Genomic DNA, 103,953 nt, shown 5'->3' on the forward strand with positions numbered 1-103,953 from the left:
CCGAGATCCGGATCGACAACCAGGCCGGCGGCGTGACCGTCGTCGGCGACGGCGGGGCCTCGCTGGAGCGGGAGGTCACCTACCGGGGCTCGGCGCCGACCGGCCCGAGCCACCGCGTCGAGGGCGGCGTGCTCGTGCTCGGCGGCTGCGGCGACCACTGCGCGGTCACGTACACCGTGCACGTCCCGGCCGGGCTGCCGGTCACCGGACGGACCGAGGCCGGCGGCATCACCTTGACGCAGGTGGGCCGGGTCGACGTCGCGACCGGCGCCGGCGGGATCACGCTCGACACCGTGACCGGGACGGCCCGGGCGCGCACCCAGGCCGGCACGATCATCGGCCGGACCCTGCGCGACGCCGACGTGCTGGCGCAGACCGCGAACGGCGACGTCGAGCTCACCCTCGCCACCCCCGGTTCGGCCCGGGTGGAGACCCAGCGCGGGGACATCACCGTGCGCGTGCCGCAGGCGACGTACCGGGTGACCGTGCACACCGACCTCGGCGAGACGTCGGTGCGGGTCCCGAGCGAGCCGGGCGCCGACCACGCGCTGGACCTGCGGACCGAGGTGGGCGACGTCGTCGTCGCCCCCTTCTGACCGCTACCGCGGCCCGCGGGCGTGCAGGTCCGCGGCGCGGGTCGCGATCTGGTGCAGGGTGCACGGCCAGACGACGCCCGAGCCCGCGTTGCGGCAGGCGGAGCAGCGACCCAGTCGGTCCGGTACGTGCTCGGCGAGCAACCGGCCGAAGACGTCGGGCATGCCCGCCAGCACGCCCGCCATCGGTCCGCTCCCGGGCGTGTACCCGTCGCCTGCGGCCATCTGCACCCTCCACGTCCCGGTCGTGCGCCGCCGCCGGTGGGGGCGACGACCCGCCGGTGGTGACCCGCCGGCGCACGCGCCGTGCCCCGCGGCACGGCCCGCCCGAATCAGTACCCGACGGCCGGGCGGGGGGCCCCCCCCCCCACCCGTACTAGAGGGTGAACTCGCCCGACGGCGTGGCCGACGGGTCGGCGTGCAGTTCGCCCTCGCGGCCCCGCAGCTCGACGCGCCGGATCTTGCCGGAGATCGTCTTGGGCAGCTCGTGGAACTCCAGCCGCCGGATCCGCTTGTACGGCGCGAGGTTGTCCCGCGCGAACTGCAGGATGTCCTTCGCGGTCTCCTCGGTCGGCTCGTAGCCCGCGGCCAGCACCACGTACGCCTTCGGCACGGCCAGCCGCACCGGGTCCGGCGAGGGCACGATCGCCGCCTCCGCCACCGCCGGGTGCTCGATCAGCACGCTCTCCAGCTCGAACGGGCTGATCCGGTAGTCCGAGGCCTTGAAGACGTCGTCGGCGCGGCCCACGTAGGTGATGTAGCCGTCCGCGTCGCGGGAGCCGACGTCGCCGGTGTGGTAGTACCCGCCGGCCATCGCCTCGGCGTTGCGCTCCGGGTCGTCCTTGTAGCCCACCATGAGCCCGGTCGGCCGCTGCGCGAGGTCGATGCAGATCTCGCCCTCGTCGGCCTTCTCCCCCGTCGCGGGGTCGATCAGCGCGATCGGGAAGCCGGGCATCGGCCGGCCCATCGAGCCGGGTTTGATCGGCGAGCCGGGCGGGTTCGCGATCTGGACGCTGGACTCGGTCTGCCCGAACCCGTCGCGGATCTTGAGCCCCCAGGCCTTCTCGACCTGCTCGATCACCTCGGGGTTGAGCGGCTCGCCGGCGCCGACGACCTTGGTCGGGGGCGTCCGGAGCCCGGACAGGTCGGCCTGGATCAGCATGCGCCACACCGTGGGCGGGGCGCAGAAGCTGGTCACGCCGTACTTGTCCAGCACACCCAGCAAGTTGTTCGCGTCGAACTTGGTGTAGTTCATGACGAGCACGGTCGCCTCGGCGATCCACGGCGCGAAGACGTTCGACCACGCGTGCTTGGCCCAGCCGGGCGAGGAGATGTTGAGGTGGACGTCGCCGGGCTCGAGCCCGATCCAGTACATCGTCGACAGGTGGCCGACCGGGTAGCTCTGGTGCGTGTGCTCGACGAGCTTCGGCTTGGCCGTGGTGCCCGAGGTGAAGTAGAGCAACAGGGTGTCGGTGGCCTGGGTCGGTCCGTCGGGCTGGAAGACGGCGGACCTGTCGTAGGCGTCGGTGTAGTCCTCCCACCCCTTCGGCGCGCCGCGGACGGAGATCCGGGTGTAGTCGCCCGGCACGTCGTCGAACTTCGCCGCGTCGTCCTTGCCGACGATCACGTGCCTGGCGTTGCCCCGGTCGACCCGGTCGCGGAGGTCCTCGGCGGTCAGCAGCGTGGTCGCGGGGATGACGACGGCGCCCAGCTTCATCGCCGCCAGCAGCGTCTCCCACAGCTCCAGCTGGTTGGCCAGCATGAGGATGATGCGGTCGCCGCGGGCGACCCCCCGCTCGCGCAGCCAGTTCGCCACCCGGTTGGACCGCTCGGAGAGCTCGGCGAAGGTCCACGAGGCGTCGCTCCCGTCGGCCTCGATGATCCACAGCGCCTTACGGGCGCCGCGCTCCGGGTCGGCGGCGGCGGCGTCGAAGTGGTCGAGCGCCCAGTTGAACTCGGTGAGCTCGGGCCAGCGGAAGTCGCGCACGGCGGTGTCGTAGTCCGTGCGGTGCGCGAGGAGGAAGTCCCGCGCCGCGTAGAAGGCCGTGCTGCTGTCGGACATTGCACCTCACAGGATTCGGCGGCTCTGCTCTGCCGGAACCCTATTCGAGATCGGCCGTCGCGCCACGTCCGGTCGGGCAGGTGGGCGCGGGTGCGCCGACCCTCGAACGTGGCGGTGCGTCGGTGCCGCAGGGCCGCCCACCGGGGCTAGCGTGCCGGATGTGGACGGGGCGACGACGCGCGGTGCCGGTGGACTGCTGACGGCGGCGGCACTGGCGGCGCTGCTCGCCGGGTGCGGCGGCACGTCACCCCCCGCCCCGCAGGCGGCGGGATCCTCCGCCGCACTGTCCGCCGCGCCGTCGGCCGCCCCGTCGGTCACGCCGCAGACGACCGCACCCCAGGCCGCGCCGAACGGGACCACGCTGCTGTGGCCGGTCACCGACCTGGCCGCGGCCCAGGAGCTGCAGACCCGGGTCGACGGCGGCGCCCAGCCGTGGACCCTCGACCCCGAGGAGGTCGCCGTCAGCTACGCGACCACCACCTACGGCTGGACGAACCCGGAGCCGACGTCCACCGGCCCGGGCTCGGTCGACCTCACCGACCCGTCGGGCGGCACCGCGCACGTCACGCTCGTCCAGCCGGTCCGGGCGGGCTCGACGGGCATCTGGGTCGTGTCGGCCGCCACCCGCGGCTGACCGCCCCCGTTCCCGACACCGCCGGACGTCGCGGTTACGGTCACCAGAAAGGGTGAAAGGGCCGCGAACCTGCTGCGTTCCGACGAGCGCCGCCGATTCCCACCATGAGAGCCGTCCACACCGCCGGACGGCCAGCGCCAGGGAGCCACGCCATGACGACCAGCGACTCGGTCCAGCAGGACATGTTCACCGTGCTGCACGGGCAGCCCGCGCCCGTCGTCACGCGGTGGACCTACACCGCGACCGACCCGTTCGCGGTCACCCTCGCCGTCCGGACCAGGCAGGACCGGTGGGTCGAGTGGCTCGTCGCCCGCGACCTGGTGGTCGAGGCGCTGTCCGGGCCGGCCGGCTACGGCGACATCCGGATGAGCCCGCAGCTCGTCCAGGGCTACGACATCGTCGAGATCGAGATCCGCTCCAGCGACGGTCGCGCCGTGCTCGAGGTCGACCGGGACCTGCTGCGGCACTTCGTCGAGTCGTCGGCGGAGCTGGTTCCGCTCGGTGAGGAGTCGGCGGTCCTGGACCTCGACCGGGTGATCGAGCAGATCACCCAGAGCTGCGAGGGCTGACGCCGGCGTCGCGCGCGCCGTCGACCCCGGGCACGCCGCCCGTGTCCGGGTTCGCGTCGATCCGCGCCGCGGCGCTCGGCCGCTCCTGCGGCTCGGTCTCCTCCGCGAAGTCGCGGACCGCGTCCTCCTCCGCCTCGCCCGGCCGCTGGTCCTCGGCCAGCGACCGCGCGACCTCGGGATCCTCGATCGGCGACTCGTCCAGCACCGGTTCGACACCCTCGTCCAGCTCGTGCACCGCGGCCTCCTCGGCCGACGCCGCCGCCCCGTCGACGCCGACGTCCTCGGCCGCCGTCGCGGGGTCCTGGTCGACGGCCTCGCCGTCCGCACCCGGGTCCCGCGGGGCCAGCCGCCCGGTGCGGGTGGTGTCGCGGACCTCCTCCTCGTCGGGCTCCTCGCGCTCCAGGCGCTCGTCGAGCGTCTCGCCCTCGCGCTGCCCCGCCGGGGTCACCGTGGGGTCGTCGACCCCGTAGGGCCGGTCGGCCGGCACGTAGCCGGCGTCGAGCGGGTCCGCGCCCGACGGGCCCGTCAGCGTCTCCTCGTTGCCGAGCTGGAGGGCCTCCACCAGGTCCGGCGACGTGTCGATGCCCCGCTCGTCGCTCTCGCGCTGCGCCATGATCCTCCGCTCTCTCGTTCGCGGGCGTCGATGACACCCTCGACCCCGCCTACCCCGGACGCCGCCTCCGCACACGCGGCGTGGTCCGATAGGGCATGACCAGCGACAGCGGCACTCCTTGCGACGCGGACCGGCCCCGGCCCGCTCGCCCGCGGGACTCCGCGGCGACCCGGCGGGCCCTGTTGGCCGCGGGTCGGGAGCTGTTCGCGAGCGCGGGCTACGAGGGCACGACGGTCCGTGCGGTCGCCGAGCGCGCGGGAGTCAACCAGGCCCTGCTGTTCCGGCACTTCGGGTCCAAGGAGGGTCTCTTCGCCGAGGCCGTCACCGGGCAGGCCCTCGACCTGCTGCACGACGGCCCCGCCGAGCAGGTCCTCCCCCGCACGCTGGCCGCGATCCTGGCCACGGACGACGGCTCGGCCGACGACGTCGCCCTCTTCCTCGCCGCCCTCCGCTCGGCGGGCAACACCGACGCCGCCGCCACGGTCCGGGAGGAGCTGCGGGTCGCCTACGGCGGCACACTGGCGCGGCTCGTCGCCACGGACGACCCCGCCGACGCGGACCTCCGCGCCGAGCTCGCCCTCGCCTGGCTGCTGGGGATCGCATTGCTGCGCAAGGTGATCCGCAGCGAAGCGGTCGCAGGCGCCGACCCCGGGACGGTGGTCGGACACGTCACACGAGCGGTGGAGGCGCTCTTCTCCCCCACCGAGGCGGGCTGACGCGCTGGTGCACCTGGCCGGGCGGTGGCACAGCCGGCGGGGCACCCGGCACACCCGGCGGGGCGCCGCACATCTGCTCGCGCCCCGCGGCACACCCGACGCGAGCGCCGCACACCTCGTCGACGGGTTGTGAGGCGCTGAAGCGGATGTGCGACGGCCGCGGGCGCAGGGATGGAGCCGTGTTGTGCGAGCCGCAGCAGCGGTTGTGCCAGCCGCTGGGAGGTCGCGCGAACCAGCGGGGCCGGCGCTCGGCCGGGCGCTACGGTTGTGTCAGCCGCCCGGACAGCTGTGCGGATGCCGCCCGCCAGGCCTTTCGCGAGACCGGAGCGCGCCCGGAGCCGCGCCGAAGACCGTCCGTCCCGCCCCGGCCGGATTAGCGCGAGTGGCGCGGCGCGTCCTCGATTGCGGCGGCGTCGTCGAACTCGGCCTCACCCGTGCCGCCCGTCTCCGCGTCGGCGGGGCGGTTGAAGCGATGGCGCAGGAGGACCCGGCTGCCGCGGCCGTCGAAGTGGACGAGCACGGTCTCGACCATGTGCTGCATGAGGAGCATGCCGCGGCCGCCCCGGGCGTCGCCCGTGATCGTGCCGCCCTCGCCCTGCGCGGGCCGCCAGCTGCCGTGGTCGGTGATCTCGATGCAGAGCGCCTCGCCCTCGGTCCAGAGGGTGAGCTCGACGTCGCCGGGCCGGTCCTCCGGGTAGGCGTGCCGGACGGCGTTGGCGACGGCCTCGTCGACCGCGAGCACGACGTCGTCCTTCTGCTCGGTGCTCAGCCCCAGAGGCGCGAGCCAGCCGAGGAGCTCGCGCCGGATGACGGAGAGCTGGGCCGGGTTGGCGGGCCAGCTGCGGTGGACGTACTCGACGGAGTCGGCCAGGCCGGTGAGGTCGGCCTCGGCGCGCTCGACGTCGCCGGTCACCTCGGCGAGCACCGCGACCGGGTCGACGCCGGCGGGCTCCGTGAACTCGATGGCCTCGGTGGCCTCGGTGGCCTCGCCGGGTGCGTCCGGGGGCCGGATCTGGTGCGGGATCTGTGCCGGGCAGGTCATGGGAAGGCCTCTCGGTGCGGGGAGCGTGCGGCCGGACACCCCTGGGATGGCCCCGCGCGACCGTCCGGGAAACACCGCTGGTCGAGCCCCCGACACCGCTCGTCGCGCGCACCCGACCGGGACCACGGCCGGACGGACCGCAGCCACGCGTCCGGATGGACGACGCCCGCCGCTGACCGGCATCAGACCGAGAGGGCCGACACACGGGACCGTGATCCCCGCCCCCAGGAAGCCGACACGCGGGACCGCGACCGTCGCCGACCGACCTTCGCAGAGCGTCGACGCACCAACCGCGACCGGTGCCGGCCGGTCTCAGGCCTCCGGCGAGGGCCGGCGCACCGGGCCGGGGCCGCCGTCGTCGGCCGGGATCCGCGCGGTCTCGTCGGCCGGGGCGCCGAGGGATCTATCGCGCTCCGGCGGGTCCCCGTCCGGCCCCTCGGGCTCGTCGCTCGGTGGCGCCGCCCGAGCCCCGGCCCGCCGGTCGATCTCCTCCCCGATGTACCGCAGCACCTCGGCCGCGACCGCGGCGACCGGCACGGCCAGGAACGCCCCGGCGATGCCCCAGATCGCGCCGCCCGCGGTGACCGCCAGCAGCACCACGGCGCCGTGCAGGTTGAGGCTGCGGCTCTGCAGGATCGGCTGCAGGACGTTCCCCTCGAGCTGCTGCACCGCGATGATGATCGCGAGCACGATCAGGGCGGTCGTGAAGCCCTTCGTCACCAGCGCGACCAGCACCGACAGCGCGCCCGCGACGAGCGCGCCGACGATCGGCACGAAACCGCCGAAGAAGGTCAGCACGGCGAGCGGCAGCGCCAGCGGGACGCCGAGGATCACCAGGCCGAGGCCGATGAAGAAGGCGTCGACGAACGCCACCAGGGCCTGCGTGCGGATGAACCCGCCGAGGGTCCGCCACGCGCGCTCCAGCACGCCGGCGACGTGCCGGCCCGCCCGGGCCCCGGTCACGCGGGTGACCCAGGGCAGGAAGCGCGGGCCGTCCTTGACGAAGAAGAAGGCCAGCACCACGGCGAGCACGATGTTGAGCAGACCGTTCGCGAACGCCGACACACCGGTCAGCACGCTCCCGGCGATCGTCGACGCGCTGGCCTGCAGCTGGCGGGTGATCGAGTCGAGCACCCCGCCGATCTGGCCCTCACCGAGGTTGAACGGCGGCCCGGACACCCACTGCTGGATCTGTCCCAACCCGCCCGTGACGCCGGCGGCGATCTCGTCCGACTGCCCCGCCACCTGCGGCGCGATCAGCATGATGATCCCGCCGAGCACCAGCAGCGCCCCGACGAGCACCACCAGCGCGGCCAGGGCGGGCGGGACCCGGCGCTCGACCAGCCAGCGCACCGGCGGCCGCAGCACGGTCGCGAGGATGACGCCGAGCAGCACCGGCAGCACGATCGGCCACAGCGCGCCGACCACGAGGCCGAACAGGATGGCGCCGAACGCGATCAGCAGGATCCGCCAGCTCCAGGTCGCCAGCCAGGTCAGTCCGCCACCGATCACCGCGCCGCGGTCGGGCGCCGGGGTCACCGAGGCCCCCGCCGACGCCGTCACCGGAGCCGCGGGAGGCGCGAGTGGCGACCCGTCCACGGCACCGTCCACCGCGCCGTCGGGCGCCCCGTTCACCACCCCGTCGACGGGTCCGCCGGCGCTGCGGCCGGCGGTCCGGCCGGCGGTTCCGTTGCGGACGGCGTCGGGGTCACCCCCGACGGCCGCCCCGCCGAGCCCGGTCCCGTCGGCCGGGATCGAGCGCCCCTCCTCGTCCGGACGTCCGCGCGCCCCGCGCGCCGACGTGCCTCGCTCGGTCACACCGCCACCCCCGTCCCGCTGCCGCGGCGGCCCGCTCAGCGGTCCCCGGGATGCCGCCGCAGCAGGTACGTGTCCATGATCCAGCCCTTGCGCTCCCGTGCCTCCGCCCGGAGCCTCACGATCTCGTCACGGACCTCGAGGACCGGGCCGGACACCAGGAGCTCGTCCGGGCTGCCCACGTATGCCCCCCAGTACACCTCCACGTCGGCGACCTCGTCGTCGGGCAGCTGCGCGAAGGCGGTGCCGCCGTCGAGCATCACGACGACGTCGTCGACGTCGGCGGGCAGCCCCGCCGCGATCCGTCGGCCGGTGGTGATCAGCACGGGGCGCCCGACCCGGTTGAGGATCAGCCGGTGGGCGGCGGCGAGCGCCTGCACGCTGGAGATGCCGGGGTAGGAGACGACCTCGATCCCCTCGACGCCCTCGAGCAGCCGCAGGGTGCCGTCGTAGAGGGAGGGGTCGCCCCATACGAGGAAGGCGCCGGTCTCGCCGTCGGCCAGCTCCGCGAGCATCGACGCATAGAGCGACCCGCGGCGGTCCTGCCAGTCGACGACGGCGGCCGTGTACCGCTCCGACCGCCCGGGCTCCCCCGCGCCGGCCCTGCGGTCCCGCTCGGGGTCCGCGGCCTCGACGACCCGGTAGCTGCCGGGCTCGAGGTGCCGGTCGAGGATCCCGGTCCGCAGCGCGGTGAGGTCCTCCTTCACCTCGCCCTTGTCGATGACGAAGACGACGTCGACGCGCTTCAGCGCGGCCACCGCCTGCAATGTGAGGTGGTCGGGGTCCCCCGAGCCGATCCCGATCACGTACACCGTGCGCACGTCGACACCCTATGCGGGCGAGGGTCGGGGCCGAGCCGCCCGGGCGGAGCGGGTTCGCCGGGTCGCGCAGCGTCACCGGCCCGGTAGGGTCGCGGGCCCGACCGGGTGAACTCGAGCGAGCGGAGGACCGGGACGTGAGGGTGGCGCACCTCGTCGACACGTTGCACCCCGACGGGGGTGAGTACGGCCTCGAGGCCCTCGCCCGCGCCGCGCGGGCGGCGGGACTGGAGCTCGTGGTCGTCGGCATCTCCGGCAGCGGCGACGGCGCGCGGGCGGCCGCGCTCCGCCGGTCCGGTGCCGTGGTCGTCGAGCACGGGCTCGCACCGTGGGACCCGCGGGCGGTGCCCCGGGTGGTCGAGACGCTGCGTGAGCACCGGGTCCGGCTCGTGCACACGCACGCCCCGAACGCCGACGTCGCCGGCAGCGCGGCCGCCACCCGGCTGCGGATCCCGGTGGTCTCCACGCTGCACCGCATCGAGGAGGAGCCCGCGGACTGGCTCGACCGGGTGCGGCGCACCGCCCGCACGCTCGCGCGCAAGCGGTTCGTCACCCGGACCATCGCGATCTCCCGGCTGCAGCGGGACTGGTACCTGCGGGTCGCCGGCTCGGAGAAGGGCCTGGTCGTGCTGCCCGACGGCGTCACCGACCCGGGCCCGCCCGATCCCGCGGTGCGGGCGCGCGTGCGGCGCGGCCTGGGCGTGGGCGACGACGGGCTGCTGGCGGTGTCGGCCGCGCCGATGCGCCGCGGCAAGGGCCAGGACCTGCTGCTCGACGCCCTCGCCGAGCTCCCCGAGGACCTCCCGCTCACCGTCGTGCTCACCGGCGACGGGCCGCTGCGGCCCTGGCTGGAGGCGCGGGTGGGGCGCGAGGAGGAGCTGGAGGGCCGGGTCGTGTTCCGGCACCACGGCGACCCGGGCGAGCTGCTGCAGGCCGCGGACCTGCAGCTGCACACCACGCGCACCGACACCATGCCCAGCGTCGTGGTCCGCGGGATGGCCGCCGGGGTGCCGGCGATCGTGAGCCGGGTCGGCGGGCTGCCCGAGATCGTGACGCGGGACGTCGGGCGGCAGGTCCCGCTGGCGGCCGCCGCCATCGCCGACGCGATCGTGGAGCTCGGCGGCGACGACGCCCTCCGCGCCCGGCTCGGCCGCGCCGCCCGGGCCCGCTTCCTCGAGCGCTTCGAGGCCGACGGCTGGGCGGCCCGCCTCCGCGAGGTCTACGAGGCCGCCCTCACCCGACCCGTGAGCGCCTAGTGACCCTAGAGGGGCGTTCGCCACTCACGACCCCCGGTGAGCTGCGGCGTTGTCGCTCCTCGACGGAGCGGCGTGGCGCCGCGCGCCGTTACACGATCACCCCTGTGATCCCGCCCGGCGCCGCCGGTCGTGCGGTCCGCGGGAGCGGCGTCCCGTTCGGCGGTCGACGCCGGGTCGTGACCTGCGTCCGGATCGCCACGAGCGGCTTCGACGGCGGGAAACGACGGCTCGTCCCTCGGGGCCGTCCGCTCGGCGCGCCGGGGCCCGTTCGACCCGCACGGCGATCACGGGACGGTTACGGTCGGTTCTGCCGGTGGGAACGACGTCCACCGGCACGCCCGGTCGGCCCGTCCCGCCTGCCCGCCGACATTCCCCCGGGCGCCCAACCCCCGGCACGGGGCAGGCGCGGCGCGGTTGCTCCCCGGCTTCCCGCATGCCCGTGGACGGCGAGGAACGACGCATGTCCGACACGTGTGTGGCACCGCGCCCGGTGCTCGTGCCGAGCTCCCGGCACAGTGCAGAGGACGGTCAGGGTCAGTCCGCCGCGGACCTGATCGCCCGGCTCACCGGCTCGTCCGCTCCCCCGCCCTCGGGCGGCCGCCGTGCCCGGCGCGCCGCCGAGGCCGACGAGGCGGACAGGGACCCGGTCTCCCCCCTCGGCGTCCCCGCCGCGGACGGGCGGCCGGCCGCGCCGGACGAGGCGCCGACCGCGGTCACCCCGCCGGCCGCCCCGGCCGTCCGGGAGGAGCGCCCCGAGCCGCCCGCCGGCCTCACCGGCTCCTTCTTCACCTCGGGCCTCGGCGCCGGGCGTGGCCCGGGCGGCGACGGCATCTCGCTGACCGGCGTCTTCCCCGCGCTGTCGGCCGCGATCCGTTCGCCGAAGGCCGTCGCGGCCGCGGCGACCGTCACCGTCCTGGGCGCCAGCGCGGTCCTCACCGGCCTGCCCACCCCGGGCGGCGAGCTGGCCCAGGCCACCGGCGTCGACTCCCCGACCGTCCGCCTGGCCGCGGCCGACGCGACGCTCGACGGCGGCACGGACGACGGGGACGGCGACACCCGGGGCGACGACCGGCCGACCCAGGTCCTGCAGGCCGTCCAGGACGGTCCCGGCGCCGTCGGCGGCTCGATGCAGTCCGCCTTCGGCACCGCCATGGGCGCGCTGCCGCAGGTGTTCGACAAGGCCGACGCCGCCCGGATCGCCGCGGTCCAGAAGGCCGAGGCCGCCAAGGCCGCCGAGGCCGCCGAGGAGCAGCGCAGTGCGCTGCGCCGGGCCGCCCAGTCGGCCGGGGGCGCGATCGACGACGCGGTCGACGACGTCGTCGGGCAGGCCACCGGGGCCGGGGCGAAGGCCCTCGCCGCGGCCCGCACCAAGCTCGGCACCCCCTACCAGTGGGGCGCCAGCGGCCCGAACGCGTTCGACTGCTCCGGCCTGACGTCGTGGGCCTTCAAGCAGGCCGGGATCAGCATCCCGCGCACCTCCGCGGCCCAGTCGACCTTCGGCACCGCGGTCAGCAAGGACCAGCTGCAGCCCGGCGACCTCGTGTTCTTCTACTCGCCGGTGAGCCACGTGGGCATCTACATGGGCGGCGGCAAGATCCTGCACGCCAGCACCAGCGGCGAGCCGGTGAAGGTCTCCGACATGTCGGCGATGCCGTTCCACAACGCCCGCCGGATCTGAGCACCGACCCCGGGGGCGCCTGTGCGACCGCGCCCCCGGGGATCGGCAGACCAGCGTCGATGCTCGCTCCGCGAGCTCCGCTCGGCGTCGATGCTCGCTCCGCGAGCTCCGCTCGGCGTCGATGCGAGCTCCGCTCAGCCGAGCAGCGGCTTCACCTTCGTGCCGAAGTCGTGCACGCCCTGCTCGAAGTCGTCGAAGGTGAACATCATCCCCTTGACCCCGGGCATGGTCGCGACCTGGTCGATCTGCCGCGCGATCGTCTCGTAGCTGCCCACCAGGGTCGCCATGTTGAAGTTCACGGCCCCCTCCGGCAGGTTGATCATCTTCGCGGTGCCGCCGGTGTCCGTGCCCGTGTCCTTGCCGCCCTCGTCCGCCATGTAGCCGAGCGCCCCGGCGTCCGCCCCGGCCTGGTAGGAGTCCCACTTGGCGCGGGCCTCCTCGTCCGTGTCGGCCATGATCGCCATGAACAGCGGCAGTGACCCGACGTCCCGGCCGGTCTGCTCGGCCGCCTTCGCGAGCCGCTGGGTGGACTCCCGGTAGACCTCCGGGTCGTTCACGCCGGGGCTGAGGATGAAGTTGTAGTCGCCCTGCTCGGCGACCATCCGCATGCCGCGGTCGGACTGCCCCGCGCAGACGATGTCGATGTGCCCGCTCGGCTTCGGCGACAGCACGCAGTCCTCCATCTGGAAGTACTGCCCCTTGAAGTCGCTGCGCCCCTTCTCCCACAGCTCCTTCATGACCTGGACGTACTCGGTCGAGTAGTCGTAGCGGTAGTTGTAGTAGTCGTCGCCCGGCCACAGACCCATCTGCGAGTACTCGCCGCTGGCCCAGCCGGACACGATGTTGATGCCGAAGCGTCCCGGCGCGATCGAGTCGATCGTCGTCGCCATGCGGGCCACCATCGCCGGCGGCAGCGTGAGGACCGCCGTGGAGGCGTAGAGCTTGATCCGCTCGGTGACGGCGGCCAGGCCCGCCATCAGCGTGAACGACTCCAGCGCGTGGTCCCAGAACTCGACCTTGCCGCCGAAGCCGCGCAGCTTGATCATCGACAGGGCGAACGCGAAGTCCTGCGCCTCGGCCTCCTGCACGATGCGCTTGTTCAGGTCGAACGTCGGCATGTACTGGGGCGAGTTCTCGGAGATCAGCCAGCCGTTGTTGGCGATGGGGATGAAGACGCCGAAGTCCATCGCGGACTCCCTTCGGGGCTCGGGGGACGGGAACCGGCCGGGGAGGACCGGAGCACGGGGGCCACCTCGCGCGCGAGCAGCTCGACGGAGGCCAGGGCGTCGCCGACGGGCATACCCGCCCAGTCGGTGCGCAGTACGAAGTGGTCGACCCCCAGCTCCCGCCACGGCAGCAGCGCCGCGAGGCAGTCCTCCGGAGAGCCCACCACGAACCGGTCCTCGGCGAGGTCCGCGTAATCGGTTCGGAACGACTCCTTCTCGGGCATGACACGGTCCTGCCCCCAGTCGGCGTAGACCGCGTACTTCCCGGCCAGGTGCGGCCGGGCCAGCTCGACCGCCCGCTCCCGCGTCGGGGCGCAGTAGATCTCCCGCATCAGCGGCAGCTCCCGCACGGGCTCCCGGCCCGCGGCGGCGCGCTCGGCGTGGAAGAGGTCGAGCTGACGACGGATGGTCGACGTCGTGGCGTGCGGGTTGATCATCCAGGTGTCGGCGAGCCGGGCCGCCCGCTTCACCGCGGCGTCGGAGTTCGCGGCCATCCAGACGGGCGGCCGACCCGCGGGCAGTGTCGTGGAGCGCACGCCGTCGAGCCGGCACCACTCGTTGTCCGCGTACACCGGCTCGCCGGACCACATCGCCTCGACGATCCGCAGGTTCTCCTCGAACCGCCGCACCTTCTGCCGCGGCGGGATCCCGAAGGCCGCGTACTCGACCTCCCGGTAGCCCAGCCCGACGCCGAAGATCGACCGGCCGCCGCACACGGCGTCGAGGCTCGCGAAGTTCTCCGCGGTGTCGACGGGGTTGTGCAGCGCGAGCAGGTGGATCCCGGTGCCGATCCGCATGTCGCCGGCCTCGGCGGCGAGCCGGGCGAGCCACGGCAGCGGCTGGATGTGCGAGAACGACTCCGGGAGGTGGTGCTGTCCGGCGAAGACCGAGTCCAGCCCGCCGTCGCGGGCCGCGCGCACGAGCGAGAGCTGCTCCTGCAGCGCCACCACCGGGTCCCGCCCGGCCGGCTGCTGGTGGGTCAGGAAGACGCCGACACTACCCACGACACGCCTCGGCGAAGTCGGCGGCGGCGGTGCCGTCGCCGAGGGACAGCACGGCGTTGAGCACCCGGTCGGCGGTGGCGGCGGGGGCGACCCGGCCGATCGTCTCCCGGAACTTGGCCACGACCTCCGCGTTGGTGAGCGGGCGCTCGTCGTGCCCGCGGTTGACCTGCTCGCGGTGCCGCAGCACCCGCCCGTCGGCCAGCTCGATCTCGACGGCGCCGGAGTACGCGGCCGGGAAGGCGCTGTCCGGGTCCTCGGAGACCCGCACCTTCTGCGCGAGGTCGAGGATCGCGGCGTCGCCGAGGGCGTCGTCCTCCAGCTCGGCGAGGGTGAACCGACCGCGGGTGAGCGCCGCGGAGACCACGAACGGCAGGCTGAACTTGGCGTCGTACTCGTCGCGCGGGACCCATTTCGCCTCGGCCGGCTCGCAGACGACCTTGCCCGGCACCGAGTGGATCGCGCAGCGGATCTCGGTGATCCCGGTCGCGCCGATCTCCGGGCGCAGCGTGAGGACGGCGTCGGCGAAGGCGTGGATGAAGTGGCAGATCGGGTACGGCTTGACGGCCGTGCGCACCAGCTCCCAGGTCTCCCCCAGCCGGTCGCCGACGGCCTCGGGGTGGGTCTCGCGCCCGGCGAGATGGGTGTTGTAGAGCCCGAACCGGCCCTCGTACACCGCGGGCGGGCCGCTCCAGCCGGCCTTGGCGAAGCTCGCCGCGGTCAGCCCGGACATCGCCGCCCAGCCCGGGTGCAGACGCTTGGTCCAGGCGCCGTCGGCGAGGAACTCCAGCAGCCCCGCACTCATCGATCCGACGACGCCCTGGGCCGAAGCCAGGCCGTGGGCGTCGAGCCCGGCGATCTTGCCGGCCGCCACGGAGGCACCGAACGCGCCGGCCACGGCGGTCGGGTGGAAGCCGACGTCGTGGAAACCGCCCGCGCCGCCGATGCCGACCCGCGCCGACACCTCGACGCCGAGGATGTAGGCCAGCAGCAGGTCCTCGGTGGTCGCGCCCCGGCTCACGGCCGCCGAGATCGCCGCGGGCAGCGCGGCAGCGGAGACGTGCGTGACGGCCGGGATGTGGGTGTCGTCGAAGTCCATGCCGTGGATCAGCACGCCGTTCAGGACGGCGGCGTCGCGCGGCGAGAGCCGGTCCGGCATCCCGAGCACCGGATGGGTGCCACCGCCGAAGGCGGACAACGCCTCCAGGGCCACCTTCGGGAACCCGTACGCCGTCGACGCGAAGGCCAGGCCGACGGCGTCGAGGATCAGGTGGCGGGCGCGCTCCGCCACCTCCGCGGGCACGTCGGACAGCTCGGCACGGGCGGCGAAGTCGCCGACCTGACCGGCGAGGGCGGTGCGGGCTGGGCTGAGGGTCATCGGTGAGCCTCCTGGTCGAGGGCGGACGATACGTCAGACGTATGTGCGCTGGGAAGGGGTCAGGCCGAGATCGGGGCCGTGCGGGTGTGGTGGTCGGTGCGGTCCTGGAACAGCTGGGCCGCCCGCAGCGCGGTCGCCTCCCCGTGCGGCGGGGCGATGAGCAGGGCCGAGACCGGGCAGCCGTCGGGTGCGAACCCGGTGGGCAGGGCGAGTCCCGGGGCCCCGGTGAGGTTGCCGAGCATCGTCGCGCGGGACTGCGCGGCGTAGAGCGGGTACCGCTCGCCGTCGACGGTCACGGTGCCGTCGGGCAGCCGCGGCGCGGTCGCCGGCGTGGTCGGGACGACGACGAGGTCGGCGCCCGCGAACACGCGCGCGAGCTCGTCCTGCAGCTCCGCCCGGAACTGCAGCGCGCGGAGATAGTCGCTCGCCGGCGTGGCGATCCCCTGGCTGATCCGCTTGACCGTCACCGGGTCGTACTCGCCCCACCGCGCGGCGTCGATCCGGTGCAGGGCCGCGGCCTCGGTGAACACGATCTCGTAGCCGATCGGCAGGGCCCGTTCGGCGCTCGGGATCTCGCCGGGGACGATCTCGGCCCCGGCGTCGACGAGGACCTCGGCGAGGTGGGCCACGCCGGCCCGGACGGCGCCGTCGCACAGCTCGGTGAGGTACCCGCCGGGCAGGGCGATGCGCAGGCCGCGCAGGTCGGTGGGCGGGCGCAGCGGGACGTCCGGCATCCGCGGGTCGACGCCGTCGGGCCCGCGGAGCAGGGCGAACAGCAGCGCGACGGTGCGGGCGTCGCGGGCCAGCGGGCCCACGGTCTCGGTGGTCCAGGACAGCGGGACCACCCCGGTGCGCGGGATCGCGCCCGCGGTCGGCTTGAGCCCGGTGAGGCCGCACCAGGCGGCCGGCAACCGGACCGAGCCGCCGACGTCCGTGCCCAGCCCGAAGGGGACGGCGCCGGCCGCCACCGCCGCGGCCGTGCCGGTCGAGGAGCCGCCGGCCCAGCGTTCGCGGTCCCACGGGTTGCGGCAGGGTCCGGTCAGCGGTGGGTGCGGGCCGCCGACGGCGAACTCCGTGGTGGCGTCCTTCGAGATCGGGATCGCCCCGTGCGCCTCCAGCCGCGCGACGACGGTCGCCGAGGCCGCGGCCGGGGCCGCATCGGCCCGGGTGCGGGACGCCGCCGTGGTCGGGACGCCCTCGACGTCGATCACGTCCTTGACCGCGAACGGCACGCCCTCGAGCAGCCGCGGCACCGCGCGACCGTCCGCCGCGGCTGCCTGCTCCGCGGCGCGCTCGTGCAGGAAGCGGATGGTGCAGTTCAGCTCGGCGTGCACCCGTTCCAGCCCGGCCAGAGCGGCCGCAACCCGCTCGGTGGCGGGCCCGGCGCCCCGCACTCGCGCCGCGGTCTCCCGCAGGCCCTCCGCACCGTCGAGGTCGAGCACCCCGAGCCCGTCGAGCCCGTTCTCGCTGGTCACCGGGGGTCGTGAGTGCGAAGTGCCGCTAGAGGGGCAGTCGGCACTCACGGGGCCCCGCAGCCAGGTCTCGCCGCGGAACGGGTCGGCGGTCTCCGGGCGCACCGGCAGGTCGCGGAGGGCGGCGGCCGCGGGTTCGGCGGCGGCCACCGCCTCGGCCATGTCCTTCACCTGGGCCGGGTCGAGGGCGTAGCCGAGCCGGACCGCCAGGGCGCCGAGCTCCTCCGGCGAGCTCATGCGGGGCCTTCCGCGACGCGAGGGTCCGTCACCGGATGGTCGCCTTCCCCGCGAGGAGGGCCTTGGCGACGACGCCGCGCAGCACGTCGTTCGTCCCCTCGCCGATCGACATCAGCGGGGCGTCCCGGTACAGCCGCTCGACCTCGAACTCGGTGGAGTAGCCGTAGCCGCCGTGGATGCGCATGGCGTCGGTGGCGCAGGCCAGCGCCTGCTCGGAGGCGAAGATCTTCGCCATCCCGGACTCGGTGTCCATCCGCACGCCGTCGTCCATCCGCGAGGCGGCCCAGTAGGTCATCAGCCGCGCCGCCTGCAGCCGCACCGCGATCTCCGCGAGCCGCATCTGCACGGCCTGGAACTCGCCGATGGCCTGCCCGAACGCGGTCCGCTCGCGGGCGTAGTTGAGCGCCTCGTCGTAGGCGCGCTGCGCGATGCCGACGCTGCGGGCCGCGATGTTGATCCGGCCCGTCTCCAGCGAGGACAGCGCCTGCTGCATGCCGCGGCCCTCGATCCCGCCGAGCAGCTGCGACGCCGGCACCCGGACGTCCGTCAGCACGACCTCGCAGGACTCGGTGCCCTTGTAGCCGAGCTTGCCGATGTCCTGCGTGACCTCGAAGCCAGGCGTGCCGGCCTCGACCAGCAGGATGCTCATCCCCTTGTGCGCCGGGCTGGCGGTCGGGTCGGTCTTCACCAGCACCGGCAGCGGGTCCGCGTACCGGGCGTTGGTGATCCACATCTTGGTCCCGTTGATCACGTACTCGGCGTCGTCCCCGGAGCCCTCCTTACGGGCGACGGTCCGGATCCCCTGCAGGTCGGTCCCCGCGCCGGGCTCGGTGAGCGCGATCCCGGTGCGGCGCTTGCCGGTCGCCAGGTCCGGGAGGTACTTCGTCTTCTGCTCCTCGGTGCCGTGCCGCGCGAGCATGAAGCACGAGACGGAGTGGCTGCCGAGGATGCCGGCGATGCCCATCCAGCCGCGGGAGATCTCCTCGAACGTCAGCGCGAACGACACCGTGTCGGCCGCGAGCCCGCCGTACTCCTCGGGGACGGCGAGGCCGAACAGTCCGAGCTGCTTCATCCCCTCGACGATCTCCGTCGGGTAGCGCCCGGACTGCTCCCAGTCCCGCGCGACCGGCACGATCTCCTTGTCGACGAAGTCCCGCAACGTGTCCCGGAACAGGCGCTGCTCGTCGTTCAGCTGGAAGTCCATCTCAGCCCTCCCCGAAGGCCCCGGACGCGCGCAGGGCGGCGATCCGGTCGTCGTCGTAACCCAGGTCCTTGAGGACGCGTTCGGTGTCCGCCCCCATCGCCGGCGCCGGACGTGTCGGCGCCCGGTCCGCCCCCGGCGGCCCGACCCGCACGGCGCTGCGCAGGCTCCGCACCTGCCCGAGCGCCTCGCTCTCCGTCTCGGCGATCAGGTTGCGCTCCAGCGTGTGCGGGTCCACCAGCGCGTCGGCCACGTCGTTGATCGGCGCGCACGGGATCGACGCCGCGTACATGGGCGCGAGCCAGTCGGCGACCGTGCGCGTCCGGAAGATCTCCTCCAGCAGCGGGATGATCACCTCCCGGTTCCGGTTGCGGTCGGCGAAGGTGGCGAATCGCGGGTCCTCGGCCAGCTCCGGGCGGCCCATCACCACGGTCAGCCGCTGCCAGAACTTCTCCTTGGCGCAGCCGACGACCAGCCAGCCGTCGGCCGCCTCGAAGGCCTGGAACGGGATCAGCGACGGGTGCGCGGAGTGGTGCGTGCGGGCCGGCTCGTAGCCGGCCGTCATGTGCCAGGTGCCCGGGTAGGTCAGCAGGCTGACGGCGGTGTCGTACAGCGACAGGTCGCAGTCCGTGCCGACGCCGTCCCGCCGGGCCGCGTGGATCGCCGCCAGCAGCGAGATCGCGGCGACGTACCCGCCGCAGTAGTCCACGAGCGAGAGCCCGGTCTTCTGCGGCGCCCCGCCCGGCTCGCCGGTCAGCGACATCCACCCGCCGAGGGCCTGCAGCACGTAGTCGTACCCGGGCTCCTTCGACCGCGGGCCCGTCATGCCGAAGCCCGTCAGCGAGCAGCAGACGATCCGCGGGTTGACCTCCTTGAGGTCCTCGTAGCGGATCCGGAGCTTCTCCGGGACGTCGCCGCGCAGGTTGGAGTACACCGCGTCGGCGCTGCGGACCAGGTCCTCGAACACCGCGCGGCCCTCGGGCGTGCGGATGTCGAGGGTGATCGAAGACTTGTCCCGGTTGAAGGACTGGAAGAAGAGGGAGTCGCCCGCCTCCGCGTACGGCGGCACGGAGCGCCCGACGTCCCCGCCCACCGACGGGTCCTCCACCTTGATGATCTCCGCGCCCAGCTCCGCGAGGTGCATGGAACCGAACGGGCCCGCCCCGTACTGCTCGAGCGAGACGATCCGGACGTCCTCCAGCGGCCTCACGCGTCCTCCAGCCGCAGCGGCGTCGCGGCCTGCGGGAACAGCGACTTCGCGCCGTCCGTGTCCCGCTTGTGCACGTAGAAGGTGCGCTTGAACGACAGCACCTCGACGGCGTCCTGGTTCAGCGTCCGGGTCTTGATCGTGACGATTCCGGCGTGCGGCCTGCTGCCCGACTCCCGCTTGTCGAGCACGATCGACTCCGACCAGATGGTGTCGCCGGCGAAGACCGGGGCGGTGAGCTTCAGCTCGTCGAGCCCGAGGTTCGCGAAGGCGTTCTGCGTGGTGTCGGTGACGGACTGGCCCATCGCGATCGAGATCGTCAGCGGCGAGGCGACGAGCATCCGGCCGAACTCCGACGACTGCCCGACCTGCGCGTTGAAGTGCGCCTGGTTGGTGTTCATCGTCAGGAGCGTGAACCAGGTGTTGTCGGTCTCGGTGATCGTGCGCCCCAGCGGGTGCTGGTAGACGTCCCCGATCTCGAAGTCCTCGTAGAACCGTCCCTGCCAGCCCGGCTTCACGGTCACGTGGGGTTCCTCCTTCAGCTGCGCTCGATGTCCTCGAGCCGGCGGTTGGTCGTGCGCTCGCCGAACAGGGCCATGACCAGGCCCATCAGGAGCGCGGCGAGCGCCAGGTAGGTGAACACGCCGGCCAGGCCGGTCCCGGTGTACAGCGCGGCGACCAGGAAGCCCCCGAGTACCCCGGCGAGCCGGCCGGAACCGTTGGCGATGCCGGAGCCGAGCCCGCGCAGGTGCAGCGGGAAGACCTCGGCGATGTAGGTGTACAGCGTGGCGACGCCGGTCTGCATCAGCATGGCCGCGCCGAAGCCGCAGACGATGATCGCGGCGGGGTGGTCGATCAGGCCGAAGAGCAGCAGGAACACGGCGACGGCGAGCTCGAGCACGAGGATTACCGTCTTCCGCTCGAACCGGTCGATGACCGGCATTGCGAGCAGGGCACCCGGCACGGCGGCGATGGCGAGGATCGACGAGTACGTGAGGCTCTCGGCCGTCGAGTAGCCGCGCTCGACCAGCAGCGTCGGCACCCAGGAGCTGAAGCCGTAGAACGACAGGATCAGGAAGACGCAGGCCGCCGCGGCGACCACGGTCTTGCGCAGCGTGGCGCCGCGCAGGAGCTCGGTCAGCTTCCCGGGCACGACCGGCCGGTCGGCGACGGGCGCCGGCAGCGGCTGCCCGGTCTTCTCCTCGGCCTGCGCCTCCAGCCGCGCGACGAGCTCCTCCTGCCGCGGGTCGCCGGTGCGGCCGTGCGCGGCGCACCAGCGGATCGACTCGGGCAGGGTGCGCAGCGCGACCACGCCCCCGACCGCGCCGAGCGCGCCGACGACGAAGATCCACCGCCAGGCGTCGGGCCCCATCGGCACGACGAGCCGGGCCACCCACGCCGCGATCGGCACGCCGGCGAGCCCGATGGCCAGCAGCAGCGCCTGGTAGCGGCCGCGCAGCGCCCGCGGGAACATCTCGCTCACCCAGACCAGCAGCACGCCGGTCATGGCCTGCAGTCCGAAGCCGGTGAGGATGCGCAGCACGCCGAGCATCAGCGGGCCGGTCGACAGCGCGCTGAGCAGCGAGAACAGCGAGTAGAAGAAGACGGCGCCGATCAGGACCGGGCGGCGGCCGATGCGGTCGGAGAGCCGGCCGCCGGCGATCGCGCCGAAGAACATCCCGACGAAGCCCGCCGAGGTGATCGCGCCCACACCGCCGATCGACAGCCCCCACTCGGTGCGCAGGGCGGGCGCGGCGTAGGCGAAGGAGTTGAGGTCGACCAGGTCGAACACGAACAGGAAGCCGAGCAGCCCCACCCAGCGGCGGTGGGCCGGCGTGACGACCGGGATGCGGTCGAGCCGGGCGGCGAGGTCGGCGGTCGGTGCACCGGTGGCCGGTGGGCCTGCGGACGTGCCGGAGTCGGTGGGTCGAGACGGTCCGGGTGTCATCGCGTGGCTCCCCTCGCGCGCTGCGGTGCGCGCTCGTCCCACCCCGCGCCGCGACGCACGGGGGCGGCCGGCGGGCCCCGACCACTTGTCGCACGCTAATCATCAGACGTTTCGACGACAAGGGGTCGGCGCCAACCTCACCCGTCCTCGGGCGTGAGTCGGGCGTGGGTCGGCGTGGGTCAGCCGGACTCGCCGGCGCGCAGCAGCAGGGCCCGCGCCCGCTCCACCACCGGCTTGTCGATCATCTTCCCGTCGACGACGGCGACCCCGCCCGCCGCCGACGCGCCGACCACCGCGCGGGCCCACTCGACCTGCTCGGGAGTCGGCGAGAACGCGATCGCGACCGGCCCCACCTGCGCGGGATGGATGCACATCTTGGCGGTGAAGCCCAGCGACAGGCCGTGCGCGCAGTCCTCGAGGAGGAGCTGCTCGTCCCGCACCGCCGTCGTCACGCCGTCGATCGGGGCGCCCGCGCCGGCGACCCGGCTGCCCAGCACCAGCGCCGAGCGCGCGAACCGCAGGGCCTCCCGGTCGACCGGGTCGACACCCAGCTCGCCGGCGAGGTCGACGCTGCCGAACCCGGCCCGCACCACGCCCTCGACCCCGCACACGTCGACGGCCCGGTGCACCCCGAGGGCGGTCTCGACCAGTGGCACGACCTGCGCCGCCGGGCCGAGCGCGGCGACCAGCGCGGCCACCTCGGCGGGGTCCTGCGCCTTGGGCAGCATGACCGGCACGGAGGTCGCCGCGATGGCCGCGACGGCTGCGACGTCGTCCTCGTACCACTCCGTCCCGGGCGGGTTGATCCGCACCATCCCGCGGTGCCCGGCGGCGAGCCACTTCCGCACGGCCTCGCGGGCGTCCGGCTTGGCCGCCGGCGCGACGGCGTCCTCGAGGTCCAGCACGACCAGGTCGGCGCCGGACGCGGCGGCCTTGGCGAAGCGCTCCGGGCGGTCGCCCGGCACGAAGAGGAGGGTCCGCGCGCCGAGCAGGTCGGCGGCGGCGGTCGGGAGCACGGGGTCGGTCACGGTGTCGGACGTTTCCACGCCGGATCGCCCCGGTCCACCCCGGGCCGTGGGTAGGCTGCGGGGACGCGGCGGCCGCGCACCGGCCGGTGCGCATCCGCCGACGTCCCACGCCGGGGCGCGAGAATCCCGGAGCGTGATCACATGGCCCCGACCCCGGAGCGCCGCGACGCCGCGGCTCCCCCGGCCGACGGGGCGGCGTCCGGCCGGGTGCCGTCCGGCCCCGCGGTCCGGGTCGGTGCGCCGATCGCCCACCTGCGCGTCCAGCGCGTGCGGCCGGCCTACCGGCAGGTGGCGGACGAACTGCGCTCCCAGATCATGCAGGGCATGCTCGAACCCGGCGCCCGGCTCCCCGCGGAGGCCGAGCTGACCAGGATGTTCGGCGTCAGCCGCTCCACCGTGCGGGAGGCGCTGCGGTCACTGGCGAGCCAGCACCTCATCGAGACCCGGCGCGGGGTGCAGGGCGGGTCGTTCGTCAGCGCGCCGGACCCCACGAAGCTGGTCGAGGACGTCGGCAGCGCGCTCGGCGTCCTCGTCGCGACTCCACAGCTCCGGATCGGCGACCTGCTCGAGGCCCGCCTGCTGCTGGAGCCCGCGGCTGCCCGGCTCGCCGCCCAGCGCGCCGACGAGGAGACGGTCGAGGCCCTGCGCGCCGCGGCCACGGCGCCGCGGGACCCCCGCGACCCGAGCGGCTTCGTCCCGCACCTCGACTTCCACACCACGATCCTGATGGCCACCGGGAACCTGATGTTCACGATGATGGGCCAGCCGGTCGGCGACGTGCTGCGGACCAAGCTCGACCGCGCCGCCGTCGCTCGCGAGCAGTGGGACGAGGTCGACGCCTGCCACGCCACGATCGCCGAGCACATCGCCCGGGGCGAGGCGGAGCAGGCGGAGGAGGCGATGCGCACTCACCTCCTCGACCTGCGCGAGCTGTACGAACACCCCGGCACCTGGCGCGGTCGCCCCCGCGCCTGACCGGTCCAACCGAAGTGCCCAGCGGCCATGATCACCGGCCGGGACCGACTTCGGCCGCGTACAGCCGCCGACGGTCCCACACGGCGATCACGGGCAGAGGCGCTCCCTCACGCCGGCGACCTGCAGGCCTCGTCCGTCGACATGGTCACCATGTGGGACACCTCAGCGCCACACACGGCCGGCGATGGTCGTGGACAACGATCACCGACCACGGCATTCCCCGCACGCCCGGCCGGCAGCAGACCCGCCGGCCTGCATGATCGCCATCTGCGACACGTCGGCGCCGTATACGGCTGCCGGCGGTCCCGAACGGCGATCATGGAGACGCCGCGCCGGAACGCCACCGCGACCCGGTGATCACCGGCTGCGACCATTCCCCGCCAGGATCGACGGCTTCGACGGACACACCCGACGATCACTCCCTCGCGAACGCTCAGCCGCGGGCGGGCGCGAGGACCAGCTGGTCCACCTCGCCCTCGAGCACCGCGCGGGCGTCGTCGTCGAGGCCGTCGTCCGTGACGAGGACGTCGGCCTCGGAGAGCTCGGCGATCGTGGAGATGCCGGCGGTCCCCCACTTCGTGCTGTCGGCGACCACCACGAGCCGCTGACCGGCCTCGACCAGCGCCCGGTCGGTCTCGGACTCCATCAGGTTCGGGGTGGTGAAGCCGCTGGCCGCGCTCATCCCGTGCACGCCGAGGAACACGACGTCGAGGTTCAGCGAGCGCAGCGCCGCCACGGCGACCGGCCCGACCAGCGCTTCCGAAGGCGTGCGGATCCCGCCGGTCAGCACGACGGTGCGGTCGGGGCGGCGGGCGGCGTGCAGGACCTCGGCCACCGCCATCGAGTTGGTGACGACGGTGAGGTCGGCGACGTCGGTGATCCGGCGGGCCAGCGCCCACGTCGTGGTCCCCGCGGACAGCCCGATCGCCGTGCCGGGCTCGACGAACCGGGCGGCGGCCTCGGCGATGGCCTCCTTCTCCTCCTGCTGCCGGCCGGACTTCACCGCGAACCCGGGCTCGTCCGTGCTGGCCGCGACGGGACCCACCGCCGTCGCGCCGCCGTGCACCTTGTCGACGAGCCGCCGCCGGGCGAGGACGTCGAGGTCCCGGCGGACGGTCATGTCCGACACCCCGAACCGCTCGGCGAGATCGGACACGCGGACGGCGCCCCGCTCACGCACCTGTTCGAGGATGAGCTCCTGGCGTTGACGCGCGAGGAGGCTCACGACCGCACACCCTCGTCCCGCACCACATCGCACACAATGCAACGCCACCACACGGGCGTCAACGGGCCGATCGGACAGATGCGTGCAGGATCCGCGCAGATCCACCGGCCTCCCCGGATCAAGGTTCGGTCTCGTTCGCACATACTCGACCGATTCAGCCTGTCGGATAATGTTCAGTTTCGCGCGGGAAGGGGTACCTTGCGTCCCGACACGTACCGCACCGGGACCGGCGAGGGAGCCGCTATGACGCGAACCGGACGGGGCCGCACGGCGGCCCGGCTGCGAGGCGGACTCGCATGACGACAATCCTTGCGCAGGCGCAGACGGACCTCCGGCTCGACGCCACCGTCCTCGACTACCTGCTCGTCGCCTTCTACTTCCTGCTGGTGCTCGGCATCGGGTACGCGGCCCGCCGATCCGTGTCGTCGAGCCTCGACTTCCTGCTGTCTGGGCGCTCGATGCCCGCGTGGGTCACCGGGCTCGCCTTCATCTCGGCCAACCTGGGCGCGCTCGAGCTGATCGGCATGGTCGCCAACGGTGCCCAGTACGGCATCCCGACCGTGCACTACTACTGGATCGGCGCGATCCCGGCGATGGTGTTCCTCGCGCTGGTGATGATGCCGTTCTACTACGGCAGCAAGGCGCGCAGCGTCCCCGAGTTCCTCTACAAGCGTTTCAACCGGACCACCCAGCGCGTCCAGGCCGTGATCTTCGCGCTGTCGTCCGTGCTGATCGCGGGCGTGAACCTCTTCTCGCTCGGCCTGCTGCTGGAGGCCCTGCTCGGCTGGTCGCTGGCGGTGGCGATCCCGGTCGCCGCAGTAATCGTGCTCGCCTACATCACCCTCGGCGGGCTCTCGGCGGCCATCTACTCCGAGGTCCTGCAGTTCTTCGTGATCCTCGCGCTGCTGATCCCGATGACCATCGCCGGGCTCAACCGGGTCGGCGGCTGGGACGGACTGACGCAGGCCGTCGCCGGCGGGCCGGGTGGGCCCGAGGAGCTGTCCTCCTGGCCGGGCACCACGCTCACCGAGATCGAGAACCCGGTGTGGTCGGTGATCGGCATCGTGTTCGGCCTGGGCTTCGTGCTCTCCTTCGGCTACTGGACCACGAACTTCGCCGAGGTCCAGCGCGCGCTGTCCGCCAAGAGCATGTCCGCGGCCAAGCGCACGCCGCTGATCGGCGCCTACCCGAAGGCGTTGATCCCGCTCGTCATCATCATCCCCGGCATGATCGCCGCGGTCCTCGTCCCACAGCTGCAGACGTTGAAGGCCGGTGGCCAGACGGACGTCACCTACAACAACGCGCTGTCGCTGCTGATGAAGGAGGTCCTGCCGAACGGCATCCTCGGCGTCGCGATCGCGGGCCTGCTCGCCGCGTTCATGGCCGGCATGGCGGCGAACATCAGCTCGTTCAACACGGTGTTCACCTACGACATCTGGCAGGACTGGGTGAAGCCGGGCAAGCCGGACCGGTACTACCTGCAGGTCGGCCGGTGGATCACCGTGATCGGCTGCGTACTGGCCATCGCCACGGCGTTCATCGCGTCCGGCTCCGGCAACATCATGGACTACCTGCAGTCGCTGTTCAGCTTCTTCAACGCGCCGCTGTTCGCGATCTTCATCCTCGGCCTGTTCTGGCGGCGGATGACCGGCACGTCGGCGTGGATCGGACTGCTCGCGGGTACCGCGGCCGCGGTGATCGTCAACATCCTCACCACCACCGGCGTCCTGAGCCTCTCCAGCCAGGCGGGCAGCTTCGTCGGCGCGAGCGCCGCGTTCATCGTGGGCGTGCTCGTCGCGATGGGCGTGTCCTTGGTGAGCACCCCGAAGCCGGCCTCCGAGCTGACCGGGCTCGTGTGGAGCCTGACCACCAAGGAGGAGCGGGTGCACTCCGCAGAGGGCGACGACGCGGGCTGGTACCGCAGTCCTCCGGTTCTCGCGGTGGGCGTGCTCGTCCTGACCGCCATCCTGTACATCATCTTCTGGTAAGGGGCGGATCATGGCGGAACCGAACGGAACCAGGGCCGGGCAGGACGCTCCCGTCTCCATGACCGCGGCGCGGCTGTTCGACCTGCGGACCGTGCTCGCACTGCTCTACGGCGTCTACGGGATCGTGCTGCTCATCGTGGGCCTGGTGTCCACCGACCAGGCCGACATCGACAAGGCGGGCGGCTGGAACATCAACCTGTGGAGCGGCCTCGTGATGATCGTGGTCGCGGCGCTGTTCGCCCTGTGGGTACGGCTGCGTCCGTTGAAGCACGCCGCGGTCGAGGGGACGGCCGGCGACACTGCCGGTCCCCCCGGGCACTAGAGCCGGACCGTGCCCGGTCGGCTCCGCGGGGGCGTCAGCTGCGGGAGCCGACCGGGTACTGCGGGTTGAACGCGTGGAGCGTCCAGTCGTCGAAACGGCGGACCGAGCTGCGGACCGTGGTCCAGAACGTGGTCATCTCTTCCTTCCCATCGGGATTCTTCTTCGTCGTGAGGGCCTGTCGCCGGTCCCTCGCCCGGTGTGACGAGCCGATCTTCTGAATCGTTACCGAACCCCGCCGGAACGCGAGCGGCGTCACAGCGCGTACCCGAAAACGGGGATGACGGCGGAGCGGGCGCCCCGCCCGGTAGCGTCGCCGGAATGCCGGACCCGCTGCTCGTGATCGCCCGGGACGGCGAGCACGAGATCGAGATCCAGCGCTCCCGCTTCCTGTGCCGCCTGGTCCGGGTGCCCGACACCGAGGCCGCCGCCGCGGTGATCGCCGACGTCCGCCGCGAGCACTGGTCGGCCACCCACAACTGCACGGCCTTCCGCGTCGGCCGCGCCGGCGAGGTCCAGCGCTCCTCGGACGACGGCGAGCCCGCCGGCACCGCGGGCGTCCCGATGCTCGAGGTGCTGCTGCGGCGCGAGCTCACGGACGTCGTCGCCGTGGTCACCCGCTACTTCGGCGGCGTCAAGCTCGGCGCCGGCGGGCTCGTGCGCGCCTACGGCCGGGCCGTGTCGGAGACGGTCGACGTCGTCGGGGTGCTCCGCCGCGTCCGGCACACCCGCTTCCTGCTCGCCGTGCCGCACGCCGACGCCGGCCGGCTGGAGAACGCCCTGCGCGCGGCCGGGTACCCGGTCGCCGACGTCGCCTACGGGCGGGACGTCGAGATCACCGCCACCGCCGCCGAGCCGGAGGGGTTCCACGCCTGGCTGGCCGCGCAGACCGGCGGGAGCGTCGAGGCGGTCGAGGTGGGCGAGGTCGACGTGGAGGTCTAGGGCCGCGCCCCGGCGATGACCTTCAGGTCGGCGACGAAGGCGGCCAGCAGTTCCTGCCGCTCCTTCGGGTCCGACCGCAGGATCGACGACGGGTGCACCGTCGGCACGACCGTGCGCCCGTCCTGCTCCAGCAGCTCGCCGCGGTGGTCGGTGATCCGGAAGTCCTGGCCCAGCAGCGACTTGGCCGCGACCGCGCCCAGCACCCCGACGACGGGCGGCCCGACCAGCCGCAGCTCGGCGTCGAGCCACGGGCGGCAGGCCCGGACCTGGCGCACGGTCGGCTGCTTGTGGATGCGGCGCTTGCCGCGCTCCTCGAACCGGAAGTGCTTGACCGCGTTGGTCACGAACACCTCGTCGCGGGCGATGCCGGCCTCGTCGAGGGCCTGGTCGAGGACGCGCCCCGCCGGGCCGACGAAGGGCTTGCCGGCCTTGTCCTCCTGGTCGCCGGGCTGCTCGCCGACGAGCATGAGCCATGCACTCCGCGGGCCCTCACCTCCGACCGTCGGCCCGGCCGCCTTGTAGAGCTCGCACCCCGTGCAGTCGGCTTCGACCTCGCGCAACCGGTCGAGGTCGGTCACGGACGGGGCGTCGGCGGCGGGCTCGGTCATGCGGGAGCAGTGCCCGGCCCGGGACCTGGCGAAACTCCCGACTCGCGGTGCCGGAACTCCCGACTCGCGGTGCCGGAACTCCCGACTCGCGGTGCCGGAACTCGCGACTCGCGGTGCCGGAACTCCCGACTCGCGGTGCCGGAACCCCGACGCGCGGAGGGCCACGGCGACTCGCGGGTCAGGCCGGGGCGGTACCGGCGGCCGTGCGCCAGGAGGTGGAGTCGTCGACCCCGATCGTGCGCGCCCACACCGTGGTGAGCGACTCGAGCACGTCCTCCTCCTCGAACGGTTTGCCGAGGGAGAGCCAGACGTAGCAGGTGTGGTCGGCCATCGCCCCCAGCACCTGCACCGTCATGAACGGGTCGAGCGTCGGGTCGGCGATCCCGTCGGCCTGCTGCCGCTTGAGCACCCGCTCGAGCTGCGCCAGCCAGGCCTCCCGGACGTGCAGCCGCGTCTCGCGCATCTCCGGGGTGAACGTGCCGACCTGCTCCATCAGCGCGATCATCCGGGCGTTCTCCCGGTAGACCTCGATGTAGCCGCGCAGACCGGCCCGGATCCGCTCCCGCATCGACGCCTCGCGCGGGACCACGGTGGCGGCCGCCACGTCCGCCATCATCCGCTCGACGACGATCTCGCAGACCTCGCGGAAGATCGTGTCCTTCGAGTCGAAGTAGCTGTAGAACGTGCCCTGCGCCACCCGGGCCTCGGCCACGATGTCGGCCACCCGGGCGTCGACGAACCCCTTGCGCTCGAAGACCGTGTGGGCGGCCTCGAGCAGCTGGTCACGGCGCTGCTGCCCCTTGTCGGTCTGCGGGCCGCTCTCCCGCCGCTGCTGCTGCGGGTCGCTGGCGCCGGTCACCCGCCTGCCGCGGGTACTGCCGCCGCGCGATGCCATCGTCCGTCCCTTCGGAGCCGTCCGGCCCCCCGTCATCGCGGCCCCCGAGGCGGGATCCGGCCGCGCGTCCCACCGTCCGGACGGACGAGTCTAGCGGCCGTGACCTGCGCGGTCGCCGCGCGGGCAGTCACGACCCGGTCCGTCTGAGCTCGCGCTTGAGGATCTTGCCGCTGGCGTTCATCGGCAGCTCCTCGCGGACGACGACCTCCGCGGGCACCTTGTACCGGGCGAGCCTGCCCCGGCACAGCTCGACGAGCTCGGCGGCCAGCTCCTCGTCCGTCCCGGTCCACGAGGGCGCGGTGACGAAGGCGCGCACGGTCTCGCCCCAGTGCTCGTCCGGCACCCCGACCACGGCGCACTGCACCACCGCCGGGTGCTCGGCCAGCACCGTCTCGATCTCGACGGGGTAGATGTTCTCGCCACCCCGGATGATCATGTCCTTCTTGCGGCCGTGCAGGTAGAGGTAGCCGTCCTTGTCCCGGTAGGCCATGTCGCCCGCCCGGAACCAGCCGCCGGCGAAGGCCCGCTCGGTCTCCTCCGGCATGTCGAGGTAGCCGTCCATGACCATGTCGCTGCGGGTGGCGATCTCGCCGACCTCGCCGACGGGCACGTCGTTGAGGTCCTCGTCGACCAGCCGCAGCGCGATGCCGTACCCGGGGCGCCCGATCGAGCCGAGCAGCTCGGTACGCCCGGCGAGGGCGAGCCGATGCTCCTCCGGGGTGAGGAAGGCCTGCAGGCCCGCCTCGGTGCCCGCGCCGAAGAGCTGCAGGAAGTCGCAGTCGAAGACGTCCATCGCGCGGCGCAGCAGGGTGGGCGACATCGGCGCGGCACCGTAGTAGATGAGCCGCAGCCGGTCGTAGGTGTGGTCGGCCACCCCGGGCTGCTGCAGCAGCGTGCTGATCATGGTGGGGACGAGGAACGCCCCGGTGATCCGGTCCTCCGCCATGAACCCGAGGACGGTCTTCGGGTCGAACTGCGGCAGCAGCAGCGAGGTGAACCCCGTGGCCACGCCGCCCAGCAGACCGGCGATGCCGGTGACGTGGAAAGCGGGGGCGGCGACGTAGCGGATGTCGTCCGGGCGCGGCTGGTTGGTGATCATCCCGTGCTCGACGATCGCCTTCATCATCCCCTGGGATTGCAGCACACCCTTCGGCGTGCCGGTCGTCCCGGAGGTGAAGGCCAGGCCCAGCAGGTCCCGGTCCTGGCAGACGACCGGCGGCTCGACGTCCTGCCCGGTCTCCACGAACCCGTCGAACGCGGTCTCCATCTCGACCACGAGCCGCAGCGACGGGTGCTGGTCGGCGATGCCGGCCAGCAGGTCGGCGTACCGGGCGTCGTGGAACAGCGCGACGGCCTGCCCGCGCTCGAGGAAGACGTCCACCTCGGGCCGCATGAGCCGGTAGTTCAGCGGCATGTAGACCGCGCCGAGCTTGAGGCAGGCCAGCACGATCTCGACGTACCGGTGCGAGTCGAGCGCCAGCACCGCCAGCCGGTCGCCCCGCCCGATCCCCTGCGCCTGCAGCGCCGAGACCAGCTTGTTGACCCGGGAGTTGGTGAGGGCGAACGAGTGCTCCGTCCCGTCGGGGAACAGGAACGCCGCCTTGTCGGGGTGGCGCGCCGCGGACAGCGGGAGCGCCTCGCCCAGGGAGAACGCGAGCGGGGCCGTCATGGGATCTCCTCGTCGAGAACCGATGGGGAACGAGCTGCTACTTGCCGCGCCAGACGGGCGCGCGCTTCTCCGCGAAGGCGAGCGCGCCCTCGCGGGCGTCCTCCGAGGAGGAGATGGGATCGGCGACCTCGCGCTGGCGGGCCCACTTCTCCTCGGCGGGCCAGCCGAGCGACTCGGCGACGATCTTCTTGCTGATGCGGACGGCCAGCGGACCGTTCGCGGTGATCTCGCCGGCCAGCGCGAGGGCCGCGTCGAGCGCCCCGCCGGTCGGCACCAGGCGGTTGACCAGGCCGAGCTCGGCCATGCGGGTGGCGGTCATGTGGTTCCCGGTCAGCGCCAGCTCCATCGCCACGTGGTACGGGATGCGCTCGGGCAGCCGGAGCAGCCCGCCGCCCGCCGCGACCAGGCCGCGCTTGGCCTCCGGGATGCCGAACGAGGCCCCCTCCCCCGCGACGACCAGGTCGCAGGCCAGCACGATCTCGCAGCCGCCGGCCAGGGCGTAACCCTCGACGGCCGCGATCAGCGGCTTCTCCGGCCCGCGCTCGGTGACCCCGGCGAACCCGCGGTCCCCGACGTAGGGCCGCTCGCCGCGGACGAACGCCTTGAGGTCCATCCCGGAGCAGAACGTGCCGTTCGCGCCGGTCAGGATGCCGACGCGCAGGTCGGGATCGGAGTCGAGGCGGTCCATCGCCTCGGCGACCAGCTCGGCCAGCCGGGAGTTGACGGCGTTGCGGGCCTCGGGGCGATCGAGGGTGACCAGCAGCACACCCTCGACCGGCGTCGTGACGTGGACGGGCTCGGTGGTCACCCGCGGCCCCTCTCGTTGAAGGGCAGGTGCCGCTCGGGATCCGGGTCCTTCGGCAGTCCCAGCACCCGCTCGGCGATGATGTTGCGCTGGATCTCCGAGGTCCCGCCCGCGATCGAGTAGGTCTTCATCGCGAGGAACCGGTCCGCCGCCTCGCTCCCCTCCGCGGGGTCCCAGGCCACGGCACCGTCCGCCTCGAGATCGGTGCCGAGCACCCCGAGCTTCTCCGCGAGCACCGAGTGCGCGAGCTTGCGGATCGAGCCCTCGGCGGTCGGCGCGGCGTCCCCGGAGGCGACGAAGCTGCGCACCGTCGTCATCTGGAGGACCTTCTCCTCCACGTAGGCCTCGAGCAGCCGGTCCCGCAGCACCGGGTCCTCCCAGGACCCGTTCCCGACGGCGCGGGCGACCAACTCGTCCGCCTCCCCCGGCCCGACGGCGGGGCGCCCGGACAGCCCGTTGCGCTCCTGCATCAGGGTGGTGATCGCGACCGACCAGCCCTGGTTGACCGGGCCGATCCGCGCGGAGTCCGGGACCACGACGTCGGTCAGGAAGGTCTCGTTGAACTCGGCGTTGCCGGTCATCTGCTTCAGCGGCCGCGGCTCCACGCCGGGCGTGCGCATGTCCAGCAGGAAGTAGGTGATGCCGCGGTGCTTCGGCGCGCTCGGGTCGGTGCGGGCCATGAGCAGCCCGAAGTCCGCGAGGTGGGCGTAGGAGTTCCAGACCTTCTGGCCGTTGACCAGCCAGGTCCCGTCCGCCTGCTGGACCGCCCGCGTGGACAGCCCGGCCAGGTCCGAGCCCGCGCCCGGCTCGCTGAACAGCTGGCACCAGAACTCGCGGCCGCGGCGCAGCGCGGGCAGCCGCTCGGCCTTCTGCTCCGGGCTGCCCCATTCCAGGATCGTGTGCCCGGCCAGGACGAGCCCGACGAAGTCCCGGTTGTGCCGCTCGGCCCGGTACCGCGCCAGCGTCTCGGTGACGACGGCGCCGCGATCGGCGGGCAGCCCCAGGCCGCCGTGCTCGACGGGCCAGGTCGGGGTGGCCAGCCCGGAGTCGCCGAGCAGGTCGAACCAGGCGGGCCCGCGCTCGGGGTCCTCGCGGATCGCCTCGACGGCGGCCAGGTCGCCGCGCGCGACGGCGGCCTGCCAGTCCTCGGGCAGGTGGGCCCGCAGCCACGCCTCGACGGCGGCGATGATCTCCGCGTCCGAGGCGCCGGCGGCGAGCGTGACCCGCTCGGTGACGGGTTCCGTGCCGGGTTCTGTCACGGTCATGCGGGGATCCCCTCGGTGGTCGAGCGCGCCGGCACGGTGGGCACGAGCGCGGGAACGAGCTCGGCCCTGGCCAGCTGCGGGGAGCCGAGCAGCGCCCGGTCGGCGCGGGCCCGGCGGAGGTAGAGGTGGGCGTCGTGCTCCCAGGTGAAGCCGATGCCGCCGTGCAGCTGGATCGCATCGAGCCCGGTCTGCAGGAAGGCGTCGCCGCAGTAGGAGCGGGCGATCGCCGCGGCCTGCGCGAACTCCGGCGTGCCGGGCTCCTGCCAGGCGGCCCAGTAGGCCGCGGAGTGCGCCATCTCCTGCCGGACGGCCATGTCCGCCAACCGGTGCTTGACGCCCTGGAAGGAGCCGATGAGCCGGCCGAACTGCCGGCGGGTGCGGGCGTACTCGGCGGTGAGGTCGGTCGCCGCGGTCATCCCACCGACCTGCTCGGCCGACACCAGCACGGACGACACCGCCCGGGCCCGGGCGAGGACCACGGCCCCGCGGCCCGGGTCGCCGAGGGCACGTGCGGGCGTCCCGTCGAGGGTGATCCGGGCGGCGCGGCGGGTGAGGTCGAGGGTCTCCAGCGGGGTTCGGGTGAGCCCCGCGGCACCGGTCTCGACCAGGTAGGGAGCCGGTCCGTCGGGCCCCCGGGCGGCGACGACGAGCAGGTCGGCGTCGCCGCCGTCAAGGACGACCGGCGCGGTGCCGGTCAGCCGCCCGGCGGCGTCGGCCGTGGCCGTGACGACGGGCTCGCCGGCCGGGCCCCAGGCCTCCACGGCGAGGGCGGCGGTCAGGGAGCCGTCGGCGATCCGGGGCAGGTACTCGGCGGCCGGACCGCCGTCCGGGCCGTCCTCCCCGCCGTCGGCGGCGAGCAGGACGGGGGCGGCGAGCCCGACGGTCGGCAGGAACGGGCCGCCGTACAGCACCCGCCCCATCTCCTCGACGACGATCGCGAGGTCGAGCAGGGTGCCGCCGAAACCCCCGTACCGCTCGGGGAGGGCGAGCCCCTGCAACCCGACCTGCTCGGCGAGCTCGGACCACAGCGCGGGGTCGTGCCGCTCCCCCGCCTCGGCCAGCTCGCGGGCCCGCGCCACGGGCGCCCGGTCGGCGAGCACACGCCGCACGGTCTCGCGCAGCCCACGGTGCTCGTCGGTCCACCCGAACTCGGGTTCACGCTGCTCTGCGTACACGGCCGACAGCGTGCAGCGGATGTGACGTCGGTGTCAATCTCACTTTTTCGTACCGCCTGCGAGCTGCCCGATCGTTCGCAAACTGGTGGTTGACATGACCGGAGTCACGGTCGATATTGCCACATGACGACGACGTCACAATCACTCGCCGGACCCTCCTGGGCCGGCCGCCGGCGTCGTCCATCCGCCGACGATCTGGAGCGCCAACGCATGCTGACCGGCCAGGAGTACAAGGAGTCCCTCAAGGACGGCCGGAAGGTCTACTTCCAGGGCAGGCTCATCGAGGACATGGACGCCGAGCCCGGCCTGTCCGTCCCGCTCAACGCCGTCGCGGACGGCTACGACAAGTACTACTCGTCCGCCCCCGACGCGGTGAACCCCGTGGTCAGCGCGCCGCGCAGCGTGCAGGAGCTGCGAGACCGGATCCCCGAGCTCATGGAGCTCGACCTGGTCCTCAACGTGACCTACCAGTCCCTGATGACCGTCCTGGTCGCGGCGGGCCGGCTCGAGGGCGCCGCCCCGCAGTACATCCCGCGCATCGAGGCCTACGTGGAGAAGGCCCGCCGGGAGGACATCCGGATCACCGAGTGCATCACCGACGCCAAGGGCAACCGCAGCCTGCACCCGGGCAAGCAGGAGGACCCCGACGCCTACGTGCGGGTCGTCTCCCGCAGCGACGACGGCGTGGTCATCCGGGGCGCCAAGCTGCACATCAGCGGCGCGGCGCTGGGCCACGACCTGATGGTCATGCCGACCAAGACGATGCGCCCCGGCGAGGAGGACTACGCGATCGCCTGCGCGGTCCCGGTCAACTCGCCCGGCGTGCACATCACCAACACCACCTACCACCCGCTGCACGGCGACCCGCGGGACTACCCGGTGTCGTCGCACGAGTCCATGCCGGACTCGATGTGCATCTTCGACGACGTGTTCGTCCCCAACGAGCGGGTCTTCCTCGACGGCGAGACCGAGCACGCCGCGGTGTTCGCGCACTCCCTGGGCCTGTGGGAGCGCCTCGGCGGGATCTCGTTCATGGTGCAGCAGGCGGACGAGCTCGTCGGGCTCGCGCACCTGATCGCCGAGGCCAACGGCACGGCGAAGGTCTCCCACGTCCGGGAGAAGATCGACGAGATGATGATCCACGCGACGCTGCTGCGGGCCGGGCTCGAGGCCGCGATCGCGAACGCGCACAGCACGCCCGAGGGCTACTACTACCCGGACGACATGTTCACGAACGTGACCAAGTACCAGGGCGCGTCGCAGTTCGGCGTGATGGTGCGCCACCTGCACGACATCGCGGGCGGGGCCGTGGTCACCGCGCCGTCGATGGCGGACTTCGAGAACCCGACGCTGCACCCGTACCTCGAGAAGTACATGAGCACGGGCGGCGGGATCTCGGGCGAGTACCGCTCCAAGCTGTTCCACGCGATCCGGGACACCACGGCCGACGCCTACGGCGGCTGGCACCTGGTGACCAACATCCAGTCCGGCGGTGGGCTCTACGCCCAGCGCCTGGTGACCCGCAAGAACTACGACCTGGACCGGGCGCGCGCGCTCGGCCTGAAGGCCGCCGGCCTGGCCAGCTGACCGGCCCGGCCCGCTCCTCCTCCCCCGACGGAAGCAGGCCCGGCGGGACGCGCCCCCGACGACGTGGGCGCCCCCGCCGGGCCGCTCCCCCGTGCCCGCGCACTCCCCCGATGAACCCAGCGTGTCCCGCCGAAAGGGATGGATCTCGATGAAGAGAACGCTCGCCGCCGTCGCGTCCGCCGCGGCCGTGGCCCTCGCACTCGCCGGCTGCAGCTCCGGCGAGGGCTCCTCCGACGCCTCCGGCGGCCTCACGGGCGAGCCCGTGGTCGTCGGCGTCCTCGCCCCGATGGACGGCGCCACCGCCTACCCGCAGACCGGCTACGGCGCCCAGGCGGCCGAGCGGTACGTCAACGAGAAGCTGGGCGGCATCAACGGCAGGCCGCTGAAGATCGACCTGTGCGCCGGCGACGGCAGCCCCGAGACCGCGGTCAACTGCGCGAACCAGTTCGTCACCGAGAACGTCGTCGCGGTGTTCGACGCCTACGACGGCTCGGTCGGCGGTGCGGTCCCGGTGCTCACCGCGGCCAAGATCCCGATCATCGGCGAGCTCGGCGCCACCGCGGTGGTCGACTCGCTCCCCTGGGGCCAGTCCTTCTACTTCTCCGGCCCGCTGGAGACCAGCGCGCTGGGCATGGTCACGATCCTCGACCAGATCGGCAAGAAGAACGCCTCGCTGGCCGTCACCGACGGTCCGCCGAGCCACGGCTACGTGGACAAGCTGGTCATGCCCGCGGCGAAGAACCTCGGCATGAACGTCACGCCGCTCTACGTGCCCGGCAACAACATGAACTTCAACGTCATGGCCGCCACCGAGCTGTCCACCAACCCGGACGTCGCGGGCATCATCGCCCTGACCGAGGACGGCTGCACCGGCCTGTTCAAGGCGCTGCGCGCGCAGGGCTACGACGGCACGATCTTCGCGGGCTCCTGCTCGCAGTTCATCGCGGAGATGAAGGCGGACGCCGCGGGCGCGATCGTCCAGCCGCGGGTCTGGGTGCCGGCGTCGAAGGCGAACGCCCCGGCCGAGGTCCAGCAGCAGCTGGACGACTTCGCCACCTCCATGGAGGAGATCGACCGCGGCGACCAGCAGTCCGCCCGCTCGCTGTACTCCTTCGCGGGCATGGTCAACCTGGCGAACGTCCTCAAGGGCGTCCAGGGCGAGATCAACCCCGACACCGTCACCACGGCGATGAAGAACGTCAAGGACATGCCGACGTTCGCGGGCCCGAAGGTGACCTGCGACGGCCAGCAGTGGGCGAACCGGCCGGCCTCCTGCAGCCACGAGGCGATCTTCTTCGAGGTCCAGCCGGACGGCTCGATGAAGCCGGTCGACCCGAACGGCTTCATCGCCCTCGACCCGTCGAAGATGAGCGCCGCCTAGCCGGCCCCGGGCGGATCCCCTGTCGCACAGGGGATCCGCCCTCCCTCTGAGGAAGGATTCCCGTGGGGACGATCCTGCAGTTCGTGGTCCTCGGTCTGGGGCTGGGTGCGATCTACATCGGCCTCGGCACCGGCCTCCTGCTGGTGCACCGCGCCACCGGCATCATCAACTTCGCCCAGGGCGCCATGGCGATGTGGGGCGCCTTCGTCTTCGCCCAGCTCCGGCTGGACGGCACGCTGGTCTTCCCGATCGGCTCGATCGAGCTCGAGCGCCGCCCGCCGGTCGCGGTCGCCGCCCTGATCGGCCTGGCGACGGCGTTCCTGCTCGGCCTGCTCGTGCACTACGTGATCTTCCGCCCGGTGCGCCACGCCCCGGTGCTGGCCCAGGTGGTCGTGTCCGTCGCGGTGATGATCACCCTCCAGGCCCTGGTGGTGCTGCGGTTCGGCCCGAACAACATCGACGTCGACTCGCTGATCCCCGAGGACTCGTTCACCCTGCTCGGCGCGGACATCCCGACCCGCGAGCTCGTCATGGCCGCGATCATGGTGCTGCTCGCCGCCGCGGTCTGGGCCTACCTGCGCTTCACCCGCGCCGGCGTCGCCACCCGTGCGGCGTCGGAGAACGAGCGCGCCGCGGTGCTGATGGGCTTCTCGCCCGACCGGCTGGCCGCCGTCGCGCAGGTCGTCGCGATCATGCTCGGCACGGTCGCCGTCATGCTGGGCAGCTCGCTGACCGGCCTCAACGCGGACAACTACACCCTGCTCGTGGTCCCGGCCCTGGCGGTGCTGCTCGTCGCCCGCATGGAGTCGATCGCGATCGTGGTCGTCGCCGCGCTGCTGATGGGCGCCTTCCAGTCGCTGATCAACCTGCTGATCACCAAGCCGTTCTGGCCGCAGTGGGCGCAGTCCGGCCTCGACCAGGTCGTCCCGTTCGCGGTCGTCATGGTCATCCTGTTCGTGCAGGGCAAGCGGCTGCCGTCCCGCGGCTCGCTGCAGACCGTCCGGCTGCCGGACGTGTCCATCCCGAAGTTCAAGCCGATCCCGGCCGTGATCATGCTGGTGGTGGGTGTCGCGGCGCTCTCCTTCACGCAGGGCACGTGGCGGTTCGGCGTCACCACGTCGATCATCGTGATGTTGCTGGCGCTGTCCTACGTGGTGCTCACCGGGTACCTCGGCCAGATCTCGCTGGCGCAGGGCGCGTTCGCCGGCGCCGCCGGGTTCTGCCTGTCGAAGGTCACCACGAACTGGGGCATCCCGTTCCCGATCTCGCTGATCCTCTGCGCGCTCGTCGCGACGGGGCTCGGCATGCTGGTGGCGCTGCCCGCCTTCCGGATCCGCGGGGCGCAGCTCGCGATCGTCACGATCGCGGCGGCGCTGGCCATCGAGCGGTTCGTGTTCAACAACTACACACTGAGCCCGCCCGAGGGGAACCCGATCGCGGACGCCACGCTGTTCGGGCTCAACCTGGGCGTGCGCGAGGGCCGTGACCTGGCCCGGATCTCGTTCTCCGTCATGGTGCTCGTCATCGCCGCGATCCTCGTGTGGATGTTCATCCGGGTCGCCTCGGGCGACACCGGCCGGGCGTTCCTCGCGGTGCGCGCCAACGAGCGCGCGGCGGCGTCCAGCGGCATCGACGTCCGCAAGACCAAGCTGATCGGCTTCGCCATCTCGGCGTTCATCGCCGGCATCGCGGGCTGTCTGATCGGCTTCAGCCGCGGCCAGCTGTCCGCGGAGTCGTTCAGCGTGTTCGCCGGGCTCCAGGTGCTCGCCGTGGCCTACCTCGGCGGCATCACGAGCGTGGGCGGCGCGATCGTGGCCGGCGTCCTCGGCCCGCTCGGCATCGTCTACACGCTGCTGCGCGGTGTGTTCGACCTCGGCGAGTACTACGCGCTGATCTCCGGCCTCGGCCTGATCATCACCGCCCTGCTCAACCCGGTCGGCATCGCGGGCGCCACCCGCGAGCAGGTCGCCTGGGTCAAACGGAAACTCTCGCGCTCGGGGCCACCACCGTCCACGGTGCCCGAGGCGCCGGCGCCGAAGGAGCCGTCCCGTGTCTGAGCCCGTGTCCGACAAGGGACTGCACACGCGCGACCTGACGGTCCGCTACGGCGGCCTGGTCGCCAACGACTCGGTGACCATCGACGTGGAGCCGGGCAAGGTCGTCGGGCTGATCGGCCCGAACGGCGCGGGGAAGACGACCTTCGTCGACGCCGTCACCGGGTTCACCGCCTGCGAGGGCGAGATCCTGCTCGACGGCACCCGCATCGACGCGCTGCCCCCGCACGAGCGGCGCACCGCCGGGCTGTCCCGGACCTGGCAGTCCGGCGAGCTCTTCGGCAACCTGTCCGTCGCCGAGAACCTGCTGGTCGCGGCGCGGGCGGGAGGGTGGCGCACGCTGGTGCGGGACATCTTCGTCCCGCGCCGGAAGAAGAGCGACGACGTGGTCGCCCGTGCGCTCGACGTCGTCGGGCTGGGGGACGTGGCGGACACCCTCGCCCGGGACCTCTCGCTCGGCCAGCAGAAGCTGGTCGGCGTGGCCCGCGCGCTGGCGGGCGGGGCCGAGGTCCTGCTGCTCGACGAGCCCGCCGCGGGCCTGGACTCGATGGAGAGCCAGTCCTTCGCGGGCCGCATCCGGTCGATTGCGGACTCCGGCCCCGGCGTGCTGCTGATCGACCACGACATGTCCCTGGTCCTGGGCGTCTGCGACACGGTGACGGTGCTGGAGTTCGGCAAGCAGATCTTCACCGGCACCCCGGCGGAGGCCCGGACCGACCCGACGGTGGTGGCGGCCTACCTGGGCGCCCCCGTGGAGGCCACCCATGCCTGACACGCTCCTGGAGACCGAGGACCTGGCCGCCGGCTACAACGGCGTGCCGGCGATCCGCGGGCTCTCCCTGTCCGTCGGCCCGGGCGAGGTCGTCGCGCTGCTCGGGCCCAACGGCGCCGGCAAGACGACGTCGCTGCTCGCCATGGTCGGGCTCGTCCCGCTGCTCGGCGGCGAGGTCCGCGTGCTCGGTGCCCCGCTCGGCCGGCGCAAGCCCCACCAGATCGCCCGGTCCGGGGTGCTGCTGGTGCCCGACGACCGCGGGATCTTCTACGGCCTCACCGTCCGCGAGCACCTGCGGCTGGCCGGCCGCAAGGCCGACCCGGAGCGCGAGGCGCAGGTCCTCGACCGGTTCCCGGTGCTGCGGAACCTGGACTCGCGGCGCGCCGGGCTGATGTCCGGCGGCGAGCAGCAGATGCTGGCCATCGCCAAGGCGCTGCTGGCCCGGCCGAAGGTGTTGATCATCGACGAGATGAGCCTCGGGCTGGCGCCGAAGATCGTGCAGGAGATGCTGCCGGCGATCCGGGACCTCGCCAAGGAGGACGGCATCGGGCTCGTGCTGGTCGAGCAGCACATCGAGCTGGCGCTGTCGATCGCCGACCGGGGCGTGATCCTCAACCACGGGCGCGTCGTCCTCACCGGGGCGGCGGGCGACCTGCTCCGCGACCGGCACCTCGTCGAGGCGGCCTACTTCGGCGCGGACCAGTTCGCCGACACGGAGGGCACGCTCGCCGGATGACCGCCGTCCTCGGCCCGGCGACCGCCACCGCGGCCGACGGGGTGCCGATCGCCTACCGCCGCCGGCCCGGTCCCGGCACGGTACCGCTGGTGCTGGTCCACGGGACGTCCGCGCACGCGGGCTGGTGGGAGCACCTGCTGCCCGCGCTGCCGGAGCGGTTCGCCGTGGTGAGCATGGACCTCGCCGGGCACGGCGACTCCGGGCGACGCGCCGTGTACGACCTGGACTCCTGGTCCGGCGACGTCCTGGCCGTCGTCCGGGAGGCCTTCGGCGGGCCGGCGGTGCTGGTCGGGCACAGCGTCGGCGGGCTCGTGGTGGCCGGGGCGGCGGTGCTCGACCCGGCCGCCTCGGCCGGCACGGTGCTCGTCGACTCGATCGTCGTCGACGGCTCCCCGGCCGAGGCCCCGGAGTGGCGCCCGCCGCGGGCCACGCGGATCTTCGCCGACCTCGACGAGGTGGCCGCCCGGTTCCGGCTCACCCCGCCGCAGCCGGAGGCCGATCCGGGCGTGCTGCGCGCGATCGCCGAGGGCTCGGTGCGGCCGGTGCCGGGCGGCTACGCCTGGAAGGTCGACCCGCTGATCTTCGGCGCGGTCGGCAGGCCGGGCATGTGCACGCGGCTGCCCGACCTGCCCGGCCCCGTCGCCGTCGTCCGCGGCGAGCTGTCGGTGCTGGTCCCGCCCTCGGCGGGGGCCGACCTCGCCGCGCTGACCGGGCGCCCGGTGCCGCAGTTCGACGTCCCCGGCGCCCACCACCACCTGATGATCGACCACCCCGTCGAGCTGGCCGCGGCGCTGCGCGAGGCGCTCGCCGTCGTCGCGCCCGACCGTCCGAGGAGCTGAGTGCCCTGACCGCCTTCGCCGCCGTCCCCGACCTGCTCGCCGTGGCCCCCGGCACCGAGCTGGGCCACAGCTCCTGGCGCGTGGTCGAGCAGCCGCGGATCGACACCTTCGCCGACGCGACGGACGACCACCAGTGGATCCACGTCGACCGCTCGCGCGCCGCCGACGGGCCCTACGGCACCACGATCGCGCACGGCATGCTGACGTTGTCGCTGGTTCCCACCATGATCGGTGAGGTCGCCACGGTTCCCTCCGCGACCTTCGGCCTCAACTACGGCTTCGACAAGGTCCGCTTCACCGCCCCTGTCCCCGCCGGCTCCCGCGTCCGCGCCGCCGTCAGCGTGGTCGGCGCCGACCCGGTGCCGGGCGGGGCCAAGGTGACCTTCCGCGCCGTCGTCGAACTGGAGGGCTCGGACCGCCCCGCCTGCGTCGCCGACATGATCATCATCTGGATGGAGTAGCGCCGGCACGGGTAGACCTCGGCGACGACGGTCGCTCCGGTGGAGCGGCGCCGCCCCACCGGAAGGATCCGCCGTGCCCCCGATCCTGCATCCGCCCGCCGCCCGCGACGGGTCCTGCCGCAGCCACCGCTTCGTCGCCCCCGATCCGCGGGGCTGGCGGTCGGTCGCGTTGATCGAGTGGGAGCTCACGGCCCAGGAGTGGGTCGACCGGCACCCGCACGACGAGTTCAACTACGTCCTCGAGGGCACCCTCGTGGTGGAGTGCGACGGCGTGACGGTCGAGGCCCCGCAACGATCACGTGAGCCCGTTGCGGTGCAGGAGCCGCGTCAGCGCGGTCGACGCACCACGACTCGCGCCGCGTCGTCGCTCCCGCCCGGGTTGAGGCTCACCCCTCGGCGAACGGCTCTCCGCACCGCCAGCACCGGTCCGGTGGAGCCGCGGGGTCGTCGGTGGGCATGGCGCCGCAGGTGGGGCACAGGCGATGCAGCCAGCAGACCGGATCGCCCGCGTCGGAGCGCTCGTCCTTCTCCGCGTCGGAACCGCTCACCGCTCTCCTTCCGGATCGTTCCTCGAGGTGTCACCAGTGTGACGCGAACTACTCCTCGGCACCGGGAATTGAGTCGAACCGGCTCAGGTTTACTCAGTCAGACGCTGCAAACCCCGCCAGCGACCAGCATCGAGGAGACACACGATGAGCACCCTGATCCCGCGCCGCGACCCCTTCTTCGCCGACTTCGACGCCCTCGTCCGGCGCGCCTTCGGCCCCTCCCCCGTGCGCTTCGCGCGCCCGGAGAGCGGCTTCACCCCGGCCGCCGACGTGACCCGCGACGGCGCCGACGCCCTGGTCTCCCTGGAGGTCCCGGGCCTCGACCCCGCCACCGACGTCCACGTGGACGTCGAGGAGGGCCGCCTCGTCGTGCACGGCGAGCGCCGTGACGAGCGGAACGAGGAGAGCGAGGGCCGCCGGGTCCGCGAGGTCCGCTACGGCTCCTTCCGCCGCAGCTTCGCCCTCCCCCAGCACGTCACCGCCGACGCGGTGAGCGCCTCCTACGAGGCCGGCGTGCTGAAGGTCCGCGTGGCCGGCGCCTACGCCGAGCCGCGGAAGCCGGGCGTGACCAGCATCCCGGTGCAGGTCCCGACCGCCGGGCTGCCCGCGCAGGAGTCCCCCGAGGCCTCCCCGGAGAGCGCCGAGAAGGGCCCCGAGCAGGAGTGACCCGGTCGGCCGGGGATCCCGGCCGACGGACGACGACGGCACCCCGCCCGACGGACGGGGTGCCGTTCCGCTGTCGGTGAGCCGCTACGACCCGGCCCGGCCCACCCCGTCGAGGGCGGCGAGGCCGGTCGCGGCGGCGTGCTCGAGGTGCTCGATGCAGAGCCGTTCGGCGGAGGCGACGTCGCGCGCGGTGATTGCGTCGACCAGGGCTCGCATCTCCACCGCCATCTGGGCCGCACGGCCGGGCTGCGACATGGACGTGGCGCGCAGCAGCCGGACCCGCGCCTGCACCCCGCCGAGGATCTGTTCGATCGTCGGGCTGGCGGCCCCGGCGAGCAGCTCGGTGTAGAAGAGGTCCTTGTCGCGCAGCAGCCGGTGCATGTCCGCGCCCGCCTCGACGTCCTGCTCCAGCGCGGTGACGGTGGCCCGGAGCCGGTCGTGGTGCGCGGCGTTCGCCCGCTCGATGAACCGGCGCACGGTGAGCGCCTCCAGCGAGGCCCGCACCGCGTAGAGGTCGCGGGCCTCGTCGGCCGAGGGCTTGTAGACCATCGCCCCCTTCTGCGGCACGGTGACGACGAGCCCTTCGGCGGCCAGCTCGCGCAACGCCTCGCGGATCGTCGCGCGGGACACGCCGGTCTGCTCGATCAGCTCGCGCTCCACGAGCCGCTGCCCCGGCTGCAGCTCGAACTCGAGGATCGCGGTGCGCAGCCCGTCGATGACCTGCTCGCGCAGGGGCGCGGCGATCCGGCCGACCCGGATCCCGCGGAAGGTGCCCGTCTCCTCACCTGCCGTCACCAGGCGCACAGTAGTCGGACCCGCGCCGCTGCCGGGCCGCCGTAGCGCGTTCCCGCGCTCCGCGGCGGCCCGGGCACCGGAGCCGGCCGGTGTCACCCCGACCCGCTCTCCTGCTCGGCGACGACCGAGGCGAGGATCGGCGCCGCCGTCGTGGCCGCGTGGATGCCGATCACGCTGACGATCGACAGCACCTCCATCAGCTCGTCCTGCGTGGCACCGAGGCGCACGGCGTTGCGCAGGTGCAGCTTGAGCCCCGGGACGTAGAGGTGGGTGGCCGCGGCGTCGAAGGCGACGTAGATCATCTCCTTGACCTTCGGCTCCAGCGTGCCGGTCTTCCACGGCACCGAGGAGAACTCCACGTAGGCCTCGAACAGGTCCGGGGCGAGCTCGAGGATCCCCTCCCAGAACTCGTGCCAGTAGCCGCGGTTGGCGGTGAACTCGGCCTTGAGCCTCTCCCGCCGCTCGTCCAGCGGCGCCGGCCCGGTGCGGACGCCCTCCTCCTCGAGCACCTCGAGCAGCAGCGGCACCCCGATGTTGCAGGCGTGGATGCCGAGCGTGCTGGTCAGCTCCAGCACCTCCATGATCTCGGCCGGGGTGGCCCCGTGCCGCAGCGCGGCCGCGACGTGCTGACGGATGCCGGGCTCGTACAGGTGCGTCGCCGCGGCGTCGGCGGCGATGTAGACGAACTCCTTGACCTTCGGCTCGAGGTGCGACGCAGCGGTCCACGGCACGCTCGAGAAGCGCAGGTAGGCCTCGAGGAACGCGGGATCCAGCTCGAGGATCCGCTGCCACGGCTCGCCCCAGGTGCCGCGGACCCGCACGAACTCGTCCTTGACCCGCTGCTGCTCCGTCGTGAGGGTCTCGGTCGCGGTCACTGGTCCTCCTCCGGCCGCTCCCGCAGCCATCGTGCGATCTCGGTGTGGTCGGCCTCCGGCCCGAGCGTCCCGACGGCGCGGCTCCAGAGGGCGAGCGTGCGCTCGGCGTGGCCGCGTGGTGCGTCGACGGCCTCGGCCAGGCCGAGCGCGATCCGCAGGTCCTTGACCATCAAGCCGGCCGTGAAGCCGGAGCCGTAGGTGCCGGGGACGATGTGCGTGGGCCATTTGGTCTCCGTGGACCCGCTGCGGCCGCTGGAGCCGTTGATCGCCTCGAGCATGGCCGTGGCGTCGAGCCCGAACCGCTCCCCCGCGAGGATCGCCTCGGACGTCGCGAGCAGGTGCGAGGCGGAGAGCAGGTTGTTGAGCGCCTTGAGCGCGTGCCCCGCGCCCGTCCCGCCGACGTGGCGGACCCGGCCCATCAGCGCCAGCAGCGGGGTGAGCCGCTGCGCGGCGTCGTCGGGTCCGCCGACCATGATCGTCAACGTGCCGGCCTCGGCCCCGGCCACGCCCCCGGACACCGGCGCGTCGACGAGCGTGGCGCCGCGCTCGGCGACCCGCTCGGCCAGCGCGCGGGTCCGGAGCGGCTCCGACGTGCTCATGTCCACGAGCAGGGTGCCGGGCGCGAGGGCGTCGAGCAGGCCGCCGTCGACGACCTTCTCCACGATCCCGGAGTCCGGCAGCATCAGGACGACGACGGGTGCGCCCTCGGCCGCGGCCGCGGCGCTCGGCACGGGGGTGAGGACGTCCGCGAGCCCCTCGGCCACGCCGGGCGCGGCGTCGTGCCCGCGCACCGCCACTCCCCCGGCCGCGAGCCGCCGCACCATCGGCGTACCCATCCGGCCCAGCCCGACGAAGCCGACCCGGTCGAACGTCTCACCCATGGCCGTTCCCCGACACGTCGACGGACTCGGCGGCGATCTCCCGCAGCACCCGCTCGGCCACCCGGAAGGCCTCGAGCGCCGCCGGGGCCCCGCAGTACCCCGCGGTCTGCAGCAACGCCTCCTGGATCTCGGTCTCGGTGCAGCCGTTGGTCACCGCGCCGCGGACGTGCACGGCGAGCTCGTGGCCGCGGTTGAGCGCCGTGAGCATCACCAGGTTGAGCAGGCTGCGGGTGCGCCGGTCGAGTCCCGGCCGGCTCCACAGCTCGCCCCAGACGTTCTGCGTGACGTACTCCTGGACCGGCCGCGAGAAGTCGCTGACCCCCTGCAGCGAGCGGTCCACGTGGGCGTCGCCGAGCACCTCGCGGCGGATGCCGAGGCCCCGCTCGTACCGGTCGTCCCCGCCGCTCATCGGGCCACCTCCACGGCCGCGAGGTAGTCCCCCTCGGCGACCTCCTCGAGCCACGTCGTCGGCCCGATCGAGAAGGCGAGATGGGTCATCACCGTGTCCGCGGTCCCGCCGTGCCAGTGCTGCTCGCCGGGCGGCACCCACACCACGTCGCCGGCCCGGACGACCTGCGGCTCCTCCCCGCGGGGACAGACCCAGCCCATCCCCGCCGTGACGACGAGCAGCTGGCCGCCGGTGTGGTGGTGCCAGTACGTGCGCGCGCCCGGCGTGAAGGTCACCGAGTTCAGCGTGTTGTGCTCCGCCGTGGTCGGCAGCACCGGGTCGCCCCAGACCGTGCCGGTGAAGGTCTCGGTCCGGTTCTGGGTCGGTGTGGTGTCAGGGGCCCGGCCCCGAACGATCTGCACTGGTCATCCTTCCTGGTCGTGCACTCGTACCCCGCCGGCGACGTCGCCGAGTGCGTCGACGACGCGGTTGCTGATCAGGTCGCCGTAGCCGAGGTTCTCCGCGAGCCCGAAGCTGGCCAGCGGGCCCGCGGCGTTCAGGGTGGGAACGCCGAGCCGGCCCGCCAGGTCGACGTAGAGCGCGACGTCCTTGGTCATGAGCCTGCTCGTCAGGCCGCCCTCGAGGTAGTCGCCGCGGACGATCGCGGGGAACCGGTTCGTGGTCGCGAAGTTGACGCCGCTGCTCGAGTTGATCACCTCGAGCAGCTGCGGCAGGTCCAGCCCGGCCTTGCGGCCCGCGACCATCACCTCGGCGGAGGCCGCGAGGCTGACGGCGTTGAGGAAGTTGTTGAGCAGCTTGGCCGTGTGCCCGGTACCGGACGGCCCCATGTGGTGCACGGTCGCCGCGATCGGCGCGAGGACGGTCCCGAGCTCGGCGAGCGCGCCCGGGTCGCCCCCGGCCATGATCGTCAGACTGCCCTTCTCCGCGGCGGCGGCGCCCCCGGAGATGCCGGCGTCGAGATAGCGCACGCCGCGCGCGAGGGCCTCGTCGTGCAGGGTCCGGGTGGACGCCGGCGACGCGGTGGAGAGGTCGACGATCGTGGTCCCCTCACCGGCCACCGCCAGCACCGCCCGCACCACGGGCTCCACGACGTGGCTGTCCGGCAACGACAGCAGCAGGACCCGGGCCCGCCGCGCCACCTCGGCCGGATCGGCCGCGGGCTCCGCACCGACCGCCTCGGCCCGTCCCGCCACCGGGTCGTGCCCGACGACGGTGAACCCGGCGTCGACGAGCCGCCGCACCATCCGGCCGCCCATGTTGCCGAGACCGATCATCCCGACCGTGTCCACCGTGTCCGTCACGCCCGGCTCCCTTCCCGTGCTCCTGCCCGCAACCGGGCGTCGACCGGCCCGGTGTCCCACGCGCCCGCCCCGCCCGACGGTCGCACCGTGCTGACCGCCGCCGCCCCGCCGTCGACGGAGACGACCTCGGCCGTGAGGTACGACGCCCCGTCGCCGAGCAGGAAGGCCACCACCGACGCGATCTCCTCGGGCGTGCCCGGCCGGCGCAGCGGTGTGGTCGCCGCCCGGCGGGCCATGTCCCCTCCCCCGCCCGGCCCGTCGCCGGAGGCCGCGAACAGCGCGGTCGGCACGATCCCGGGCGCGACGGCGTTGACGCGGACCCCGAGCGGGCCGCCGTAGACCGCGGCCCCGCGCAGCAGGCCCAGCACGCCGTGCTTCGACGCCTGGTAGGCCAGCAGGTCGTCGCTGCCGCGCAGCGACGCGATGGACGCCGTCAGCACGATCGCGCCGCCCGAGCCCTGTGCCTCGAACCGACGGAACGCCGCGCGGAGGCCGAGGAACGTGCCGCGCAGGTTCACGGCCACCACCCGGTCGAAGTCCTCGACCGTGAGATCGGGGAGCCGGACCAGCGGCCCCGGGATGCCCGCGTTGAGGTGGTACCGGTCGATCCTGCCGAACGCCTCGACACCCGCGGCGACGGCCGCGTCGACGTCGGCCTCGCTCGCGACGTCACCGGGCACGCACACGGCCGCACCGGGCAGCCCGGCCGCGACCTTCTCGAGTCCCGCGGCGTCGAGGTCGGTGAGCACGAGCCGCGCCCCGCGCTCGGCCAGCATCCGCGCACTCGCCGCGCCGAGGGCGCCCGCGGCGCCGGTGACCAGCACGACCGCGTCGGCGAGGCCGTCGCCCGTGAGGGTGGCGGTCATGCCGTGCCCTCCCCCGGTGCGACCCGGACGACCAGATCGGCGAGCTCCGGGGCCAGCCCGGGCACGCGGCCCGGGAACCGTTCCGGGACCGCGGCGTCGTGCCCGGCGACCAGCACCCGGCCGGGATCCTCGGTCATCTCCCGGAGCAGGTCGAAGCCCCGGTACATGTCCGCGAGGTCGGCCACGACGAAGAACGGCCGGTCGCGCTCGAGCTCCTCGTAGAGGTGGAGCGCGTCCGCGGCGAGCACGACGGCGCCCCCGGTCGTCGCGACCTGCGCGACCAGCTGCCCCGGCGTGTGGCCGCCGACCACCACCAGCTCGAACCCCGGTGCCAGGTCGAGCGTGTCCTCGACGAGCCGGACCCGCCCGTCGGCGGCGGCCTTGGCGAGCAGGCCCAGCTCGTCGGGCTCGGTGGAGTGGGCGAACTGCAGCCGGCCGGCGTACGGGCCGGTCCAGAACTCCAGCTCGCGGCGGGCGAGCACGATCTCGGCCTCCGGGAACTGGTCGAGGTTGCCGATGTGGTCGTAGTGGGCGTGGGTCACCACGAGCCGGTCGACGGTCGAGGGGTCGATCCCCAGGCCGCGCAGCGCCTCCACCGGGTCCACGAGCATCGTCCGGCGCCGGCGGGCCCCGGCCGCGGCGCCGAAGCCGCAGTCGACCACGGTCGTCCGCCCGCCGCCGCGGACGACCCAGAAGAAGTAGTCCATCGGCATCTCGGCGTCGGGCTCGCCGTAGACGTGGTGGTTGAGGAAGATCTCCGACCGGCGCGTGGTGCGGGTCCCGTAGCGCACCGCGAGGACCTCGTGGGCCATCACGCCGCCTTCGTGAAGTCGACGTCCTTCGTCTCCGGGCCCGCCGCGGCGCCCACCGCCCCGAGGACCCCGCCGATCCCCAGCAGCAGCGCCGCGGCGACGGCCGCCGACACGACCTGGTTCAGCCCCGCGTAGAAGAAGGCGTAGAAGGACGGGATGATCACCGACGCGCTGAAGCCGAGGCCGAACGCCGACGCCCGGACGTCGGTGTGGAAGCGCTCGTTGATGTAGGGCAGGACCACGCCCCACGGCGCCGTGACCAGCACGGAGAACACGCAGACGAGGAGCACGATCGCGCCGTACGACAGGTGGGTCCCGTTCATCAGCAGCGCCATCAGCGTCGACCCGCCCACCGCGATGAGCACGCCGAGGACGACGAAGAACCTCCGGCGGCCGATCCGCTGGGCGATCACGCCGGAGCCGATGTAGCTGACGACCAGGCAGGCGTAGGCGATCAGCAGCGCCGTGGTGAGCTGGCTCCCGCTGAGCTTCAGCACCGTGTGCAGCACGGTGGTCGGCAGGAACAGCGTGACCATGTTCTGGGTCAGCCAGAACCCGGTCATCATCGCGAAGACCTGCAGGAAGCTGCGGCCGCTGGGACCGGTGAAGAGGTTCTTCAGCGGCGCGGACTTCTTCTCCGACGCCTCCCAGATCTCGGACTCCGAGACGTAGCGCACGTAGTACAGCACCAGCACGCCGGCCAGGAGCGCGCCGAGGACGAACGGGATGCGCCAGCCCCACACCGCGTAGGGCGAGTCCGGCCCGGCCAGCGGGAAGAGCGCGAACGACGCCATCCCGACGAGGTTGATCACGATGTAGGCCAGCGGGAAGGCGGCGAGGATGACCCCGCCCAGCAGGCCGCGCTTGTGCTTCGGCGCGTACTCCATCGCCAGCGGCAGCGCGCCCGTGTACCCGCCGCCGAGGCAGATCCCGTCGAGGAAGCGCAGCAGGATCAGCAGCCAGTAGGAGGCGATCCCGATCGTGGCGTAGCCCGGGACGAAGGCGATGAGCAACGTGATCACCCCGAACCCGCCGACCGAGGTGATGGTGGCCCGGCGGCGACCCACCCGGTCCGCCAGCCCGCCGAAGATCGCCGCCCCGATCGGCCGGCCGATGAGGGTCGTGGCGAACACGAGCGAGGTCAGGATCGCGGAGAGACCCGCGGTCATGCCCGCCGGCTGGAAGTAGATCAGGGCCGGGGTGAGGATCACCGTCGGCAGGTAGATGTCGAACATGTCGACGAACTCGGCGAAGAACGCCCCGCGGGTCGCCGACCGGCGCTTCGCCGCCCGCTCCGGCGTCTCGACCTCGCCGGGGTATCCGGTCGGCACGGCCTTGCCCACCGTCTTGTCACTGCCCGTCATCGCGCAGTCCCATCTCGTCGCACCGCTGTGGTCGGCACTTCCTGATTGTCAGTTCGTCTGACAATCTCTGGCCGGACCGTAGCCGCACTCCTGCGGCGCAGTCAACGGCTGCTCGTCTGATCCGGCCGATTGCGAGGAGCGGGTTCCCTCGATTGTCAGACGGACTTGCGATCCGCCGCGTGACTCTTCTCCGCGACGACGACGTCGCCCGCGCCCTCGACCCCACCCTCCTGCGCGGGCTGCCGCCCTGCCACCCGTGGTCGGCACTCCTCGAGATCGGCGACCGCCGGATCGGCGTGCGAGTCCGCGACGGGGCGCTCGCGGTCACCGAGGGCGACGACGTCAACGCCAGCTGGGACTTCTCCTTCGCCGTCACGGCCGAGGAGTGGGAGCAGTTCTGCGCCTCGCCGCCGCGGGGGATGACCTCGGCGCAGGCGCTCGTCGCGACCGGTGGGGCGGAGCGGGTGCGGGGCAGCCGGGAGGTCTGGGCGCGCGCCGCGCCCGCCCTCGACCGGATTGTCGACGCCCTGCGGGACAGCGCCCGGTCGGCGACCCCGCGGCGCCCGGACCCTCGCCCGCCCCGGCCGGGGTTGAGCCCGATCGAGGGGCGCTACCTGCACGTCGAGGTGGAGGGTGAGCTGCAGCGCATCCACGTCGAGTCCGCGGGCTCGGGCGTGCCGCTGCTCTGCCTGCACACCGCCGGTGCCGACTCCCGGCAGTTCCGGTACCTGCTCGAGGACCCGGACCTCACGGCGCAGTTCCGCGTGGTCGCGTTCGACATGCCCTGGCACGGGCGCTCGGATCCGCCCGCGGACTGGCGCAGCCGCCGCTACGCGCTCACGACGCGGACCTACGCGGCGACGATCCTCGCCGTGGCCGACGCGCTGGAACTGGACGAGCCGGTGCTGCTCGGCTGCTCGATGGGCGGGGCGATCGCGCTCTACCTCGCGAGCACGTGCGGCGAGCGGTGGCGGGCGGTGTGCGCCCTCGAAGGCGGGCTCGGCAAACCGGGGCGCTTCGTGGAGTGGACGAACCGCGCCGACGTCGACCACTCGGGGTTCCTGACCAGCTGGGTCGGCGGACTGATCGCGCCGGGCAGCCCGACGGGGCCGCGCGAGCAGACGCTGTGGGGCTACGCCCAGTCCGGCCCGGGCGTCTACCAGGGCGACACGTACTTCTACTCGCGCGACCTGCCGGAGCACGCCGCGGACCTCGGGCCGGCGGGGTGCCCCCTCTACGTGTTCAGCGGCGAGTACGACTACTCCGCGACCACCGAGATGAGCCGGGCCGCCGCGGAGCAGCTCGGCGGTGAGCTCGTCGTCATGCCCGGACGGGGGCACTTCCCCATGTCCGAGGACCCGGAGGGGTTCGCCGACCACCTGCGCCCGGTGCTGGACCGGATCCTGGCCGGCGAACCCGCCCGGACCTCGTTCAGCGCTTGACGGCGAGCACCGGGACCTCGGCCTCCAGCAGCAGGCGCTGGGAGAGGCTGCCGAGGAGGGCCTTGCCGATCGGGGTGCGCTTCTTCATCCCGATCACGAGCAGGTCGACCTTGCCCTCGTACTCGTCGAGGGCGGCGAGCACGCAGTCGGCGAGGTCGGCGTGCCCGGTGCGCTCGCGGACCGTGATGGGCAGGTCGCTGGGCATCCCGACGACGTCGAGCGGGTCGAGCGCGAGGTTCAGCACGAGCAGGTCCGTGTCCCGCAGCCGCGTCTCGTCGATCGCCGCCGAGAGGGCCGTCCGGCCCTCCGGCGAGTCGGGAACCGCCACCATCACCGTCATCGCGTCACCTCCGCCGTCGCCGCCGGGTCGCCCGCCTGCTTGAACTCGCGCTCGAGCTGTTCCAGGGTCCGCCCCTTGGTCTCCGGCACGATCGCCTTCGCCACCAGCATGGCGCACACGCCGAGGCCGGCGAACAGGAAGAAGGTCGCGGAGATCCCGATGCCCGCCACCAGGATCGGGAACAGCAGGCCGACCAGGAAGTTCACGATCCACAGCATCAGCCCGCACACGCCCATGCCGAGGCCGCGCAGCTTGAGCGGGAAGATCTCCGACAGCATCAGCCAGGTCACCGGGGAGATCGCGCCCTGCTGGAAGGCCAGGAAGGTCACCGTCAGCGCCAGGACGACGGACGCGCGGCCGACCCCCTCGGGCAGCACCAGCGAGAACACGCCGACGAGCAGCAGCGCCGAGAAGGTGCCGATCTGACCGACGATCAGCATGGGCCGGCGCGGCACCCGGCCGAGCAGCCAGATGCCGACGAACGTGGCCAGCACCGAGATCACGCCGTTGGCGATGTTCGCGATCAGCGCGCCGTCCCGGTCGAAGCCGGACTCGGTGAGGATCTGCGTGCCGTAGTACATGATCGAGTTCACGCCGGTGATCTGCTGCATGACGGCGATCGCCAGCCCGACGACCACGATGCGGCGGATCCACGGCACGGCGAGGTCGCGCCAGCCGGCGGTCTGCGCGGCCCGGTCCTCCTCGGCCAGCGCGCGCACCTCGGCGAGCTCGGCCTCCGCGCGCTTCGCGTCGCGCACCTGCTGCAGCACGGCGAGCGCCTCGCCGAACCGGCCGCGCGAGGCGAGCCAGCGCGGGCTCTCGGGCATCGCCAGCATGCCGACCCACAGCGCGACCGCGGGCAGCGTGGCGATCACGAGCATCCAGCGCCAGACTCCGCCGGCCTCGCCCCAGATGCCGCCGATCACGGCGTTGCAGATGAACGCGAGCAGCTGCCCGCTCACGATCATGAGCTCGTTCTGCGTGACGAGGCGGCCGCGCCGCTCGGCGGGCGAGACCTCCGAGAGGTAGGCGATCACGGTGACGGACGCGCCGCCGACGGCGAGGCCGAGGATCACCCGGCCGAGCACCATCACGCCGACACCCGGGGCGAACGTGCAGATCAGGGTGCCGACGGCGAACAGCACCGCCAGCCAGAGGATCATCGTGCGGCGGCCGCGGCGGTCGGAGATGCGCCCGCCGAGGAAGGCGCCGAGGGCCGCGCCGAGGAGCAGGGAGCTCGTGACGACGCCCTCGGTGGCCGGGGTCAGGCCCAGGTCGTCCGTCATGTACGGCAGGGCGCCGTTGATCACGCCCGTGTCGTAGCCGAAGAGCAGGCCGCCGAAGGTGGCGACGACGGTGAGGAGCGTGAGCCGCCGGTTGTGCGGGCCGGGGGTCGGGGTCGTCGGGACCGCCGGCACCGCGTCGTGCGTGGGGGACAAGGGGATCCTTCGCGAGGGGACGGTGCCGCGAGGGGCACCGGCCCCTCGCGGCCGGACGGTCAGACGTGGAGGCGGTCGGCGCCGAAGTGCTTCTCGATCAGGGCGGTGGCCTTCTCGCGCTGCCGCACGCTGATGCCCTCGGCGTCCTCCTCCCACCCGAACACGCAGGACGAGACGACGCCGTCGAACCCGACCGACGCGAGCGCGGCGAACACCGCGTCGAAGTCGACCTCCCCGCGGCCGATCTCCGCGTGCTGGTGCACCCGCGCGGTCGACCCGGGCGGGTTGACGATGTAGCGCAGCCCGTTCGACGCCGTGTGGTCCAGGGTGTCGGCCAGGTGCACGTAGGTGACCTTCTCCCCGGCCGCGGCGATGATCCCGGCCGGGTCGTTCCCCTGGTGGAAGGTGTGCGGGGTGCAGTACAGGAACGAGATCCAGTCCCGGTTCAGCCCCCGGACCATGTTCACCGCCGCGTGGCCGTCCTCGATGAAGTCGTCCGGGTGCGGCTCCAGCACCAGCTTCAGACCCTCGCGCTCGAAGATCGGCAGCAGCTCGTCGAGCGAGCGCAGGAACTGGGCCTCGGCGAACTCCGCGCCCTCCGGGCGCCCGTTGAACTCGGAGTTCATCGTGTCCACGCCGAGGTCGACGGTGATCTGGATGGCCCGCTTCCAGGCCCGCACCGCGGCCTGGCGCTCCTCCTCACCGGGGCCCGACCAGCGCAGCACCGGCAGCACCGAGGCGATCCCCACCCCGGCGTCGGCGGCGCGCTTGCGCAGCTGGGCCACCGTGGCGTCGTCGACGCGCGGGTGCTGGAAGAACGGGACGAAGTCCGCCTTGGGCGAGAGCTCCATCCACCGGTAGCCCATCTTCGCCACGACGTCGGGCAGCTCCAGCACGGAGTGCGTCGCGTAGAACATCTGCGGGTCCAGCGCGAGCTTCACGGCCGCGCCTCCAGCTTCACCGCGACGCGCCCGCCGGTGCGGACCGCCTCGACGCCGGCCTCGCAGATCGCGGCGGCGGCGTAGCCGTCCCAGGCACCGGGGCCGTCGATCGTGCCGCGGCGGGCGGCGTCGACCCAGCGCTGCATCTGGGTGTCGTAGGCCTGCCCGAAGCGGACCACGAAGTCGGGGGCGATGGTGCCACCCCAGCGGCCGGCCTGCTTGACCACCAGGTTCTGGTCGAGCCCGATGGTCGCGCTGCCCTTCTCGGCGACGAGCTCGGTGCGGACCTCGTAGGCGACCTGCGTGCGCACGAAGCTCTCGACCGTCACCAGCCGGCCAGACTCGGTCTCGAACAGCACGAGCATCGGGTCGGAGACGCCCGCGGGCGCCGCCGACGTGGGCGTGCCGCGCAGCACGGTGACCGCCACGACCTCCTCGCCGAGCAGGAAGCGGGTGCAGTCCGCCTCGTGCACCACGGAGTCGGCCATGGCCATCTCCGAGTTGAAGGAGTCCGGCACGGCCGGGTTGCGGTGCGTGCAGTGCAGCATCAGCGGGGCGCCGACCGAGCCGCTCGTGATCAGCTCGCGCAGGGCGACGTACTCGGTGTCGAACCGGCGCATGAAGCCGACCTGGATCAGGTCGCGGCCGCTCTCGGCCTGCGCCTTCACGACCTCGTAGGACGACGGGCCGTCCATGGTCAGCGGCTTCTCGCAGAGCACCGGGATGCCGCGCTCGAGGCAGGCCAGGACCTGCTTCTCGTGGGCGAAGCCGGGGCTGGCCAGCACGACGGCGTCGACGTCGTCGGCCCCGATGGCCTCGAACGGGTCGGCGACGGTGCGGGCGCCGATCGGGCCGGCGACCTTCTCGGCCTGCTCGGCGGAGAAGTCGTTGACCACGGTCACGCGCGCGCCACGGACGCGGCGGGTGAGGCTGTCGACGTGGAAGGAACCCATCTTCCCCACGCCGACCACGGCGATACGCAGATCGTCGGACATGTCTTCGCGTCCTCTCAGGCCTTCGGGGTGCCGATGTCGAGCCGGCCCGAGCAGCCGGCGAGGTAGGTGTGGGTGCGCCGCGCGATGGGCAGCGGGTGGTCCGGCGGGCAGGGGTACATGTCCTGCTCGACGATCGCGTAGATGTCGCGGTTCAGCCCCTCGACCGCGGCGATGACCTCGCGCATGTCCGGCACACCCAGCGGCGGCTCGATCATGGCGCCGAGCTTGACGGCCTCGGGGAACGGCAGGTCCTCGGCCTCGACGCGGGCGATGATCGCCGGGTCGACCTGCTTGAGGTGCAGGTAGCCGATGCGCTCCGGGTACTTCGTGATCAGCGCGACGTTGTCGCCGCCGTAGTACGAGACGTGCCCGGTGTCGAGGCACAGGTTCACGTACTCGGGGTTCGTGTTCTCCAGGAACCGCTCGATCTCGTGCTGGTGGCCGACGTGGCTGTCCGCGTGGCTGTGGAACTGCACGTGCAGGCCGTACTCCTCGAGGATGCGGCGGCCCAGCTCGTCCATGCCGGTGGTGAGCAGCTTCCAGCGCTCGTCGGAGAGGACCCGGTCCTCGAGCGGCGCACCGGTCTTGTGGTCGCGCCAGGTGTCGGGGATGACCACGATGTGCTCGCCGCCGACCGCGGCGGTCAGCGCGGCGACGTCGGTGACCTGCTTCCACACGTCGTCCCACGAGTCGGGGCGGTGCAGGTGCTCGAAGACGGTGCCGGCCGAGATCTTCAGGCCGTGCTTCTCGCACTGGTCCCGCAGCTCGTTCGGGTCGGTGGCGAGGTAGCCGTACGGCCCGATCTCGATCCACTCGTACCCGGCGCCGGAGACCTCGGAGAGGAACCGGTCGGCGGGGGTCTGGTCGGGGTCGGACGGGAACCACACGCCCCACGAGTCGGGCGCGGAGCCGATCCGGATCGTCGATGAAGGGGCCACGCTGCTGTCTCCCGGTCGTCCTCGGTGCCGATGGCGCGAGCGTCCGGGTCGGACGCCCTCGTCGTGGTACTAGAGCGCTCTAGTCGCTCCGTGGCACACTATGGTGACCGCAAGGTGCGCATGTCAAGACATAGTCGTGAACGGGTCGCACCGCGCGGTGGACCCCGCCCACGACCTGCGAGGATGCCGCCATGGCCACGCCCCTCCCGCCGCGCCGCCGGCCGACGATGGTCGACGTCGCCGCCCGCGCCGGCGTCTCGCGCGCGCTGGTCTCCCTGGTCTTCCGCGGCCAGCCCGGCGCCTCCGCCGAGACCCGCTCCCGGGTGCTGGCCGCGGCCGAGGAGCTGGGCTACCGCCCGGACAGCGCCGCCCGGCTGCTGGCGCGCGGGCGCAGCCGGACCCTCGGCGTGCTGATGACCGTCCGCGAGCCGTTCGAGGCCGATCTCGTCGAGGCCATCTACCCGGAGGCCGAGCGGCTCGGCTACGAGGTGCTGCTCTCCGCCCGCACCCCCGGCCGCGACGAGGCGACGGCGGTCGAGGGCCTGCTGGCCCACCGCTGCGAGGCGATCGTCCTGCTCGGGCCGGACGTCGACGACGCCTTCCTCGCCGAGCTCGGTGTCCGCACCGTCGCCGTGGTGGTCGGGCGGGCCGCGCCGGGGCTCGACAGCGTGCACAGCGCCGACGCCGAGGGCGTCCGGCAGGCGGTCGACCACCTGGTCGGCCTGGGGCACCGGGCGATCGTGCACGTCGACGGCGGCACCGGCCCCAACGCCGCCGCCCGCCGGACGGGCTACCTCGACGCCATGGCGGCGCACGGCCTCGCCGACCGCGCGCGCGTGCTGCCCGGCGCGTATCACGAGGACGCCGGGATCGCGGCCGCGCAGGCCCTGCTCGCCGGCCCCGAGCTGCCGACGGCGGTCCTCGCCGCCAACGACCGGTGCGCGCTCGGGCTACTGGACACGTTGCGCCGCAACGGGGTCGACGTCCCGGGGCGGGTCTCCGTGGTGGGCTACAACGACGACCGGCTCGCCCGCCTCTCCCACGTCGACCTCACGACGGTCCGGCAGGACGCCGGCCTGCTCGCCCGGCACGCCGTCCGCGCCGCCGCCGCCCGCCTCGACGACCCCGACCTCGCGCCGGGCGAGACCGAGCTGACCCCCGAGCTGGTCGTCCGGGGCACCACCGCTCCCCCGTGAGCGGCGACTGCCCCTAGAGGGGCACTCGGCACTCACGACCCCCACTGAGCTGCGGGTACTCCGGACTCCCCCACCACGGATCCGGGGGCCGGTCGGGTGCCGCGGCCCCGCCGCGGCGCCGCAGGATCACGGCATGGCCGCACCCACCACCACGCCGCCCCCGCCGCACCCGCCGTCGAGCCCGCCGCCGTCGAGCCCGTCGCGGTCCTTCTGGCGCCGTCCCTGGGTCCTGCCGCTCGCGCTCCTCGCGGTCCTGTTCCTCGTCATCGCCCTGCCGCCCTACGTCGGCCTGGACCCGGCGCGGTCCCGCGTCCCGCCCCGGCCGGAGCTGCCGCACTTCTACCCGATGCTGGTAGCGCACATCGCCTTCGGCTCGGTCGCCCTGCTGACCAGCGTGCTGCAGGTCTGGCCGTGGCTGCGCCGCACGCACCCCCGCGTGCACCGGTGGAGCGGGCGGCTGTACCTGTTCGCCGGGGTGCTCCCGGGCGGGCTGGCGGTCCTCACGGTCGCCCCCTTCGGCGAGCTGGGGCCGGTGCAGCAGGCGGGCAACACCGCGCTCGGCGTGCTCTGGCTGGTCACCGGCGTGCTGGGGTACCGGACGGCCCGGCGGCGCCGGTACGCGCAGCACCGGGCCTGGATGGTGCGCAGCGTCGCCCTCACGTGGTCCATCGTGGCCAATCGCGTGTGGTCACCGATCTGCCTGGCGGTGTACGCCCCCGGCGCCCTGTCGGGCGCCGACGGTGCACCCACCGTGATCGCGCAGGCCGTCGGTGTCTCCGTCTGGGCGTCATGGGTACTGAACCTGATCGTGGCGGAGTGGTGGCTGGCAGGATCGGCCAGGTGGACGGCACGACCGGTCCGAACGGAGCGCACGGCCCCGCAGGGCCTCGAGCGGCGACGATGAGCGATGTCGCCCGCCAGGCGGGCGTGTCCCGGGCGACCGCCTCCTACGTGCTCAACCAGACGCCCGGCGCCCGGATCCCCGAGCAGACGCGCGCCAAGGTGCTCGCTGCCGCGGAGGCGCTGCGGTACGTCCCGCACGTCAGCGCGCGGTCGCTGCGGCGCGGGCGCAGCGACCTCGTCGTCGGGCACGTCGACGGCAGCTCGATCATGAGCGACCGGCTGCCCTTCTTCGGCCTGGTCCGGATCGCGTCCGAGGTGCGCAAGGCGGGCTACACCTTCCTCATCCACGGCGACCCCACCGTCAGCGGGCTCGCGGCCGCCCGGGCGTGGCTGGCGCTGCGGCCCGCGGCCGTCGTCGCGACGCTCGACCGGTTCACCGAGGAGAGCGTCGCGATGCTCGCCGAGGCCGGCACGGTGCCGGTCGCGCTGGGCCGGCGGACGTCGGAACTCACCGCCACCGTGGTGCTCGACGACGGCGAGCTCGGCCGCGTCGCCGCCACCCGCCTCGCCGACCGGGGCTGCCGGCGGATCGCCGTCCTCGGCTCGTACGACGACCGCGCCGCGGACCTGGTGCTGGGCAACCGGATCGCCGAGGTGCTGGCCACGGCGGCCGAGCGCGGGCTCGAGGCCCGCTACGTGCCCATGCCGCCCGAGGTCGACGCCGCCGACCGGGTCGTCGAGGAGTGGCGGAGGGGCTGGATGCCCGACGGCGTCGTCGGGCCGAGCGACCGGCACGCCGGGCTGCTGCTCGGCGCCCTCACCGACGCCGGGATCGACGTGCCCGGCCGGGTCGCCGTGATCGGGATGGACGACGACCCCTTCTGCGACCTGCTGCGGCCCCGCCTGACCTCGGTCGCCGGCGACCTCACCGGCGGCGACACCCCGCTCGCCGGGGTCGTCCTCTCCGCCATCGAGGGGCGGTGGGACCCGGGGCACGCGGTGCGCCGCTTCCCCGCCCACGTGGTGGAGCGGGACAGCGCCTGACGGACCCGGTCGGACCGCCGACGCCCACGGGTCAGGGCTCGCCGGGGCGGACGAGGCCGCTCTCGTAGGCGATGACGACGAGCTGCGACCGGTCGCGGGCGCCCAGCTTGGCGAGGAGCCGGCTGACGTAGGTCCGCGCGGTCTCCGGGCTCAGGAACAGCGCGGCGCCCACCTCGGCGTTCGACCGGCCCCGACCGACCTGCTCCAGGACGTCCCGCTCGCGAGCGGTGAGGCAGGCGATCCGGTCCGGGGTGGGCGCGGCGGCGCGGGCCGCCGCGGCGAGGACCCGGTGCGTGACGGCGGGTGAGAGCAACGCGTCCCCGCCGGCGACGGTGTGCACGGCGTCGCGGAGGGCGTCGGGCCGGGTGTCCTTGAGCAGGAACCCCGCCGCACCGGCGCGGATGGCCTCGAACAGGTACTCGTCGTCGTCGAACGTGGTGAGCATGACGACGCGGACCCGGTCGAGCGCCGGGTCGGCCAGGATGCGGCGGGTCGCCCCGAGCCCGTCGGTGCCGGGCATGCGCACGTCCATGAGGACGACGTCCGGCCGCTCGGTCCGGACGACGGCCAGCCCGGTCGCGCCGTCGCCCGCCTCGCCGACGACGGTGATGCCGGGGTCGCGCTCCAGGAGCCCGCGCAGGCCCGCGCGGACGAGATGCTGGTCGTCGACGAGGACGACGCGCACCGGGGTCATGTGGCCGCCCGCCCGACGGGCAGGCAGGCACGGACGCGGAAGCCGCCGCCCTCGGCGTCGCCGACCCGGACCTCCCCGCCGAGCAGCGCGACCCGCTCGGTCATGCCGTGCAGGCCGTGGCCGGGCTCGACGGCGACCCGGCCGCCGGGGGCGCCGCGCCCGTCGTCGACGACCTCCACCCGCAGCCGCCCGCCGGACACCTCGACGGCGACGGTGACGCGGGTGGCCCCGGCGTGCCGAAGCACGTTGGTGAGCGCCTCCTGGACCACGCGGTAGGCGGTGGTGGCGACGACCGCGGGGAGCGCGGCGGTGTCCCCGTCGACGCGCAGCTCGACCGGCAGCCCGCCGCTGCGCACCCCGTCGACCAGCGCCGGGAGCCGGTCGAGGCCCGCCGCGGGTTCCGGAGCGCCGGTGTCCCGGCGCAGGGTCCCGAGGGTGGCCCGCAGCTCGGTCATCGCGCCCGCACCGGCGGTGCCGATGGCGGCGAGCGCGGCCTGTGCGTCGGCGGGCTTGCCGTCGGCGAGGGCCTCCTCCCCGACCGCCGCCTGGAGCGTGACCACGGACATCGTGTGCCCGAGCGTGTCGTGCAGCTCGCGCGCGATGCGCACGCGTTCGGCGTCGACCTGCCGGGCGGCCTCGCGGCGCCGTTCCTCCTCCGCGGCGTCCGCCTGGCGGGCGAGCTCGGCACGCAGCGCCCGCCTGCTGCGGACCGCGTCGCCGAGGGCGACGACCGCGAGCACGAGTGCCGCTTCGGAGCCGAGCTGGAGACCGAGGACGATCGCCGGGTCGTCGCCCTCGGCCAGTCGCACGCCGATCGACGCCGCGAGCAGGCAGCCGGCCACGCCCACGGCCCACACCACGCGCCCGCGCTCCGCGGCGACGTACAGCGCGGCCGCGATCGGCGCGGCCAGTCCGATCGGCGGCAGGTCCAGCACGTAGTAGACGACGATGCCGACCGCCGTCACGAGCAGCACCGGGACCGGCCACGCTCGGGCGGCCACCAGCAGGGCGCCGAACCCCACCGCGAACGCGAACGCGGTCACGGTGCCGGTGGTCGACCGGCCGTCCGGGCCCGCGTCCCCGATGACGGCGACCGCGACCAGGCAGAACACCGCGACTCCGAGGAGTGCCTCGACGCGGGTGGGGCGGACGGCCTGCACGATCGTCGAGAGTAGAGCGGAGCGCGGTGCCACCACAGACGCCCGGAGGCGACGATCACCGGCCGCGTGTACGTCGAGAAGCGACACCGGGTCGCGCGATCACGCGGCAGACCCGGGCCTGCTCCCGGACCTAGCGTCCCCACCACTCCGGGCCGACCGCCCGGCACCGACCAGCGGAGGAGGACCCCATGTCCCGCACGACCGTCACGACGACGGCACTCGTCGTCCTCGTGTGGGCGGCCCTGCTGTCCTTCGGAGGCGTGGCCGCCGAGACCGTGATGCTCTACCCGAACATCTTCGCCGACCCACCCGCGTCGCTGGAGCGGGCGCGGGAGTTCCTCGTCGCCGGAGGGCCGGCCGACTACTTCCCCCCGCTCGGCGCCGCGGTGGTGGTGACCGGCCTCGCCACGGTCGTGCTGACCTGGCGCGACCGGCGCCTGCGGTGGTGGGTCGCGGGGGCCGTCGCCGTCTTCGTCGCCTGCGAGTTCCTGTTCTCCGTGCTGTTCTTCTGGCCGCGCAACGAGATCATGTTCGTCGACCCGGTCGGCACCCACCCCGCCGAGGAGCTGCGCCGCGTCGCGGCCGAGTTCGTCGCCGGGCACCGGGTCCGCCTCGTCGGCGGCGCCGTGACGGCGGCCCTCGCCTTCACCGCGCTCCTGCGGCAGGTCCAGGCGACCGCACCGGCCGCCGCGACGGACGAGCGCCGTTCCCGGTCGGCCGACCCGACCCGCTGAGGAGCCCACGATGACCGACCTCGGCACCCCGTCCCCCGTCCTCCGGCTGCCCACCGGCGAGACCGTCACCATCCGCGCGTCGGGCCGGGACAACGCCGGGGCGTTGTTCGAGGTCGACGCGGTCCTCCCACCGCGGCTGAGCGGCCCGCCGCGGCACCGGCACCTCGCGCAGACCGAGGCCTTCACCGTGCTGGAGGGACGGCTGCGGGTCGTCGTCGGGGCGGAGACCCGCGAGCTGCGGGCCGGGGAGACCGTGACGGTCCCGCCCACGATGGTCCACGCGTTCGCCAACCCCTTCGACGAGCCGCGCGGATCCGGATGCGGGAGACGCCGGTCGGCCCCCTGGAGGAGCAGTTCCGCGCACTGGCGGGCGGCGGCCGGTTCCCGCCGCTCGGGGAGCTGGCCGCCGTCAACGTCCGGCACGGCCTGCCGTTCGCCCTGCACGGCGTCCCCGACCTCCTGCAGCGCCCGGCGTGGCGGCTGCTCGCCCGGCTGCACGGCCGTCGACACCGGTAGGCGCACTCCCCGGAGCCGGGCCGTCTGTGACGCGCCCGACAGCGCTGGCCCGACTATCGATCACGGGATCGGGTTATGTCCCCGGCGCTCCCGCTACACCGCTGCCGAGGTGGACGACGCCGTCCCCGGCTCCGCCACCGAAGGACGAGATGAGCCAGCTCCCCCGACGGGGTCCCACGCCCGGCGTGCCGCCCCGAGCCCACCGGCTCCACCGCCGCTCCCGCTCGACGGCACCCGCGTCCGTCGCCCGCCGCGAGATCGTCCTCCACGGCCAGCGCGTGACCTACCTGGAGACCGGACGACGCAGCGGCGGCCCGACCGTCGTGCTCCTGCACGGGCTGGCGAGCAGCTCGGCCACCTGGTTGCCGGTGCTGCCCCTGCTCGGCCGCCACGCCCACGTCGTCGCACCGGACCTGCTCGGCCACGGGGAGTCGGCGAAGCCCCGGACCGGCGACTACTCCCTCGGCGCCTACGCGGCCGGCCTGCGCGATCTCCTGCTCGCCCTGCGCCTGGACCGCGCCACCGTGGTGGGGCACTCCTTCGGCGGGGGTGTCGCGATGCAGTTCGCCTACCAGTTCCCCGAGCTCACCGAGCGGCTCGTCCTGGACGCCAGCGGCGGCCTCGGCCCGGACGTCAGCATCGCCCTGCGGGCCGCGAGCCTGCCGGGCGCCGCCGCCGTCCTGAAGGCCGTGCACACGCTCACCCCGCGCAGGATCGCCGGGCTCGCGCGCCGGGCCGTCCGGCTCGTGCCGGGGGTACCGACCGCCGACCTGGACGAACTGGCCTGCGCCCTCGCCTCCTTCGCCGACGACGGCGCACGGGACGCGTTCATCCACACCGTGCGCAGCGCGCTGAACTGGTCCGGCCAGCGCCTCGACGGGACGGGCCGGCTCTACCTGCTCGCCGAGCTCCCGCTCCTGCTCGTCGCCGGCACCGACGACACCGTCATCCCCCTCGCGCACACGCTCGCCGCGCACGACCGGCTCCCGTCCAGCCGGCTCGAGGTCTTCGAGCGCACCGGGCACTTCCCCCACTCCGAGCACCCGGCACGCTTCGCCGAGGTGCTCCTCGACTTCGTGCACGGCACCAGTCCGGTGCACAGCGACGCGGACACGTTCCGACGGCGGTTGGTGGCGGCACGCGCCCGTGCCGCCACCGCGGTCGTGCCCGTCTGACCAGCGGGTCAGCCGGGTCGGACGGGGCGGCGGGAGCGGGCGAGCGCCAGCCCGGAGACGATCGTCCCGACCAGCCCCAGCACCACGGCCGCGACGGCCCCGGCCAGCCCGTTGCCGGTGCCGAGGCCACCCGCGGAGTTGGCCGCGTGCAGCCCGCCGACGACCGCGCCGACCAGCCCGAGCACCAGGCCGACGACGGCCGCGGCCCGCCTGCCGACCGGACCGACACGACCGGCGGGGCGGGCCAGTGCCACCCCGCCGACGACCACGCCGATCAACGCCAGCACGGCGGCGACGGTGGGCACGGTCCGTCCCGCCCCGACTTCGTAGCCACCGACGGCGAGCGAGAGGTGGACGGCGAGCACGTGATCGACGGACATCACGGGTCCCTTCGGTTGAGGCCTGGCCTGGTCGGTCCCGGCCGGTCCGCGAATGGTGGGCGCCGGGCCCGGGCCTGCGCGTCGGACGAGGGTCGGCACTTCGGGCTGATCCCGCGGCGGCACGGTCGGCCGCCGGTGGTAGACGACGTACGACCGTGGAGGTAGCAAGGGGACACCGCTCGCGGTGGATGCGCTCCCGGGGCGGCACCGGCGACCATGGACCGGGCGACGGGCGGGCCGGATCGAGGGTGGGCGGATGGTCGACATCAGGGGTGAGCCGGTGCGTCGCGGCCTGCGGTCACCGGCCGTGGTCGACGGGGTGTTCGGGGTCTGCGTGGCGGTGGGGCTCCTCGCCGCCGCGGCGGCCGGGATCCTGCCGGCCGTGGCCGACGCCCGCCCGCTCGACGCCGGAGCGGCCGCGCTGGCCGTCGCGGTCGCCGGAGCGGTCGCGGTGCGCCGCCGTCAGCCCGTCGTGGCCCTGGCCGTGCTCGAGGCGGTTCCCCTCCTCTGGTTCCTCGTCCCGTATCCCGGGCTCCTGGTCGCGCTGGCCCCGCTGATCGGCTGCTACACCCTCGCGGCCCTCCGGGGCTGGCGGTGGGGCCTCGCGGGCGCCGCGGTCACCGCGCTGGTCCAGATCGTCGCGATCCGGGTCGTGCTCGGCGACACCGAGACCGTCGGCGTGGTCCCCGACGCGGTGTTGCTGGCGGCCACCGCGAGCAGCGCCGGCGCGGCCGTCGGCTACCACCGGGCGGTCCTTGCCGCCACCCGCGCCCGGCACGCCCGCGAGACGCAGGCCCGCGAGGAGCGGGCGCGCCGGCTCGCCGCCGAGGAACGGCTGCGCATCGCCCGGGAACTGCACGACGTGGTCGGCCACACCATGGCCACCGTCAGCGTGCAGGCCGGGGTCGGCCTGCACGTCGCCGACCAGCGCCCCGCGCAGGCCCGCGAGGCGCTCGCCGCGATCAAGACGATCTGCGACGACGGGCTCACGGACGTCCGGACGATCCTCGGCATCCTGCGCGCCGACACCTCGTCCGGGGAACCGCGGGCACCCCGGGGCGGGCTCGACCGGCTCCCCGACCTGCTCGACACGGCCGACGCCGCGGGCCTGCGCGTGGAGCGGGAGGTCGACGGGGAGCCGCGGCCCCTGCCCGTGACCGTCGACCTGGCCGCCTACCGGATCGTCCAGGAGGCGCTGACCAACGTGATCCGCCACGCCGGGGCCCGCAGCGTCCGGGTGGCCCTGACCTACGAACCGTCGCGGCTGCTCATCCGGATCCGCGACGACGGGCACGCGTCCCCCGCGGGCACACCCTGCGGGCACGGCATCGACGGGATGCGCGAGCGGGCCCGCGCGCTGTCCGGCCGCCTCACCGCGGCCCCGCATCCCGACGGCGGCTTCGAGGTGTGCGCCGAGCTGCCCGTCCCCGGCCCGCGATGACGTCCGAGCATCTCCCGGTCGATCCGGCGGCCGGACCCGTACGCGTGCTCATTGCCGACGATGAGGCCCTCGTCCGCGGCGGATTCCGCGTCCTCGTCGACACCGAGCCCGGCATGGTCGTGGTCGGCGAGGCCGGCGACGGGGCCACCGCGGTGGACCTGACCCGGCGGACCCGTCCCCACGTCGTGCTCATGGACATCCGGATGCCGGGCGTCGACGGGCTGGCCGCCACCCGCGAGATCGCCGCCGATCCCGACCTCGCCGACGTCCACGTCCTCATCCTCACGACCTTCGACCACGACGAGTACGTCGTCGACGCCCTCGCCGCCGGCGCGGCCGGCTTCCTGATCAAGAACACCGAACCCGCCCAGCTGCTACGCGGCATCAGGGTCGTCGCCGGTGGCGAGGCGCTCCTGTCCCCGGGCCTGACCCGCCGGCTGATCGCCCGGCTCACCGCCCGGACCGCGTCGCCGCGGCTCGACCCCGACGCGCTGGCCCAGCTCACCGCCCGCGAGCGGCAGATCGTCGCCCTCGTCGCGTACGGCCTGAGCAACACCGAGATCGCCGCCGAGCTCACCATCAGCCACGCCACCGCCAAGACCCACGTCAGCCGCGCGATGACCAAGCTCGGCGCCCGCGACCGGGCGCAGCTGGTGGCCCTGGCCTACCGGCACCGTCTCGTCGAGCCGCCCGATCCCGGCCCGTGACCCCGGCCGCCGCGGGTCTCAGTCCGAGGAGGACGACGACGAGGAGCCCGAGTCGGAGGAGGAGCTCGACGAGAAGTCGGACGAGGAGGAGCTCGACGAGGAGTCGGAGGAGGAGCCGGCCGACGGGTCCGAGCCCGACCAGCCGGAGTCGGCCCCGGGGCCCGACCAGCTCGGCTCCCACCCGTCCCGGCCCGGATCCGAGGTCCACGAGCCGCCACACGAATGATCCACGCCGTGCCGATGGTCCCGGTCGTCGCAGGAGTCGTCACCAGAACCGTCGCCGCTCGTCGGCCGGTCGCCGGGCCACGCCCAGAACGGCTCCTCCGCTCCGCCGGGTGAGCCGTGCCGGTACGGCGCGGGCCCGCCGGCGCCGACGCTCCGCAGGTCGGCCAGCAACCGCCGGTGCGGGGCGGTGACGAGCCGGAGCACCAGCAGCGCGATCGCCGTGCCGATCAGCACCGGCAGTCCGAAGAGCAGCCCGGGCCGGCCGAGGACCGCGTAGAGCACGCCCAGCACGAGCAGGTCGCTGAGCAGGACGAGGGGCAGGATCCAGCGGGGCACGATTCCGCCCCCGACGGTCGACGACGGTGAGTTCACGGCCCGACCACGATCATCGGGTCGCGGGCGTTAACGGCACCTGCTCCTCGGCGCCTCCTCGTCGGCGGCTACTGCTGGTCGTCGACGACGTGGACCGCGGCCTCCTCCGCGGAGGCGCCGGCGCCGTCGATGCCGACGTCGCGGGCCCACGCGTCCGCGTCCGTGTCCGAGACCCCGCCCTCCGCGGCGTCGACGAGGCGCCCGGCGCGCGGGTCGCCGACCTGGTCGTCGCGCAGCTCGCCGTCCGTGTCCGAGGTGTCGGACTGCCAGTCGGCGTCCTCGTCGTCGTCGCCCCAGTTGTCGGGCACCTCGCGGGCGAGCCGGTGGTCCAGGTCCTCGCCGGTGTGCTCGTCGGAGGGGGTGATCCCGTAGTCGTCGACGGCCCACGGACGTTCGGGCGGCGAGTAGCCCTCGTCGAGCACGTCCTCGACCCCGCGGTAGTCCAGCGTGTCCTCGGGTTCCAGCTGGTCGGTGTCCACGTCGGGACCGTTGTCGTCACGGCTCATGGGCGTCAGCCTGGCACTGCTCGGCGACGGCGTCGACGAGCCCCCACCGCAGCGCCGTCGGCGCGTCGCACGGCCTGCCCGACAGGGCGAGGTACAGGGTGCGCCACCGGCCGATGCGCCGCGGCAGGCTCACGGTGCCGCCGGCCCCCGGGATCAGACCCATCGAGACCTCGGGCAACCGGACGGTCGTGTCCGCGGCGGCCACGACGTGGCCCGCGAACGCCGGCACCTCGATGCCCGCGCCCACGCAGGGTCCGTGCAGGCGGACCTCGACGCGGTCGCGCAGCGCGTGCACCGGCCGGGCGGCGCCCGCGCGGGTCCGGACCAGGTGCGCCGTGGCCAGGTCGGGTGCGGTGCCGAACTCGTCGAGGTCGCCGCCCGCGCAGAAGGCCGGGCCCTCCCCGTCGATCACCACCTCCTCGACGTCCGGGTCCAGCAGGGCCAGGTCGAGCCCGCCGACCAGGGCGTCACGCAGCTGCCGGCCGTACGCGTTGCGCCGCTCGGGCCGGTTGAGCGTGAGGTGCAGGATGCGGCCCGCCCGGGCGACCCGGACCGGCTCGTCGACGGGCGGCGGCAGGGGGCGCGGGCCGCGGCGGTCGAGCCACGCCCGGAACTCCGGCCCGCCGAGCAGGGTGGAGTAGGCGAGGGACTCGGCGTCGAGCGCGGCGGGCACCGACAGCGCGCCGGACCAGCGCAGCAGCCCGGCCAGGACGGTCGCGGCCTGCGGGTTCGCCTCGGCCGCGGCGTGCAGGTCGGCCAGCGCGGCCCCGGGGTCCCCGACGCCGACGAGCTCCGGTCCGGTGTCACGACCGGCCGGCACCAGCGTCAGTGCCAGGGCCCGGACCAGCGGGCTCCAGCCCGGGCCGGGCTTCCCCACCCCGACCAGGATCCGGTCGGACTCCTCGGCGATCCGGGCCAGGTGCGCGACGTCGGCCGGCGGGCCGGAGAGATCGACGCCCAGCAGCGGCCCGTCGACGCGGGCCTCCGCGTCGAGCAGCGGCGCCTGGTCGGCGAGGTCGGCGGGGTGGACCGTGCGCGGCGTCATGGCGAGGCGAGCCTAGTGCCGTGACCGGCGGTTAGGGTGCTGGCGTGGGGACCGACGCCGCGGCGGACTGGGCGGCCTCGGGTGTCGTGCCCCTGACCGGCCACGCCGACGGGCCGCCGCTGGTCCCCCCGGGCCGCGCGGCCTCCGTCGCCGCCGAGCTGGGGTCCCTCTTCGGCGTCGACGGAGCCGCCCTGCTCGCCGAGCGCGCCGCCTTCACCGGGCACCGGCGCGCGGGCCGGGTGTCGGCGGGCGGGAGCTGCCGGCTCGTGCCGATCGCCGACGGCTGGGCCGCCGTCTCGTGCGCCCGGCCGGACGATCCCGCCCTGCTCGGCGCACTCGTCGAGCACCCGTTGCCCGACGACGACCCGTGGCCGCTGCTCACCGCCGCGCTGGCCGGGATGCCGGCACACGACCTCGCCGAGCGCGCCGAGCTGCTCGGGGTCGCCGGGGCGCCGATCCGCGAGGCCGCCGGCGCCGTGCGGTCGATCGGCGTCCCGCGGTCGGTGGCGGGTCTGCTCGTCGTGTCGTTCGGAGCCCTGTGGGCGGGGCCGTTGTGCGCGCACCTGCTCGCACGGGCCGGGGCCCGGGTGGTCACGGTCGAGACGCCGTCGCGGCCGGACGGGGCACGCCGCGGCGAGCCGCGGTTCCACGCGCTCCTGCACGCCGGTGAGCGGTCGGTGGTGCTCGACCCGTCCGTGTCGGACGCCCGTCGGGCCCTCGCGGCGCTGGTCGAGGCGGCCGACGTGGTGATCGAGGCTTCGAGGCCGCGGGCGCTGCGCGGGTTCGGACTCGACGCCGAGGCCGCGGTCGCGCGGGGCACGACCTGGGTCTCGATCACCGCGGCCGGCCGGGCGTCGAACCGGATCGGGTTCGGCGACGACGTCGCGGCCGCGGCCGGGCTCGTCGCCCGCGACGCCGAGGGCCTCCCGGTGTTCGCCGGCGACGCGATCGCCGACCCGCTCACCGGGCTGACCGCCGCCGCCCTGGCCCTCACCGCGCCGGGTGCGCTGCACGACGTCGCGATGGCCGAGGTCGTCGCCGGGACGCTCGACGGCAACACCGGCGGGAGCGCCCGGCGGGAGGGCGCGGGCTGGGTGGTCGACACTTCCTCTGGTCCCGTGCCGGTCGCCGCACCCCGGACTCGTCCCGTACCCGGGCCCGCACCGGCCTCCGGCGCCGACACCGCGGCCGTCCTCGCCGAGCTGGGCATCCGGTGACCGATCTCGTCCTCCGCGACGCCGAGGTCGACGGCGCCCGCGTCGACGTCCGGGTGCGGGACGGCCTGGTGACCTCGGTGTCGCCCGCCGGCTCGGGTGGGGGCCCCGCGGTGGAGTGCGAGGGGGGTGCCCTGCTGCCCGGGCTCGTCGACCACCACGTCCACCTGCACGCGCTGGCCGCGGCCCGACGCTCGGTCGACTGCTCGAGGCCCGATCTCGCCGCGGCGCTCGGCGCGGCCGCGCCGGACGAGCACGGTTGGGTCCGCGGCACGGGCTACCCGGGCGACGACCTCGACGCCGCCACGCTCGACGCCCTCCACCCCGGGCGTCCGGTCCGCGTCCAGCACCGCAGCGGGGCGCTGTGGGTCCTCAACTCCCGGGCGCTCGCGGCGCTGGGGCCGCTCGACCATCCCGGCGTCGAGCGGGCAGCCGACGGCACCCCCACCGGCCGGTTGTTCCGCGCCGACGACTGGCTCCGTGCCCGGCTCCCCGGCTCCGGGCTCCCCGACCTGTCCGCGCTCGGCCGGGAGCTGGCGGCCCACGGGATCACGGCGGTGACGGACGCGACGCCCGACCTGGACTCCTCGGCCGCCGCGGCGCTCACCGAGGTCGTGCAGCGCGTGATGCTGCTCGGTGTGCCGCTCGGGGCGAGCGCGCCCCCGGGTGCGGCCGTCGGCCCGCTGAAGATCGTGCTCGCCGACTCGGGCCTCCCGCCGTACGACGAGCTGGTGGCCCGGATCCGCGCGGGGCACGAGGCCGGGCGCGGGGTCGCCGTGCACAGCGTGACCCGCGAGTCGCTGGTCCTGCTGCTGGCCGCGCTCGACGAGGCCGGCCGGCACCCCGCGGACCGGGTCGAGCACGCGGCGCTGGTGCCGGAGGAGCTGGTCCCGGCGCTGCGGGGGCTCGCCGTCGTCACGCAGCCGGGGTTCCTGGCCGACCGCGGCGACCTCTTCCGGCGGGAGCTGCCGCTCGAGGAGCATCGCGATCTGTACCGGTGCCGGAGCCTGCTCCACGCCGGGGTGCGGGTCGCGCTCTCCTCCGACGCCCCCTACGGCCCGGTCGACCCGTGGGTGGTGATCGCCGCGGCGACCAGCCGCCACACACCCGACGGCACGGCTCTCGGTCCCGACGAATCCGTCCCGGCCCGGCAGGCGCTCGTCGCCTACCTCGCCGCTCCCGACGACCCCGGCGGCCCGCCGCGGACCGTGCGGCCGGGCGTCGCCGCCGATCTCGTCCTGCTCCACCGCCCCCTCGCCGCAGCCCTCGCCTCCCCCTCGGCTGCTGCCGTGCGCGGGACGCTCATTGCCGGGGAATGGGCGTACGGGGGCTGAGCCGGCCTCCACGGTCACTGGCCGGGGAGCATCACGGCTCAGGGCTGGGCCAGCAGATCCTCGAGCCCCCGCGCCAGGGTTTCCCGCGCCCGCGCCGCGTCGGCGAGGTAGCCGGCGACCATCGCCCCGTCCCGCAGCATCATCAGCTGCGCTCCGGCCTGCTCCGGGTCCGGGTGCCCGGCCACCCCCAGCTCCCGCACGAACAGCTCGGTCAACCACTGGCGGTGCTCCGCGACCGCGCGGTGCACGGGGCTGTCGGGGTCGGGGTACTCCGCGGCCGCGTTGATGAACGCGCATCCACGGAACCCGGCGGTACAGGCCTGCTCCCCCATCGCCCCGATCACGGCCCGCAGCCGCGGTGCCCCCTCGGGAGCGGGTCCGGCGAGCGTGCGGATCGCCTCGTCCACCGACCGCAGGTAGGCGACGACCAGGTCGTCCTTGCTCGGGAAGTGCCGGTAGAAGGTGGCGCGCGTGACGGCGGCCTCGCCGATCACCCGGTCGACGCCGACGGCGCGGATCCCCTCGCCGTAGAACAAGGCGGACGCGGTGCGCAGCAGGCGGTCGCGGGCCTCCGACCGGCCGGGGGTGCGGCCGTGGGGCGGGGAGTCGGCGAGCCGGGCGGGCATGCGGCCAGGTTAACAGACGGAACGATCGGTCTTGCGCTTCCGCGCGACCCGTGCCAGAGTCGGCCAACAGCAAGGAAAGACCGTTCGTTCTACCTACAGGGAGCCGATCGTGAAGGTGCTCTACACCGCCGCCGCCATGTCCAGCGGGGACGCCCGCAACGGCCACGTCCGCTCGTCGGACGGCCTGCTCGACTTCGACCTGGCCACCCCGAAGGAGATGGGCGGCGCCGGCGGCGCCACCAACCCGGAGCAGCTCTTCGCCGCCGGCTACTCGGCTTGCTTCCACAGCGCGCTCAAGGCCGTCGCACGGCAGAAGAAGATCGACATCACCGACTCCTCGGTCTCCGCGGAGGTCGGCATCGGGCCGAACGACCAGGGCGGCTTCGCCCTGACCGTCGCCCTGCACGCCGAGATCGGCGGGGTCGACCAGGCCACGGCGGACGAGCTGGTGCAGGCCGCCCACCAGGTCTGCCCGTACTCGAACGCCACCCGCGGCAACATCCCGGTCACGGTCGACGCGACCGTCGAGTGACCGCCTGACGGCCGGCACGGAACGGGCCCGGCACCGCGAGGTGCCGGGCCCGTCGTTCCTCCGTCAGTCGCCCGCGACGGGCTGGGGCGCGCGGCCCGAGGGCGCCGGGACCCCGCCCGGGGCGGGCGCGCCGAGCGCGACCCGGACCTCGGTCGTCCCGCCGGGGTCGACCCGGACGACCTGGACGTCCGGCGCGTACCCGGCCGCGGTGAGCGTGTAGGTGCCGCTCGGCAGGTCGGCGAACGCGAAGCCGCCCTCACCGTCCGTGGTGGTCGAGCCGACCACGCGGCCGTCGGCGGCGACGAGGGTCGCGACGGCGTCGGGCACGCCCCGCCCGCTGCTCGCGGCGGTGACGGTGCCGCGCAGCCCGGCCCGGTTCGGCAGGACGACGTCGTGCACCAGCGGGGCTTCGTCGGTGAGGGTCACCGAGGTCGCCACCGGCACCCCCGGCCCGGCTGCGGCCAGGGTGAACGCGCCGGCGGAGACGCCGGCGATCCGGTAGCGGCCGGCGTCGTCGGTCCGGGTGGTCCCGGCGACGTCGCCGCGGGCGTCGATGAGCGTGACGGTCACCCCGGCGGCCGGGACGGCGGGCTCGCCCCGCGTCACGGTCCCGGAGATCTCGCTGCCGCCGCCGAGCGTGACGTCGTGCCGGACGGGGCGGTCCGCCACGGCGACCATCGACGCCGAGGGCCGCAGCGTGCCGGACGACACGACGAGCAGGAACGTGCCGCCGGTCGGCAGGTGGAACTCGAAGCCGCCGTCGGCGTCGGTGGTGGCGCGGCCGATCTGCTCCCCCGTGCCGGCCGTCAGCGTGACGACCGCGTGCCCGATCCCCACGCCGCCGGTGCCGGCGACGAAGCCGTACACCGCGGGCCCGACGCCGTCGGGATCGGCCGGACGCCCGGCCGTGGCGTGGTGCGGCATGGCGTGCCGTCCGCGGTGCCAGTCATCGGTCGGCAGCTCGGCCGGGCCGGTCGCGGTGACCGGCGCGGCGACGGCCGCAGCCGGGGCGGCGGCCGCGGCGACGGCGCCGGCCGGGGCGGCCGCCGGCGCACCGTCGGCCTCGGCCTGCTGCTGGATCCCGCTGAGCGTGCGCAGCGGGACCTCCTTGATGAACACGATCGCGAGCAGCGAGACGATCGCCAGCGCACCCGCGACCAGGAAGATCCGGGCGGTCGCGTCCCCGTAGGCGCCGCGGACGATGTCGGCGACGAAGGCCGGCAGCTCGTTCAGGGAGCCGATCCCGACCTCACCGGAGGCGGCGCCGCTCACCGGGACGCCGGCGTCGGACAGGCCCTGCGTGGTGAGGTCCGCGACCCGGGTCGCCAGGATCGCGCCCAGCACCGAGACGCCGATGGTGCCGCCGAGCGACCGGAAGAAGGTGACGGTCGACGACGCCGCGCCCAGGTCGGTGACCCTGACCGTGTTCTGCACCGCCAGCACCAGGTTCTGCATGGTCATGCCCATGCCGAGGCCCAGCACGGCCAGGTGGACGCCCATCAGCCAGATGTTCGTGGCGTGGTCGATCGTGGCGAGCAGGCCGAAGCCGACGACCATCAGGATCGCGCCGACGACCAGGAAGACCTTCCACTTCCCGAGCTTGGTGATCAGCATGCCGGAGACGGTCGCCGAGAGGGTCGACCCGATGATCATCGGCAGGGTGAGCAGCCCGGACGCGGTCGGCGAGTAGCCCCGCGCGATCTGGAAGTACTGGCCGAGGAAGACCGCGCCGCCGAACATCGCGACGCCGACGGCGATGCTGGCGATCACCGCGAGCGTGGTGGTGCGCTCCTTGAACAGGGACAGCGGGACGATCGGCTCCGCCGCCCGCGACTCCACGAACACGGCGAGCCCCAGCAGGACGACGCCGATCGCGATGAGCAGCCACGACGTGCCCGAGCCCCACGCGAACTCGTTGCCGGCCAGGGTGACCCAGATCAGCAGGTCACAGACGCCGGCCGCGATCAGGGCGGCGCCCAGGTAGTCCACCTTCACCCGGCGCCTGACCACGGGCAGGTTCAGCGTGCGCTGCACGACGACCAGCGCGACCACCGCGAACGGCGCGCCGACCCAGAAGCACCAGCGCCACCCCAGCGAGCTGTCCACGATCACACCGCCGATCAGCGGGCCGGCGACCGTGGCCAGCGACATCACCGCGGCGATCGGGCCGGTGTAGCGGCCGCGCTCCCGGGGGCTGATCATGGCCGCGATCACGATCATGATCAGCGACTGCAGCGCGCCGAGGCCCAGGCCCTGCACGGCCCGCCAGACGATCAGGATGTCGACCGAGTGCGAGAAGCCGGCGAGGATCGACCCGCCGATGTAGAGGACGATGCCGAGCTGGACCAGCACCTTCTTCGAGAAGAGGTCCGAGAGCTTGCCCCAGATCGGGGTGCTCGCCGTGGACGACAGCAGGGTCGCGGTGACGACCCAGGTGTACTGGCTCTGCGAGCCGTGCAGGTCCGTGATGATCGTCGGTAGCGCGTTCGAGACGATCGTCGCCGACAGGAACGCGGTGAACATCGCCAGCAACATGCCGGAGAGCGCCTGCAGGACCTGGCGGTGCGTCATGCCGCCGGCCTCGCCGCTCGTCGGGGGCGCTGCCGGCGCGCTCGGCGCGACCGGTGTCTCGGCGCGGGTGGTGGACACGCGTGCTTCCTCGTCTCTGGGGGTCTCTCGGGTCGTGCGGGATCTCGGTACCGGGCGTACCCGGCGCGCGGGCGGCTACCGCGCGGGTGCCGGGTCGGACCGCCGCCGCGGGGCGGGCGTGATCCGGTGCAGGTCGGCGACCAGGCCGCGGAGCTCGCCGGCGATCCGTCCGACCTCCTCGTCCGTGCGGTGGGCGAGGGCGGTGGCGAGCTGCTCGGCGCGGTGCTCGCGGTACGCGGCCAGCACGGCCCGGCCCCGCTCGGTGACGCCGACCAGGTGGGCGCGGCGGTCCTGCGGGTCGGGACGGCGGGCGACGAGGCCGGCCTCCTCCAACGCGGCGACGCGCCGGCTGATCACGGAGGCGTCGACGTCGAGCGACGCGGCCAGCACCCCGAGGCGCTGCTCCCCGTCCGCCACGAGCAGGCCGAGCAGCCCGGCCCGCGAGGGGTGCAGGACGCAGGCGCCGTCGGCGGGCGGCTCGGCGTCGGCCAGCTGGCGCGCGAGACGGCCGAGGTCGACGAACTCGCGGATGGCCTCCGCGAGGTCGGACGCCGTCGACGTGCTGATCACGGACCTCTCCCTTTGGTTGCTACACGCAAGAATACGCCGATGCTTGCGCCATGCAACTTCAGGTCCGTCACGTTCGCCCCATCGGGTCACCCGGGCCCGCTCGTCCCGATCGGCCCGGTCCGTCCTGCTCGGGGCGGCTCCGGTCGTCGCGGGGCTAACCTGGCCGCGAGATGAGCGCCTCCCCCGCCGCGGGCCGCCCGCGCAACCCGGACGTCGACCGGCGGGTCGCCCGCGCCGCCGTCGAGCTCTTCGGCTCGCAGGGCTGGGCGGGGTTCAGCGTCGAGGCGGTGGCCCGCCGCGCGGGCGTCGGCAAGGCGTCGATCTACCTGCGCTGGCCGTCCAAGGAGGCCCTGCTGGTCGGTGCGCTCGCCGAGCGCGTGCCGGTGGTCGCGGACGTCGACACCGGCACCCTCCGCGGCGACCTCGTCCGGCTGGCGCGGCAGCTCCTCGACATGCACCTCGGTCCGTCCGGACGCGCCTTCGAGCGGATGGGGCTCGACGCGCCGCAGCTGCCGGGGGTGGCCGAGCGGTGGGAACGCCACCGCGAGGCCCAGGTGCGTGCGGCGCGCGCCATGATCCGGCGCGGGATCGACCGCGGCGAGATCGCCGCCGACACCCCGGTCACACTGCTGCTCGACACGCTGTGCGGCGGCGTCGCCCTGCACGTCTCGTCCACCCCGGAGCGCCTGCGGCCGAACATCGACGTGGAGGACTACGCGGAGCGTCTCGTCACGTTCCTGCTGCGCTCGGTTGAGTGAGCCGCCCGGGCCGGGTTACCGTCCGAGCAGGTTTTCGGACGTTCGGCGTCCAGGAAGTGGGTGGCCGGGTGGTGCAGAGGGTCCCTGCGGGCGGTGTCCCCGCGGGCGTGGAGGTCGTCGGGACGGCGCAGCGCGAGGCGTGGGCGGCGAAGGTGCTCCCGCCCGTCGAGCGGCTCGAGGCGGGCCTGTGGTCGGTGCCGGTGCCGATCCCGCACAACCCCCTGCGGTACACGCTCTGCTACCTCGTCCCCGGCGACGACGGCGTGGTCGTCGTCGATCCCGGATGGGACACCGAGGAGACGTGGTGCGCGCTGGTCGCCGGGCTGACCGCCGCCGGCGCGGGGTTCGACGACGTCGTCGGGATCGTCGCGACACACGTGCACCCCGACCACCACGGCCTTTCCGGCCGCCTCGCCGAGCGCAGCGGCGCGTGGATCGCGATGCACACGGCCGAGGCCGCCACGCTCCCCCAGCGCTGGGGCTCCGGCAGCGCCGAGGACCGCCGGCAGGTCATGGCCGGCTGGCTCTGCGGCTGCGGCGCCTCGGAGGACGAGGTCGGCGAGCTCACCGGCCCGCGGTCCGGCGGGCCGGACGGGGTCATGGCCGAGCCGGACGTCCTGCTCGACGACGGCGACGCACTCCCGCTGGCGGGCCGCACGCTCCGCGCGCTCTGGACCCCCGGCCACACCCCCGGGCACATCTGCCTGCTCGAGGCCGACGCCGGCGTGCTGCTGACCGGCGACCACGTGCTGCCGCGGATCACCCCGAACATCGGCCTCACCCCCAGCTCCGACGCCCCGGCCCTGGCGACCTTCCTCGACTCGCTCGAGCGCGTGGCCGTCACCGACGAGGAGCACGGCGGGCTCACGGCGCTGCCCGCCCACGAGTACCGGTTCCGCGGGCTCGCCGCGCGGTCCCGGGCGCTCCAGGCGCACCACGCCGAGCGGTGCCACGAGCTGCTGGCCATCGTCCGCGAGGCCGGCGAGCCGACGATGTGGGAGCTGGCGGCCCGGCTGACCTGGTCGCGGCCCTGGGAGGAGGTCGGCCCGATGCGGATCGGCGCGCTCGCCGAGACCGCCTCGCACGTGCGCTACCTCGTCGACCGCGGCGAGCTGGAGTGTCTCGGCGGCGTGCCCGGCGCGATCACGGCCCCCGAACCGGACCACACCCTGCGGGTCCGGCTCGCCCGCCGCGCCGCCGCCTAACGCTCGGCGATCAGCGCGCGGGCCTCGGCCTCGCTGGACACCGCCGGCCGGGATCCGGCGAGCGGCTTGCGGGCGCTCTCGGCCAGCAGCCAGACGGAGATCGCCCCGACGGCGCCGGCCGCCATCAGGTAGTAGCCCGGCCAGTTGAGGTCGCCCGTGGTGAGCACCAGCGCCCCGATCACCGTCGCGGCCGTGCCGGCGAAGGCCGACACGAACAGGTTGAAGGTGATCGAGAGGCCGCCGTAGCGGATCTCGGTCGGGAAGAGCGCCGGGAGCGTCGACGGCGCCGTCGAGGAGAAGCACACCAGCATCAGGCCCATCACCAGCAGGCCGAGGAAGGTCGAGCCGACCCCGCCCATACGCAGCAGGAGAACCGACGGCAGCCCGAGGACGACCAGCGCCACCGACCCGATCATGAGCACCGGGCGTCGGCCGATCCGGTCGCTGAGCCGGCCGAGGAAGGTGATCACCGCCATCAGGATCACCAGCACGGCGATCTGGAGCAGGTTCGACGCCGTCTCGCTGATCCGGTCCTCGGGCGGCAGCGTCTCCGTGACGTAGGTCGGGACGTACGCGGTGAGGACGTAGTTCGTGACGTTCCAGGCGATGATCACGCCGCCCGCGATCAGCATCTGCTTCCAGTACTTGGTGAAGATCAGCCGGAAGGCGCGGCCGGTCGGGGTGCCCTCCTTGGCCTCCGAGGACTGCAGCATCGCCTGGAAGGCAGGCGTCTCCTCGAGCCTCACCCGCAGGTAGAGCCCGACCGCGCCGAGCGGCAGGGCGAGCAGGAACGGGATCCGCCAACCCCAGCTGACCAGCTGCTCCGGAGTCAGGATCCAGGTCAGGAAGGTGACGAGCCCGGCGCCGAGCGCGTACCCGGTGAGCGTGCCGAACTCCAGCCAGCTGCCCAGGAACCCCCGCCGCCGGTCCGGGGCGTACTCGGCGATGAAGGTCATCGCGCCGCCGTACTCGCCGCCGGTGGAGAAGCCCTGGATCAGCCGGACGAGCAGGACCAGCAACGGTGCCGCGATGCCGATCGTCGCGTAGCCCGGCAGCAGGCCGAGGATCGTGGTGCCCGCGGCCATCAGGATCACCGTGATCGAGAGGACCTTCGTCCGGCCGATGCGGTCCCCGAGCGGGCCGAAGAACAGCCCGCCGAGGGGCCGGACCAGGAACGAGACCGCGAACACCGCGAACGCGTAGACCGTCGCCGTCGCCGGGGGCAGGTCGGTGAAGAAGACCTTGGTGATCGTGACGACGAGGTACGAGTAGACCCCGAAGTCGTACCACTCGGTGACGTTGCCGATCGCGGCCGCGCCGACCGCCCTCCTGATGGTCGCCTCGTCGGTGATCGTGATCTCGTCCAGGGTCAGCCCGGAGTCGCGTTCCTCGTCGGCCACTACTGTCCTTCCGTCGTCACCGCCGGGGAACGCTAGTCGCGGTGCCAGGGGATTGCAGGACGGAACGATCGGGCGAATGGGAGCATCTGCGCAGGTCAGAGGGGCCTGTCCCGATCAGGTGGCGGGAGTCGCACCTGGTAGCGGCCGTCCGCGGCGCGTCCGCTCGTCCGATCCCGCTTCGGCACGGCACACCCGCTCCGCCCGGTCCCACACCCATCCCGGCGCCGCACACCCGCTCCGACCCGGTCCCACACCTGTGGAGTGCGTCGCACACCCGGTCGACGGCCCGCGCGACGCACCTTCGGGTGTGCGAGGTGCGATCAACCGTCGAGGACGCGGCGGAGGCGGGCGGCGACCGTCCCGAACTCCCGCAGCTGCCCCAGGTCCAGCGCAGGACCGTCCAGCCCGCGGCGCGGATCGCGTCCTCGCGCACCTTCTCGGCGAAGACCGCGGCGCCGGCCTCCTGCCCGGGCGCGAGCAGCCGCCCGCACCTCACGCGGCCGTCGAACTCCCCGACCACGCGCTGCTCCCGCCAGGCGAAGTCGACCCGCCCGTCGACCCCGCGCGCGACCCCGGGGACGACGAGTTGCAGCACCGGCGGCGGCAGGCCGGCCGCGGCGATCGCGATCCGGCTGGGGACTCCCCCCGCTCTCGGCGCCCTCGGCGACGAATCGTCCTGAGGGGCCGCCGCCCCGACGGGTGTGGGTGGACCCGACGGGTGCGCCGGCGGTCGGAGTGGGTGTGCGAGGACCGATCGGGGGTGCGAGCTGTCTGCTCAGCGGCGGCGTCGGCGGCGGAGGTCGGCGCAGGTGAGGCAGGTGTCAGTGGCGGGGAGGGCCTCGAGGCGGACGTCGGGAATGGCGGCGCCGCAGCGGGCGCAGCGGCCGTAAGCGCCTTCCCGCAGGCGGTCGGCGGCGCGGTCGAGGGCGGCGATCTCGTCCCGCGCGCCGCGGAGCAGGCCGAGGAGCTGGGCGCGTTCGAAGCCGATCGTGACGCCCTCGGGGTCGTGCTCGTCGTCGTGCGTGGTCAGGGCCTGCTGCTCGGCGAGCGCCTCGACCTGCACCTCCAGCGCATTCGCCCGGGCGATGGCGGCGGCGCGAGCGTCGGCGATCCGGTCGGCGTGGCGATGCGGACCGGCCAACGAAGCCTCCGTCGGCTCCTCGCGGCCCGCCGCGGATCGCGCGACGGCGTCGGGGCCGGGATCGGAGGGCATGCCTCCACTTTCCCGGCCCCGGCCGCCGAACGCAGCCCCCGCTCCGTTCTGCCGGACCTCCCGACTCGCCGGAGCGCACAGCCCGACTTCCACGGCGCGACTCGCGCTGCCACAACTCCCGACTCGCGCTGCCACAACTCCCGACTCGCGCTGCCGTAAGTCCCGACTCGCGGGAGCGGAGCCTCAGACCGCGGCGGGTGCGCCGACCATCCCGGCGAGGCGGCCGGTGATGATCTCCTCGGCGTCCCGGACGATGCGGGTGATGAGCTCCTCGCAGGTGGGGATGTCGCGGATGAGCGCCTGCACCATGCCCGCCGACCAGATGCCGTGGTCGAGGTCGCCGGTCTCGTAGACGATCGCGCCGCGCTTGCCCGCGACCAGGTCCCGGATGTCCTCGAACTGCGCGCCGGCCTTGAGCTTCTCCACGACCTCGCGCGACACGGCGTTGTCGGCGACGCGCGCGGTGTTGCGGAGCTGCCGGAAGATCAGCTGGGTGTCCCGCTCCCCCGCCTCGACCAGCCGGTCCTTGACGTTCTGGTGGATGCCCGACTCGACGGTCGCCATGAAGCGGGTGCCCATGTTGATGCCGTCGGCGCCGAGCGCGAGCGCCGCGGCCAGCCCGCGACCGTCGCCGAACCCGCCCGAGGCGATGAACGGGATCTCGAGGGCGTCGGCCGCGGCGGGCAGCAGGATCAGCCCGGGGACGTCGTCCTCACCCGGGTGCCCGGCGCACTCGAAGCCGTCGATGGACAGGGCGTCGACACCGAGGTTCTGCGCCTTGATCCCGTGCCGGACCGAGGTGCACTTGTGGATCACCTTGATGCCGGCGGAGTGGAAGTGCTCGAGGTGCTCGATGGGGTTGGACCCCGCGGTCTCGACGAACGGCACGCCCTCGTCGATGATCACCTGCCGGTACTCCGCGTAGGGCGGCGGGGTGATCGCGGGCAGGATGGTGAGGTTGACGCCGAAGTTCTTGTCGGTCAGCTCCCGGCACCGCCGGATCTCCGCCCGCAGGTCCTCCGGGGTGGGCTGGGTGAGGGCCGTGATGAAGCCCAGGCCGCCCGCATTGGCCACCGCCGCGACGAGCGGCGCCCGCCCGACCCACTGCATGCCGCCCTGGGCGATGGGGTGCTCGACCCCGAACAGTTCCGTGAAGCGCGTCCGCATCCTTGCTCCGCTCCCCGCCCGCCGGGAACCGCACGCGCCCGGCTCACCCGGCCACGAGAGTCCCACTGAACGAACGATCGACTAGGTCTCCTCGCCGTGATCGTGCCCGGCGGCCCTGAGGCGCGTCAATGAACTCCGGCTCACGTCACGGCGGAGGTCGCCCGGACCGGGGAGCGCAGGAACATCTCGTCCGGCCACGGCCCCGTCCCGACGACGGCGGCGAAGTGCCCGTCGATCCACTCCCGCTCGGCGGCCCGGTGCCCGGCGGGGTCGGCCGGCTGCGGCAGGCCCGACCATCCGCACTCGCACCGGGCGAGCACGGCGACGTACCCGGAGAGCCGCTCCCGGACGTCCGTCCAGATGTCGGTGGCCCGCCCCGCGGCGTCGAGCCCGGCGACGTAGCCCTCGTGCTCGTCCGTCGACTCGTCGGCCGCCGGCCCGATGAACAGCATGGACGCCACCCTGTCGCCCGACCGTCGCGGCGGGAAGCACCCGGGAGGTTCCTCACCCGGCCGGTCCGCGAACGGCCCCTGCGGACCGGCGAGCGGCGGAGATCCCCGGACACACCGGAGCCGCCACGACCGCTCGCGAGGTCGTGACGGCTCCGGTCCCCGGTGGGCAGGTCGGCGCTAGTTGATGCCGCCGACGAGGCCGTGGACCGGTGCGATCGCGTCGAAGACCCCGAAGGTCGGGTCGTCGACCGGGACCGGCACGTGGTCGGTGGCCCACAGGGGGTTGCCCGCGACGGCCGGGCCGGGCTCCGTCGGCGGTTCGGCGATCACCGGCGCGGCGTGGGCGACGCCGCCGGCGAGCGCGGTCAGGGCGATCCCGCCGAGCACGGCGGAGGTCACACGGATCATGGAGGGTTCCTTTCTGGTGATCAGCAGATCGAGTCGGCCGGCTTGGGGTTCGAGAGCCCGAACAGCGGCCGCAGCCGCAGCCCGACCCACGTCCCGGCCAGCGCGACCACACCCCAGATCCAGCCGTGCAGGCTGAACGAGGCGATTCCGGAGAAGTAGGCGCCGATGTTGCAGCCCCCCGCGAGCCGCGCGCCGTACCCCATGAGGATCCCGCCGACGACCGCGCCGACGGCCAGCTTCCACGGGATCCGCTTGTGCAGCAGGAAGGCGCCGCCGACCGCGGAGGCGAAGAGCGCGCCGACCATGATCCCGAGGTCGAGCACCGAGATCCGGTCGGCGAGGACCGGGCCGGCGAGCGACTTCGCGTTGGCGGGCTGCTGCCAGAACGCCCAGTTCTGCGGCTCGGCGCCGAACCACTGCAGGACCTTGGCGCCCCACAGCCCGAACGCCGACGTCACGCCCCAGGGCTGGCCGGACACGAACAGCACCGCGGCGTTGAGCACCGCCAGCACGATCGCGCCGACCCACAGCGGCCACGAGCCGCGCAGCACGCGGGCGACCCCGCGGGCCGACGGCGGCCGCTCGACCGGCGGCGGGGTGCGCCGCCTGGCCACCCAGTAGGTCAGACCGGTGATCAGCACCAGGACCAGCAGCGACGCGCCGACGGCGCCGGGGATGCCGCCGAAGACGTCGACCAGCGAGATGGCCGGGCCCTGCGGCACGACGTCGTTCCAGAACGGGAAGGACAGCGCGGCGAACACCGAGCCGACGATGAAGCCGAAGAGCGTCAGCACGATGGCGCTCTGCCCGCTGCCGACGGCGAACAGCGTGCCGGAGGCGCACGAGCCGCCGATCTGCATGCCGGCGCCGAACAGGAACGCCCCCACGACCAGCCCGATCCCGACCGGTGACACGTACCCGCGCGGGTCCCCGGACAGTCCGATGCCGGTCGCGAAGATCACGCCGAACAGCACGGTCGCCACCCCGAGCATCACCATGTGCGCACGAATCGCGGCGCCCTGCCCGACGGCGACCAGCTGCCGCCAGCCGGAGGTGAAGCCGAAGCGGGAGTGGAACAGGGTGAAGCCGAGGGCGAGGCCCAGCGCGCCGGTCCCGACCATGGTCGCCGGGGCGACGCGCGAGATGCCCCACAGCAGCAGGGCGGCCAGCAGGATCGCGACGGCGGTCGGAACCCACTGCACCGGCGGCGCCTCGCGGTCGGCCGGGCCGAAGGCGGCGCGTTCCTGGGCGGGGACCCCGCGCAGGGCCCGCACCAGCGGGTTCCCCGCCGGTCCGCCGACCGGTTCATCGAGCACGGACATGGTTGGTCTCCTTCACGAGGGATCGAGGGGGGCGCTGACCGGCACGACGGTCCCGTGGGGGAACCACGCGGCCGGGTTGCCGCCGCCGTGGTGCCCGTCGGTGTCGCCCGGGGCGTTGACGGTCATCGGCACGTCGACGGGCGCCGCGCCGAACAGGGCGGGCCGCTCGTCGAGCGGGACACCGGAGTGCGCGGCCCACCGGACGTACCCGGAGGTCGAGGGCGCCTCGCCGGGGAACGCGGCGCCGACCTCGCCGGCGTACCGCTTCGCAAGCTGGTCCTGCGGGTTGAAGGCCAGCGGCACCACGGACGACGACGTCCGGGTCACGACCCCTGCGGTCAACAACCACGGGGCCAGATACGTTCCGCCCAGGTGGGTCGGGGTCTCGAGCGCCCGGGCCGAGGCCTCCCGGAGGGTCGCCGCGGCGGGCGCCCAGCCGGACACGACGATCAGGGCGCTGTCCGCGTCGGGCCGCTCGACGAGCCGGGCGCCGGCCTCGGTGGCCCGGGTCCGGACGAGCTCCGCCGCCGCCAGGGAGCGGGGCGAGTCGTCCGCCACGACGCGCACGCTGCGCACGCCGTGGTCGGTGAGCGTGCGGATCGTGGCCCGCAGCGCACCGGCGTCGGCCTCGGACAGGGTGTCCGACGGGCACGTCCCGGCCTCCGGGGTCGCGTCGCCCGGCCGCTGCCCGACGAGGTCGCCGAGCAGGGCCGCCGCGCACTCCGGGCCGTCGGGGCCGGTCAGGGCCCCCTCGACGGGGGTGGCCGCCGCCGACCCGGTGTCCACGGGAACGGTGCTCGTCACGCCGCCGGCCGAGACCGTCAGCGTGCTCGCCCCCGCGGGCAGGTCGACGACGGCCCAGCCGCCCGCCGCACCGTCCCGCGCCGTGAACGGGACGGCGGGGGCGGACGTCGGATCGGTCGAGACGCTCGCCGCGGTGGGGAGCGTCGGGCCGTGTTCGTGCCCGCCGGTCGCGAGCGCGACGGGCTGGACGGCGGTGCCGTCCGTGGTGCCGGGCGGCGGGTAGCCGGTCCCCGAGAGGCGGACCAGGTTCGGGCCCGGCCGCATCGGGGCGACCAGCACGGCGAGCCGGTCGGCCCCGGCGCCGACCGTGCGCAGGAGCGGCCGGCCCGGCTCCGGACCCGGCCCTGGGAGGGGCAGGGTCGCGAGCAGCGCCGCCGCGGCGATGCCGGCGACACCGGTGACCCCGGCGATGCGGTGCAGCTCCCGGGCCCGCAGCCGCCCCGCCGGCAGCAGCGCCGCGGCCCAGCCCGCCATCACGAGCACGGGCAGCGCGACGGCCGCGAGCCCGGCCAGTCCGTACCCGCTCCCGGTGAGGTCGTGGGTGGTGTCCGGCCCGCTGACGACGAGCTGGGCGACCCCGGCGCCGACGGCGACGGCTCCCGCGGCGATCGCGACCCGGGCGAGCACCCCGGACCGCGGGTGCACGTCGGGCCGGTCGGCCTTCTCCGGGACCGCCACCGCGCCGAAGGGCACCGTCGGTGCCTCCGCGGCCGCGCGGCTGCGCAGGCCGGCCGAGGGCGCACCGGTCGCCGGCCCCGACCCGGCCGGGACCGCGGGCTCCCCCGCCCGAGGTCCCGGCGCGGGCCCGGCCCGCCGGGCCCCGGCGGCCGCGACCGCCGTGGCCCCGACGAGCACACCCGACGCGACGGCGTAGGTCGCGTCGAGCGCGAACGCGAGCCCGGTGTGGATCGACCCGAGCTGGGCGGCCAGCAGCACCAGCAGCACCGCCCCCGGCACGGCCGACCAGCGGGTCCCGAGCAGGGCCGCGGCCACCAGGGCGAGCACCACGTGCGCGACGGTGCCGAGCACCGACACCGATCCCGTCAGGTGCGTGATCTCGGCCGCGGCGGCCACGACGCCCGCCGCGACCCACGCCGTCACCAGCAGCCCGCGCGGGACGTGCCCACCGAGCAGGCCGCGGGAGGACCCCTGCGGTGCGCGCCGACCGAGCAGGCCGTGCACCAGGGCGATCCCGCCCGCCAGCGCCGTCCCCGCCAGCAGGGCCACGCGCAGCAGCACCACCGCCGGACCGGCCTGCTCCCCCAGCGCCGCGGCCGCACGCGCGGCGGGGGTCACGACCACGGGCCCGGCGAGGGCGGTGCCCCCGCTCGCCACGAGGGCGAGCGGGAGCACCACCACGGCCGCGGCGGCCGCCCGGCCGCGGCGCACCAGGGCGCGCCGCGACCGGGAGACCCGGTGCCGGGTGTTACTTGATGTCGGCATCGTTCGCCACGAACAGCATCGAGTGGGGCTTCGCGTTGCCGAAGGAGCCGTGCGGCCAGCTCTCCCGGTTGAACGAGATGCAGGTGTCACCCGTGTTCTCGTCCCTGAAGTCCTCGTCGAGCTTGAGCTCGCCGTCCTTCTCGATGTCCACGATGCAGACGCGGTGGTCGCCGTCGGTGCCGGTGCGGGCCACGAAGTAGTTCGCGGTCGCCAGGCGCTTCGGCTGGTCGGTCTCGTGGTAGAAGCCGTCGTCACCCAGCTCGAGGTTGTCCAGGGCACCCCAGTGCGGGCCGGCTGCGGCCTTGCCGGGGTTGATGACCTGGTGCCCCTTGAGCGTCGGGCAGTCGGACTCCGCGCCACCGCCGGCGATCTCGTCGGTGGTGTCGATCGAGCAGGTCGCCTCGTCGCCCGCCTCGACCAGCTTCTCGATGTCGAGCGCGATCACGCCGCCGGCGGTGCCGGGGTCGTCCTTGCCCAGCGCGCCGGGCTTGCGGCCGATGACGGCGTGGTACAGCGTCTTGTCGTCGGGGCTGGTCTGCAGCCACCCACCGTTCGACGACGGGCCGCCGTTGTCACCGGCCTTCGGGTCCAGCTCCTTCACCGCGGCGGAGAGGTCGTAGATCTCCTTCCACTCCGGCTCCGGGACCGTGATGTCCGGCGTGTAGAACAGCGCGCCACCCTGCATGGTCTGGGCGAACGCACCCTTGTGCCCCGGCAGGTTGGTCACCGTGGTCTCCATCGCCGCGCGGTTCTCGTTGTGCAGCGGGTCCTGGCCGTCGGACCGCGGGCCGGTCGGCAGGTAGGACACCGACTTGACCCTGGGGTGGTTCAGGTCGGAGATGTCCCAGGTCCGGACCGTGGGCCGACGCAGGTACGGGGACGGCGCCTTGACCGGGTCGAGGATGATCGTCCGCGGCTCGGCGTAGTCACTCGTGACCATCGTGTTCAGGTCCTCGCGGACCTGGATGCCGTGCGGGTTGGCGCAGCTGGGCTGGCCGAGCGCCGGCATGTTGAGGCACTGCGTCGGGTCCTCCGGCGTGGTGGTCGCGGCCGGGGCCTCAACCAGCTTCTGCCCGTCCGGACCGAACCGGACGACCTCGCCGGGCGTGCCCGCGAACCCGTTGCCGGTGCGGACCTCACCGTTCGAGTAGGTGCAGGGGCCCGGGACGACCGGGCCGCCCATGTAGGTCCCGTAGGCCGTTCCATCGTTCAGAACCCAGTACGCGTCCGGCACCGACCCGCAGAGGGTTTGGCTGGGGAGGCTGATGCCGGAGAGCTTGAGCTCCGGCAGCGCGGACACGTCGAAGACATAGGTGGCCGCCGAGTAGAGGCCACCCGCGTAGATCTTGTCGCCCTTGCGCCACGAGTACTGCATGTGGTGCGGCTCGTTCTCGACCAGCGGGCCGACGGTCGCGGTGTTGACGACCTTGCCGTAGCTGGGCGAGCCCTTGGTGACGTCGACGACCGCCATGAAGTCCGGGCCCGGGAGGGCGTTGCGAACCTTGTCGGTCGGGTTCGTCAGGGACCCGGGCAGGTTCTTGACGTCCGGGACCACCGTGTCGGCGACGTTCTCGTCGCCGGCCCACACGACCATGTACTCCGGTCGCGTGGAGGCGCCGCGCGAGTCCTCGGCGGCGTCGGTGTCGATGTTGTTCTCGACCCAGTAGTCCTTGCCGTCGGCCCCCTTCACGGCGGACTTGACGGTCTCGACATCGGCGTACGCGTCGCCGCCCGGCAGGGTGGTCACCCCGGCCACGACGCCCAGGGCCAGGAGCCCGAGCAGGATCTTCTTGGGTGCGCGCATCCCGGCCTCAGCTCGGCAGGAGTCGGCTGGGCGCGCCCACGGCCGACTGGGTCAGACCGGCGATCGGGACGCCGGCGGGGGCGAGGTCGCGGCCCTGGTTGAGCAGGTCGCCCTGATCGAACGCCGTGGACGACGGCTCCACGTACGGGGCCTCCGGCGCGGGGGCCGGCTCGGCACCGTCAGCGGGGTCGTCGTGGGCCGTGAGCAGCGGCGCGAGGTCCGGCACCAGGTCCGGCGTGGCGGCCTGGGCCGGCCCGGTGAGGCCGACCACGGCGGCGCCCGCCAGGGTCGCGGCCCCGGCGAGCCGGGTCAGTGCCGACCGTGGTGGTCGGTATCGGTGTCGCGGCACGACAGTGTCTCCACTTCTTCTCGTCTGGGGAGCGGACGGCGGCGGACCGGCACCCGGGACCTGCCGATAGGTCCGATGTGGACGGACCTGCGACGGTGGGGCGGGCGGCGGTGGGCACGGCCTGGTGCACCGTCCGACGGAGGGGCCGGGTCGGGTCGACGAGGTCGGCCCGACAGGGCCCGGTCCGGCGGCCCGATGGGCGGCACCCGCGCCGCGCGACGGCCGTGTCGGGGGACGACGGCCGCCGGGGACCGGACGGAGCCGGGCGGGCGGGGACGGGCGGTGCGCCGGAGCGAGGGTCGGCGAGGCGGTGGCCCGGGACGGGCCCGGGCCTCAGCTCACCGTCGCGCTACACAGCGCGCTCGCCACGCGACGCAGATCGACGTGACGTCGATAGGCGAAGCGGTCGGTGAGGCGCATGGCCGGAACTGTGTCATCCGGACGGAGCAGTGGAGATCACCGGGGTCGGACAGAGGGTCGTCCCACGGCCGTTCCGGACCCATTTCGGACCCTTTTTCGTGGCTCAGGTCACTCGTTTCGGCGGTTCATCGGCGCCGGAACGGGTCCATGGCGACGTGTGACGCGGGCCGGATTGTTCACGCGATCGTGTCGGCCTGGCCGGGAACCGATCACGAGTCAGCGGCTCGACCTGGCCATTCTCCGACGCCCTCCCCGACCGGGTGACGACGCCTCTCCCGGCGGCCATGCACGCAGAGTGACCATCGGTCCCGGCTCGGGAAAAACGGGACGGAAATGCGAGGGAAATGGGCCGGGCCGCCCGAAGATCGGACATTCGATGCCGATCTGGAACGCGTGCGGCCGCAATGTCCGGTCAATCCGGCGGCGGTTTCCGCGGGCCGGATCACACTTGACCGTTCCGCGGATCGGCACCTACCGTCGTCGTCAGGTCAAGAGCGCCAGCGCCAAGCCCCGGCTCGCTGGCCGGCAACCCTCCTCCGCGGTGGGGTGCTCCGGGTGACGACCGGGCCGCCGCGGACCCGCGGCCGGCAAGCGCGGACCCTTCCGTCCGGTACCTCGTGCCGCACCGGGTCCAGAGTGATCCGGGAGGATCCACGATGTCCGACGTCCGCACCCAGGTCGACACCCAGGTCAGCACTCAGGTCGGCACTCACGTCGGCTCGGCGCCGCTCTGCACCGAGGCCCCGGGCTGCACGGCCGCCGAGGAGCCCACGCGCACCGCGACCGCCGCGACGACCCCGACCACCGCCCCCACCACGGCCCCGGCGGCGACGCCCCTGCCCGAGCTCGTCGGCACCGGGCTCCCGGTCCCGCTGGTCGACGGCCGCACCGTGCCGTACGCGAACCTCGACCTCGCCGCGAGCGCCCCCGCGCTGCGGGCGGTCGCCGACCACGTCGCCGAGCTCCTCCCCTACTACTCGAGCGTGCACCGCGGCGCCGGCTACGCCTCGCAGGTCTGCACCTCGGTCCTCGAGGGCGCCCGGGACACGGTGGCCCGGTTCGTCGGGGCGCGCGCCGACGACGTCGTCGTGTTCACCCGCAACACCACGGACGCGCTCAACCTGCTCGCCGGCGCGGTCCCCGGCTCCACGCTGTGCCTCGACGTCGAGCACCACGCCACGCTGCTCGCCTGGCGCGGCACCGACCACCGCGTGCTGCGGGCGCCGGACACCGTCGGCGAGACGCTCGATCTCCTCCGGGACGCGCTGACCGCCGAGCGGACCGCCCTGCTGGCGATCACCGGCGCCTCCAACGTCACCGGCGAGATCCTGCCGCTCGACGAGATCTGCGCGATCGCGCGCGCCGCCGGCACCCGGGTGGTGCTCGACGCCGCCCAGCTCGCCCCGCACCGCCGGGTCGACATCGCGGCGTCCGGCGTGGACTACGTGGTGCTGTCCGGGCATAAGCTCTACGCCCCCTACGGCGCCGGCGCGTTGATCGGGCGGCGGGACTGGCTCGACGTCGCCGCCCCGTACCTCGCCGGCGGCGGCGCGGTCCGGTCGGTCGGCGTCGAGGACCGCACCGCCGAGGTCAGCTGGGCCCCGGCGCCGCACCGGCACGAGGCCGGCACGCCGAACGTCCTCGGTGCCGCCGCCCTCGCCGCCGCCTGCCGCGCGCTGGACCCGGTGATCGACGAGATCGCCCCCGCCCACGAGCGCGCCCTGCTCGCGCGCCTGGTCAGCGGGCTGTCCGGGATCGCCGGCGTCCGTCCCCTGCGCATCTGGGCGGACGCGCCGGACCGGGTCGCGGTGGCCTCGTTCACCGTCACCGACGTCCCGGCCGGGCTCGTCGCCGCGGCGCTGTCCGCCGAGCACGGCATCGGGGTGCGCGACGGGCGCTTCTGCGCCCACCCGCTGCTCGCCCGCCTCGCCGGCGGCGCCGACGCGGTGCGCGTCAGCCTCGGCCTGAGCACGTCCGAGGAGGACGTCGACCGGCTGGTCGAGGCCGTCCGCACGGTCGCCACCGCGGGTCCGAAGTGGGACTACCGGGAGGTCGACGGCCGGTGGACCCCGACCCCGGACCCGCGCGACCTCGACCCGCTGCGGCTGGGCGCCGTGGCCTGGCCGGGCGGGGCGGCCTGCGGGCACTGATCAGCCCGCCACAGGGTGGCCCCGTCGCCGGGCGGCGGGGCGCACCGCTCGGCCTGTGCGGTCGGGTGGACGGGCGCACCGTCGGCGCGTCACCGTCGTTTCCCCGCAGGGTTGGGTGGTACACCCACCCCGGGCGACGACCGGGTCGCGGCGAGCACGGAGAGTAGATGTCAGACGACGCAGCGCTGTCCGAGGGACAGGCCGGGGACGGTGCGGAGCAGCAGCCCCACGAGCCCAGTGAGATCACGTACGCGGAACACCTCCATCCGGCGCGCCCACGGACCCTCCGCCATCGCGCCCGGGCCAAGTCGCCCGTCGTCCGGCGCTCGGTGGCGAAGGACGGCGCGGCGACCGGGGAGAACCCCGCCTACGTCTCCTGGCTGCTCAGCCAGTCGATGCTTGCCGACTCCAACGAGATCGCCCGGCAGTTCTCCGGCCAGGGCACGATGTGGCAGAACCCCTTCGCCGACCCCGGCCCGCGCCAGGCCGTCGAGTCCGCGTCGGTGTGGTTCACGGCCTACCCGATCTCGCTGATCACCCGGCCCGGGCAGTCCTTCCTGGCCTCGTTGGGCGACGAGGCGCTCTGGAACGCCTTCTGCACGATCGGCATCGAGGCGATCCACACCGGACCGGTCAAGCGCGCGGGCGGCATCTCGGGCTGGCAGTACACGTCCAGTGTCGACGGCCACTTCGACCGGATCGGCACGGAGATCGACCCCGCCTTCGGCACCGAGGCCGAGTTCCGCGCGATGTGCGGCATGGCCACGTGGTCCGGCGGCACGATCATCGACGACATCGTGCCCGGTCACACCGGCAAGGGCGCGGACTTCCGGCTCGCCGAGATGAAGTACGCCGACTACCCCGGCATCTACCACATGGTGGAGATCGAGGAGGAGGACTGGAACCTCCTGCCCGAGGTGCCGCCGGGCCGCGACTCGGTGAATCTCGACGTGCCCACCGAAGAGGCCCTGGAGAAGGCCGGGTACATCATCGGCCGGCTGCAGCGGGTGATCTTCTACGCCCCGGGCGTCAAGGAGACGAACTGGAGCGCGACCAAACCGGTGGTCGGCGTCGACGGCGTGGCCCGGCGGTGGGTGTACCTGCACTACTTCAAGGACGGGCAGCCCTCGATCAACTGGCTCGATCCGTCCTTCGCCGGCATGCGGCTGGTCATCGGCGACGCCGTGCACTCGCTGGCCGACCTCGGCTCCGGCGCGCTGCGGCTCGACGCCAACGGCTTCCTCGGCGTCGAGAAGAGTGCCGAGGGCATGCCGGCCTGGTCCGAGGGGCACCCGCTCTCGTCCGCGGCCAACCACCTCATCGCCAGCATGGTGCGCAAGCTGGGCGGGTTCACCTTCCAGGAGCTGAACCTGACGATCGACGACATCCGCGCCACCTCCGAGGCCGGCCCGGACCTGTCCTACGACTTCGTCAACCGCCCCGCCTACCACCACGCGCTGGTCACCGGCGACACCGAGTTCCTGCGGCTGACCCAGCGGACCTCGCTCGAGCTGGGGGTCGACCCCGCCGGGCTGGTGCACGCGCTGCAGAACCACGACGAGCTGACCTACGAGCTCGTGCACTGGGCCACGGGGCACCGCGACGACCTCTACCCGTTCGCCGGCGAGCAGCTCACCGGCGAGCAGCTCGCCGAGCGCGTGCGCGCGGACCTCACCGCCGCTCTGACCGGCGACGCCGCGCCGTACAACCGGGTGTTCACGACCAACGGCATCGCCTGCACCACGGCGACCGTCATCGCCGCGACGCTCGGGCTGTCCTCGCTCGACGCGATCACGGACGAGGACGTTCCCGAGATCATGCGGGTGCACCTGCTGCTGGCGATGTACAACGCTCTGCAGCCGGGCGTCTTCGCCCTCTCCGGCTGGGACCTCACGGGCATGCTCACCCTGCCGGCCGACGAGGTCGCCGAGCTGATCGCCGAGGGCGACACCCGCTGGATCCACCGCGCCGCGCACGACCTCATGGGCACCGCCCCGCAAGCGGTGAAGTCCGCGTCCGGGATGCCGCGCGGCCGTTCGCTCTACGGTCCCCTGCCCGAGCAGCTGGAGGACGAGCGCAGCTTCGCCCGGCAGCTGCAGGCGATCCTGGCCGTCCGGTCCCGCTACGGGATCGCGGTGGCGCGGCAGGTCGACATCCCGGACGTCTCGCACCGCGGCATGCTCGTGCTGGTCCACGAGCTCGACCCGGGCGAGGACGACGGCCGCCGGATGCACGTCACGGTGCTGAACTTCGCCGCCGAGGCCGTGGTCGGCACCGTGCGCTCCGAGCACCTCGTGCCCGGCAGCCGGGTCATCGACATGTTCACCGACAAGGAGTGCGGCGTCGTCGACGACCTGCAGGCCTTCGTCGTGGAGCTCGAGCCGCACCAGGGGCACTCGCTGCTGCTGGAGGTCCCCGAAGACCCGCGCTGACGCGCCCGTGCGCGGCGGCCGGTGCCACCCGCCGCGCGGTCAGGCCGCCGTCGTGCTGCGGAAGTAGTGCCCCTTCCCCAGGTCGTCGAGCAGACCGGGGTGCGTCGGCTCCCAGCCGAGGTCCGTGCGCGTCAGCTCGTTCGAGGCCGGGCAGTCGAGGGCGAAGAAGCCGCCGAGCCAGCCGAAGTGCTCGGTGGCCCGCTCGGCGGGCACCGGCACGACGGGCAGGTCGAGCCCGCGCCCGATGGCCTCGGCGATCGCCCGTGCGGGCACCCCCTGCTCGGCCACGCCGTGCAGGACCGAGCCCGCGCGGGCCTGCTCCACCGCGAGGCGGACGAGGACGCCGGCGTCGCGCCGGTGCACGGCGGGCCACCGGTTGGTCCCGTCGCCGACGTAGCCGGAGACGCCCTGCGTCCGGGCGATGTCCACCAGCCTGGCCACGAACCCGTGGTCGCCGGCGCCGTGGACCGTGGGGGCGAAGCGCACGACCGACGAGCGCACCCCGCGGTCCGCGAGTGCGAGCGTGGCCGTGGCGTTGGCCGTCCGGGGGTGCGCGGCGGGGTCCGGCTCGTCGCGCTCGGTCGCGACGCGGCCGGGCGCGAGGCCGGCGACGCCCGAGGCGATGACGAGGGGCCGGCCGGTTCCCTCCAGAGCTCCGCCGATCGCCTCGATCGCGGCGAGGTCGATCCGCGCGGCCTCGGCCATCTGGGAGAAGTCGTGGTGGTAGGCGAGGTGGACGACGCCGTCGGAGCCGGCCGCGGCGGCCCGCAGGCCGTCCAGGTCGTCGAGGCCACCGCGGTGCACCTCGGCGCCCAGGGCGGCGACGGCGGCCGCGGCGGAGTCCGAGCGGGCCAGGCCGAGCACCTGGTGCCCCGCCCCCTGCAGCTCGCGGACGGCGGCCGAGCCGATCCAGCCGGACGCCCCGGTGACGAAGACGCGCATGGGAACCCTCCCGAGTTCTGATGTCACTTGGTGACATCACCCTACGCCTCGATGTCAGCGAGTGTCATCACTAGACTCCCACGGATGGGTCGCTGGGAGCCGAACGCGAGCGGGCGCCTGCGCGAGGCCGCCCTCGACCTCTACGTCGAGCGCGGCTTCGAGCAGACCACGGTCGCCGAGATCGCCGCCCGCGCCGGCCTCACGGCGCGCACGTTCTTCCGGCACTTCGCCGACAAGCGGGAGGTGCTGTTCGCCGGCTCGGAGCTGCTGGAGGAGCACATGGTCGAGGCGCTCGACCGGGCCCCGGAGGCGGCGTCGCCGATGGAGGCGGTCGGGGCGGCCCTCGACGCCGCCGCGGGCACCCTCGGCCGGAACCGGGACTTCTCCCGCCGGCGCCACCTCGTCATCGTCGCCAACGGCGAGCTGCAGGAGCGCGAGCTGATCAAGATGACCAGGCTGGCGACGGCCCTGACCGAGGGGCTGCGCCGGCGCGGCGTGGCCGAGGGGGACGCGCGGCTGGCCGCCGAGGCGGGGGTCGCCGTCCTGCGGGTGGCCTTCGAGCGGTGGGTCACCGAACCCGAGGAGCGGGACCTGGCGCTCGTGATGCGCGAGTCCGTCGAGCGGCTGCGCTCCCTCACACGCTGACGCAGGTCCTCCCCGGCCAGGCCCGCCGGCCCGGTGAGGTGGTCGGCCAGCATCATCAGCGCCGTCAGGTGGTCGACCGGGACCCGAAAGAAGCCCTGTAGCTGCCCGGCGTGCAGGTCCATGGTCGGCACCCGGTCGACGCCGACGGCCTCCAGCGTCCGCGGCACGACTCGGGCCGAGATCGGCTCGCGTGCCGCCGACTTCTTGTCCTGCCGCGGGTAGCCGTACCAGGGCGTCACGGCGGCCACGCGGTGGGCGCTGGCCGCGATCGCGGCGTGTGGTCCCGCGTCAGGCCCGGCGCCGCTCCGATCCGGCCAGCTCGTCCTCGATCCGCGGCCCGTGCGGCATACCGCCGCGCGCCCCGCTCTCCGCGACCGACAGCGCGGCCGCCACCACCGCGCGTCGAACCGCCCGCGGCGCCGTCTCCCCTGCCGCCAGACCGGCAGCCAGGACGCCGTTGAACGTGTCGCCGGCGCCGGTGGTGTCCCGGACCGCGGGCGCCGGATGGGCCGGGACGTGCTCGACACCGCCGCCGGGGTCGACGACGAGTGCCCCCTCCCCGCCCAGGGTCACCACGACCTCCGCGTTTGTCCGGCGCGCCAGCGCTGTCGCGCGCTCCTCGACCGAGCCGCCTGCGTCGCCGTCGGACGACAGGGGCGCCAGATCCCGGATCTCGGTGGTGTTGGGGGTCAGCACCGGCCCGTGCCGCAGCAGCCGGCCGATCACCGGCAGCACGGGCGCCGGGTTCACGACGCACCGGATTCCTCGTGCCGCAGCGGTCTCGACCGCGGCGGCCACGGCCTCCTCGGGAATCTCCGTGCTGACCAGCACGCACCCGGCCCAGCCCGCCGATCCGGCGACGGCCGAACGCACGGCCTCCGGGTCGACGGCCATGTTGGCCCCGCCGCCCACCGCGATCTGGTTCTCGCCGGCCGCGTCGACCACGATCAGCGCCACCCCGGTCGGCACGTCGTCCAGCACCGCGACCGCGTCGACGTCGATGCCCTCGGCGCGCAGCTCGGCCACCGCCCCGGACCCGACGTCGTCGGCGCCGACGGCCCCGACGTACCGGACCTCGGCGCCCGCGCGCGCCGCGGCCACCGCCGCGTTGGCGCCCTTGCCGCCGCCGAACCGCTCCACCCCGGGCCCGACCACGGTCTCACCGGGGCCGGGCAGCCGCGGCGCCCGCACCACCATGTCGACGTTGACCGCGCCGACCACGAGGACCCGCGCCGGCACGCCCTCCCCGCGTTCGGTCACGGGCGGGAGAGCAGGCGGGCGAGGGTGTCGAGGTCGGCCTGCACCGCGGCGAGGTCCCGCTGCACGTCCACGTCGCTCATGTCCGGCCGCTGCCGGACCGTGAAGACGAGGTCGCAGCCGTCCTCGTTGGGCAGCACCCGGACCGGGTTCGAGACGACCTCCCCGCTGGGCAGCGTGACGTCGTGGTCGAGCACGCCGAACTCGTTGCGCGGGGCGAAGGCGATCTCCACCGTGCCCATCGGCGACTCGGTGATCCACCGCCCCTCGTGCAGCTCGACGCTCGACGAGGCGAGGCCGGCCGCCCACCGGGGCAGGTTGGTGGGGTCGGCGACGAAGGCGTAGACCTCGGCCGCGGGCGCCTCGATCCGGACGCCGAGGTGCCGGCTCGGGAGAGTGGACACGGGCATTCCTTCCGCTCGGGCCGCCCACCCTGCCACGCACCCCCGACAGGATCACCCGGCCGCCCGTCACCATGACCACGAGTTGGTGCGCCACGGCAGCCGACACAGCCGCCAGGTACCGCAAGCAGCGATCATGGACCGGGAAGGCCGCCACCAACGCCACGGCATACGGAGCGGGACGGACCCCTACCCCACCCCCAGCTCCGCGGCGAGCTTCCGCCCCAGCGCGACCTTCTGGATCTTGGTGGCCGACATCGGCCAGTCGTCGACGAACCGCAGGTGCCGCGGCACCTTGAACGACGCGAGCGAGGCGCGGCAGTGGGCCAGCAGGTCGTCGGCCGAGGCCGTCGCGCCCGGCCGGAGCTCGACGAACGCCGCGGGCACCTCCGTCAGCCGCGGGTCCGGGACCCCGACGACGGCGACCACCGCCACGTCAGGGTGCCGCGCGAGCACGACCTCGACCTCCATCGCGGCGACGTTCTCGCCGCCTACCTTGATCATCTCCTTGATCCGGCCGCGGTAGCTCACCCGCCCGTCCGCGTCGACGAAGCCCAGGTCGCCGGACCGGAACCAGCCGCCGGCGGCCGCGGTCCGCGCGGTCTTGTCCGGGTCGTTCCAGTAGCCGTCGAACAGCCCCGGCCCGCGCACGACGATCTCGCCCTGCGTCCCCGGCGGGAGGAGCTCGTCGTCGACGGGGTCCATCGCGGCCATCTCCATCCCGGGCAGCGGGCGGCCGTTGGTGCCGAGGCGGACGTCGTCGGGGTCGTCCGGCGAGGTGGTGGCGCCGATCCCGCCGACCTCGCTGCTGCCGTACGACGTCAGCTGCACGGTCGTCGGGGCCAGCGCCTGCAGGCGGCGGAGCGTCTCGGGCGGGCCGACGTTGAGCATCAGCCGCACCCCGGCGAAGACCGGGGCGAAGTCCGGCTGCGCGACCAGGGCCTCGATGATCGTCGGGAAGCAGGTGAAGGCGACGGTCACGCGCTCGTCGCGGATCTGGGCCAGCGCCCGTGCCGGGTCGAAGCGGCGGTCGGTCACGAAGGTGCCGCCCGCGTCGAGGATCGCGAGCAGCGGGTTGAGGAAGCTGAGGTGGAACAGCGGCAGGACGTCCCAGAGCACGTCCGCGGGGGTGCAGCGGAAGCGGGTCCGGCCCACTCCGACCCCCACGCCGACGACGGCCTCGTGGCTGAGCGGGCAGCCGCTGGGATGCGCCGTGGTGCCGGAGGTGTAGACCATGAGAGCGGTCTGCCGCAGCGAGACCCGCTCGCGGAGCTCCCCGATCCGGGCGGCCGTCGCCTCCGGGTCCGGGCCGGCGAGATCGAGTGCGACGAACCCGTCGACCGCGCCGACCGCGGCCGCGATCCGAAGCGACGGCAGGCCGTCGAGCGCGAGCACCGCGGGGTCGCCGTCCAGCCCCGCCGCCGCGCGGATCAGCTCCGGGTAGTCCGCGGGCGAGTCCGGGTGCTCCGTCACGACGACGGCCTCGATGCCGGCGTCGGCCAGCACGTGCCGGACCTCGGGCACGGCGAACCGGGTGTTGATCGGCACCGCGACCGCACCCAGCGCCGCGCACGCGAAGAGGATCTCGACCCCCTCGGCCGAGCAGTCCGCCGCCACCGCCACCCGCGAGCGGGGGCCGACGCCGAGGTCGAGCAGCTGCTCGGCGATCCGCTCGGCGCCGGCGAGGACCTCGGACCAGGGGGTGCGGCCGTCGGGCGTGACGATCCCGGCCGCCGGGTCGGCCGAGGCGGCGGCCCGCACGAGCAGGTCGGCGAGGGTGGGCAGCTCGCGCCAGGCCCTGCCCGTCATCGCCCCGCCTCGGCCAGTGCCGCGACACGGCCGCCCGCGTGCCGCCCGGCCCGGTACCCGAACACCATGCCCGGGCCGAGCGTGCCGCCCGCGCCGCCGTAGACCATGCCGGTCACACCGGCCATCGCGTTGCCCGCGGCGTAGAGCCCCGGGATCGGCGCGCCGGCGAGGTCGAGGACCCGGCCGTCGACGTCCGTGCGCGGGCCGCCCTTGGTGCCGAGCGCCCCGCTGTGGATCTCGACGGCGTGGAAGGGGCCCTCGGTGAGGGGGCCGAGCGTGGCGCCGGGGCCCGGGTAGTGGGTCTGGTCGCCGTTCCAGCCGTCGTAGGCGCTCGTGCCGCGGCCGAAGTCGGTGTCGGCGCCGTCGGCGACGTGGGCGTTGAACCGGGCCACGGTCGCCGCGAGCTCCAGCGGCGGCACGCCGATCCGGCGGGCGAGCTCGTCGAGCGTGGCCGCGGTGGTCATCCAGGCCGGCGGCTCCGCGCCCGGCGGGAGCGACAGGAAGCCGTAGCGCCGCAGGTACTCCGCGTCGAACACGAGCCAGCAGGGCAGGTTGGCGTAGCTGAACGTGGTCGGGTCGAACTGGTGGAAGGCGCCGCCGAGGGCGTTGTAGTTGGCGGCCTCGTTGGTGAACCGCCGGCCGGCCCGGTTGACCATGATCGACCGGGGCAGCGACCGCTCGCGCAGGACCAGCCGGGCCCGCTGCCGGCCGAACGCCTCGTCGCCCGGGATCTCGACGGTCGGCACCCACCAGGCCTCGCGCATCGTGCCGAGCTGGGCACCGGCGGCCATCGCCAGGCGCAGGCCGTCGCCGGTGTTGGTCGGGACCGATGCCGGGCTGGTCATCGGCCCCCGCAGGTAGGCCCGCACCAGCTCCGGGTCCCACTCGAACCCGCCCGTCGCCAGCACCACGCCCCGCCGCGCCCGGATCTCCGAGCCGTCGGCGAACCGGACGCCCTCGACGCCGTCGCCCAGGATCAGCGAGGTCGCGCGCAGCCCGGTCCGCGGCGCGACCCCGCGGTCCAGCAGCGCCTTGAGCAGCCCGCCGACCAGCGCGTGCCCGCAGCCGCGCAGGTCCCGCTCGCGGCGCTCGTCGCGGCTCGGCGGCCCCGGCCGCCCGCCGCCCATGAAGGTCTCGACGAGCATCAGTCGCGGCAGCCGCTCCGGCACGACGACCCGGTCCGCCCACTCCCCGAGCTCGCGGAACGAGAACAGGTCGGGATCCAGTGAGCGGCCGCCGCCGGGCTTCCCGCCGGGGTGCTCCGGGTGGTAGTCCGGCAGCCCGGGCACCACGTGGTAGCGCACGGGCGTGGCCGCCTCGATCCAGCGCACGAACTCGGGTCCGGTGTCGACGAACGCCTCGGCGAGCGCGGGCTCGATCAGCCCGTGGGACAACGAGTCCAGGTAGGCCAGCGCGTCCGCGCGACCGTCGGGCGTGGACTCGTGGGGGTTGGCGGGGATCCAGGTGGTGCCGCCGGACAGGGCGGTGGTCCCGCCGACCCGCTCCCCCTTCTCGACGACGGCGACCTCGGCCCCCGCGTCGGCGGCGGCGACCGCGGCGACCAGGCCGGCCCCGCCGGTTCCGAGGACCACGACGTCCACGGTCTCCATGCACACCCTCCCTGCCGATCTAACTGTCAAACGCCCGGTAGATGGCACGAGTTTGTATAACGCGTGTTGTATCGTCCGTCAAATGCCCCGTCGTATCGACGCCGACGCCCGGCGCCGCGAGATCGCCGCGCTCGCCGCCGCGCTCGTCGCCCGCCGGGGCACGGACGGCCTGTCGCTGCGCGCCCTGGCCGCCGCGGCCGGGGCCAGCACGACCGTGATCACGCACTACTTCGCCGGCAAGAAGGAACTGCTGCAGAGCGCGTACCACGCGGCCGTCGACCAGGCCCGCGACCGCGTCCGCGAGGCGCCGTGCGAGGACGACCCGCGCCGGCTCGTCGCGCTGTGCGAGGCCGTGCTCCCGCTCGACGCGCCCCGGGCGGAGAACTGGCGGACCTGGCTCGCCTTCTTCGGCATCGCCGTCGGGGAGCCCGACCTGGGCGCAGTCCAGCGGCGGCGCGTGACCGGCCACCGTGACCTGATCGCCGGCGCCGTCCGGGCCGGGCAACGGCTCGGGACCGTCGACGCCGCGCGGGACCCGGACGAGGAGGCCCGCACCCTGCTGGCCCTCACCCACGGCGTCGCCGTGGAGGCGGCCTTCGACCCGGACGACTGGCCGGCCGCCCGGCAGCGCGCGCTCGTCGCGCGGCACGTCGCGGCGCTGGCGCACCCACCGTCCCGTGAGGACTCACCGGCTGCGCCGGCGCGCGAATCGTCCTAGCGTCGGACCATGAGCGACAGCGCTGACCCGTCGTCCGACACCCGGCTCGAGGCCCTCCGGCGCGGCGAGAAGCTCCCGAACCTGATCGCCGAGACGGCATCGGGGTTCGCGGTGTTCGGCGACCACCAGAAGCTCCCCGGCTACTGCCTGCTGATCCACCGGGCCGAGGTCGAGCACCTCGACGACCTCGAGGAGACGGAGCGGATCCGGTTCCTCTACGAGCTGTCGCTGCTCGGCCAGGCCGTGCGCACCGCGCTGCGGGACGACCCGCTGTTCCGCCGGGTCAACTACGAGGTCCTCGGCAACACCTGGCCGCACCTGCACGGGCACGTCCACGCCCGGTACGAGTGGGAGCCGGACGACTACAAGTTCCTGCCCGTCTGGCGCTACCCCGACCTGCGCGGCGCCGAGCACGCGGCCGGGACGCGGCACGAGGAGCTGAAGGAGCGGATCGCGCTCGAGCTGCGGGCGCTGCTCGCGGGCGGTCTCTAGCCCGTCGGGCCGGGGGTCCAAGATGGCGGGCGTCGCCCTGCCGAAGGAGATCACCGTGCGCCGGTTCGCCGCGCTCGCCGTCCTGCTCGTCCTGCCGTTCCTGGTGCTGCCCGGCAGCGCCGCCGCCGACCCGCCCTTCCGGGTGCCCGATCGCGTCACCGACCGGGCCGGAGCGCTCGACGCCGCCGGCCGCGCCCGGGTCACCGAGGCCGTCGACCGGCTGCGCACGGACCGCGGCTACGACCTGTTCGTCGTCTACGTGCGGTCCTTCGACGGCCGGGACGGGCAGCAGTGGGCCGACGCCACCGCCGTCGCCTCCCAGCTCGGGCGCGACCAGGTGCTGCTCGCGGTCGCGACGGACGACCGGGTCTACGGGCTGTCGGTCGACGACGGCTTCCCCGAGTCCGACGCGTCGATCCTGCAGATCCGGCGGGACAGCGTCGAACCGGCACTCGCCCGGGGCGACTGGGCCGGCGCCGCCGTCGGGCTGGCCGACGGGCTGCGCGAAACGGGCAGCGGCATCGGCATCCCCCTGCTGGTCGGCGGCGGGGTGGTCGTCGCGGGCGGAGCGGCGTGGCTGGTGAGCCGGCGGCGGCGTGCGCGTCAGGCCCCGACGCAGGCACCGGCACCGGCCGGGCCGCCCGACCCCGCGCCCGGCGAGTCCACCGCGGATCTCGCCTACCGCTCCAGCCAGGCGCTCCTGCAGGTCGACGACGCCGTCGGCACCTCCGAGCGGGAGCTCTCGGCCGCCCGCGCGCATTTCGGCGAGGAGGCGGTCGCCGGGTTCGCCACGGCGCTCGAGGCCTCGCGGGCGGACATGCTCGCCGCCTTCGAGATCCGCCAGCGGCTCGACGACGACGTCCCCGAGACCGAGCCGGAGCAGCGCGCGATGCACGCGGAGATCATCCGGCTCGCGACGCAGGCCGACGACCGGCTCGACGACCAGGTCGAGGCCTTCGACCGGCTCCGCGCCCTGGAGGCCGACGCCCCCGGCTACGTCGACGGGATCGCCGCCCGGCTCTTCGGGCTCACGGCCCGGGTGCCCGAGGCCGAGCAGCAGTGGGCCGAACTCGGCCGGCGGTGGGCACCGACGGCGCTGGAGCCGCTGGCGGAGAACCTGCCGCAGGCCTACGCGCTGCTCGCCGACGCGCAGAAGGAGCTCGACGAGGCACGGGCCCGGCTCGGCGCGTCGCAGCCGGCGCTCGCCGTGGTCGACGGGCGGGCGGCGGAGGACGCGGCGACGCAGGCCGAGACCCTGCTCGACGGGATCGCCCGCCGCGGCGCCGAGCTCACCGAGGCGGCGGCCCGGGTGCCGGCCGCGCGGGCGGAGGTGGAGCAGGACCTCGCCGAGGCCTCGGCGCTGCCGGAGGTCGACCCGGGCGTGCCGGCCCGGGCGCGGGCGGCGGTGGCGGCCGCGGTCACGGCGGCGCGCGGGACGGCCGGGCTCCCCGACCCGATCGCGGCGCTGCACCTGCTCGACGAGGCGGCCGCCGCCCTCGCCGCGGTGATCGCGGACGCCCGGGAGTCCGTGGAACGGACCCGCCGGGCGACGGCCGCGTTGGAGCAGGCGCTGGTCACGGCCCGGTCGGCGGGGGCGGCGGCGTCGGACTTCGTGTCCACGCGGCGCGGCGCGGTGGGCGCGCCGGCGCGGACCCGGCTCGCCGAGGCGCAGCGGCACCTCGCGGCGGCGACCGCGGGCGGCGACCCGGCGGCGGCGCTGCGGGAGGCGCAGCAGGCGGAGGCGCGGGCGCAGGAGGCCCTGCAGCTGGCGCAGGCGGACGTCTCGCGCTGGTCCGGGCCGTCCGGGGGCGGCAGCGGCTTCGGCGGGGAGCTCGGCGCACTGGTGCTCGGCGGGATCCTGTCCGAGGCGATGCGGGGCGGCGGCTACCGCGGCGGCGGGGGCTTCGGGGGCGGGGGCTTCGGGGGCGGCTTCGGGGGCGGCCGATCCGGTGGTCGCGTCCCCGGCAGCTTCGGTGGCTCCTCCAGCCGCGGCCGTCGGGGCGGCGGCGGACGCTTCTGACTCCCCGTGAGTGGCGATAGTCGCTATAGCGACTATCGCCACTCACAGGGTCACAGGAGCGCGCGGATGGCCTTCTCGAACCCGACGACGTGGGCGAGGGCCAGCTCCGCGGCCTTCTCCTCCTCCCCCGCGACCACGGCGCGGAGGAGGTCGGCGTGCTCGTGGACGTGCCCGGGCAGGGCGGGGAGCCGGTCGAGGAAGAGTACCCAGATGCGGGTGGCGAGGTTGTCGAGCCGCACGCAGACGTCCTCGAGGTGCGGGTTGCCCGTGGCGCGGTAGAGCGCCCGGTGGACCTCGACGTCGGCACGCAGCAGCTCACGCGGGTCGCCGGAGGGGTCGAGCGCGGCGATCCGGTCGCCGAGACGGCCCAGCTCCGCGCGGTCGACGGAGCCCGCGTTCCGCGCGGCGGAGCGGGCGGCGAGCGGCTCCAGGTTCAGCCGGACCTCGGACAGGTTCGCCAGGTCGGTGATGTCCACGGCCGTCGCGAAGGTGCCCCGCCGCGGATAGGCGACGACGAGCCGGTCCCCCTCCAGCCGTTTCAGCGCCTCCCGCACGGGCGTCCGGCCGGTGCCGAGCTCGGCGGCAAGCCGGTCGTCGTTGAGCGGGTCGCCGGGCCGGATCTCGAGCATGACGAGGCGATCCCGGATCGCCTCGTACGCGCGATCGGCCAGCGACCCCACTTCTCCCGCAGCAGCGACGCTCACGTTCCCTCCCCTTGACCGACCTCGATGGTATGCCTACCGTACCTCACGATTGATATACCAGTCTGCACGATCTCTTCGCGCAGACCGTCGGACGGAGTCCTGCATGGCCGAGCAGCTGCCGGAGCATCCCGATTTCTTGTGGCGGACGCCGGAGCCGCGGAGGTCCTACGACGTGGTGATCGTGGGTGGGGGTGGGCACGGGCTGGCCACCGCGCACTATCTGGCGCGCAATCATGGGATCACGAATGTGGCGGTGTTGGAGA

At 74.2% G+C, this 103,953-nt stretch carries 102 protein-coding genes, 2 pseudogenes and 1 riboswitch (1 of these 105 running past the window's edge); of the genes and pseudogenes, 41 read left to right on the top strand and 63 right to left on the bottom strand.

Annotated elements, in window-relative coordinates; genetic code table 11:
* Positions 1–596, top strand: partial view of a DUF4097 family beta strand repeat-containing protein gene (locus PKE99_RS17830; RefSeq protein ID WP_156067720.1) — the 3' portion only. 88 nt of this gene lie to the left of the window's left edge; 596 of the gene's 684 nt are visible here — the last part of the coding sequence; its start codon lies beyond the left edge, outside the window; the stop codon is at positions 594–596.
* A gap of 3 nt (positions 597–599) precedes the next feature.
* On the opposite strand, the gene PKE99_RS17835 is transcribed toward PKE99_RS17830, so the two are convergent.
* Together PKE99_RS17835 and PKE99_RS17840 are read right to left on the bottom strand one after the other, a co-directional pair.
* Positions 600–818, bottom strand: a complete 219-nt coding sequence (locus PKE99_RS17835) for a hypothetical protein (protein WP_037048165.1) — start codon at positions 816–818, stop codon at positions 600–602.
* A gap of 151 nt (positions 819–969) precedes the next feature.
* Positions 970–2,655, bottom strand: a complete 1,686-nt coding sequence (locus PKE99_RS17840) for an AMP-binding protein (RefSeq protein ID WP_037048162.1) — start codon at positions 2,653–2,655, stop codon at positions 970–972.
* A gap of 160 nt (positions 2,656–2,815) precedes the next feature.
* Here PKE99_RS17840 and PKE99_RS17845 point away from each other — a divergent pair, with 160 nt between their 5' ends.
* Together PKE99_RS17845 and PKE99_RS17850 are read left to right on the top strand one after the other, a co-directional pair.
* Entirely contained in the window at positions 2,816–3,289 is a 474-nt protein-coding gene (locus tag PKE99_RS17845) for a hypothetical protein (protein WP_051737725.1), read from the top strand.
* A 152-nt stretch (positions 3,290–3,441) separates the two neighbouring features.
* Positions 3,442–3,858: an SsgA family sporulation/cell division regulator gene (locus tag PKE99_RS17850; protein ID WP_037048159.1), complete on the top strand. Its 417-nt coding sequence runs from the start codon at positions 3,442–3,444 to the stop codon at positions 3,856–3,858.
* Here the strand turns inward: PKE99_RS17850 and PKE99_RS17855 are convergent.
* Complete coding sequence (locus PKE99_RS17855; RefSeq protein WP_051737724.1) at positions 3,836–4,471, bottom strand: DUF5709 domain-containing protein; 636 nt, start codon at positions 4,469–4,471, stop codon at positions 3,836–3,838. The two genes, PKE99_RS17850 and PKE99_RS17855, sit on opposite strands and share 23 nt — an antisense overlap.
* Positions 4,472–4,566: 95 nt before the next feature.
* Between PKE99_RS17855 and PKE99_RS17860 the strand changes: the two genes are divergently transcribed.
* Complete coding sequence (locus tag PKE99_RS17860) at positions 4,567–5,187, top strand: TetR/AcrR family transcriptional regulator (RefSeq protein ID WP_037048156.1); 621 nt, start codon at positions 4,567–4,569, stop codon at positions 5,185–5,187.
* 373 nt (positions 5,188–5,560) lie between these two features.
* Here PKE99_RS17860 and PKE99_RS17865 read toward each other — a convergent pair whose 3' ends face one another.
* The 3 genes from PKE99_RS17865 to cobF all read right to left on the bottom strand — a co-directional run bounded on the left by PKE99_RS17865 (position 5,561) and on the right by cobF (position 8,865).
* A complete protein-coding gene (locus PKE99_RS17865; protein WP_051737722.1) occupies positions 5,561–6,229 on the bottom strand; it encodes an ATP-binding protein in 669 nt (222 codons plus the stop codon).
* Between the two features lie 312 nt (positions 6,230–6,541).
* On the bottom strand, positions 6,542–8,047 hold the full coding sequence (locus tag PKE99_RS17870; RefSeq protein WP_063739800.1) for an AI-2E family transporter: 1,506 nt from the start codon (positions 8,045–8,047) through the stop codon (positions 6,542–6,544).
* A 35-nt stretch (positions 8,048–8,082) separates the two neighbouring features.
* Complete coding sequence (cobF, locus tag PKE99_RS17875) at positions 8,083–8,865, bottom strand: precorrin-6A synthase (deacetylating) (RefSeq protein ID WP_037048155.1); 783 nt, start codon at positions 8,863–8,865, stop codon at positions 8,083–8,085.
* 134 nt (positions 8,866–8,999) lie between these two features.
* Here cobF and PKE99_RS17880 point away from each other — a divergent pair, with 134 nt between their 5' ends.
* The gene (locus tag PKE99_RS17880) at positions 9,000–10,118 is read left to right on the top strand and encodes a glycosyltransferase (protein WP_037048152.1); all 1,119 of its coding nucleotides are present in this window, start codon (positions 9,000–9,002) and stop codon (positions 10,116–10,118) included.
* A 460-nt stretch (positions 10,119–10,578) separates the two neighbouring features.
* Complete coding sequence (locus tag PKE99_RS17885) at positions 10,579–11,796, top strand: C40 family peptidase (protein WP_051737721.1); 1,218 nt, start codon at positions 10,579–10,581, stop codon at positions 11,794–11,796.
* A gap of 134 nt (positions 11,797–11,930) precedes the next feature.
* On the opposite strand, the gene rutA is transcribed toward PKE99_RS17885, so the two are convergent.
* The 9 genes from rutA to PKE99_RS17930 all read right to left on the bottom strand — a co-directional run bounded on the left by rutA (position 11,931) and on the right by PKE99_RS17930 (position 22,494).
* Complete coding sequence (gene rutA / locus PKE99_RS17890; protein WP_037048149.1) at positions 11,931–12,983, bottom strand: pyrimidine utilization protein A; 1,053 nt, start codon at positions 12,981–12,983, stop codon at positions 11,931–11,933.
* Positions 12,938–14,026 (bottom strand): LLM class flavin-dependent oxidoreductase, encoded by a 1,089-nt coding sequence (locus PKE99_RS17895; protein WP_037048147.1) that lies wholly within the window; start codon positions 14,024–14,026, stop codon positions 12,938–12,940. The genes rutA and PKE99_RS17895 overlap by 46 nt, the downstream gene beginning before the upstream one ends.
* Positions 14,019–15,401, bottom strand: coding sequence for an MmgE/PrpD family protein (locus PKE99_RS17900; RefSeq protein ID WP_037048145.1), 1,383 nt, complete (start codon positions 15,399–15,401; stop codon positions 14,019–14,021). The genes PKE99_RS17895 and PKE99_RS17900 overlap by 8 nt, the downstream gene beginning before the upstream one ends.
* 59 nt (positions 15,402–15,460) lie before the next feature.
* Positions 15,461–17,110: an amidase gene (locus PKE99_RS17905; RefSeq protein ID WP_051737720.1), complete on the bottom strand. Its 1,650-nt coding sequence runs from the start codon at positions 17,108–17,110 to the stop codon at positions 15,461–15,463.
* 28 nt (positions 17,111–17,138) lie between these two features.
* Complete coding sequence (locus PKE99_RS17910) at positions 17,139–18,314, bottom strand: acyl-CoA dehydrogenase family protein (RefSeq protein WP_037048143.1); 1,176 nt, start codon at positions 18,312–18,314, stop codon at positions 17,139–17,141.
* A 1-nt stretch (position 18,315) separates the two neighbouring features.
* Complete coding sequence (locus PKE99_RS17915; RefSeq protein ID WP_037048140.1) at positions 18,316–19,521, bottom strand: CaiB/BaiF CoA transferase family protein; 1,206 nt, start codon at positions 19,519–19,521, stop codon at positions 18,316–18,318.
* Complete coding sequence (locus tag PKE99_RS17920) at positions 19,518–20,042, bottom strand: MaoC family dehydratase (protein WP_037048136.1); 525 nt, start codon at positions 20,040–20,042, stop codon at positions 19,518–19,520. The genes PKE99_RS17915 and PKE99_RS17920 overlap by 4 nt, the downstream gene beginning before the upstream one ends.
* Positions 20,043–20,056: 14 nt before the next feature.
* Positions 20,057–21,466 carry an MFS transporter gene (locus PKE99_RS17925; protein ID WP_037048134.1) on the bottom strand — a complete coding sequence of 470 codons (1,410 nt, stop codon included), beginning with the start codon at positions 21,464–21,466 and terminating at the stop codon, positions 20,057–20,059.
* 179 nt (positions 21,467–21,645) lie between these two features.
* A complete protein-coding gene (locus PKE99_RS17930) occupies positions 21,646–22,494 on the bottom strand; it encodes an HpcH/HpaI aldolase/citrate lyase family protein (protein ID WP_231498289.1) in 849 nt (282 codons plus the stop codon).
* A 141-nt stretch (positions 22,495–22,635) separates the two neighbouring features.
* On the opposite strand from PKE99_RS17930, the gene PKE99_RS17935 reads away from it, so the two are divergent.
* A complete protein-coding gene (locus tag PKE99_RS17935; RefSeq protein ID WP_051737719.1) occupies positions 22,636–23,469 on the top strand; it encodes a FadR/GntR family transcriptional regulator in 834 nt (277 codons plus the stop codon).
* 433 nt (positions 23,470–23,902) lie between these two features.
* On the opposite strand, the gene PKE99_RS17940 is transcribed toward PKE99_RS17935, so the two are convergent.
* The gene (locus PKE99_RS17940) at positions 23,903–24,694 is read right to left on the bottom strand and encodes a DeoR/GlpR family DNA-binding transcription regulator (protein WP_037048132.1); all 792 of its coding nucleotides are present in this window, start codon (positions 24,692–24,694) and stop codon (positions 23,903–23,905) included.
* Positions 24,695–24,990: 296 nt separating this feature from the next.
* On the opposite strand from PKE99_RS17940, the gene PKE99_RS17945 reads away from it, so the two are divergent.
* From PKE99_RS17945 to PKE99_RS17955, 3 genes are all read left to right on the top strand, one after another.
* Positions 24,991–26,682, top strand: a complete 1,692-nt coding sequence (locus PKE99_RS17945; RefSeq protein WP_037048130.1) for a sodium:solute symporter family protein — start codon at positions 24,991–24,993, stop codon at positions 26,680–26,682.
* Between the two features lie 10 nt (positions 26,683–26,692).
* Positions 26,693–27,004: a hypothetical protein gene (locus PKE99_RS17950; RefSeq protein ID WP_231498288.1), complete on the top strand. Its 312-nt coding sequence runs from the start codon at positions 26,693–26,695 to the stop codon at positions 27,002–27,004.
* Positions 27,005–27,322: 318 nt separating this feature from the next.
* A complete protein-coding gene (locus PKE99_RS17955; RefSeq protein ID WP_231498287.1) occupies positions 27,323–27,943 on the top strand; it encodes a YigZ family protein in 621 nt (206 codons plus the stop codon).
* Here the strand turns inward: PKE99_RS17955 and PKE99_RS17960 are convergent.
* The 6 genes from PKE99_RS17960 to PKE99_RS17985 all read right to left on the bottom strand — a co-directional run bounded on the left by PKE99_RS17960 (position 27,940) and on the right by PKE99_RS17985 (position 34,360).
* The gene (locus PKE99_RS17960) at positions 27,940–28,551 is read right to left on the bottom strand and encodes a UdgX family uracil-DNA binding protein (RefSeq protein WP_037048128.1); all 612 of its coding nucleotides are present in this window, start codon (positions 28,549–28,551) and stop codon (positions 27,940–27,942) included. The two genes, PKE99_RS17955 and PKE99_RS17960, sit on opposite strands and share 4 nt — an antisense overlap.
* 178 nt (positions 28,552–28,729) lie before the next feature.
* Positions 28,730–29,446, bottom strand: a complete 717-nt coding sequence (locus PKE99_RS17965) for a TetR/AcrR family transcriptional regulator (protein ID WP_063739799.1) — start codon at positions 29,444–29,446, stop codon at positions 28,730–28,732.
* A 127-nt stretch (positions 29,447–29,573) separates the two neighbouring features.
* Positions 29,574–31,115 carry a class I adenylate-forming enzyme family protein gene (locus tag PKE99_RS17970; protein ID WP_051737717.1) on the bottom strand — a complete coding sequence of 514 codons (1,542 nt, stop codon included), beginning with the start codon at positions 31,113–31,115 and terminating at the stop codon, positions 29,574–29,576.
* A gap of 37 nt (positions 31,116–31,152) precedes the next feature.
* On the bottom strand, positions 31,153–31,923 hold the full coding sequence (locus tag PKE99_RS17975) for a crotonase/enoyl-CoA hydratase family protein (protein ID WP_037048126.1): 771 nt from the start codon (positions 31,921–31,923) through the stop codon (positions 31,153–31,155).
* Complete coding sequence (locus PKE99_RS17980) at positions 31,920–33,185, bottom strand: acyl-CoA dehydrogenase family protein (protein ID WP_051737716.1); 1,266 nt, start codon at positions 33,183–33,185, stop codon at positions 31,920–31,922. The genes PKE99_RS17975 and PKE99_RS17980 overlap by 4 nt, the downstream gene beginning before the upstream one ends.
* Entirely contained in the window at positions 33,182–34,360 is a 1,179-nt protein-coding gene (locus PKE99_RS17985; protein WP_051737715.1) for an acyl-CoA dehydrogenase family protein, read from the bottom strand. Before PKE99_RS17985 ends, PKE99_RS17980 begins: the two co-directional genes overlap by 4 nt.
* Before the next feature lie 210 nt (positions 34,361–34,570).
* Here PKE99_RS17985 and PKE99_RS17990 point away from each other — a divergent pair, with 210 nt between their 5' ends.
* From PKE99_RS17990 to PKE99_RS18020, 7 genes are all read left to right on the top strand, one after another.
* On the top strand, positions 34,571–35,947 hold the full coding sequence (locus PKE99_RS17990; RefSeq protein WP_037048123.1) for a 4-hydroxyphenylacetate 3-hydroxylase N-terminal domain-containing protein: 1,377 nt from the start codon (positions 34,571–34,573) through the stop codon (positions 35,945–35,947).
* Positions 35,948–36,095: 148 nt separating this feature from the next.
* Positions 36,096–37,328, top strand: coding sequence for an ABC transporter substrate-binding protein (locus PKE99_RS17995; protein ID WP_037048120.1), 1,233 nt, complete (start codon positions 36,096–36,098; stop codon positions 37,326–37,328).
* Positions 37,329–37,390: 62 nt separating this feature from the next.
* Positions 37,391–39,385 carry an ABC transporter permease gene (locus tag PKE99_RS18000; RefSeq protein WP_037048118.1) on the top strand — a complete coding sequence of 665 codons (1,995 nt, stop codon included), beginning with the start codon at positions 37,391–37,393 and terminating at the stop codon, positions 39,383–39,385.
* The gene (locus PKE99_RS18005; protein ID WP_037048116.1) at positions 39,378–40,154 is read left to right on the top strand and encodes an ABC transporter ATP-binding protein; all 777 of its coding nucleotides are present in this window, start codon (positions 39,378–39,380) and stop codon (positions 40,152–40,154) included. Before PKE99_RS18000 ends, PKE99_RS18005 begins: the two co-directional genes overlap by 8 nt.
* Positions 40,147–40,890, top strand: coding sequence for an ABC transporter ATP-binding protein (locus PKE99_RS18010; RefSeq protein WP_037048112.1), 744 nt, complete (start codon positions 40,147–40,149; stop codon positions 40,888–40,890). Before PKE99_RS18005 ends, PKE99_RS18010 begins: the two co-directional genes overlap by 8 nt.
* Complete coding sequence (locus PKE99_RS18015; protein WP_051737714.1) at positions 40,887–41,729, top strand: alpha/beta fold hydrolase; 843 nt, start codon at positions 40,887–40,889, stop codon at positions 41,727–41,729. Before PKE99_RS18010 ends, PKE99_RS18015 begins: the two co-directional genes overlap by 4 nt.
* A gap of 41 nt (positions 41,730–41,770) precedes the next feature.
* Positions 41,771–42,190 (top strand): MaoC family dehydratase, encoded by a 420-nt coding sequence (locus tag PKE99_RS18020; RefSeq protein ID WP_269323030.1) that lies wholly within the window; start codon positions 41,771–41,773, stop codon positions 42,188–42,190.
* 386 nt (positions 42,191–42,576) lie between these two features.
* Here the strand turns inward: PKE99_RS18020 and PKE99_RS18025 are convergent, their stop codons facing one another.
* Positions 42,577–42,738, bottom strand: coding sequence for a hypothetical protein (locus PKE99_RS18025; protein ID WP_156067719.1), 162 nt, complete (start codon positions 42,736–42,738; stop codon positions 42,577–42,579).
* A gap of 144 nt (positions 42,739–42,882) precedes the next feature.
* On the opposite strand from PKE99_RS18025, the gene PKE99_RS18030 reads away from it, so the two are divergent.
* Positions 42,883–43,404: an Hsp20/alpha crystallin family protein gene (locus PKE99_RS18030; RefSeq protein WP_037048110.1), complete on the top strand. Its 522-nt coding sequence runs from the start codon at positions 42,883–42,885 to the stop codon at positions 43,402–43,404.
* An 84-nt stretch (positions 43,405–43,488) separates the two neighbouring features.
* Here the strand turns inward: PKE99_RS18030 and PKE99_RS18035 are convergent, their stop codons facing one another.
* The 9 genes from PKE99_RS18035 to PKE99_RS18075 form a co-directional block, all read right to left on the bottom strand.
* Entirely contained in the window at positions 43,489–44,199 is a 711-nt protein-coding gene (locus PKE99_RS18035) for a GntR family transcriptional regulator (RefSeq protein WP_063739805.1), read from the bottom strand.
* Between the two features lie 92 nt (positions 44,200–44,291).
* A complete protein-coding gene (locus tag PKE99_RS18040; protein WP_037048106.1) occupies positions 44,292–45,074 on the bottom strand; it encodes a carboxymuconolactone decarboxylase family protein in 783 nt (260 codons plus the stop codon).
* The gene (locus tag PKE99_RS18045) at positions 45,071–45,955 is read right to left on the bottom strand and encodes an NAD(P)-dependent oxidoreductase (RefSeq protein ID WP_037048104.1); all 885 of its coding nucleotides are present in this window, start codon (positions 45,953–45,955) and stop codon (positions 45,071–45,073) included. The genes PKE99_RS18040 and PKE99_RS18045 overlap by 4 nt, the downstream gene beginning before the upstream one ends.
* Positions 45,948–46,364, bottom strand: a complete 417-nt coding sequence (locus PKE99_RS18050) for a carboxymuconolactone decarboxylase family protein (RefSeq protein WP_037048102.1) — start codon at positions 46,362–46,364, stop codon at positions 45,948–45,950. The genes PKE99_RS18045 and PKE99_RS18050 overlap by 8 nt, the downstream gene beginning before the upstream one ends.
* Positions 46,361–46,765, bottom strand: a complete 405-nt coding sequence (locus PKE99_RS18055) for a cupin domain-containing protein (protein ID WP_037048099.1) — start codon at positions 46,763–46,765, stop codon at positions 46,361–46,363. Before PKE99_RS18055 ends, PKE99_RS18050 begins: the two co-directional genes overlap by 4 nt.
* Positions 46,766–46,768: 3 nt before the next feature.
* Positions 46,769–47,665 (bottom strand): NAD(P)-dependent oxidoreductase, encoded by an 897-nt coding sequence (locus PKE99_RS18060; protein WP_231498286.1) that lies wholly within the window; start codon positions 47,663–47,665, stop codon positions 46,769–46,771.
* On the bottom strand, positions 47,662–48,531 hold the full coding sequence (locus PKE99_RS18065) for an SDR family NAD(P)-dependent oxidoreductase (protein WP_051737712.1): 870 nt from the start codon (positions 48,529–48,531) through the stop codon (positions 47,662–47,664). The genes PKE99_RS18060 and PKE99_RS18065 overlap by 4 nt, the downstream gene beginning before the upstream one ends.
* Positions 48,528–49,343, bottom strand: coding sequence for an N-acyl homoserine lactonase family protein (locus tag PKE99_RS18070; RefSeq protein ID WP_051737711.1), 816 nt, complete (start codon positions 49,341–49,343; stop codon positions 48,528–48,530). Before PKE99_RS18070 ends, PKE99_RS18065 begins: the two co-directional genes overlap by 4 nt.
* On the bottom strand, positions 49,343–50,707 hold the full coding sequence (locus tag PKE99_RS18075) for an MFS transporter (RefSeq protein WP_081924322.1): 1,365 nt from the start codon (positions 50,705–50,707) through the stop codon (positions 49,343–49,345). The genes PKE99_RS18070 and PKE99_RS18075 overlap by 1 nt, the downstream gene beginning before the upstream one ends.
* A 179-nt stretch (positions 50,708–50,886) precedes the next feature.
* Between PKE99_RS18075 and PKE99_RS18080 the strand changes: the two genes are divergently transcribed.
* Positions 50,887–52,149 carry an alpha/beta fold hydrolase gene (locus PKE99_RS18080; protein ID WP_197040712.1) on the top strand — a complete coding sequence of 421 codons (1,263 nt, stop codon included), beginning with the start codon at positions 50,887–50,889 and terminating at the stop codon, positions 52,147–52,149.
* Here PKE99_RS18080 and PKE99_RS18085 read toward each other — a convergent pair.
* The 5 genes from PKE99_RS18085 to PKE99_RS18105 are packed head-to-tail and all read right to left on the bottom strand — an operon-like array spanning position 52,139 to position 56,802.
* Complete coding sequence (locus PKE99_RS18085) at positions 52,139–52,489, bottom strand: universal stress protein (RefSeq protein WP_037048096.1); 351 nt, start codon at positions 52,487–52,489, stop codon at positions 52,139–52,141. The two genes, PKE99_RS18080 and PKE99_RS18085, sit on opposite strands and share 11 nt — an antisense overlap.
* Positions 52,486–53,928 carry a sugar porter family MFS transporter gene (locus tag PKE99_RS18090; RefSeq protein WP_051737710.1) on the bottom strand — a complete coding sequence of 481 codons (1,443 nt, stop codon included), beginning with the start codon at positions 53,926–53,928 and terminating at the stop codon, positions 52,486–52,488. Before PKE99_RS18090 ends, PKE99_RS18085 begins: the two co-directional genes overlap by 4 nt.
* Positions 53,929–53,987: 59 nt before the next feature.
* Positions 53,988–54,869: a sugar phosphate isomerase/epimerase family protein gene (locus PKE99_RS18095; RefSeq protein WP_037048090.1), complete on the bottom strand. Its 882-nt coding sequence runs from the start codon at positions 54,867–54,869 to the stop codon at positions 53,988–53,990.
* Positions 54,866–55,864, bottom strand: coding sequence for a Gfo/Idh/MocA family protein (locus tag PKE99_RS18100; protein ID WP_037048087.1), 999 nt, complete (start codon positions 55,862–55,864; stop codon positions 54,866–54,868). The genes PKE99_RS18095 and PKE99_RS18100 overlap by 4 nt, the downstream gene beginning before the upstream one ends.
* 14 nt (positions 55,865–55,878) lie before the next feature.
* On the bottom strand, positions 55,879–56,802 hold the full coding sequence (locus tag PKE99_RS18105) for a sugar phosphate isomerase/epimerase family protein (protein WP_037048085.1): 924 nt from the start codon (positions 56,800–56,802) through the stop codon (positions 55,879–55,881).
* Between the two features lie 191 nt (positions 56,803–56,993).
* On the opposite strand from PKE99_RS18105, the gene PKE99_RS18110 reads away from it, so the two are divergent.
* The 3 genes from PKE99_RS18110 (at position 56,994) to PKE99_RS18120 (ending at position 59,885) form a co-directional block, all read left to right on the top strand.
* Complete coding sequence (locus tag PKE99_RS18110; RefSeq protein WP_037048082.1) at positions 56,994–57,998, top strand: LacI family DNA-binding transcriptional regulator; 1,005 nt, start codon at positions 56,994–56,996, stop codon at positions 57,996–57,998.
* Between the two features lie 133 nt (positions 57,999–58,131).
* The gene (locus PKE99_RS18115; protein WP_063739798.1) at positions 58,132–58,902 is read left to right on the top strand and encodes a DUF2306 domain-containing protein; all 771 of its coding nucleotides are present in this window, start codon (positions 58,132–58,134) and stop codon (positions 58,900–58,902) included.
* A complete protein-coding gene (locus tag PKE99_RS18120) occupies positions 58,899–59,885 on the top strand; it encodes a LacI family DNA-binding transcriptional regulator (RefSeq protein WP_051737709.1) in 987 nt (328 codons plus the stop codon). Before PKE99_RS18115 ends, PKE99_RS18120 begins: the two co-directional genes overlap by 4 nt.
* 31 nt (positions 59,886–59,916) lie before the next feature.
* On the opposite strand, the gene PKE99_RS18125 is transcribed toward PKE99_RS18120, so the two are convergent.
* Positions 59,917–60,579, bottom strand: a complete 663-nt coding sequence (locus tag PKE99_RS18125) for a response regulator transcription factor (protein WP_037048080.1) — start codon at positions 60,577–60,579, stop codon at positions 59,917–59,919.
* Positions 60,576–61,739 (bottom strand): sensor histidine kinase, encoded by a 1,164-nt coding sequence (locus PKE99_RS18130; RefSeq protein ID WP_051737708.1) that lies wholly within the window; start codon positions 61,737–61,739, stop codon positions 60,576–60,578. Before PKE99_RS18130 ends, PKE99_RS18125 begins: the two co-directional genes overlap by 4 nt.
* A gap of 188 nt (positions 61,740–61,927) precedes the next feature.
* Between PKE99_RS18130 and PKE99_RS18135 the strand changes: the two genes are divergently transcribed.
* The 4 genes and pseudogenes from PKE99_RS18135 (at position 61,928) to PKE99_RS18145 (ending at position 64,164) form a co-directional block, all read left to right on the top strand.
* Positions 61,928–62,473, top strand: a complete 546-nt coding sequence (locus tag PKE99_RS18135) for a DUF1772 domain-containing protein (RefSeq protein WP_037048078.1) — start codon at positions 61,928–61,930, stop codon at positions 62,471–62,473.
* A gap of 10 nt (positions 62,474–62,483) precedes the next feature.
* Positions 62,484–62,768, top strand: a pseudogene (locus PKE99_RS39025) (cupin domain-containing protein); the annotation flags it as partial.
* A 23-nt stretch (positions 62,769–62,791) separates the two neighbouring features.
* Positions 62,792–62,989 carry a hypothetical protein gene (locus tag PKE99_RS18140; protein WP_037048076.1) on the top strand — a complete coding sequence of 66 codons (198 nt, stop codon included), beginning with the start codon at positions 62,792–62,794 and terminating at the stop codon, positions 62,987–62,989.
* 149 nt (positions 62,990–63,138) lie between these two features.
* Positions 63,139–64,164 carry an alpha/beta fold hydrolase gene (locus tag PKE99_RS18145; protein WP_081924318.1) on the top strand — a complete coding sequence of 342 codons (1,026 nt, stop codon included), beginning with the start codon at positions 63,139–63,141 and terminating at the stop codon, positions 64,162–64,164.
* 8 nt (positions 64,165–64,172) lie between these two features.
* Here the strand turns inward: PKE99_RS18145 and PKE99_RS18150 are convergent, their stop codons facing one another.
* Entirely contained in the window at positions 64,173–64,544 is a 372-nt protein-coding gene (locus PKE99_RS18150; RefSeq protein WP_037048074.1) for a DUF6223 family protein, read from the bottom strand.
* Positions 64,545–64,800: 256 nt separating this feature from the next.
* Here PKE99_RS18150 and PKE99_RS18155 point away from each other — a divergent pair, with 256 nt between their 5' ends.
* Positions 64,801–65,985 carry a sensor histidine kinase gene (locus PKE99_RS18155; RefSeq protein WP_037048072.1) on the top strand — a complete coding sequence of 395 codons (1,185 nt, stop codon included), beginning with the start codon at positions 64,801–64,803 and terminating at the stop codon, positions 65,983–65,985.
* Positions 65,982–66,692, top strand: a complete 711-nt coding sequence (locus PKE99_RS18160; protein WP_051737707.1) for a response regulator transcription factor — start codon at positions 65,982–65,984, stop codon at positions 66,690–66,692. The genes PKE99_RS18155 and PKE99_RS18160 overlap by 4 nt, the downstream gene beginning before the upstream one ends.
* Positions 66,693–66,710: 18 nt before the next feature.
* Here the strand turns inward: PKE99_RS18160 and PKE99_RS18165 are convergent, their stop codons facing one another.
* From PKE99_RS18165 to PKE99_RS18175, 3 genes are all read right to left on the bottom strand, one after another.
* Positions 66,711–67,253, bottom strand: a complete 543-nt coding sequence (locus tag PKE99_RS18165) for a hypothetical protein (protein ID WP_197040711.1) — start codon at positions 67,251–67,253, stop codon at positions 66,711–66,713.
* Between the two features lie 104 nt (positions 67,254–67,357).
* Complete coding sequence (locus tag PKE99_RS18170) at positions 67,358–67,795, bottom strand: DUF5709 domain-containing protein (protein ID WP_037048070.1); 438 nt, start codon at positions 67,793–67,795, stop codon at positions 67,358–67,360.
* The gene (locus PKE99_RS18175; RefSeq protein ID WP_037048067.1) at positions 67,785–68,840 is read right to left on the bottom strand and encodes an enoyl-CoA hydratase/isomerase family protein; all 1,056 of its coding nucleotides are present in this window, start codon (positions 68,838–68,840) and stop codon (positions 67,785–67,787) included. Before PKE99_RS18175 ends, PKE99_RS18170 begins: the two co-directional genes overlap by 11 nt.
* 44 nt (positions 68,841–68,884) lie before the next feature.
* Here PKE99_RS18175 and PKE99_RS18180 point away from each other — a divergent pair, with 44 nt between their 5' ends.
* On the top strand, positions 68,885–70,057 hold the full coding sequence (locus tag PKE99_RS18180) for a CoA transferase (protein ID WP_037048064.1): 1,173 nt from the start codon (positions 68,885–68,887) through the stop codon (positions 70,055–70,057).
* The gene (locus PKE99_RS18185; RefSeq protein WP_037048061.1) at positions 70,054–71,388 is read left to right on the top strand and encodes an amidohydrolase family protein; all 1,335 of its coding nucleotides are present in this window, start codon (positions 70,054–70,056) and stop codon (positions 71,386–71,388) included. Before PKE99_RS18180 ends, PKE99_RS18185 begins: the two co-directional genes overlap by 4 nt.
* Positions 71,389–71,426: 38 nt before the next feature.
* Here PKE99_RS18185 and PKE99_RS18190 read toward each other — a convergent pair whose 3' ends face one another.
* Positions 71,427–72,014, bottom strand: coding sequence for a TetR/AcrR family transcriptional regulator (locus PKE99_RS18190; protein ID WP_051737705.1), 588 nt, complete (start codon positions 72,012–72,014; stop codon positions 71,427–71,429).
* A 106-nt stretch (positions 72,015–72,120) separates the two neighbouring features.
* Between PKE99_RS18190 and PKE99_RS18195 the strand changes: the two genes are divergently transcribed.
* Positions 72,121–72,546, top strand: a complete 426-nt coding sequence (locus tag PKE99_RS18195; protein WP_197040715.1) for an organic hydroperoxide resistance protein — start codon at positions 72,121–72,123, stop codon at positions 72,544–72,546.
* Between the two features lie 63 nt (positions 72,547–72,609).
* On the opposite strand, the gene PKE99_RS18200 is transcribed toward PKE99_RS18195, so the two are convergent.
* Together PKE99_RS18200 and PKE99_RS18205 are read right to left on the bottom strand one after the other, a co-directional pair.
* A complete protein-coding gene (locus tag PKE99_RS18200; protein ID WP_271214890.1) occupies positions 72,610–75,195 on the bottom strand; it encodes an MFS transporter in 2,586 nt (861 codons plus the stop codon).
* A 75-nt stretch (positions 75,196–75,270) separates the two neighbouring features.
* Positions 75,271–75,765 carry a MarR family winged helix-turn-helix transcriptional regulator gene (locus PKE99_RS18205; protein WP_051737703.1) on the bottom strand — a complete coding sequence of 165 codons (495 nt, stop codon included), beginning with the start codon at positions 75,763–75,765 and terminating at the stop codon, positions 75,271–75,273.
* Between the two features lie 170 nt (positions 75,766–75,935).
* On the opposite strand from PKE99_RS18205, the gene PKE99_RS18210 reads away from it, so the two are divergent.
* Positions 75,936–76,523: a TetR/AcrR family transcriptional regulator gene (locus PKE99_RS18210; protein ID WP_037048057.1), complete on the top strand. Its 588-nt coding sequence runs from the start codon at positions 75,936–75,938 to the stop codon at positions 76,521–76,523.
* A gap of 68 nt (positions 76,524–76,591) precedes the next feature.
* Positions 76,592–77,728, top strand: a complete 1,137-nt coding sequence (locus PKE99_RS18215) for an MBL fold metallo-hydrolase (RefSeq protein ID WP_271214891.1) — start codon at positions 76,592–76,594, stop codon at positions 77,726–77,728.
* On the opposite strand, the gene PKE99_RS18220 is transcribed toward PKE99_RS18215, so the two are convergent.
* Positions 77,725–79,128: an MFS transporter gene (locus PKE99_RS18220; RefSeq protein WP_231498284.1), complete on the bottom strand. Its 1,404-nt coding sequence runs from the start codon at positions 79,126–79,128 to the stop codon at positions 77,725–77,727. The two genes, PKE99_RS18215 and PKE99_RS18220, sit on opposite strands and share 4 nt — an antisense overlap.
* 314 nt (positions 79,129–79,442) lie before the next feature.
* Between PKE99_RS18220 and PKE99_RS18225 the strand changes: the two genes are divergently transcribed.
* On the top strand, positions 79,443–79,808 hold the full coding sequence (locus PKE99_RS18225) for a hypothetical protein (RefSeq protein ID WP_156067718.1): 366 nt from the start codon (positions 79,443–79,445) through the stop codon (positions 79,806–79,808).
* Positions 79,809–79,903: 95 nt separating this feature from the next.
* Here PKE99_RS18225 and PKE99_RS18230 read toward each other — a convergent pair whose 3' ends face one another.
* The 9 genes from PKE99_RS18230 to PKE99_RS39030 form a co-directional block, all read right to left on the bottom strand.
* Positions 79,904–80,341 carry a TraR/DksA family transcriptional regulator gene (locus PKE99_RS18230; RefSeq protein WP_081924313.1) on the bottom strand — a complete coding sequence of 146 codons (438 nt, stop codon included), beginning with the start codon at positions 80,339–80,341 and terminating at the stop codon, positions 79,904–79,906.
* Positions 80,342–80,524: 183 nt separating this feature from the next.
* Positions 80,525–81,508: an NAD(P)H-dependent flavin oxidoreductase gene (locus PKE99_RS18235; RefSeq protein ID WP_037048052.1), complete on the bottom strand. Its 984-nt coding sequence runs from the start codon at positions 81,506–81,508 to the stop codon at positions 80,525–80,527.
* A 140-nt stretch (positions 81,509–81,648) separates the two neighbouring features.
* On the bottom strand, positions 81,649–81,960 hold the full coding sequence (locus PKE99_RS18240; protein ID WP_037048050.1) for a hypothetical protein: 312 nt from the start codon (positions 81,958–81,960) through the stop codon (positions 81,649–81,651).
* Positions 81,961–82,137: 177 nt separating this feature from the next.
* The gene (locus PKE99_RS18245) at positions 82,138–82,368 is read right to left on the bottom strand and encodes a hypothetical protein (RefSeq protein WP_037048049.1); all 231 of its coding nucleotides are present in this window, start codon (positions 82,366–82,368) and stop codon (positions 82,138–82,140) included.
* 20 nt (positions 82,369–82,388) lie between these two features.
* On the bottom strand, positions 82,389–83,690 hold the full coding sequence (locus PKE99_RS18250; protein WP_037048047.1) for a YeeE/YedE family protein: 1,302 nt from the start codon (positions 83,688–83,690) through the stop codon (positions 82,389–82,391).
* Positions 83,691–83,702: 12 nt separating this feature from the next.
* Positions 83,703–85,937, bottom strand: coding sequence for a hypothetical protein (locus PKE99_RS18255; protein ID WP_156067717.1), 2,235 nt, complete (start codon positions 85,935–85,937; stop codon positions 83,703–83,705).
* Positions 85,921–87,741: a selenium-binding family protein gene (locus tag PKE99_RS18260; RefSeq protein ID WP_231498283.1), complete on the bottom strand. Its 1,821-nt coding sequence runs from the start codon at positions 87,739–87,741 to the stop codon at positions 85,921–85,923. Before PKE99_RS18260 ends, PKE99_RS18255 begins: the two co-directional genes overlap by 17 nt.
* A 7-nt stretch (positions 87,742–87,748) precedes the next feature.
* A complete protein-coding gene (locus PKE99_RS18265) occupies positions 87,749–88,090 on the bottom strand; it encodes a hypothetical protein (RefSeq protein WP_037048037.1) in 342 nt (113 codons plus the stop codon).
* Positions 88,091–88,423: 333 nt separating this feature from the next.
* Complete coding sequence (locus PKE99_RS39030) at positions 88,424–88,510, bottom strand: putative leader peptide (RefSeq protein WP_358212644.1); 87 nt, start codon at positions 88,508–88,510, stop codon at positions 88,424–88,426.
* A gap of 486 nt (positions 88,511–88,996) precedes the next feature.
* Positions 88,997–89,110, top strand: a riboswitch (SAM riboswitch).
* A gap of 56 nt (positions 89,111–89,166) precedes the next feature.
* Between PKE99_RS39030 and PKE99_RS18270 the strand changes: the two genes are divergently transcribed.
* On the top strand, positions 89,167–90,660 hold the full coding sequence (locus PKE99_RS18270) for an aminotransferase class V-fold PLP-dependent enzyme (RefSeq protein WP_081924311.1): 1,494 nt from the start codon (positions 89,167–89,169) through the stop codon (positions 90,658–90,660).
* A gap of 167 nt (positions 90,661–90,827) precedes the next feature.
* Positions 90,828–93,092: a maltose alpha-D-glucosyltransferase gene (treS, locus tag PKE99_RS18275; protein WP_037048034.1), complete on the top strand. Its 2,265-nt coding sequence runs from the start codon at positions 90,828–90,830 to the stop codon at positions 93,090–93,092.
* A gap of 39 nt (positions 93,093–93,131) precedes the next feature.
* On the opposite strand, the gene PKE99_RS18280 is transcribed toward treS, so the two are convergent.
* Complete coding sequence (locus PKE99_RS18280; protein WP_037048032.1) at positions 93,132–94,034, bottom strand: SDR family oxidoreductase; 903 nt, start codon at positions 94,032–94,034, stop codon at positions 93,132–93,134.
* An 84-nt stretch (positions 94,035–94,118) separates the two neighbouring features.
* Here PKE99_RS18280 and PKE99_RS18285 point away from each other — a divergent pair, with 84 nt between their 5' ends.
* Positions 94,119–94,679, top strand: a complete 561-nt coding sequence (locus tag PKE99_RS18285; protein ID WP_037048031.1) for a TetR family transcriptional regulator — start codon at positions 94,119–94,121, stop codon at positions 94,677–94,679.
* 152 nt (positions 94,680–94,831) lie between these two features.
* Here the strand turns inward: PKE99_RS18285 and PKE99_RS18290 are convergent.
* The 5 genes and pseudogenes from PKE99_RS18290 to PKE99_RS18310 all read right to left on the bottom strand — a co-directional run.
* Positions 94,832–94,948, bottom strand: a pseudogene (locus tag PKE99_RS18290) (ribose-phosphate pyrophosphokinase-like domain-containing protein); the annotation flags it as partial.
* A gap of 19 nt (positions 94,949–94,967) precedes the next feature.
* On the bottom strand, positions 94,968–95,939 hold the full coding sequence (locus tag PKE99_RS18295) for a PfkB family carbohydrate kinase (RefSeq protein ID WP_231498282.1): 972 nt from the start codon (positions 95,937–95,939) through the stop codon (positions 94,968–94,970).
* On the bottom strand, positions 95,936–96,340 hold the full coding sequence (locus tag PKE99_RS18300) for an SRPBCC family protein (RefSeq protein WP_231498281.1): 405 nt from the start codon (positions 96,338–96,340) through the stop codon (positions 95,936–95,938). The genes PKE99_RS18295 and PKE99_RS18300 overlap by 4 nt, the downstream gene beginning before the upstream one ends.
* Positions 96,341–96,526: 186 nt before the next feature.
* A complete protein-coding gene (locus PKE99_RS18305) occupies positions 96,527–98,146 on the bottom strand; it encodes a class I adenylate-forming enzyme family protein (protein WP_063739797.1) in 1,620 nt (539 codons plus the stop codon).
* A complete protein-coding gene (locus PKE99_RS18310) occupies positions 98,143–99,756 on the bottom strand; it encodes an FAD-dependent oxidoreductase (protein WP_037048027.1) in 1,614 nt (537 codons plus the stop codon). Before PKE99_RS18310 ends, PKE99_RS18305 begins: the two co-directional genes overlap by 4 nt.
* 82 nt (positions 99,757–99,838) lie before the next feature.
* Between PKE99_RS18310 and PKE99_RS18315 the strand changes: the two genes are divergently transcribed.
* Genes PKE99_RS18315 through PKE99_RS18325 form a run of 3 tightly spaced genes read left to right on the top strand, consistent with a single transcriptional unit; the run spans position 99,839 to position 102,986 of the window.
* Positions 99,839–100,474: a TetR family transcriptional regulator C-terminal domain-containing protein gene (locus PKE99_RS18315; RefSeq protein WP_037048025.1), complete on the top strand. Its 636-nt coding sequence runs from the start codon at positions 99,839–99,841 to the stop codon at positions 100,472–100,474.
* Between the two features lie 9 nt (positions 100,475–100,483).
* The gene (locus PKE99_RS18320; RefSeq protein ID WP_037048024.1) at positions 100,484–100,966 is read left to right on the top strand and encodes an HIT family protein; all 483 of its coding nucleotides are present in this window, start codon (positions 100,484–100,486) and stop codon (positions 100,964–100,966) included.
* 22 nt (positions 100,967–100,988) lie between these two features.
* Positions 100,989–102,986 (top strand): TPM domain-containing protein, encoded by a 1,998-nt coding sequence (locus PKE99_RS18325; protein WP_271214892.1) that lies wholly within the window; start codon positions 100,989–100,991, stop codon positions 102,984–102,986.
* A gap of 50 nt (positions 102,987–103,036) precedes the next feature.
* Here the strand turns inward: PKE99_RS18325 and PKE99_RS18330 are convergent, their stop codons facing one another.
* On the bottom strand, positions 103,037–103,690 hold the full coding sequence (locus PKE99_RS18330) for a GntR family transcriptional regulator (RefSeq protein WP_037048022.1): 654 nt from the start codon (positions 103,688–103,690) through the stop codon (positions 103,037–103,039).
* 103 nt (positions 103,691–103,793) lie between these two features.
* On the opposite strand from PKE99_RS18330, the gene PKE99_RS18335 reads away from it, so the two are divergent.
* Positions 103,794–103,953, top strand: a 160-nt coding sequence (locus PKE99_RS18335) for an FAD-dependent oxidoreductase (protein WP_271214893.1), incomplete at its 3' end; no start/stop codon positions are given.

Source organism: Pseudonocardia halophobica, assembly GCF_027922425.1.
GTDB classification, from domain to species: domain Bacteria; phylum Actinomycetota; class Actinomycetes; order Mycobacteriales; family Pseudonocardiaceae; genus Pseudonocardia; species Pseudonocardia halophobica.

What these genes read in the sequence shown, in the direction of transcription:
- PKE99_RS17835 (WP_037048165.1), bottom strand. Translation starts at nt 818, where the DNA reads ATGGCCGCAGGCGACGGGTACACGCCCGGGAGCGGACCGATGGCGGGC.
- PKE99_RS17840 (WP_037048162.1), bottom strand. Translation starts at nt 2,655, where the DNA reads ATGTCCGACAGCAGCACGGCCTTCTACGCGGCGCGGGACTTCCTCCTC.
- PKE99_RS17850 (WP_037048159.1), top strand. Translation starts at nt 3,442, where the DNA reads ATGACGACCAGCGACTCGGTCCAGCAGGACATGTTCACCGTGCTGCAC.
- PKE99_RS17855 (WP_051737724.1), bottom strand. Translation starts at nt 4,471, where the DNA reads ATGGCGCAGCGCGAGAGCGACGAGCGGGGCATCGACACGTCGCCGGAC.
- PKE99_RS17860 (WP_037048156.1), top strand. Translation starts at nt 4,567, where the DNA reads ATGACCAGCGACAGCGGCACTCCTTGCGACGCGGACCGGCCCCGGCCC.
- PKE99_RS17865 (WP_051737722.1), bottom strand. Translation starts at nt 6,229, where the DNA reads ATGACCTGCCCGGCACAGATCCCGCACCAGATCCGGCCCCCGGACGCA.
- PKE99_RS17885 (WP_051737721.1), top strand. Translation starts at nt 10,579, where the DNA reads ATGTCCGACACGTGTGTGGCACCGCGCCCGGTGCTCGTGCCGAGCTCC.
- rutA (WP_037048149.1), bottom strand. Translation starts at nt 12,983, where the DNA reads ATGGACTTCGGCGTCTTCATCCCCATCGCCAACAACGGCTGGCTGATC.
- PKE99_RS17900 (WP_037048145.1), bottom strand. Translation starts at nt 15,401, where the DNA reads ATGACCCTCAGCCCAGCCCGCACCGCCCTCGCCGGTCAGGTCGGCGAC.
- PKE99_RS17905 (WP_051737720.1), bottom strand. Translation starts at nt 17,110, where the DNA reads ATGAGCTCGCCGGAGGAGCTCGGCGCCCTGGCGGTCCGGCTCGGCTAC.
- PKE99_RS17910 (WP_037048143.1), bottom strand. Translation starts at nt 18,314, where the DNA reads ATGGACTTCCAGCTGAACGACGAGCAGCGCCTGTTCCGGGACACGTTG.
- PKE99_RS17925 (WP_037048134.1), bottom strand. Translation starts at nt 21,466, where the DNA reads ATGACACCCGGACCGTCTCGACCCACCGACTCCGGCACGTCCGCAGGC.
- PKE99_RS17935 (WP_051737719.1), top strand. Translation starts at nt 22,636, where the DNA reads ATGGCCCCGACCCCGGAGCGCCGCGACGCCGCGGCTCCCCCGGCCGAC.
- PKE99_RS17945 (WP_037048130.1), top strand. Translation starts at nt 24,991, where the DNA reads ATGACGACAATCCTTGCGCAGGCGCAGACGGACCTCCGGCTCGACGCC.
- PKE99_RS17950 (WP_231498288.1), top strand. Translation starts at nt 26,693, where the DNA reads ATGGCGGAACCGAACGGAACCAGGGCCGGGCAGGACGCTCCCGTCTCC.
- PKE99_RS17955 (WP_231498287.1), top strand. Translation starts at nt 27,323, where the DNA reads ATGCCGGACCCGCTGCTCGTGATCGCCCGGGACGGCGAGCACGAGATC.
- PKE99_RS17960 (WP_037048128.1), bottom strand. Translation starts at nt 28,551, where the DNA reads ATGACCGAGCCCGCCGCCGACGCCCCGTCCGTGACCGACCTCGACCGG.
- PKE99_RS17965 (WP_063739799.1), bottom strand. Translation starts at nt 29,446, where the DNA reads ATGGCATCGCGCGGCGGCAGTACCCGCGGCAGGCGGGTGACCGGCGCC.
- PKE99_RS17970 (WP_051737717.1), bottom strand. Translation starts at nt 31,115, where the DNA reads ATGACGGCCCCGCTCGCGTTCTCCCTGGGCGAGGCGCTCCCGCTGTCC.
- PKE99_RS17980 (WP_051737716.1), bottom strand. Translation starts at nt 33,185, where the DNA reads ATGACCGTGACAGAACCCGGCACGGAACCCGTCACCGAGCGGGTCACG.
- PKE99_RS17990 (WP_037048123.1), top strand. Translation starts at nt 34,571, where the DNA reads ATGCTGACCGGCCAGGAGTACAAGGAGTCCCTCAAGGACGGCCGGAAG.
- PKE99_RS17995 (WP_037048120.1), top strand. Translation starts at nt 36,096, where the DNA reads ATGAAGAGAACGCTCGCCGCCGTCGCGTCCGCCGCGGCCGTGGCCCTC.
- PKE99_RS18010 (WP_037048112.1), top strand. Translation starts at nt 40,147, where the DNA reads ATGCCTGACACGCTCCTGGAGACCGAGGACCTGGCCGCCGGCTACAAC.
- PKE99_RS18015 (WP_051737714.1), top strand. Translation starts at nt 40,887, where the DNA reads ATGACCGCCGTCCTCGGCCCGGCGACCGCCACCGCGGCCGACGGGGTG.
- PKE99_RS18030 (WP_037048110.1), top strand. Translation starts at nt 42,883, where the DNA reads ATGAGCACCCTGATCCCGCGCCGCGACCCCTTCTTCGCCGACTTCGAC.
- PKE99_RS18045 (WP_037048104.1), bottom strand. Translation starts at nt 45,955, where the DNA reads ATGGGTGAGACGTTCGACCGGGTCGGCTTCGTCGGGCTGGGCCGGATG.
- PKE99_RS18050 (WP_037048102.1), bottom strand. Translation starts at nt 46,364, where the DNA reads ATGAGCGGCGGGGACGACCGGTACGAGCGGGGCCTCGGCATCCGCCGC.
- PKE99_RS18065 (WP_051737712.1), bottom strand. Translation starts at nt 48,531, where the DNA reads ATGACCGCCACCCTCACGGGCGACGGCCTCGCCGACGCGGTCGTGCTG.
- PKE99_RS18070 (WP_051737711.1), bottom strand. Translation starts at nt 49,343, where the DNA reads ATGGCCCACGAGGTCCTCGCGGTGCGCTACGGGACCCGCACCACGCGC.
- PKE99_RS18075 (WP_081924322.1), bottom strand. Translation starts at nt 50,707, where the DNA reads ATGACGGGCAGTGACAAGACGGTGGGCAAGGCCGTGCCGACCGGATAC.
- PKE99_RS18085 (WP_037048096.1), bottom strand. Translation starts at nt 52,489, where the DNA reads ATGACGGTGATGGTGGCGGTTCCCGACTCGCCGGAGGGCCGGACGGCC.
- PKE99_RS18100 (WP_037048087.1), bottom strand. Translation starts at nt 55,864, where the DNA reads ATGTCCGACGATCTGCGTATCGCCGTGGTCGGCGTGGGGAAGATGGGT.
- PKE99_RS18110 (WP_037048082.1), top strand. Translation starts at nt 56,994, where the DNA reads ATGGCCACGCCCCTCCCGCCGCGCCGCCGGCCGACGATGGTCGACGTC.
- PKE99_RS18115 (WP_063739798.1), top strand. Translation starts at nt 58,132, where the DNA reads ATGGCCGCACCCACCACCACGCCGCCCCCGCCGCACCCGCCGTCGAGC.
- PKE99_RS18120 (WP_051737709.1), top strand. Translation starts at nt 58,899, where the DNA reads ATGAGCGATGTCGCCCGCCAGGCGGGCGTGTCCCGGGCGACCGCCTCC.
- PKE99_RS18125 (WP_037048080.1), bottom strand. Translation starts at nt 60,579, where the DNA reads ATGACCCCGGTGCGCGTCGTCCTCGTCGACGACCAGCATCTCGTCCGC.
- PKE99_RS18135 (WP_037048078.1), top strand. Translation starts at nt 61,928, where the DNA reads ATGTCCCGCACGACCGTCACGACGACGGCACTCGTCGTCCTCGTGTGG.
- PKE99_RS18140 (WP_037048076.1), top strand. Translation starts at nt 62,792, where the DNA reads ATGCGGGAGACGCCGGTCGGCCCCCTGGAGGAGCAGTTCCGCGCACTG.
- PKE99_RS18145 (WP_081924318.1), top strand. Translation starts at nt 63,139, where the DNA reads ATGAGCCAGCTCCCCCGACGGGGTCCCACGCCCGGCGTGCCGCCCCGA.
- PKE99_RS18150 (WP_037048074.1), bottom strand. Translation starts at nt 64,544, where the DNA reads ATGTCCGTCGATCACGTGCTCGCCGTCCACCTCTCGCTCGCCGTCGGT.
- PKE99_RS18155 (WP_037048072.1), top strand. Translation starts at nt 64,801, where the DNA reads ATGGTCGACATCAGGGGTGAGCCGGTGCGTCGCGGCCTGCGGTCACCG.
- PKE99_RS18160 (WP_051737707.1), top strand. Translation starts at nt 65,982, where the DNA reads ATGACGTCCGAGCATCTCCCGGTCGATCCGGCGGCCGGACCCGTACGC.
- PKE99_RS18170 (WP_037048070.1), bottom strand. Translation starts at nt 67,795, where the DNA reads ATGAGCCGTGACGACAACGGTCCCGACGTGGACACCGACCAGCTGGAA.
- PKE99_RS18175 (WP_037048067.1), bottom strand. Translation starts at nt 68,840, where the DNA reads ATGACGCCGCGCACGGTCCACCCCGCCGACCTCGCCGACCAGGCGCCG.
- PKE99_RS18190 (WP_051737705.1), bottom strand. Translation starts at nt 72,014, where the DNA reads ATGCCCGCCCGGCTCGCCGACTCCCCGCCCCACGGCCGCACCCCCGGC.
- PKE99_RS18210 (WP_037048057.1), top strand. Translation starts at nt 75,936, where the DNA reads ATGAGCGCCTCCCCCGCCGCGGGCCGCCCGCGCAACCCGGACGTCGAC.
- PKE99_RS18230 (WP_081924313.1), bottom strand. Translation starts at nt 80,341, where the DNA reads ATGCCCTCCGATCCCGGCCCCGACGCCGTCGCGCGATCCGCGGCGGGC.
- PKE99_RS18235 (WP_037048052.1), bottom strand. Translation starts at nt 81,508, where the DNA reads ATGCGGACGCGCTTCACGGAACTGTTCGGGGTCGAGCACCCCATCGCC.
- PKE99_RS18240 (WP_037048050.1), bottom strand. Translation starts at nt 81,960, where the DNA reads ATGCTGTTCATCGGGCCGGCGGCCGACGAGTCGACGGACGAGCACGAG.
- PKE99_RS18245 (WP_037048049.1), bottom strand. Translation starts at nt 82,368, where the DNA reads ATGATCCGTGTGACCTCCGCCGTGCTCGGCGGGATCGCCCTGACCGCG.
- PKE99_RS18250 (WP_037048047.1), bottom strand. Translation starts at nt 83,690, where the DNA reads ATGTCCGTGCTCGATGAACCGGTCGGCGGACCGGCGGGGAACCCGCTG.
- PKE99_RS18255 (WP_156067717.1), bottom strand. Translation starts at nt 85,937, where the DNA reads ATGCCGACATCAAGTAACACCCGGCACCGGGTCTCCCGGTCGCGGCGC.
- PKE99_RS18260 (WP_231498283.1), bottom strand. Translation starts at nt 87,741, where the DNA reads ATGCGCGCACCCAAGAAGATCCTGCTCGGGCTCCTGGCCCTGGGCGTC.
- PKE99_RS39030 (WP_358212644.1), bottom strand. Translation starts at nt 88,510, where the DNA reads ATGCGCCTCACCGACCGCTTCGCCTATCGACGTCACGTCGATCTGCGT.
- PKE99_RS18270 (WP_081924311.1), top strand. Translation starts at nt 89,167, where the DNA reads ATGTCCGACGTCCGCACCCAGGTCGACACCCAGGTCAGCACTCAGGTC.
- treS (WP_037048034.1), top strand. Translation starts at nt 90,828, where the DNA reads ATGTCAGACGACGCAGCGCTGTCCGAGGGACAGGCCGGGGACGGTGCG.
- PKE99_RS18280 (WP_037048032.1), bottom strand. Translation starts at nt 94,034, where the DNA reads ATGCGCGTCTTCGTCACCGGGGCGTCCGGCTGGATCGGCTCGGCCGCC.
- PKE99_RS18285 (WP_037048031.1), top strand. Translation starts at nt 94,119, where the DNA reads ATGGGTCGCTGGGAGCCGAACGCGAGCGGGCGCCTGCGCGAGGCCGCC.
- PKE99_RS18305 (WP_063739797.1), bottom strand. Translation starts at nt 98,146, where the DNA reads ATGACGGGCAGGGCCTGGCGCGAGCTGCCCACCCTCGCCGACCTGCTC.
- PKE99_RS18310 (WP_037048027.1), bottom strand. Translation starts at nt 99,756, where the DNA reads ATGGAGACCGTGGACGTCGTGGTCCTCGGAACCGGCGGGGCCGGCCTG.
- PKE99_RS18315 (WP_037048025.1), top strand. Translation starts at nt 99,839, where the DNA reads ATGCCCCGTCGTATCGACGCCGACGCCCGGCGCCGCGAGATCGCCGCG.
- PKE99_RS18320 (WP_037048024.1), top strand. Translation starts at nt 100,484, where the DNA reads ATGAGCGACAGCGCTGACCCGTCGTCCGACACCCGGCTCGAGGCCCTC.
- PKE99_RS18325 (WP_271214892.1), top strand. Translation starts at nt 100,989, where the DNA reads ATGGCGGGCGTCGCCCTGCCGAAGGAGATCACCGTGCGCCGGTTCGCC.